89 protein-coding genes, 3 tRNA genes and 2 pseudogenes (2 of these 94 cut by a window edge) are annotated in these 115,343 nt (G+C 64.6%); 47 read left to right on the top strand and 47 right to left on the bottom strand.

Translation table 11 applies throughout. From position 1 onward, the window contains the following. A protein-coding gene (locus tag BLS61_RS04015) for an AraC family transcriptional regulator (RefSeq protein ID WP_090427655.1) crosses the window boundary here: on the top strand, nt 1-257 show its final stretch. The gene continues 736 nt to the left of window position 1, outside the view; only the last 257 of its 993 coding nucleotides appear in the window; its start codon lies off the left edge, out of view; its stop codon occupies nt 255-257. 220 nt (nt 258-477) lie between these two features. On the opposite strand, the gene BLS61_RS04010 is transcribed toward BLS61_RS04015, so the two are convergent. Further along, the gene (locus BLS61_RS04010) at nt 478-1,833 is read right to left on the bottom strand and encodes a 3-oxoacyl-ACP reductase (RefSeq protein ID WP_090427652.1); all 1,356 of its coding nucleotides are present in this window, start codon (nt 1,831-1,833) and stop codon (nt 478-480) included. 229 nt (nt 1,834-2,062) lie between these two features. On the opposite strand from BLS61_RS04010, the gene BLS61_RS04005 reads away from it, so the two are divergent. The 6 genes from BLS61_RS04005 to BLS61_RS03980 all read left to right on the top strand — a co-directional run bounded on the left by BLS61_RS04005 (nt 2,063) and on the right by BLS61_RS03980 (nt 9,179). Beyond that, the gene (locus tag BLS61_RS04005) at nt 2,063-3,340 is read left to right on the top strand and encodes an acetyl-CoA C-acetyltransferase (RefSeq protein WP_090427648.1); all 1,278 of its coding nucleotides are present in this window, start codon (nt 2,063-2,065) and stop codon (nt 3,338-3,340) included. A gap of 397 nt (nt 3,341-3,737) precedes the next feature. Then, a complete protein-coding gene (locus BLS61_RS04000) occupies nt 3,738-5,177 on the top strand; it encodes a cytochrome ubiquinol oxidase subunit I (protein WP_090427646.1) in 1,440 nt (479 codons plus the stop codon). A gap of 2 nt (nt 5,178-5,179) precedes the next feature. Next, nucleotides 5,180-6,187 carry a cytochrome d ubiquinol oxidase subunit II gene (gene cydB, locus BLS61_RS03995; RefSeq protein ID WP_090427643.1) on the top strand — a complete coding sequence of 336 codons (1,008 nt, stop codon included), beginning with the start codon at nt 5,180-5,182 and terminating at the stop codon, nt 6,185-6,187. 10 nt (nt 6,188-6,197) lie between these two features. Continuing rightward, the gene (locus BLS61_RS03990; protein ID WP_090427639.1) at nt 6,198-6,347 is read left to right on the top strand and encodes a DUF2474 domain-containing protein; all 150 of its coding nucleotides are present in this window, start codon (nt 6,198-6,200) and stop codon (nt 6,345-6,347) included. Nucleotides 6,348-6,417: 70 nt separating this feature from the next. Then, the gene (locus tag BLS61_RS03985) at nt 6,418-7,860 is read left to right on the top strand and encodes a TldD/PmbA family protein (RefSeq protein ID WP_090427636.1); all 1,443 of its coding nucleotides are present in this window, start codon (nt 6,418-6,420) and stop codon (nt 7,858-7,860) included. Beyond that, on the top strand, nt 7,860-9,179 hold the full coding sequence (locus BLS61_RS03980) for a TldD/PmbA family protein (RefSeq protein ID WP_090427633.1): 1,320 nt from the start codon (nt 7,860-7,862) through the stop codon (nt 9,177-9,179). The genes BLS61_RS03985 and BLS61_RS03980 overlap by 1 nt, the downstream gene beginning before the upstream one ends. A gap of 5 nt (nt 9,180-9,184) precedes the next feature. Here BLS61_RS03980 and BLS61_RS03975 read toward each other — a convergent pair whose 3' ends face one another. Further along, nucleotides 9,185-10,309 (bottom strand): methyltransferase, encoded by a 1,125-nt coding sequence (locus tag BLS61_RS03975; protein WP_090427630.1) that lies wholly within the window; start codon nt 10,307-10,309, stop codon nt 9,185-9,187. A 69-nt stretch (nt 10,310-10,378) separates the two neighbouring features. On the opposite strand from BLS61_RS03975, the gene BLS61_RS03970 reads away from it, so the two are divergent. Further along, a complete protein-coding gene (locus BLS61_RS03970; RefSeq protein WP_090427627.1) occupies nt 10,379-11,155 on the top strand; it encodes a ferredoxin--NADP reductase in 777 nt (258 codons plus the stop codon). Here the strand turns inward: BLS61_RS03970 and BLS61_RS03965 are convergent, their stop codons facing one another. The 5 genes from BLS61_RS03965 to BLS61_RS03945 form a co-directional block, all read right to left on the bottom strand. Further along, entirely contained in the window at nt 11,156-12,181 is a 1,026-nt protein-coding gene (locus tag BLS61_RS03965) for a CNNM domain-containing protein (protein ID WP_090427624.1), read from the bottom strand. 100 nt (nt 12,182-12,281) lie between these two features. Then, nucleotides 12,282-12,743, bottom strand: a complete 462-nt coding sequence (locus BLS61_RS03960) for a cytochrome C (protein ID WP_090427621.1) — start codon at nt 12,741-12,743, stop codon at nt 12,282-12,284. Nucleotides 12,744-12,848: 105 nt separating this feature from the next. After that, entirely contained in the window at nt 12,849-13,940 is a 1,092-nt protein-coding gene (locus BLS61_RS03955) for a 2Fe-2S iron-sulfur cluster-binding protein (RefSeq protein ID WP_090427618.1), read from the bottom strand. Nucleotide 13,941: 1 nt separating this feature from the next. Beyond that, nucleotides 13,942-14,619: a PepSY domain-containing protein gene (locus BLS61_RS03950; RefSeq protein ID WP_090427616.1), complete on the bottom strand. Its 678-nt coding sequence runs from the start codon at nt 14,617-14,619 to the stop codon at nt 13,942-13,944. Nucleotides 14,620-14,654: 35 nt separating this feature from the next. Beyond that, entirely contained in the window at nt 14,655-16,817 is a 2,163-nt protein-coding gene (locus BLS61_RS03945) for a TonB-dependent receptor plug domain-containing protein (protein WP_090427613.1), read from the bottom strand. Between the two features lie 224 nt (nt 16,818-17,041). Here BLS61_RS03945 and BLS61_RS03940 point away from each other — a divergent pair, with 224 nt between their 5' ends. Further along, nucleotides 17,042-17,284: an HP1242/YdcH family protein gene (locus BLS61_RS03940; RefSeq protein ID WP_090427609.1), complete on the top strand. Its 243-nt coding sequence runs from the start codon at nt 17,042-17,044 to the stop codon at nt 17,282-17,284. A gap of 81 nt (nt 17,285-17,365) precedes the next feature. Continuing rightward, entirely contained in the window at nt 17,366-17,644 is a 279-nt protein-coding gene (locus tag BLS61_RS03935) for an HP1242/YdcH family protein (RefSeq protein WP_090427606.1), read from the top strand. 91 nt (nt 17,645-17,735) lie between these two features. Here BLS61_RS03935 and BLS61_RS03930 read toward each other — a convergent pair whose 3' ends face one another. Then, nucleotides 17,736-18,230 (bottom strand): GNAT family N-acetyltransferase, encoded by a 495-nt coding sequence (locus BLS61_RS03930; RefSeq protein ID WP_090427603.1) that lies wholly within the window; start codon nt 18,228-18,230, stop codon nt 17,736-17,738. A gap of 89 nt (nt 18,231-18,319) precedes the next feature. On the opposite strand from BLS61_RS03930, the gene radA reads away from it, so the two are divergent. Together radA and BLS61_RS23620 are read left to right on the top strand one after the other, a co-directional pair. Then, a complete protein-coding gene (gene radA / locus BLS61_RS03925) occupies nt 18,320-19,678 on the top strand; it encodes a DNA repair protein RadA (protein WP_090427600.1) in 1,359 nt (452 codons plus the stop codon). Nucleotides 19,679-20,067: 389 nt separating this feature from the next. Continuing rightward, nucleotides 20,068-20,220, top strand: coding sequence for a hypothetical protein (locus BLS61_RS23620; RefSeq protein WP_167358696.1), 153 nt, complete (start codon nt 20,068-20,070; stop codon nt 20,218-20,220). A gap of 6 nt (nt 20,221-20,226) precedes the next feature. Here BLS61_RS23620 and BLS61_RS03920 read toward each other — a convergent pair whose 3' ends face one another. Beyond that, nucleotides 20,227-20,598, bottom strand: a complete 372-nt coding sequence (locus BLS61_RS03920; RefSeq protein WP_090427596.1) for a PilZ domain-containing protein — start codon at nt 20,596-20,598, stop codon at nt 20,227-20,229. Between the two features lie 166 nt (nt 20,599-20,764). On the opposite strand from BLS61_RS03920, the gene BLS61_RS03915 reads away from it, so the two are divergent. Next, nucleotides 20,765-21,271: a DUF3015 domain-containing protein gene (locus tag BLS61_RS03915; protein WP_090427593.1), complete on the top strand. Its 507-nt coding sequence runs from the start codon at nt 20,765-20,767 to the stop codon at nt 21,269-21,271. Between the two features lie 121 nt (nt 21,272-21,392). Here the strand turns inward: BLS61_RS03915 and glyA are convergent, their stop codons facing one another. Next, entirely contained in the window at nt 21,393-22,646 is a 1,254-nt protein-coding gene (gene glyA, locus BLS61_RS03910; protein ID WP_090427591.1) for a serine hydroxymethyltransferase, read from the bottom strand. 143 nt (nt 22,647-22,789) lie between these two features. Beyond that, on the bottom strand, nt 22,790-27,010 hold the full coding sequence (locus BLS61_RS03905) for an EAL domain-containing protein (RefSeq protein ID WP_208598768.1): 4,221 nt from the start codon (nt 27,008-27,010) through the stop codon (nt 22,790-22,792). 410 nt (nt 27,011-27,420) lie between these two features. On the opposite strand from BLS61_RS03905, the gene ettA reads away from it, so the two are divergent. Continuing rightward, nucleotides 27,421-29,088 (top strand): energy-dependent translational throttle protein EttA, encoded by a 1,668-nt coding sequence (gene ettA, locus BLS61_RS03900; RefSeq protein ID WP_090427589.1) that lies wholly within the window; start codon nt 27,421-27,423, stop codon nt 29,086-29,088. Nucleotides 29,089-29,197: 109 nt separating this feature from the next. Here ettA and BLS61_RS03895 read toward each other — a convergent pair whose 3' ends face one another. Both BLS61_RS03895 and BLS61_RS03890 read right to left on the bottom strand, forming a co-directional pair. Further along, nucleotides 29,198-29,530, bottom strand: a complete 333-nt coding sequence (locus BLS61_RS03895; protein ID WP_090427586.1) for a PilZ domain-containing protein — start codon at nt 29,528-29,530, stop codon at nt 29,198-29,200. A 9-nt stretch (nt 29,531-29,539) separates the two neighbouring features. Continuing rightward, entirely contained in the window at nt 29,540-31,864 is a 2,325-nt protein-coding gene (locus BLS61_RS03890; protein WP_090427583.1) for a DUF1631 domain-containing protein, read from the bottom strand. A 205-nt stretch (nt 31,865-32,069) separates the two neighbouring features. Here BLS61_RS03890 and BLS61_RS03885 point away from each other — a divergent pair. From BLS61_RS03885 to BLS61_RS03875, 3 genes are all read left to right on the top strand, one after another. Next, nucleotides 32,070-32,145: transfer RNA gene (locus tag BLS61_RS03885), tRNA-Asn, on the top strand. 9 nt (nt 32,146-32,154) lie between these two features. Continuing rightward, nucleotides 32,155-32,231: transfer RNA gene (locus tag BLS61_RS03880), tRNA-Pro, on the top strand. A gap of 5 nt (nt 32,232-32,236) precedes the next feature. Further along, nucleotides 32,237-32,312: transfer RNA gene (locus BLS61_RS03875), tRNA-Lys, on the top strand. 475 nt (nt 32,313-32,787) lie between these two features. Here the strand turns inward: BLS61_RS03875 and BLS61_RS03870 are convergent. The 4 genes from BLS61_RS03870 to BLS61_RS03855 all read right to left on the bottom strand — a co-directional run bounded on the left by BLS61_RS03870 (nt 32,788) and on the right by BLS61_RS03855 (nt 35,525). After that, on the bottom strand, nt 32,788-34,089 hold the full coding sequence (locus BLS61_RS03870; protein ID WP_090427580.1) for an NAD(P)/FAD-dependent oxidoreductase: 1,302 nt from the start codon (nt 34,087-34,089) through the stop codon (nt 32,788-32,790). A 63-nt stretch (nt 34,090-34,152) separates the two neighbouring features. Beyond that, entirely contained in the window at nt 34,153-34,326 is a 174-nt protein-coding gene (locus tag BLS61_RS03865; RefSeq protein ID WP_036988628.1) for a DUF3094 family protein, read from the bottom strand. Nucleotides 34,327-34,350: 24 nt separating this feature from the next. After that, nucleotides 34,351-34,899, bottom strand: a complete 549-nt coding sequence (locus BLS61_RS03860; protein ID WP_090427577.1) for an MOSC domain-containing protein — start codon at nt 34,897-34,899, stop codon at nt 34,351-34,353. Further along, nucleotides 34,896-35,525 (bottom strand): DUF1780 domain-containing protein, encoded by a 630-nt coding sequence (locus BLS61_RS03855; RefSeq protein WP_024306892.1) that lies wholly within the window; start codon nt 35,523-35,525, stop codon nt 34,896-34,898. Before BLS61_RS03855 ends, BLS61_RS03860 begins: the two co-directional genes overlap by 4 nt. A 225-nt stretch (nt 35,526-35,750) precedes the next feature. Between BLS61_RS03855 and BLS61_RS03850 the strand changes: the two genes are divergently transcribed. Together BLS61_RS03850 and BLS61_RS24090 are read left to right on the top strand one after the other, a co-directional pair. After that, entirely contained in the window at nt 35,751-36,440 is a 690-nt protein-coding gene (locus tag BLS61_RS03850) for an energy-coupling factor ABC transporter permease (RefSeq protein ID WP_090428068.1), read from the top strand. Beyond that, a complete protein-coding gene (locus BLS61_RS24090) occupies nt 36,424-36,762 on the top strand; it encodes a hypothetical protein (protein ID WP_394328130.1) in 339 nt (112 codons plus the stop codon). Before BLS61_RS03850 ends, BLS61_RS24090 begins: the two co-directional genes overlap by 17 nt. A gap of 109 nt (nt 36,763-36,871) precedes the next feature. On the opposite strand, the gene yacG is transcribed toward BLS61_RS24090, so the two are convergent. The 5 genes from yacG to pilB form a co-directional block, all read right to left on the bottom strand. Further along, nucleotides 36,872-37,066 carry a DNA gyrase inhibitor YacG gene (gene yacG / locus BLS61_RS03840; RefSeq protein WP_090427574.1) on the bottom strand — a complete coding sequence of 65 codons (195 nt, stop codon included), beginning with the start codon at nt 37,064-37,066 and terminating at the stop codon, nt 36,872-36,874. Continuing rightward, nucleotides 37,063-37,674: a dephospho-CoA kinase gene (coaE, locus tag BLS61_RS03835; RefSeq protein WP_090427571.1), complete on the bottom strand. Its 612-nt coding sequence runs from the start codon at nt 37,672-37,674 to the stop codon at nt 37,063-37,065. Before coaE ends, yacG begins: the two co-directional genes overlap by 4 nt. A gap of 218 nt (nt 37,675-37,892) precedes the next feature. Further along, nucleotides 37,893-38,762 (bottom strand): prepilin peptidase, encoded by an 870-nt coding sequence (locus tag BLS61_RS03830; protein WP_139205533.1) that lies wholly within the window; start codon nt 38,760-38,762, stop codon nt 37,893-37,895. Further along, nucleotides 38,763-39,983, bottom strand: coding sequence for a type II secretion system F family protein (locus BLS61_RS03825; RefSeq protein ID WP_090427568.1), 1,221 nt, complete (start codon nt 39,981-39,983; stop codon nt 38,763-38,765). Between the two features lie 2 nt (nt 39,984-39,985). After that, entirely contained in the window at nt 39,986-41,689 is a 1,704-nt protein-coding gene (pilB, locus tag BLS61_RS03820) for a type IV-A pilus assembly ATPase PilB (RefSeq protein ID WP_090427565.1), read from the bottom strand. Nucleotides 41,690-41,911: 222 nt separating this feature from the next. Here pilB and BLS61_RS03815 point away from each other — a divergent pair, with 222 nt between their 5' ends. From BLS61_RS03815 to hepT, 3 genes and pseudogenes are all read left to right on the top strand, one after another. After that, nucleotides 41,912-42,373: a pilin gene (locus BLS61_RS03815; RefSeq protein WP_090427562.1), complete on the top strand. Its 462-nt coding sequence runs from the start codon at nt 41,912-41,914 to the stop codon at nt 42,371-42,373. 81 nt (nt 42,374-42,454) lie between these two features. Then, the gene (locus tag BLS61_RS03810; RefSeq protein WP_167358695.1) at nt 42,455-44,329 is read left to right on the top strand and encodes a sulfatase-like hydrolase/transferase; all 1,875 of its coding nucleotides are present in this window, start codon (nt 42,455-42,457) and stop codon (nt 44,327-44,329) included. A gap of 401 nt (nt 44,330-44,730) precedes the next feature. Next, a pseudogene (hepT, locus tag BLS61_RS03800) lies at nt 44,731-45,153 on the top strand (type VII toxin-antitoxin system HepT family RNase toxin). A 109-nt stretch (nt 45,154-45,262) separates the two neighbouring features. Here the strand turns inward: hepT and nadC are convergent. Then, on the bottom strand, nt 45,263-46,111 hold the full coding sequence (nadC, locus tag BLS61_RS03795) for a carboxylating nicotinate-nucleotide diphosphorylase (protein ID WP_090427556.1): 849 nt from the start codon (nt 46,109-46,111) through the stop codon (nt 45,263-45,265). A gap of 404 nt (nt 46,112-46,515) precedes the next feature. On the opposite strand from nadC, the gene BLS61_RS03790 reads away from it, so the two are divergent. The 4 genes from BLS61_RS03790 (at nt 46,516) to BLS61_RS03775 (ending at nt 52,761) form a co-directional block, all read left to right on the top strand. Beyond that, a complete protein-coding gene (locus tag BLS61_RS03790; RefSeq protein WP_090427552.1) occupies nt 46,516-48,816 on the top strand; it encodes a DUF1631 domain-containing protein in 2,301 nt (766 codons plus the stop codon). A gap of 226 nt (nt 48,817-49,042) precedes the next feature. Further along, the gene (gene ampD, locus BLS61_RS03785) at nt 49,043-49,594 is read left to right on the top strand and encodes a 1,6-anhydro-N-acetylmuramyl-L-alanine amidase AmpD (protein WP_090427549.1); all 552 of its coding nucleotides are present in this window, start codon (nt 49,043-49,045) and stop codon (nt 49,592-49,594) included. 2 nt (nt 49,595-49,596) lie between these two features. Further along, the gene (gene ampE / locus BLS61_RS03780; RefSeq protein ID WP_090427546.1) at nt 49,597-50,430 is read left to right on the top strand and encodes a regulatory signaling modulator protein AmpE; all 834 of its coding nucleotides are present in this window, start codon (nt 49,597-49,599) and stop codon (nt 50,428-50,430) included. Nucleotides 50,431-50,730: 300 nt separating this feature from the next. Continuing rightward, complete coding sequence (locus BLS61_RS03775) at nt 50,731-52,761, top strand: methyl-accepting chemotaxis protein (protein ID WP_090427542.1); 2,031 nt, start codon at nt 50,731-50,733, stop codon at nt 52,759-52,761. A gap of 211 nt (nt 52,762-52,972) precedes the next feature. On the opposite strand, the gene BLS61_RS03770 is transcribed toward BLS61_RS03775, so the two are convergent. Continuing rightward, the gene (locus tag BLS61_RS03770) at nt 52,973-53,752 is read right to left on the bottom strand and encodes a TatD family hydrolase (RefSeq protein WP_090427539.1); all 780 of its coding nucleotides are present in this window, start codon (nt 53,750-53,752) and stop codon (nt 52,973-52,975) included. Between the two features lie 153 nt (nt 53,753-53,905). Here BLS61_RS03770 and BLS61_RS03765 point away from each other — a divergent pair, with 153 nt between their 5' ends. Further along, nucleotides 53,906-55,957 carry an AsmA family protein gene (locus BLS61_RS03765; RefSeq protein ID WP_090427536.1) on the top strand — a complete coding sequence of 684 codons (2,052 nt, stop codon included), beginning with the start codon at nt 53,906-53,908 and terminating at the stop codon, nt 55,955-55,957. Between the two features lie 80 nt (nt 55,958-56,037). Here the strand turns inward: BLS61_RS03765 and cra are convergent, their stop codons facing one another. Next, the gene (cra, locus tag BLS61_RS03760) at nt 56,038-57,030 is read right to left on the bottom strand and encodes a catabolite repressor/activator (protein ID WP_090427535.1); all 993 of its coding nucleotides are present in this window, start codon (nt 57,028-57,030) and stop codon (nt 56,038-56,040) included. Between the two features lie 182 nt (nt 57,031-57,212). Here cra and ptsP point away from each other — a divergent pair, with 182 nt between their 5' ends. The 4 genes from ptsP (at nt 57,213) to BLS61_RS03740 (ending at nt 65,035) form a co-directional block, all read left to right on the top strand. Then, nucleotides 57,213-60,074 carry a phosphoenolpyruvate--protein phosphotransferase gene (ptsP, locus tag BLS61_RS03755; protein WP_090427533.1) on the top strand — a complete coding sequence of 954 codons (2,862 nt, stop codon included), beginning with the start codon at nt 57,213-57,215 and terminating at the stop codon, nt 60,072-60,074. Next, entirely contained in the window at nt 60,074-60,994 is a 921-nt protein-coding gene (gene pfkB, locus BLS61_RS03750; RefSeq protein ID WP_090427531.1) for a 1-phosphofructokinase, read from the top strand. The genes ptsP and pfkB overlap by 1 nt, the downstream gene beginning before the upstream one ends. A 12-nt stretch (nt 60,995-61,006) precedes the next feature. Further along, nucleotides 61,007-62,737 (top strand): fructose-specific PTS transporter subunit EIIC, encoded by a 1,731-nt coding sequence (locus BLS61_RS03745; protein WP_090427528.1) that lies wholly within the window; start codon nt 61,007-61,009, stop codon nt 62,735-62,737. A 117-nt stretch (nt 62,738-62,854) separates the two neighbouring features. Further along, the gene (locus BLS61_RS03740; RefSeq protein WP_090427525.1) at nt 62,855-65,035 is read left to right on the top strand and encodes a hypothetical protein; all 2,181 of its coding nucleotides are present in this window, start codon (nt 62,855-62,857) and stop codon (nt 65,033-65,035) included. A 185-nt stretch (nt 65,036-65,220) separates the two neighbouring features. Here BLS61_RS03740 and cobB read toward each other — a convergent pair whose 3' ends face one another. After that, nucleotides 65,221-65,928, bottom strand: a complete 708-nt coding sequence (gene cobB / locus BLS61_RS03735; protein WP_090427522.1) for a Sir2 family NAD+-dependent deacetylase — start codon at nt 65,926-65,928, stop codon at nt 65,221-65,223. A gap of 168 nt (nt 65,929-66,096) precedes the next feature. Here cobB and BLS61_RS03730 point away from each other — a divergent pair, with 168 nt between their 5' ends. Continuing rightward, nucleotides 66,097-68,514, top strand: coding sequence for a membrane-bound PQQ-dependent dehydrogenase, glucose/quinate/shikimate family (locus BLS61_RS03730; protein WP_090427519.1), 2,418 nt, complete (start codon nt 66,097-66,099; stop codon nt 68,512-68,514). Nucleotides 68,515-68,550: 36 nt separating this feature from the next. On the opposite strand, the gene BLS61_RS03725 is transcribed toward BLS61_RS03730, so the two are convergent. Further along, nucleotides 68,551-70,134, bottom strand: coding sequence for a peptide chain release factor 3 (locus BLS61_RS03725; RefSeq protein ID WP_090427516.1), 1,584 nt, complete (start codon nt 70,132-70,134; stop codon nt 68,551-68,553). 236 nt (nt 70,135-70,370) lie between these two features. Here BLS61_RS03725 and BLS61_RS03720 point away from each other — a divergent pair, with 236 nt between their 5' ends. From BLS61_RS03720 to BLS61_RS03695, 6 genes are all read left to right on the top strand, one after another. Continuing rightward, complete coding sequence (locus tag BLS61_RS03720) at nt 70,371-72,899, top strand: PepSY domain-containing protein (protein ID WP_090427512.1); 2,529 nt, start codon at nt 70,371-70,373, stop codon at nt 72,897-72,899. Nucleotides 72,900-73,332: 433 nt separating this feature from the next. Then, complete coding sequence (locus tag BLS61_RS03715) at nt 73,333-74,496, top strand: type III PLP-dependent enzyme (RefSeq protein ID WP_090427509.1); 1,164 nt, start codon at nt 73,333-73,335, stop codon at nt 74,494-74,496. Nucleotides 74,497-74,816: 320 nt separating this feature from the next. Next, nucleotides 74,817-77,117, top strand: a complete 2,301-nt coding sequence (locus BLS61_RS03710; RefSeq protein WP_090427506.1) for a TonB-dependent receptor — start codon at nt 74,817-74,819, stop codon at nt 77,115-77,117. A 143-nt stretch (nt 77,118-77,260) separates the two neighbouring features. After that, nucleotides 77,261-77,929 carry a Fe2+-dependent dioxygenase gene (locus BLS61_RS03705; protein ID WP_090427504.1) on the top strand — a complete coding sequence of 223 codons (669 nt, stop codon included), beginning with the start codon at nt 77,261-77,263 and terminating at the stop codon, nt 77,927-77,929. A gap of 81 nt (nt 77,930-78,010) precedes the next feature. After that, a complete protein-coding gene (locus BLS61_RS03700) occupies nt 78,011-79,123 on the top strand; it encodes an alpha-hydroxy acid oxidase (protein ID WP_090427501.1) in 1,113 nt (370 codons plus the stop codon). Nucleotides 79,124-79,351: 228 nt separating this feature from the next. Then, nucleotides 79,352-81,547 carry a TonB-dependent receptor gene (locus tag BLS61_RS03695; protein WP_090427497.1) on the top strand — a complete coding sequence of 732 codons (2,196 nt, stop codon included), beginning with the start codon at nt 79,352-79,354 and terminating at the stop codon, nt 81,545-81,547. 84 nt (nt 81,548-81,631) lie between these two features. On the opposite strand, the gene BLS61_RS03690 is transcribed toward BLS61_RS03695, so the two are convergent. The 3 genes from BLS61_RS03690 to BLS61_RS03680 form a co-directional block, all read right to left on the bottom strand. Next, nucleotides 81,632-83,863, bottom strand: coding sequence for a TonB-dependent receptor domain-containing protein (locus BLS61_RS03690; protein ID WP_090427494.1), 2,232 nt, complete (start codon nt 83,861-83,863; stop codon nt 81,632-81,634). A 407-nt stretch (nt 83,864-84,270) separates the two neighbouring features. Next, nucleotides 84,271-84,570: a DUF2218 domain-containing protein gene (locus tag BLS61_RS03685; protein WP_090427491.1), complete on the bottom strand. Its 300-nt coding sequence runs from the start codon at nt 84,568-84,570 to the stop codon at nt 84,271-84,273. A gap of 54 nt (nt 84,571-84,624) precedes the next feature. After that, a complete protein-coding gene (locus BLS61_RS03680) occupies nt 84,625-85,266 on the bottom strand; it encodes an NAD(P)-dependent oxidoreductase (protein ID WP_090427490.1) in 642 nt (213 codons plus the stop codon). A 99-nt stretch (nt 85,267-85,365) separates the two neighbouring features. On the opposite strand from BLS61_RS03680, the gene BLS61_RS03675 reads away from it, so the two are divergent. Beyond that, a complete protein-coding gene (locus BLS61_RS03675; protein WP_090427487.1) occupies nt 85,366-86,253 on the top strand; it encodes a LysR family transcriptional regulator in 888 nt (295 codons plus the stop codon). A gap of 86 nt (nt 86,254-86,339) precedes the next feature. Continuing rightward, a complete protein-coding gene (locus BLS61_RS03670) occupies nt 86,340-87,227 on the top strand; it encodes a PA4780 family RIO1-like protein kinase (RefSeq protein WP_090427484.1) in 888 nt (295 codons plus the stop codon). Between the two features lie 134 nt (nt 87,228-87,361). Here the strand turns inward: BLS61_RS03670 and cueR are convergent, their stop codons facing one another. The 9 genes from cueR to BLS61_RS03625 form a co-directional block, all read right to left on the bottom strand. Further along, entirely contained in the window at nt 87,362-87,793 is a 432-nt protein-coding gene (gene cueR / locus BLS61_RS03665; protein ID WP_090427481.1) for a Cu(I)-responsive transcriptional regulator, read from the bottom strand. Nucleotides 87,794-87,854: 61 nt separating this feature from the next. Next, the gene (locus BLS61_RS23345) at nt 87,855-88,835 is read right to left on the bottom strand and encodes a hypothetical protein (RefSeq protein WP_139205532.1); all 981 of its coding nucleotides are present in this window, start codon (nt 88,833-88,835) and stop codon (nt 87,855-87,857) included. Then, a complete protein-coding gene (locus BLS61_RS03655) occupies nt 88,835-89,035 on the bottom strand; it encodes a hypothetical protein (RefSeq protein WP_139205531.1) in 201 nt (66 codons plus the stop codon). Before BLS61_RS03655 ends, BLS61_RS23345 begins: the two co-directional genes overlap by 1 nt. A gap of 39 nt (nt 89,036-89,074) precedes the next feature. Further along, nucleotides 89,075-90,019 carry a hypothetical protein gene (locus BLS61_RS03650; protein ID WP_090427474.1) on the bottom strand — a complete coding sequence of 315 codons (945 nt, stop codon included), beginning with the start codon at nt 90,017-90,019 and terminating at the stop codon, nt 89,075-89,077. Continuing rightward, complete coding sequence (locus tag BLS61_RS03645) at nt 90,019-93,276, bottom strand: toxin VasX (protein WP_090427471.1); 3,258 nt, start codon at nt 93,274-93,276, stop codon at nt 90,019-90,021. The genes BLS61_RS03650 and BLS61_RS03645 overlap by 1 nt, the downstream gene beginning before the upstream one ends. After that, the gene (locus tag BLS61_RS03640; RefSeq protein WP_090427468.1) at nt 93,273-94,133 is read right to left on the bottom strand and encodes a DUF4123 domain-containing protein; all 861 of its coding nucleotides are present in this window, start codon (nt 94,131-94,133) and stop codon (nt 93,273-93,275) included. Before BLS61_RS03640 ends, BLS61_RS03645 begins: the two co-directional genes overlap by 4 nt. Continuing rightward, nucleotides 94,130-96,172: a type VI secretion system Vgr family protein gene (locus tag BLS61_RS03635; RefSeq protein WP_090427465.1), complete on the bottom strand. Its 2,043-nt coding sequence runs from the start codon at nt 96,170-96,172 to the stop codon at nt 94,130-94,132. Before BLS61_RS03635 ends, BLS61_RS03640 begins: the two co-directional genes overlap by 4 nt. Before the next feature lie 131 nt (nt 96,173-96,303). Next, the gene (locus BLS61_RS03630; protein ID WP_090427461.1) at nt 96,304-98,676 is read right to left on the bottom strand and encodes a heavy metal translocating P-type ATPase; all 2,373 of its coding nucleotides are present in this window, start codon (nt 98,674-98,676) and stop codon (nt 96,304-96,306) included. Nucleotides 98,677-98,744: 68 nt separating this feature from the next. Next, on the bottom strand, nt 98,745-99,137 hold the full coding sequence (locus BLS61_RS03625) for a hypothetical protein (protein ID WP_090427458.1): 393 nt from the start codon (nt 99,135-99,137) through the stop codon (nt 98,745-98,747). A 112-nt stretch (nt 99,138-99,249) separates the two neighbouring features. Between BLS61_RS03625 and BLS61_RS03620 the strand changes: the two genes are divergently transcribed. Further along, nucleotides 99,250-99,447, top strand: a complete 198-nt coding sequence (locus BLS61_RS03620) for a heavy-metal-associated domain-containing protein (RefSeq protein ID WP_090428060.1) — start codon at nt 99,250-99,252, stop codon at nt 99,445-99,447. Nucleotides 99,448-99,460: 13 nt separating this feature from the next. On the opposite strand, the gene BLS61_RS03615 is transcribed toward BLS61_RS03620, so the two are convergent. Then, a complete protein-coding gene (locus BLS61_RS03615; RefSeq protein ID WP_090427455.1) occupies nt 99,461-100,081 on the bottom strand; it encodes a TetR family transcriptional regulator in 621 nt (206 codons plus the stop codon). Between the two features lie 121 nt (nt 100,082-100,202). Between BLS61_RS03615 and BLS61_RS03610 the strand changes: the two genes are divergently transcribed. The 3 genes from BLS61_RS03610 (at nt 100,203) to BLS61_RS03600 (ending at nt 105,756) form a co-directional block, all read left to right on the top strand. Beyond that, a complete protein-coding gene (locus BLS61_RS03610; protein ID WP_090427452.1) occupies nt 100,203-101,351 on the top strand; it encodes an efflux RND transporter periplasmic adaptor subunit in 1,149 nt (382 codons plus the stop codon). Nucleotides 101,352-101,356: 5 nt separating this feature from the next. Further along, nucleotides 101,357-104,494, top strand: a complete 3,138-nt coding sequence (locus tag BLS61_RS03605) for an efflux RND transporter permease subunit (RefSeq protein WP_090427448.1) — start codon at nt 101,357-101,359, stop codon at nt 104,492-104,494. A gap of 92 nt (nt 104,495-104,586) precedes the next feature. Beyond that, the gene (locus tag BLS61_RS03600; protein WP_090427445.1) at nt 104,587-105,756 is read left to right on the top strand and encodes a multidrug effflux MFS transporter; all 1,170 of its coding nucleotides are present in this window, start codon (nt 104,587-104,589) and stop codon (nt 105,754-105,756) included. Between the two features lie 9 nt (nt 105,757-105,765). On the opposite strand, the pseudogene ypfJ reads toward BLS61_RS03600, so the two are convergent. Both ypfJ and BLS61_RS03590 read right to left on the bottom strand, forming a co-directional pair. Beyond that, a pseudogene (gene ypfJ / locus BLS61_RS03595) lies at nt 105,766-106,627 on the bottom strand (KPN_02809 family neutral zinc metallopeptidase). Nucleotides 106,628-106,659: 32 nt separating this feature from the next. After that, the gene (locus BLS61_RS03590) at nt 106,660-107,094 is read right to left on the bottom strand and encodes a DUF411 domain-containing protein (protein ID WP_090427441.1); all 435 of its coding nucleotides are present in this window, start codon (nt 107,092-107,094) and stop codon (nt 106,660-106,662) included. 126 nt (nt 107,095-107,220) lie between these two features. Here BLS61_RS03590 and BLS61_RS03585 point away from each other — a divergent pair, with 126 nt between their 5' ends. Beyond that, entirely contained in the window at nt 107,221-107,604 is a 384-nt protein-coding gene (locus BLS61_RS03585) for a DUF4345 domain-containing protein (protein ID WP_090427438.1), read from the top strand. Between the two features lie 61 nt (nt 107,605-107,665). Here the strand turns inward: BLS61_RS03585 and trmA are convergent, their stop codons facing one another. Further along, nucleotides 107,666-108,754 carry a tRNA (uridine(54)-C5)-methyltransferase TrmA gene (gene trmA, locus BLS61_RS03580; protein ID WP_090427434.1) on the bottom strand — a complete coding sequence of 363 codons (1,089 nt, stop codon included), beginning with the start codon at nt 108,752-108,754 and terminating at the stop codon, nt 107,666-107,668. A gap of 303 nt (nt 108,755-109,057) precedes the next feature. Beyond that, on the bottom strand, nt 109,058-110,350 hold the full coding sequence (locus BLS61_RS03575; protein ID WP_090427430.1) for an NCS2 family permease: 1,293 nt from the start codon (nt 110,348-110,350) through the stop codon (nt 109,058-109,060). 200 nt (nt 110,351-110,550) lie between these two features. Here BLS61_RS03575 and BLS61_RS03570 point away from each other — a divergent pair, with 200 nt between their 5' ends. After that, nucleotides 110,551-111,102: a DJ-1 family glyoxalase III gene (locus tag BLS61_RS03570; RefSeq protein ID WP_090427427.1), complete on the top strand. Its 552-nt coding sequence runs from the start codon at nt 110,551-110,553 to the stop codon at nt 111,100-111,102. 193 nt (nt 111,103-111,295) lie between these two features. Here the strand turns inward: BLS61_RS03570 and ada are convergent, their stop codons facing one another. Beyond that, on the bottom strand, nt 111,296-112,318 hold the full coding sequence (gene ada / locus BLS61_RS03565) for a bifunctional DNA-binding transcriptional regulator/O6-methylguanine-DNA methyltransferase Ada (protein ID WP_090427424.1): 1,023 nt from the start codon (nt 112,316-112,318) through the stop codon (nt 111,296-111,298). A gap of 169 nt (nt 112,319-112,487) precedes the next feature. Here ada and BLS61_RS03560 point away from each other — a divergent pair, with 169 nt between their 5' ends. Continuing rightward, on the top strand, nt 112,488-113,660 hold the full coding sequence (locus BLS61_RS03560) for an HD-GYP domain-containing protein (protein WP_090427421.1): 1,173 nt from the start codon (nt 112,488-112,490) through the stop codon (nt 113,658-113,660). 259 nt (nt 113,661-113,919) lie between these two features. Here BLS61_RS03560 and BLS61_RS03555 read toward each other — a convergent pair whose 3' ends face one another. Further along, nucleotides 113,920-114,891, bottom strand: a complete 972-nt coding sequence (locus BLS61_RS03555; RefSeq protein ID WP_090427418.1) for a peptide ABC transporter ATP-binding protein — start codon at nt 114,889-114,891, stop codon at nt 113,920-113,922. After that, nucleotides 114,888-115,343: the end of an ABC transporter ATP-binding protein gene (locus tag BLS61_RS03550; protein ID WP_090427415.1), read on the bottom strand. 537 nt of this gene lie beyond the right edge of the window; the window shows 456 of its 993 coding nt (coding positions 538-993); the start codon falls outside the window, past its right edge — the gene reads right to left on this strand; the stop codon is at nt 114,888-114,890. The genes BLS61_RS03555 and BLS61_RS03550 overlap by 4 nt, the downstream gene beginning before the upstream one ends.

Genomic DNA, 115,343 nt, shown 5'->3' with positions numbered 1-115,343 from the left:
TGGAGCAGGTGGCCGGCCGCCTGAACATGCCGGCGCGGCGTCTGCGTGAGCGCCTGGCCATGGCCGGCGTGCGCTTCAACGACCTGATCACCGACTACCGCTGCCGCCTGGCCAAGGAGCTGCTGCTCAAGACCGACGAACGTATCGAGGTGATAGTCGAGCGCACCGGCTTTTCCGAGCCGAGCACCTTCTACCGCGCCTTCAAGCGCTGGGTCGGCGAAACGCCGGTGGAGTTTCGCAAGCGCGGGAAGGGATGAAGCGGCTGCAGGCTACAGGCCGCAAGCTGCAGGCAAAAGCTGTCGCGTGATTGCAGGCTCCAGGCCGTGGGAGGGGGCTTTAGCCGCGACCGTCGCCGCTGAAGCGCCTCCCACACAGAGCCACCCGCTTGTGACCGTAGGTGGGCCGGGCGGCGATTCGCTTCAGCAACCGTAGGGTGGGCCGGGCGGCGATCCGCTTCAGCCCACCAGCTCCGCTATCTCAGGCGCCCAGCAGACTCTGCCCACACACCCGCAGCACCTGCGCGGTCACTGCGCCCGAGCCCGGCTGGGCGAACCAGGCCACGGCCTCGGCGACATCCTGCGGCAGGCCGCCCTGGCTCATCGAATTCATCCGTCGTCCGGCTTCGCGGATGCCCAGCGGAATGGCCGCGGTCATCTGCGTTTCGATGAACCCCGGTGCCACGGCATTGATGCTGATGCCCTTCTTGCCCAGCGCCGGCGCCCAGGCCTGGGCCAGGCCGATCACCCCGGCCTTGCTCACTGCGTAGTTGGTCTGGCCCATGTTGCCGGCGATGCCGCTGATCGAGGCGATCAGCACCACGCGGCCGTTGTCGTGCAGCTTGTCGGCGTCCAGCAGCGCCTGGGTCAGCACCTGCGGCGCCTTGAGGTTGACGTCGATCACCGAGTTCCAGAAGGCATCGCTCATCTTCGCCAGGGTCTTGTCGCGGGTGATGCCGGCGTTGTGCACGACGATATCCAGGCCCTCGGGCAGCGCCTCGACCAGGCGCTGCGGCGCGTCCTCGGCGCAGATGTCCAGGGTCACCGCCTGCCCACCCAAACGCGCGGCCAACGCCTGCAGCGCATCGGCCGCCTGTGGCACATCGAGCAGCACCACCTCGGCGCCGTCACGGGCGAGCACTTCGGCAATGGAGGCACCGATGCCGCGCGAGGCGCCGGTGACCAGAGCCTTCTTGCCGGCCAGCGGGCGCGTCCAGTCCCTGACCTGTTCGGCGCAGGCACCGAGCCGCAGCACCTGGCCGGAGACATAGGCGCTCTTGGGCGAGAGGAAGAAACGCAGCGCACCTTCCAGCTGCTGATCGCCACCCTTGCCGACATACAGCAGCTGCACGCTGCCGCCGCGACGAATTTCCTTGCCCAGCGAGCGGGTGAATCCCTCCAGCGAACGCTGCACGCTGGCAGCAATGGGGTCCTTGAGCGACTCGGGGGCGCGGCCCAGCACCACCACGCGCGGGCTGTTGGCCAGGCCCTTGAAGGTGGGCTGGAAGAAGTCGCGCAGCTCGATCAGTTGCTCGAAGCGGGTCAGGTGACTGGCGTCGAATACCAGCGCCTTGAGTTTCGGGCCGTGCTCGGCGGTCCAGCGCGGCAGCTCCAGCTGGCCGTCGCGCGCGGCGAACAGCTGATCGGTGAGCTTGTTGGCGAAGGGCAGCACGGCCTTGAGCAGGTCGCCTTCGCCGCCCAGCAACAGGGCGCCATCCACCGGTCGCACCCGGCCGGCCATCCAGCGTTCCAGGCGCACCGGCGCCGGAAGGCCTAGGGCGCCGACCAGGCGGCGGCCAGTGGGGGAGTTGGCGAAGGCGAGGTAACGATCGGACATGAAGGGCTCCTGCGGGCGAATCGAAAGTCGTGTCACTGTACGCGGCGACAGGCAAAGCGCAATTGACTCTGTTGCCTCACGCGCCGGCAAGGCGGCCAATGTTCGCCACTGTTTGAGGTTTAGCCTGTGCGGCCAGAAGGCTACAGTGTCAGTCTCATGTTTCTGGGAACCGGCTGACGAGCAATAGTTCGTCGTTCGATTCTGCTCATTCGACCAGCAAGGAGTTCTCATGGCCCAGTTGCGCCGGGTCGCCATCGTAGGCGGCAACCGTATTCCGTTCGCCCGTTCCAACACCGTCTACGCCAGGGCGAGCAACCAGCAGATGCTGACCAGCGCCCTCGAAGGGCTGGTGGAGCGCTTCAACCTGCATGGCGAGCGCCTCGGTGAGGTGGTGGCCGGTGCGGTGCTCAAGCATTCGCGTGACTTCAACCTGACCCGCGAATGCGTGCTGGGCTCGCGCCTGGCGCCGGAAACCCCGGCCTACGACCTGCAGCAGGCCTGCGGCACCGGCCTCGAAGCCGCGATTCTGGTGGCCAACAAGATCGCTCTCGGACAGATCGACTGCGGTATCGCCGGCGGCGTCGACACCACCTCGGATGCGCCCATCGGCGTCAACGAGGGGCTGCGCCAGATCCTGCTGGAAGCCAACCGCGGCAAGAGCACGGGCGACAAGATCAAGAGCCTGCTGAAGATTCGCCCGCGCCACCTGGCGCCGCACATTCCGCGCAATGGCGAGCCGCGCACCGGGCTGTCGATGGGCGAGCATTGCGAGCTGATGGCGCAGCGCTGGGCCATCCCTCGCGACGAGCAGGATCAGCTGGCGCTGGCCAGCCACCAGAAGCTGGCGGCGGCCTATGCCGAGGGCTGGCACGACGACCTGATGACGCCGTTTCTCGGCCTGACCCGTGACCAGAACCTGCGCCCGGACATCAGCGCCGAGAAGCTCGCCACCCTCAAGCCCTGCTTCGAGCGCGGCCCGCGCGGCACCCTGACCCCGGCCAACTCCACGCCGCTGACCGATGGCGCCTCGGTGGTGCTGCTGGCCAGCGAGGAGTGGGCCCAGGCCCGCGGCCTGCCGGTGCTGGCCTACCTGCGCGACGGCGAGGCGGCGGCGGTGGATTTCGTCCAGGGCAAGGAGGGCCTGCTGATGGCGCCGGTTTACGCCGTGCCGCGTCTGCTGGCGCGCAACGGCCTGAGCCTGCAGGACTTCGACTACTACGAGATTCACGAAGCCTTCGCCGCCCAGGTGCTGTGCACCCTCAAGGCCTGGGAAGACGCCGACTACTGCAAGGAGCGCCTGGGCCTGGCCGCGCCGCTGGGCGCCATCGATCGCAGCAGGATGAACGTCAAGGGCAGCTCGCTGGCTGCCGGCCACCCGTTCGCCGCCACCGGCGGACGCATCGTCGCCAACCTGGCCAAGCTGCTTGCGGTGGCTGGAGAGGGGCGCGGCCTGATTTCCATCTGCGCCGCGGGCGGTCAGGGTGTGACCGCAATCCTCGAACGGTAATCCAATACGGGTGATTGCAAGTCATCGCGGTCACACGATGTAAGCAACTCCGTGATTCGGGTGGCCCGCATAGCGCGTGGCCGCCCTTTTTTTGCGGCGCCGCCCGGCTGTGGGAGGGGCTTCAGCCGCGACAAGCCTTCGCAGCGTGCTGTTTTCGGTGAGCGCTGCGGTGGCCTGTCGCGCGGCAAATCACCACAGCGCTCGTCATGCCTTTAGCGGCTAGTCTTTTAGTGCGCATTGATCCAGATCAATGCGCCATTTTCGCGCTTTGTCTGGCAGCCACTCGGCTGCAGTTCACTTCAATAAGAACAATTTCAGCTCGTTTGACTCCAAGACCTGGAGTCTATGGATCGGCTTTGCGTGCTGGGGCCGAAATAACCCTGAATGAGGATGTGTCATGTTCGGTCTAGAGGCGCTTGATCTCGCCCGAGTCCAGTTTGCCTTCACCATTTCCTTCCACATCGTCTTCCCGGCCATCACCATTGGTTTGGCCAGCTACCTGGCGGTGCTCGAAGGCCTGTGGCTGAAGACCAGCAATACGCTGTACCGCGATCTCTACCACTTCTGGGCGAAGATCTTTGCCGTCAACTTCGGCATGGGGGTGGTTTCCGGCCTAGTCATGGCCTATCAGTTCGGCACCAACTGGAGTGCCTTCTCCGATTTCGCCGGGGCGGTCACCGGGCCGCTCCTGACCTACGAGGTGCTCACTGCGTTCTTCCTCGAAGCGGGCTTTCTCGGCGTCATGCTGTTCGGCTGGAACCGTGTCGGGCCGGGGCTGCACTTCTTCTCCACGGTGATGGTGGCCGTCGGTACGCTGATCTCCACCTTCTGGATTCTCGCCTCCAACAGCTGGATGCACACCCCGCAGGGCTTCGAGATCGTCGACGGGCGGGTGATCCCGGTGGACTGGTTCGCCGTGGTGTTCAACCCCTCGTTCCCCTATCGCCTGGCGCACATGGCCACCGCGGCTTTCCTCGCCACCGCCTTCTTCGTCGGCGCCTCGGCGGCCTGGCACCTGCTGCGCGGCCGCGACAACCCGGCGATCCGCAAGATGCTGTCGATGGCGCTGTGGATGGCCTTGCTGGTGGCGCCGGTGCAGGCCGTGATCGGCGACCTGCACGGCCTCAATACCCTCAAGTACCAGCCGGCGAAGATCGCCGCCATCGAAGGGCACTGGGAGAACGTCGGTGACGAGCCGACCCCGCTGATCCTGTTCGGCTGGCCGGACATGGAGCGTGAGGAAACCCGCTTCAAGGTGGAGATTCCTGCGCTCGGCAGCCTGATCCTGACCCACAGCCTGGACAAGCAGGTGCCGGCGCTGAAGGACTTCCCGCCCGAGGACCGGGCCAATTCCACCATCGTCTTCTGGACCTTCCGGGTGATGGTCGCCATGGGCCTGATGATGATCATCACCGGCCTGTGGGGCACCTGGCTGCGCCGCGGTGATCGGCTGTACACCTACCGTCCATTCCTGCGCCTGGCGGTATGGATGGGGCCGAGCGGCGTGATTGCCATTCTCGCCGGCTGGTACACCACCGAGATCGGCCGTCAGCCATGGGTCGTGTATGGCCTGATGCGTACCGCCGACGCCTCCTCCGGTCATAGTGCGACCCAGCTGGGCTTCACCCTCGCACTGTTCGTGGTGGTCTATTTCGCCCTGTTCGGGGCCGGCATCAGCTACGTGATGCGCCTGGTGCGCAAGGGCCCGCAGCTGCAAGAAGGCGACGAGATGTCCCAGGGCGGCCCGGGCACCTCGCGCACCCCGGCGCGGCCGCTGTCGGCGGCGGACGAGGGCATGGAAGATGGCGAAACCGACACACTGCCGGGGAGGAACTGAACATGGGTATCGATCTGTCGTTGATCTGGGCAGTGATCATCGCCTTCGGCGTGATGATGTACGTGGTGATGGACGGTTTCGACCTGGGCATCGGCATCCTCTTTCCCTTCGTCAAGAGCGAGGGCGAGCGTGATGTGATGATGAACACCGTCGCGCCGGTGTGGGACGGCAACGAAACCTGGCTGGTGCTCGGCGGCGCCGGGCTGTTCGGTGCCTTCCCGCTGGCCTATTCGGTGGTGCTCAGCGCTCTCTACCTGCCGCTGATCCTGATGCTGCTGGGGCTGATCTTCCGCGGCGTGGCCTTCGAGTTCCGCTTCAAGGCCAAGGCCGACAGGCGTCACCTGTGGGACAAGGCCTTCATTGGCGGCTCGCTCACCGCCACCTTCTTCCAGGGCGTGGCGCTGGGCGCCTACATCAATGGCTTCGAGGTTGTTGACCGCACCTTTGCCGGTGGCGCCTTCGACTGGCTGACGCCGTTCTCGGTGTTTTGCGGTCTGGCGCTGATCGCTGCCTATGCGCTGCTCGGCTGCACCTGGCTGATCATGAAGACCGAGGGCCGCCTGCAGCAGCAGATGCACGACATGGCGCGGCCGCTGGTGTTCGTGGTGCTGGCGGTGACCGGCATCGTCAGCCTGTGGACGCCGCTGGAGCACCCGGACATTGCCGAGCGCTGGTTCAGCCTGCCCAATCTGTTCTGGTTCATGCCGGTGCCGGTGCTGGTGCTGCTGTGCACATGGAGACTGCTCAAGGCGGTGGCCGACAACGCCAACTATTCGCCCTTCCTGCTGACCCTGGTGCTGATCTTCCTCGGCTACAGCGGCCTGGGCATCAGCCTGTGGCCGAATGTGATCCCGCCGTCGATCAGCATCTGGGAAGCTGCCGCGCCGCCGCAGAGCCAGGGCTTCATGCTGGTGGGCGCACTGCTGATCATCCCCTTCATCCTGATGTACACCGCCTGGAGCTACTACGTGTTCCGCGGCAAGGTTACGCAGGACGATGGCTACCATTGAGGTGCGAGTCATGACCAAGGTCGAGCAAGAGAAAAAGCCGCTATGGCAGCGCCTGGGCTGGCTGGTACTGATCTGGACGGCCAGCGTGCTGACCCTCGGCGCGGTGGCCTGGCTGTTGCGCCAGTTCATGAGCGCGGCGGGGCTGGGCACGCCGGGCTGAGCCCGGCGGTTGCCGCCGACGCGCGATTGTTTCCATACTGGCTTCCTTTGCCGCATGCCGAGGAGGCTCGATGTTCGCCCTTAGCGAGACCCTGCAACACCGTTTCGCCGCGCTCAGGAGCCGGGCCGATTTCTGGTCGCTGCGCCACGTGCAGGAGAGCCGGGAGTCCTACTGGGTGCGCCGGCGGGTCGCGCAGGCGCCGTCCTTCGTTGTCGATGCCGGCGCCATGCTCAGCGTGCGCATCGCTGGCGTCGAGGCCTACGCGGCCACCAGCGATCTCAGTGAGGCCGGTCTGCAGGCAGCGCTGCAGCGGGCCGAGCAGATGGCGCGGGCGCTGGCCGGGCACAACCTGCTGGATCTCGGCGACCTGCCGTATCCAACCGAGCTGGTCGATGATGTGATGCCGGGCTACGAGCAGCCGCAAGCCAGCGCTGCGCAGTGGTTCGAGCTGTTGATGGCCGAGTCGGCGCTGATTCCCCAGGATGCGCGGCTGGTGGACAGCCATGTCGGGCTGACCTTCGCCGCTCACGAGCAGATCTACCTCAACAGCGCCGGTGCCTGCCTTCGCCGTGCCCAGCGCTACGTCTTCCCCCAGGTTGGCGTGACTGCCAGCGACGGGCACGACAGTCAGAGCCGCAGCTTCGGCGGCACTCATCTGGCGCGCCAGGGCGGTACCGAGGTGCTCGATCAGCTGGGCGTGATCGGCAGCGCCAGCCGTATCGCCGACGAGGCGCTGCAATTGCTGCTGGCGCCCAATACCCCGAGTGGCCCGCGTGATCTGCTGCTGATGCCCGATCAGATGATCCTGCAGATTCACGAGTCCATCGGCCATCCGCTGGAGCTGGACCGCATCCTCGGTGACGAGCGCAATTTCGCCGGCACCAGCTTCATCCGCCAGGAAGATTTCGGTCATTACCCATACGGCTCGCCAATGCTCAACGTGATCTTCGACCCGACACTGCCGGGCGAGCTGGCCAGCTACAGCCATGACGATGACGGCAGCCCGGCGCAGCGCGAGTACCTGATCCGTGATGGCATTCTCCAGCGCCCGCTCGGCGGCGCGCTGTCGCAATGGCGCAGTGGCCTGCCCGGTGTGGCCAACAGCCGCGCCTGCAGCTGGAACCGGCCGCCCATCGACCGCATGGCTAACCTCAACCTGGAGCCGGGCGACAAGAGCCTGGCCGAGCTGATCGGCGGCATCGAGCGCGGCATCCTGATGAGCAACAACCGCTCCTGGTCGATCGACGACGCGCGCAACAAATTCCAGTTCGGCTGCGAGTGGGGCCAACTGATCGAGAACGGCGAACTGAAGGGCGTGGTGAAGAACCCCAACTACCGCGGCATCAGCGCGCAGTTCTGGCGGGGCCTCAAGGCGGTGGGCGATGCCAGCACCTTCGAGATACTGGGCACGCCCTACTGCGGCAAGGGCGAGCCGAATCAGGTGATCCGCGTCGGGCATGCCTCGCCAGCCTGCGTATTCGCCGCTGTCGATGTGTTCGGAGGGGCGGCCTGATGGACGCACGTCAGCATTTCTGCGAGTTGCTGGCTCATCTGCAGGCGCAGATCCAGGGTGAGGAGGGCTTCACCCTGGCCTACAGCGCCGAGCAGTCCGGCTTCGTCCGCTTCAACCACGGGCGGGTGCGCCAGGCCGGGCAGGTGCAGCAGTCGTATGTAACCCTGGCGTTGTACCAGGCCCAGCGCCACGCCGAGAGCCGGCTGGCGCTCGGCGGCACGCTCGAGGAGGACCTGCCGCGCCTGCAGCAGGCCCTGCAACAGCTGCGCGCCGTGCTGCCGACGTTGAGCGACGACCCCTATCTGCGCCTGAACCGCGAAGCCTGGCGCAGCGAGCTGGCGGTCGAGGCCACGCTGCCCGACAGCGCGGTTATGGCGCAGCAGATCGTCAGCGCCGCCAGCGGTCTGGATCTGGTCGGCTTTCTTGCCGTCGGGCCGCAGTACCAGGGCTTTGCCAGTTCCTGGGGCGCATTCGGCTGGTACGCCGCGAGCAGTTTCAATCTCGAATTCAGCCTGTTCCATGACAACGGCCAGGCGGTGAAAAGCGCCTATGCCGGCGAGCAGTGGGACGTCCAGGCGTTCGCCCGCAGGCTCGAGGACGCGCGGCAGCAGCTGGCCTATCTCGGCCGCCCGGCCAAGGCCTTGCAGCCCGGGGCTTATCGGGCCTACCTGGCGCCGGCTGCGCTGGAGGAGCTGATCAGCCTGTGTTGCTGGGGTTTCGGCGCGCAGGCGCTGGCCTCGGGTGGCAGCCCCCTGCAGCGTCTGTTCAGCGGAAAGGCCGAGCTCAGCTCACAGGTGATCATTGAAGAGCGTATCGAAGGCGGCCTGGCGCCGGCGTTTACTGCCGAGGGGCCGCGCCAGGCGCTGCGCCTGGTCAGCCAGGGCCGGCCCGGCGAGCGCCTGGTCAGTTCGCGCAGCGCCGCCGAATACGGCCTGATCGCCAATGGCGCCTGCAGCGGCGAGTATCCGCTGTCCCTGCGCATGCACGGTGGCGAGCTGGACGAGCAGGACGTTCTGCAGCGGCTGGGCAGCGGTCTGTATATCGGCAACCTGTGGTACGGCAACTTCTCCGATCTGCCGGCCGCCCGCCTGACCGGCATGACCCGCTTCGCCACCTTCTGGGTCGAGGATGGGCAGATCCAGGCGCCGGTCAACACCATGCGCTTCGACGACTCGCTGTTCGATGTGCTCGGCGCGCAGCTCGAAGCCCTGACCCGCGAGCCCGAACTGCTGCTGCCCGGTGGCACCTACGGCGCCCGGCAGACCGGCTCGATGGCGCTGCCGGGGGCATTGCTGTCGCGCTTTACCCTGACCTTGTAGGCGGCCTACTTGCTCGCCTTGAGCACCACGAACTTGGGATTGGCCGCCACCTGCTCGACACCGCGGAACAGGCGCGCCAGCTTGGCGTGATAGCCCAGGTGGCGGTTGCCGACTATCCACAGTTCGCCGCCGGTCACCAGCGCCGCGCGGGCCTGCTGGAACATGCGCCAGGCGAGAAAATCACCGACCACCTGCTGCTGGTGAAACGGCGGATTGCACAGCACCAGGTCCAGCGAGCCGGCCGGCTGCTCGGCCAGACCGTCGCCGGCACGGATGGTCGCCGGTCGTTCGCCCAAGGCGGCCTGCCAGTTTTCGGCGGCAGACTGCACGGCCATATATGACTCGTCCACCAGGGTCAGTTGCGCCTGCGGACTGCCCAGGGCATAGGCGATGCCGAGCACGCCGTTGCCGCACCCCAGGTCGGCGACGCGGCGCGCGTCGAGGTGCCGCGGCAGGTGTGGCAGGAAGGCGCGGGTGCCGATGTCCAGACCGTCGCGGCAGAACACGTTGGCGTGGTTGATCAGCTCCAGCGCCGGCTTGTCCAGCCGGTAGCGCGTGGGGTAGGGCGAGTGCGGCGCGGCTTTCGCCTCCGGCGTGGCCAGCAGCAGCCGGGCCTTCTTCACCGCCAGCGAGGCCTGCACCGGGCCGATGTATTTTTCCAGCAGGTCACCGGCGGCGCGCGGCAGGTGCTTGACCATGGCGGCCGCCACCACCCGCGCTCCCGGCGCCAACTGGCCGTGCAGACGGATCAGCTGCTCTTCCAGCAGGGCCAGGGTCTTCGGCACGCGGATCAGCACCCAGTCGAACGGTCCCTGCGGCGTCTCGCTACTCGGCAGGAAGCGCACCGCGTCGCGATCCAGGCCATTGCCGGCGAGGTTGCTCTCCAGGGCGATGAAGCCCAGGTGCGAATCGCTGCTGCTGGTCACCCGGCAGCGCCCGGCCAGCGAACAGGCGAGGGCGCCGAAGCTGTCGTTGAGCAGCAGCAGCGAATCCTCCGCGCGCAGACCCTGTGCGTGCAAATGATTGAGCAGGTATTCGTCCGCGGCGTCGAAGGCCTGTAGGGGCTCGTTCGGCTGGTGCGGCTGGCGCAGCAGCTCGAGGCTGGCAAAGGGGGTGGTGAAAATAGGCATGGAAACCATCGGTGTTTGCCGGTCGCGCAATGCGCGACACTGACAGCGGATTCGGACAAGGGGACGATTATGACTGCCAGCGAGGACAAGTTCACCCGTCAGACGCTGACCGCTATCCAGGTCTGGTCGCCCAGTCTGTTCAGCCTGCGCTGTACGCGCGATCCCGGCTTTCGCTTTCGCGCCGGCCAGTTCGCCCGACTCGGCGTGCGCAAGGCGGACGGCTCGGTGGTCTGGCGCGCCTATTCGATGGTCTCGGCGCCGCACGACGAGTTTCTCGAGTTCTTCTCCATCGTGGTGCCGGGCGGTGAGTTCACCAGCGAGCTGAGCCGTTTGCAGGTGGGCGACGAACTGCTGGTGGACAAGACCGCGCTGGGCTATCTGACCCTTGATCGTTTCATCGATGGCCGCGACCTGTGGCTGCTGGGCAGTGGCACCGGCATCGCGCCGTTTTTGTCGATCCTGCAGGATTTCGAGGTGTGGCAGCGCTTCGAGCGCATCAATCTGGTCTACAGCGCGCGCAGCCGCGCCGAGCTGGCCTACCAGGCGATGATCGAGGGCTTGAGCGAGATGGAGCACCTGGCCGAGTTCGTTCACAAACTCACCTACCTGCCGGTGGTGACCCGCGAGCAGGTGCCGGGCTGCCTGGGCACACGCATCACCGAACTGCTCGACAGCGGCGAGCTGGAGCGCGCTGCCGGCCTCGAGCTGACGCCCGAGCACTCGCGGGTGATGATCTGCGGCAACCCGCAGATGATCGACGACCTGCGCCAGCGCCTGAAGGCACGCGGCCTGAATCTGAGCCTGAGCAGGCGACCAGGGCAGGTGGCGGTGGAGAACTACTGGTGATCAGTCTTCGCGGATGGCCTTGATCCGATGCTCCCAGCGGCGCTTGGCGAAGCGGCGCATGTTGGGGATATCGTCGGTCTCGTCGAGGATCGGCTTGCCGATGATGGTTTCCATGATGTCTTCCAGCGTCACCAGGCCGCGCCAACTGCCGAACTCGTCGTATACCAGACACATGTGCTGACGCTCCTGCATCAGCAGGGTCATCAGGTTTTCCACGTTCATGCTTTCCGGCACGACCTTGAGCGGCTTCATGATCCGGGTGATCGGTTCGCCATCGTTCTCGGCCGCCAGCGCGTCGTAGCGAAACACCACGCCGAGCGGCGATTCGTCTTCACCGATCACCGGATAGCGGGAGAACTGGCTTTCCCGGGCACGGGCCTTGAACGCGGCAATGGATTCATCCGGTGCGGCCGATTCGCAGACGATGCGCGGCGTCATGATGTCGCGCAGACGGATCTCGTGCAGGTCGAGGATATTGCTGATCACCCGATGCTCGTCTTCGTCGAGCTTGCCTACCTCGCGGCCGAGCAGGGTCAGCGCCTTGATTTCCTGGCGAATGTCGTGCTCCGGCTCCTTGCCGCCGAACAGGCGCATGATCATGTCCGAGAGTACGATGAACGGCTTGAGCAGCAGGATCATCGCCCGCAGCAAGCTCGGCAGGAAGGGCGCCAGGGCACGCCAGTAACGGGCACCGATGGTCTTTGGCAGGATCTCCGACAGCACCAGGATCAGCAGGGTCATGACCGCCGAGGCAACGCCCAGATAACCGTCGCCGAAGACGATCGTCACCTGCGCACCGACACCGGTGGCACCCACGGTATGGGCCACGGTGTTGAGGGTCAGGATGGCCGCCAGCGGCTGGTCGATCTTGTCTTTGAGCTCTTTCAGCCTTTCGTACAGCTGAGGCTTTTCGACCTTCTGCTGAGCGATGTAACTGGGCGTGAGGGAGAGCAGGGCGGCTTCGAGGATGGAGCAGAGGAACGAAACCAGGATGGAGAGGACAGCGAACGCTATCAGGAGTGTCATGTAGGGGTATAGGTGACCAAGGGCCGACTAATCTAGCGGAAAGGGCGCAATGGGCGTGTTTCAAGCTGCAACAATTCGTGTCCATGCGCCCCGTTCACGCTCAGTAGGCCAGGCGCAGGCGTTCCAGCTCGGCCTTGGTGATCCCGGCTTGGTCTTTCTTGTCCTGCCAGTGCTTGCCGTTCCAGGCCTCTTCGCCGACCCAGGCGCGAAAGATGGCCAGGTTGGCCTGGCGCTCGGCTTCGCTGGCGCCGAGGTGCTGGTACATGCCACCGGGTTTGCCCTTGCCATTGCGTGTGCCGTCGTCCAGCTGACGCATCAGCGCGCCGGTCTGCGGCCAGCCGACGAAGTGCAGCAGTTCGGCATAGCTGTCCATGCGCGGGCCAATCTGGCGCTTCTTGTGGCTGTCCTTGTCCTTTTGCCATTCGCCCCAGTAAGGCGAGGCGGCGCCGTGGCAGGTGCTGCAGCGCTGCTGCCAGAGTGGGCGGATATCCTCGCTGTAGGTGACTTCGGCGTGGCCAGGCAGGGCCAGCAGGGCGAGGCTGGCGAGCAGCAATGGGCGCATGGGGCTTCCTTGTGATGGGTAAAAACTGGCGGTGTTTTACGGTAGCCGGCGCCGCTCGACCAATGGCTTGTGTCTATGATCGCTGCGGCACTTTTCAATCGAGGCTCAATCGACGGGCGCCAGCTGCACGGCCGCGCGCGGGATGCAGCAGCAGGCCAGGATCTGGCCGGCGGGCAGCACGCCGGCGGGAGGCTGGCGCCACTCCACCTCGCCGCTGCAGCGGACGCGGCAACTGCCGCAATGGCCACCCCAGCAGTCGGCCGGCAACTCGACGCCCTGCTCGTGGAGGGCATGCAGTAGGCTGGGCTGGCCGGTGTACTGCAGGGCTTCGTCCTGCCAGTGGAGGGCGAAGGTGCCGCTGCCGGCGCCGAGCGCCTGGGCGCCGAAGGCCTCCCAGTGCAGGCGCGACTCGGCCACCCCGGCGTCGCGCAGCAGGGCCAGGCTGTGCTCCAGCAGCGCCTGGCCGGCGCACAGGAAGACGTCGCAGTCGCCTGTCAGCACGGCGGCCAGACGCGCGGCATCCAGGCGCCCCTGCCAGTCCGGCGGCGCATGCGGGTCGCGGCTCAGGGCCGGGCAGTAGCGAAAGTCCGCACGCTGCGCGGCCAGCTCGACGAACTCCTGGTGATAGGCCAGGGCGGCGCGGTCGCGGCCGGCGTAGATCAGCGTCACGTGCCGGCCCAGCGGGCGCTCGGCCCAGGCCTGGAGCATGGCGCGCATGGGCGTGATGCCGACGCCGCCGGCGATCAGCAGCAACTCGGGGCCATGGCCGTCTTGCAGGTGGAAGTGACCGGCCGGCGCCAGCACCTGCAGACGCAGGCCTGGGCGCACCTGCTCGGCTAGCCAGTTGCTCATGCGCCCGTCCGGCTCGCGCTTGATGCACAGCTGGTAATGCCAGGGCCGCGCCTGCCAGGCCGCCAGCGAGTAGCAGCGGCGCAGCGGCCGCTCGCCCTCGGGTTGGGCCAGCAGGGTGAGGAACTGGCCAGCGGCGAAGCGCGGCAACGGCAGGCGCCAGGGGCTGGCCAGTTCCAGGTGCAGCAGGTCGTCGCTCAGCCACTGGCAGGCGCGCACGCGCAAGGCGAAGCCCTGGCGGCGACGCTTGCCCTGCCAGGCCAGCCAGACGCCGTGCAGGCTGAAGCCCAGCAGCAGGATCGCCCCGAGCAGGCTCAGGGCGATCAGCGTGGCGGCGATGAGGAGCATTTCAGAGCGCAGCGCGGCGCCGCGATTGCCACCAGATCCAGACGCCGGTCAGGCCCAGCAGGGCCAGGGTGATGCCCAGCACGTCGATCCAGATCCATTCGCCGGACTTGCCGAAGAAGGCCTTGCCGGTGTGCAGGTCCATCACCAGCTTACCGAACGTGTAGGGCTTGGGCGAGGCGCTCTGCACACTGGCCAGTGCGGCGTTGAGCGGCGACGGTTGCCAGTCGAGGCCATCGCGGCTGAGCAGGGCGCCCTCGTCCTTGACGCTGGCCAGCAACTGGCCGTCCTGCAGGCGGGTGATGCCGTGCACTTCGGCGTCCAGGCGCTTTTCCATGCGCTCGCCGTCGATCAGGTACAGGCCTTCCTTGCTCGCCACCCACAGCTGCTCTTGCTCGCCGAGCAACTGGCGTACCTCGACCTCGCTGCGCTGTTGCAGCTGGCCGTCGGCACCCTGCCGGAACACCCCGTACTTGCTGCCGAACCACAGCTGGCCGTCGCCGGTCTGGGCGGCGCTGCGCAGTTCGTTCTCCTTCTCGTAGCTCATCGGCAGCCAGCTCAGCGGCAGGTCCTTGAGGCCCAGAGACTTGTCGTGGGCGATGAACACCGCGGTGATGCCGACGATGAACATGGGGATGGCCAGGATGACCCCGGACCACAGGTGGATGCGGCGACTCGACATGTTGTGCTCCTTCAGGCTGCGCGTTGCGCTTGTTGTTACCAGCGGAATTCCACGCTCATGCTATACAGCGGTTCGGAATATTCGCGGGTGTCTTCACGGTTTTTCAGGGTGCCGTTGGCGTTGTAGGACAGTTTCTGCTGGTCCTTCTGCGCGCGACCGATGTTCTCTGCTGCCAGGCGCAGGGTGGTCGAATCGCTCAGCTCGGCATTGACGAACAGGTCGATGTACTCGATGGCGTCCATTGCGGTGCTGTCGTTGCTGCCACCGAGCTCGTCCTCGTAGGCGCCGGACTTGTTCCAGCTGCCGCCGACGGTCAGCGGCGTGCCGGGCAACAGGTATTCCAGGCCGACGTTGGCCAGGTAGCCGGGCTGCTGCTTGAAACGGCGCTTCTTGCCGGTGCTGGTGTCCTTGACCTCCGAGTCCAGCCAGCTGTAGCCGGCGTTCAGGCGCAGGCCGTGCAGGCCCAGCCAGCCCAGTTCGCTGTTGAACTCCAGCTCTGCGCCCCACAGCTTACCGTCGCCGGTGTTCTGCGTCTGGCTGTAGTACTGGCCGTCGCTGGCGTCCTCGAAGATCACGCTCTCCATCAGGTTCTTGATGTCGCGGCGGAACAGGTTGAGCCCGACCAGGCCGCGCTGTTCGGCGAAGTAATGCTCCAGGCCGAAGTCGTAGCCGAGCGATTCTTCCGGCTCCAGATCCGGGTTGCCGATCTGGTTGGGGTCGGAAAGGGTGCCGCTCTTGCTCTGCGTGCTGGGGATGATGTCGTCGAACTTGGGCCGGCGCACGGTACGCGCCACGCTGCTGCGCAGCGCCCAGTCGCTGGCGAGGTCCCAGCGGTAGTGCAGCGACGGGGCGAAATGGGCCTCGCGGCTGTCGGCGTCGCTGCCGGGAATCTCGCTATCGAGCTCGGCCGCTTCCCAGCGCAGGCCCGGCTTGAGGCGGTGGTTCTCGGCCAGTTTCCAGGTGTCCACCAGATACAGGTCGACGCGCTTCTCTTCCAGCTGGTAGCGGTCCTTGGCCTCGCTGCTGGAGACGCCATTGCTCAGCTTGCTCTTGCTCTTCTCGCGTTTCTTCAGGCCCAGGTCGTAGCCGCCGAGCAGTTCATGCTCCTCGCCCAGCCAGTGGCTGACGCTCTGGCCTAGCTGCCATTCGCGGTCGGTCTTCTGCTCGTCCTCGGTTTCCAGCTTGTCGAAGGCGCCGTTGGCCTTGTAGCTCAGCTTGCTCTTGCGCTTGTGGTCGTCCAGGTCGCGCACGCTGAAATGACTGTCGAGCTGAGTGCGTTCGCCCAGCGGATGTTCCCAGGCCAGCGCCAGACCGAGGTTGCGGCTGTCCATCTTCTCCTTCTCGAACTCGCTGCCGTTGGCGACGCCGGGGGCCTTGAACTTGTACTTGTCCTTGTCCTTGTGCATCTCGCTGTCGAGCAGCAGCAGGTCCAGGCTGAGGTGGTCGCCGTTCTCACCCTGCCAGCCCCAGTGCGGAGTCAGGTAGTTCTCGAAGAAGCGCTTGGTCTCGTGCTCCTGCTCGCCGGCGGTCTGCACCCCGGCGGGGTTGCTGGTGATCTTGTCCTTGCCCTTGACGATGGTGCGCGACTGGCGTCCGCCGCCGATCAGCCATTGCTGCTGCAGGTCGGCCTGGCCCCAGATGAACTGGGCGCTGCCGTCCATGGGACGCTGGTCGCCGCTGGCCGCGCCGAGGATCAGCTGGCGGGTATCGGCACTGCGCTTCTTGAGCACGATGTTGAGCGTGCCGGCGATGCCCTGGGCATCCATCTCGGCCGAAGGCGAGCGGATCAGCTCGACGCGGTCGACCATGGCCATGGGGATCTGGTCCAGCTGCAGCTCGCGCTTCTCACCGCTGTCGGGCAGGCGGCGACCGTCGACCAGCACCTGCGAGTACTCCTTGTCCAATCCGCGCAGGCGCAGATCCTTGTTTTCCCCGGGCGGGCCGCCGAAGTGCATGCCAGGCATGCGTCGCAGGGCGTCACCGAGGCTGCCGTTGCCGTAGCGGCGCAGTTCTTTGCCATCGATCACCTGCTTCGGGTTGATCGATTCGCGACGCTCCCTGAGAGCCAGCAAACTGGCGTCCACCTCGGTATGGGGCAGGACCGCCACCGTCTCGGTAGCGTGGCTTGGCAGGCTAGCCAGGAGCAGGCTGGCAGTGAGCAGGGACAGAGGCAGCGGGTACGGACGCGAAACGGACACGGGGCACCACTTGGGTTGGTTCGGATGGTGGCGAATTGTATTTGATAATGTTTTTTATTTGTATATGTGTTCTTTATTAAGGTGCCAATTGATTCGGCTCGGCTTCGTGGCAACGCTGCCGCTGCGGCCATGCATGTTTCGGCTCGTTGGCTGGGGGCGACGGCCCGCACGAGCTGCCCAGCTTCAACTAGGCTAACTAGGGCCAACTTCTGGGAGGGTTCTCCATGCCGCTCGAACATCACCCGCTCAACCGCGAGTTTCCTCAACAGCACGACGCCTTGCGCAAACTGATGCAGAGCGATGCGCGCTTCGCCCGCCTGGCGGAGGAATACGAAGCGCTGGACAAGCGCATCTACGAGATCGAGGACGGCCGCTCAGCCACGGATGACCTGACCCTTCAGGGGCTCAAGCTGCAGCGTGTGGGGTTGAAGGACGAGATCGCCGGGCTGCTGCAGGGCGCGACCTGAGCCGGGCTTGATCGGGGTCAAGGGCGTGGGGTCGAAGGCGGGCTAGCCTGCGAGCCACACCTTTGACCAGGAGCATGCACCATGCACGTCGATCATCACCCGCTTGTCCATGATTTCCCCGAACACCGCGCCGAGCTGCAACGCCTGCGTCAGGACGATGCGCAATTCGCCCGCCAGGCCGAGGAGTACGAGGCGCTGGACAAGCGCATCTGCCGCATCGAGGACGGCATCGAGCTACTCGACGATGTCTCGCTGCAGGCGCTCAAGCTCAGCCGCGTCACCCTCAAGGATCAACTGGCGCGGCAGCTCAAGCGCGCCGGTGGTCAGTGCTGCGGTTGCGGCAACGGTTGCCGAGGCTGAAGCCTTGCGTAGGAGCCGCTTCAGCCGCGGATCTCGCTGCACAGCTGTTCGTGGCTGAAGCCACTGCTACGCCATTGCGGGGCGACCCGCTTCAATGCACCGGCGGGTTGAGCAGGTAGGTGAGCAATCCGTCGGCCTCTTCTTCCGTCCATACCGCTCGCGCCGGCCTGGGCCACTCGCGCAGAAGCTGCTGGCAGAAGGCGCAGGCCAGCAGGTCCTGACGGTAGAAGCGCAGCAGCCACGGGCTGCCATCGCCCATGACCTGCTGCACCAGCGCCCGGCCGATGCCCTGGCGGCGATATTTCTTGAGGATGAACAGATCGGCGAACTCCGGTGCGTCGATACCCGCCAGTTCGCTGCGCTCGATCAGCAGAAACCCGGCGATGAAGCCGTCGGCGAGAATCAGCTGTGCGCTCCAGCCCGGCTCCTGCCAGTAGCGCTGCAGGTGTGGCTGGTGAATGTAGAAACGGCCGTCCGTCTCCACGTCTTCCTGCTCCCAGTCCGAGCTTTCGTAGGCGTAGAACTGGTAGAGGTTGGCGATCAGTGGCAACTGGTCGGCGCGGGTTGGCAGCAGCTGGATCTGCATGGAAGCGTTCCGGGCGGTGGCTTGGTCTGTAAATTTATCCAGTTGTTCGGTATCGTTCCAGCCTTCGTTCAGCGGCAGGATCGATCGCAATGGCCAAGGCAAAACGCATGTACGGCTGCACCGAGTGCGGCGCCACCTTTCCCAAATGGGCGGGGCAGTGTGGTGAGTGCGGCGCCTGGAACACCCTGGTCGAAACCGTGGTCGAGGGCGCCACGCCCAGCGGGCGCACCGGTTGGGCCGGCGACAAGGCCAATATCAAGACCCTGGCCGAGGTCAGCGTCGAGGAGATTCCGCGCTTTTCAACCGCCTCCGGCGAGCTGGACCGCGTGCTCGGTGGCGGTCTGGTCGATGGCTCGGTGGTGCTGATCGGCGGTGACCCCGGCATCGGCAAGTCGACCATCCTGCTGCAGACCCTTTGCAACATCGCCCAGCGCTTTCCGGCGTTGTACGTCACCGGCGAGGAGTCGCAGCAGCAGGTGGCGATGCGTGCGCGGCGCCTGGACCTGCCGCAGGACAAGCTCAAGGTGATGACCGAAACCTGCATCGAGTCGATCATCGCCACCGCACGCCAGGAAAAGCCCAAGGTCATGGTCATCGACTCGATCCAGACGATCTTCACCGAACAGTTGCAGTCAGCCCCTGGCGGTGTCGCCCAGGTGCGCGAGAGTGCAGCGCTGCTGGTGCGCTTCGCCAAGCAGAGCGGCACGGCGATCTTCCTCGTCGGCCATGTCACCAAGGAAGGCGCGCTGGCCGGCCCGCGCGTGCTGGAGCACATGGTCGATACCGTGCTGTATTTCGAGGGCGAGTCCGACGGCCGCCTGCGCCTCCTGCGCGCGGTGAAGAACCGCTTCGGCGCGGTCAACGAACTGGGCGTGTTCGGCATGACCGACAAGGGCCTCAAGGAAGTCTCCAACCCCTCGGCGATCTTTCTTACCCGGGCCCAGGAGGCGGTGCCCGGCAGCGTGGTGATGGCCACCTGGGAAGGCTCGCGGCCGATGCTGGTGGAGGTGCAGGCGCTGGTCGACACCAGTCACCTGGCCAACCCGCGGCGCGTTACGCTGGGGCTCGATCAGAACCGCCTGGCCATGTTGCTGGCGGTGCTGCACCGTCATGGCGGCATCCCCACCTACGATCAGGACGTGTTTCTCAACGTGGTCGGTGGGGTCAAGGTGCTGGAAACCGCCTCCGACCTGGCGCTGATGGCGGCGGTGATTTCCAGCCTGCGCAATCGGCCGCTGCAGCATGACCTGCTGGTGTTCGGCGAGATCGGGCTGTCCGGCGAGATCCGCCCGGTGCCGAGTGGCCAGGAGCGGCTCAAGGAGGCAGCCAAGCACGGCTTCAAACGCGCCATCGTGCCCAAGGGCAATGCGCCCAAGGAGGCGCCGGCGGGGCTTCAGGTCATCGCCGTCACCCGCCTGGAGCAGGCGCTGGATGCGCTGTTCGAGTAACCAGAGTCGCGGCTAAAGCCCCTCCCACAGAGTAATGCTGTTCACTTAAGAAACGGTCAAGCACGATCAGTGCCCTCGCCCCTTTGGGGAGAGGGTTAGGGCGGGCTGCGTTCGGAGAGGGCAAACAGACGGTTTCGCGGTGTTTTCGGCCCTCTCCCCCAGCCCCTCTCCCATGAATGGGAGAGGGGAGCAAAGCGTGTGCAACCTTAAGTGAACAGCATTACCTCCCACAGAGCGGAATGCTGGCACCTGTGGGAGGGGCTTTAGCCGCGATTCCGGACTGCGGCGTTCTGTCGCCTACGGGGCCTGGCGAAAACTGACGCAGATCAATAGGTAGCTGGCTATCGGCGAGCAGCATGACGGCGTATCCATTGCAGGGAGACACCATCATGTTCCTGTTCTTCGATTACTTTTCCCGTGCCTTCAACTTCGATGCCAAGGCGGCGCAGTCGCGCGAGGCGCATGGTGAGGTGCTGCGTATGCAGGCGCTTCGCCAACAACGCCAGCAGCGCCAGGACGAAGCGGCGCGCAAGCGCCATTGAAGCCGCTCAGTCGTCGTCGCCCAGCGCCGCCAGCTCGCGCTCCAGCAGTTGCTCATCGCCAAGGTTGAGTTCGACCAGGCGGCGCAGATGGCTGATCGACTCCAGGTCGATATGACGGCAGACGAAACCCAGAGACTGCGGCTGGGTGCGGGTCAGCACCACTTCCATCTTCACCCTGGCCTCGCCACCCAGCTCGATCAAGGCCTCGAAGGGTTGATTCGGGTCCCCGTTCCAGTCGCGCGGCGTCTTGATCAGCAAGCCCTTGAGCGAGATGTCGTGCAGCGTCGCCTGCCATTGCCGCTCGCCCTGCGCGATCACGGTGGGGGCGTCGAAGGCGATGCGCTGGAAGCGCCGACGCTCGTTGGCTGATTCACTCATGCCCATGCTCCTGAAGGATTTACATCACTATAGCCAAGGCTGCCGGCCACGTACTGGAGTCCCTGTGTCGTGGCGCACAAACGCTGCACGGCAGTTTGACAGTTAGCCAAGTGTCACCAAAGCTCCTTATGCGGTTTTTATTACTCGATATTGCGGAGCGATAGATATGAGCAAGCGACTGCTAGGCAAAGGGTTGGTCTTCGGCCTTATGAGCATGGCCAGTGTCGGCGCGTTCGCCGATGCGGCAGGTGGTAATGGCTGCGGCTGGGGCAACATGTTGTTCGAAGGCCAGCGTGGCATGGCCCCGCACTTCCTGGCCACCACCACCAACGGCACTTCAGGTAACGCTACCTTCGGCATGACCTCCGGTACCAACGGCTGCGACACCAGTGGGGCGCTGGGCTATAACGGTCGCTCCATGCTGGCGATGAACGGCATGCTCGACTCCATCGCCGAAGACATGGCCGTGGGCCAGGGCGAAGCGCTGGACGCCTACGCCACCCTGCTGGGTGTCGAAGCCAAGGATCGCGCGCATTTCGCCAAGGTCACTCACGAAAACTTCGGCGCCATCTTCAGTCAGGCCGATGCCACCAGCGAGCAGGTACTGGCTGCCACCCTCGACGTGATGAGCCGCGACACGCAGCTGGCGCGCTACGTGAAGCAGCCGGCGTAACGCCCGCTCCATTGTCGTTCGGTAGGGCGCGCCGTGCGCACCGCGTCATCCGTGCGACAAGGCAAGCGGAAGGCAAAAAGAAGCCCGCCAATCGGCGGGCTTCTTCAGTTCAGGCTTAGCCTTAGTTGGCGTACACCGGGAACTTGGCGCACAGCGCCTTGACCTGCTCGCGCACGCGGCCTTCGACTTCCTCGTTGCCGATATTGGCCAGCACTTCGCAGATCCAGCCCGCCAGCTGACGGCACTCGTCTTCCTTGAAGCCGCGCGTGGTGACGGCCGGGGTGCCGATGCGCAGGCCGGAGGTGACGAACGGCGAACGCGGGTCGTTCGGTACGCTGTTCTTGTTCACGGTGATGAAGGCACGACCCAGGGCCGCATCCGCATCCTTACCGGTGATGTCCTGCTTGATCAGCGAGAGCAGGAACAAGTGGTTCTGGGTGCCGCCGGAAACCACGTCGTAGCCGTTGTCGATGAACACCTGGGCCATGGTCTGGGCGTTCTTGATCACCTGGGCCTGGTAGGCCTTGAACTCGGGCTGCAGCGCTTCCTTGAAGCACACCGCCTTGGCGGCGATGACGTGCTCCAGCGGGCCGCCCTGGCCGCCCGGGAAGACCGCGGAGTTGAACTTCTTCTCCAGCTCTTCGTTCCTGCGCGCCAGGATCAGGCCGCCGCGCGGGCCGCGCAGGGTCTTGTGGGTGGTGGTGGTGACCACGTCGGCGAAGGGTACCGGGTTCGGGTACAGGCCGGCGGCGACCAGGCCTGCCACGTGCGCCATGTCGACGAACAGGTAGGCACCGACCTTGTCGGCGATGGCGCGGAAGCGCGGGAAGTCCAGCACCTGCGAGTAGGCGCTGAAGCCGGCGATGATCATCTTCGGCTTGTGCTCCACGGCCAGGCGCTCGACTTCGTCGTAGTCGATCAGGCCGGCGTCGGTGATGCCGTACTGCACGGCGTTGTAGATCTTGCCGGAGAAGCTGACGCTGGCGCCGTGGGTCAGGTGGCCGCCGTGGGCCAGGCTCATGCCCAGCACGGTGTCGCCGGCGTTGAGCAGGGCCATGTACACGGCGCTGTTGGCCTGGCTGCCGGAGTGCGGCTGGACGTTGGCGTAGTCGGCGCCGAACAGCTCCTTGGCGCGGTCGATGGCCAGCTGCTCGACCACGTCGACGTACTCGCAACCGCCGTAGTAGCGCTTGCCCGGATAGCCTTCGGCGTACTTGTTGGTCAGCACGCTGCCCTGGGCTTCCATCACCGCCGGGCTGGTGTAGTTTTCCGAGGCGATCAGCTCGATGTGCTCTTCCTGGCGCTGGGCTTCCTGCTCCATCGCGGCAAAGAGTTCGGCGTCAAAACGAGCGAGGGTCAAATCACGGCTGAACATGGCGGTCCCCTGAAATCAGCTGGGCGGTAGAAAGAGGGGGCGGATTCTACCGCAAAGGTCGCATTCAGGCATATGAAGGTCGGTCATGAGCCTGACAAAAGGCCTTCAAGAGCAGCCACCCTGATCAGCCTGCAGGCTGCAGCTCAGCTAAGCATGAACAGCGCGGCGCCGCCGAACTGGGCGCTGAACTGGCGCGCAGGCATCGGCCTGCCGAGCAGATAGCCCTGCACTTCATCGCAACCGTGCTCACGCAGGAACTCCAGCTGCGCATGGCTTTCCACGCCTTCGGCGATCACCATCATGTTCAGGCTGTGCGCCATGGCGATGATGGCGCGGGCGATCTGCGCGTCCTGTTCGCCATCGGGCAGGCCATCGACGAAACTGCGGTCGATCTTCAACACGTCGATGGGGAACTGCTTGAGGTAGTTCAGCGACGAGTAACCGGTGCCGAAGTCGTCCACCGCGATGCACAGGCCGAGGCGCTTGAGTTCGTTGAGGGTCTGCATGGCGCTGGAAACGTCGCGCATCAGGATGCTCTCGGTCAGCTCCACTTCCAGGCACGCCGGTGCCACGCCGGTTCTGCTCAGAATGGCGGCGATGCGCGAGGTGAGATCGCCCTCGGCGAACTGACGGGCCGACAGGTTGACCGAGATCTTGGGGATGCGGATCTTGTCCTCGTGCCAGGCCCTGAGCTGCCGGCACGCTTCCTCGAGCACCCATTCGCCGACCTGCACCACCAGGCCGAGCTCTTCCAGCACCGGGATGAATTCATCCGGCGGCACCAGACCGCGGCCCGGGTGATTCCAGCGCAGCAGCGCCTCGACGCCGGTCAGGCGGCGGCCGTCGCCGGAGAACTGTGGCTGGTAGTGCAGCACGAACTGGCCCTGTTCCTGGGCATGGCGCAGGTCGCTCTCCAGCTCCAGGCGTTCCAGGGCGCTGGCGTTCATGTCGGCCTGGTAGAACTGGAAGTTGTTCTTGCCGCGTTCCTTGGCGTGGTACATGGCGGTGTCGGCGTTCTTCATCAGCTGGCTCAGCTCGTTGCCGTCCTGCGGGGCGAGGGCGATGCCGATACTGGCGGTGACGAAGAACTCGCGACCTTCGAGGACGAAGGGGCGAGCCAGGCTGTCGAGAATCTGCTCGGCGACGTGAATGGCGCGATTCAGCGCGCCCTCGCGAGTGGGGCGCGGTTGCAGCAGCAGGGTGAACTCGTCACCGCCCATGCGCGCCACGGTATCGTCGCCGTCGACGCAGGCCGACAGGCGCACTGCCACGTCCTTGAGCATGCGGTCGCCAGCGGCGTGGCCGAGCGAGTCGTTGATCGGCTTGAAGCGGTCGAGGTCGAGGAACATCAGCACCACCCACTCGTTGTGCCGCTCGGCGTGCTGCAGGGCGCTGTGCAGACGATCCTGGAACAGGGTGCGGTTGGGCAGGTGGGTCAGGGCATCGTAGTAGGCCAGGCGATGGATGCGCTGCTCGCTGGCCTTGCGCTCGCTGATGTCGCTGAAGAAGCACACGTAGCTGACCAGGTCGCCTTCCTCGTCATGCACCGCGGTGATGCCGACCCAGGCCGGGAAGTTCTCGCCACCCTTGCGCTTGAGCCATACCTCGCCCTCCCAGCTGCCACGCTGGTTGAGCTGGCCGAGGATGTACTGCAGGTGAGTGGCCTGCTGACGGTCTGCGGTGAGCATGCCGGGCAACTGGTCGAGCACCTGGCCGGCCGAATAGCCGCTGACGCGGCTGAAGGCCTTGTTGACCTGCACGATGTAGCCGGCCGGGTCGGTGACCAGAATCGCGGCGGTGGAGTGTTCGAAGACCGTCGCGGCCATGCGCAGGTCCTTTTCCGCTCGGCGTTGCTGGCTGATGTCGCGGCCAACGCCGAGGATGCCTTCGAAGCGCCCGTTCTCGTCCCACATCAGCACCAGGCGCAGTTCCACCGGAATCTTGTGGCCGTCGGCACGCAGGCAGTCGAAGACGAACAACTGGTCCGGCAGTTCGTCGCGCAGGCGGTTGAGGCGGTCGCGCTCGCCGAGGGCATCGCGGATGCGTTCGAGCAGCAGGTTGATACCGTCCAGTTGCTGCGGGTTGGCCGCCAGGCTGTAGAAACTGTTGGCCATCACCCAGTTGACGGAGTAGCCCAGCACCGGCTCCACCGAGGGGCTGACGTAGTTGAGGTTGAGCGCGCTGTCGGTGGAGAAGATCACATCGCTGATGCTCTCGGCCAGCAGGCGATAGCGTTGCTCGCTGTCGCGCAGCGACTGGTTGCGCTCGATCTGCTCGGTGATGTCCTTGGCCACGCCGATCAGGCGGCTGACGCGGCCGCGATCGTCGCGCGCCAGGGCCTGCTCGCGAATGCTGAACCAGTGCCACTGGCCATTGCGATGACGCCAGCGCAGCACCGACTCGAGCAGCAGACCATCGCCAACCACCTTCTGCAGGTTGCGGATGCGCCAGTAGTACTCGGCATCGTCCGGGTGCAGCACCTGCTCCCAGAAGTCCTCGCGCATGGCGCGCAGCTCGGCCTTGCTGTAACCCAGCTGCAGGCCCAGGCTGTGGTTGCTGAACAGCACCTGGCGGTTCTGCATGTCATGCACGTAGAGCAGGTCGGGCACCGAGCGCACCACCTCCGACCAGAAGCGCTCGCGCTCGATCAGCGACAGTTCGATGCGCTTGCGGCTGGTGATATCGCTGATGCTCAGGGTGACTGCCTGATAGTCCTGGATCATTTCCGGCAGGCGCAGCACCAGCCAGACGTGACGCTGCAACCCCTGTGCGGTCACCAGCTGGGTTTCCAGCTCCACCAGGTTGGGGCCTTCGAGTACGGCCACGGCCAGGCGATAGCGCAGATCGTCCGGCTGCACCGGGCCATGGTCGATCAGCTGCTGCCAGGCCTGTTCGGTGCTTTTGACCCCGAGCAGGTTGAGCGCCACCTGGTTGGCCTCGGTTATGCGCAACTGCTCGACCAGCAACTCATGGTGTTCGGCATCGGCCCGCAGCCAGCGCTGCAGGCCAGCTGCATCGCGCAGCTTGTGCTGCAGCAGCAGGCTGCGCACGCCGGAAAGATCGAGCACGCACAGGGCCACGCCGGTGCCTTCGAAGATGTCCTGATAACGCCTGCGGGTTTCCTGCAGCACGCGCATGGCCTGCTGCTCGTCGGTCACGTCGCGCAGCACCCAGACGTAGCCGGCCTGGCGACCGAACTCGCTGATGTCGCTGCGGGTCACGGCGAACAGGCGCGCACGCCCCTCGCTCTCCACCCTGACCAGCTCCGGCCCCAGGTCGCTGGCCAACTGCGGGCTGTTGAGCAGCAGCGGGTCGAGGTCGGGCAGCAGGTCCAGCAGGTCCAGGTCCCAGGCCGCTTCGCTGCTGAGGCCGAACAGGGCCTCGGCCTGCGGGTTGAGGTAGCGCAACTTGCCGTCGGCCTGCGTCACCAGAATGCGTTCTTCGACGGCGCCCAGGGCACTGGCGGCCTGGCGCAACGAGCGACGCGATTCGGTGTTCAGGCGTTGCAGGCGACGCTGCTCGCGCTGCAGGCCGTACAGGGCCAGCAGGGTCAGCAGGCTGCACAGCACGAACAGCAGAAACTTGCCGGCCAGGGTCGGCATCAGTTCATTGCCGGCGCGCTCGCTATCGAACAGGGCGCGCAATTGCCAGTCGCTGCCGGGCAGGGCGATCAGCTCCAGGCTCTGCGCCTGCTCCTGCGCGGTGACCGGGGCGATGATGCCGCCAGCCGGTTGCAGGTCGTCGGCTCTGGCGATGACCCGCTGACTCTGCAGGTCCTCGAGCAACCAGTGGTATTCGCTCTGATGCTGTTCGCGCAGCCAGCCGCGCAGCGCGCTGGTGCGCATGCGCAATACCCGCTGGCTGTCGTCGGGCTGGCGCAGCAGCAGATAGAGCGCACCGCCGTCCTGTGCGCTGAAGGCGAAGTGATAGGGCGCCGAGCCGCTGCGTCGTTGCAGGCTGCGGATGAAGCTGAGGTCGCGCGGTTCGCTGGCGCTGTCGGCCAGCAACTGCCCGTTGGCATCGAGCCAGGCCACGCTGCCCAGCGTCGGGAAAATGCCGCGCAGGGTCGTCACCAGTTCGCTGCCGTCGCCGTCGTGCGCCGGGCTCTTCTGCAGCATAGCCTGGCCGGCCTGCGCCTTCAGGCGCATGTTCAGGCTGACATGCCGGGCCAGCTGGCTGGCGTAAGTCCGGCTCAGCTGCTTCTGGGCATCGAGCAGTTGGCGATATTCCTGGGTCAGTTGCCAGGCCAGCAACCCCAGGATCGCCAATACCAGCACCACCAGCGCACGCCTGAGCGCTACGCGGCGCTTCGGTGCGCGCGCCTCGCCCGGGGAGGTTGAAGGCTGGGATGAGGGAGTCGACACGTTCTGTGAACCTGCAGCCAGTGCTGGGCTATCTTGAGCTTCGAGACGCGCGAGCCGGCGTATGCTCGCGAGAGCCGGCTAGCATGCCTGTAAACCTGGCCAAGTGCCAGCTGCGCCGACGAGCGTAGGTTTGCCCTGTCACCTACATTGCGGTAGCTTTGCGCCGCGCGCGTGTCCGCTCCGCGCGGTACTTGGCGTTCGCTCCGGCAGGGGCTAAGGTCTCTGCCAACGCCCCGCTGCAGGTTTGCTGAAAACTGCCTGCAGCCGCTAACACGGCGGCCAGGCCGACAGGCGCCAGAGTTTTGCCGCCTGGTAGACTGCAGACCTTGCCGGTGTCGCCACTCGCAACGTTCGCGCAGTGTAGCCAGGCCCGCCATTTCCAGCCCTCATTCTCAACAGTCAGGTTTTCCATGGCTCAGTACGTCTACAGCATGCATCGGGTCAGCAAGGTCGTCCCGCCGAAGCGTGAAATTCTCAAGGACATTTCCCTGTCGTTCTTCCCTGGCGCCAAGATCGGCGTGCTGGGCCTCAACGGTGCCGGTAAGTCGACCCTGCTGCGCATCATGGCCGGCGTCGATACCGAGATCGACGGCGAAGCTCGGCCGATGCCGGGCATCAAGGTCGGCTACCTGCCGCAGGAGCCGCAGCTCGATCCGAGCAAGACGGTGCGCGACATCGTCGAGGAGGCCGTAGGCGAGATCAAGCAGGCCCAGGCCCGCCTCGATGAAGTGTACGCCGCCTATGCCGAGCCGGATGCCGACTTCGACGCTCTGGCCGCCGAACAGGCAAAGCTGGAAGCCATCCTGCAGGCATCCGACGGCCACAACCTGGAGCGTCAGCTGGAAGTCGCCGCCGATGCCCTGCGCCTGCCGCCATGGGACGCCAGGATCGAACACCTGTCCGGTGGCGAGAAGCGCCGTGTGGCGCTGTGCCGCCTGCTGCTGTCGGCACCCGACATGCTGCTGCTGGACGAGCCGACCAACCACCTGGACGCCGACTCGGTGGCCTGGCTCGAGCGCTTCCTGCATGATTTCCCCGGCACCGTGGTAGCGATTACCCACGACCGTTACTTCCTTGACAACGTCGCCGGCTGGATTCTCGAACTCGACCGCGGCCACGGCATCCCCTACGAGGGCAACTACTCCGGCTGGCTGGAATCGAAGGCCAACCGCCTAGCCCAGGAAGCCAAGGCCGAGGCGTCGCACGCCAAGGCCATGAAGGCCGAGCTGGAGTGGGTACGCCAGGGCGCCAAGGCGCGTCAGGCCAAGTCCAAGGCGCGTCTGCAGCGTTTCGAGGAAATGCAGTCGCAGGAATTCCAGAAGCGCAGCGAGACCAACGAGATCTACATCCCGGCCGGTCCGCGCCTGGGCGACAAGGTCATCGACTTCCACAACGTGTCGAAGTCCTTCGGTGATCGCGTGCTGATCGACGATCTGTCGTTCAGCATCCCCAAGGGCGCCATCGTCGGCGTGATCGGCGGCAACGGCGCGGGCAAGTCGACCCTGCTGCGCATGATCACCGGCAAGGAGCAGCCGGATTCCGGCACCATCGAGATCGGCGAAACCGTGCAGATCGCCAGCGTCGACCAGAGCCGCGACAACCTCGACGGCAACAAGACCGTATGGGAGCAGGTTTCCGATGGCTTCGACATGATCAAGGTCGGCGGTTACGAGGTGCCGTCGCGCGGTTACGTCGGTCGCTTCAACTTCAAGGGCGCCGACCAGCAGAAGTTCGTCAAGGACCTCTCCGGTGGTGAGCGTGGCCGCCTGCACCTGGCCCTGACCCTCAAGCAGGGTGCCAACGTGCTGCTGCTCGACGAACCGTCCAACGACCTCGACGTGGAAACCCTGCGTGCGCTGGAAGAAGCGCTGCTGGACTTCCCCGGCGCCGCCATCGTGATCTCCCACGACCGCTGGTTCCTCGACCGTATCGCCACCCACATCCTCTCCTACGAGGACGACGGCAAGGTCAACTTCTTCGAAGGCAACTACACCGAGTTCGAAGCCGACCGCAAGAAGCGCCTGGGCGATGCCGCCGCGCAGCCGCACCGCGTGCGTTACAAGAAGCTGGCGCAGTAAGCGTTCAGTGGAAGAAAAACGGAGCCTGCGGGCTCCGTTTTTCGTTGTGGCGTAGGGTGTCGCGGGGCCGCCTAGGCCGTGCGCACCGATGCCTTGGCTCCGTTAGCGATCAGAGCCTGGCCAGCAGGCTTTCCAGTGCCTTGGCCTGATCCTCGGCCAGGTCGATGATGTGAAAGCCGGCCCAGCAATGCTGGCCGTCGGCGCCGGGGCGACTCCACAGGCAGTCGGCGCCCAGGCGCACCTCCTGCACCTGGGCGGTACTCGAGGTGCAGACCAGACGGCATTCCAGCACGGCATCGGCGGTATGCGGCGTATCGCTGAACAGCATGAAGCCGTCGGCCGACAGGTCGACGATGCGCCCCAGGCGCTGACCGCTGTTCAGGTCGAAGACCTCCAGCTGCATTTCGGTGCCATGGCGGCTGTGTTGACGACGCTCTTCCATGGAAATTCCTCAGCGGGGTTCGGCCGTGCGTCCGGTGAAACGCTGCAGCACACGGTAGATGGCAGTCAGTGCGCGATCCACCAGCGGAGTCGCGCGTTCGGGAGTGACGATGCGGGCCAGGCCGTTTTCCATCTCGCTGGCCAGCAGGGTCAGCGGTTTGATGGCCACGCGCTGGCCGCTGTGGTCGACGAACATGTAGTTATGGGTGGTCGGGCTGAACCAGGAGAGCTTGAGCACGCGGCTCTTGTCGCCTTCGACGAATTCGAACCAGGTGCCGAACTCGACCTTGGCCAGTTCCTTGGCCAGGGCCTGGGCTCGGACCGAGAGCTTGCTGCGCGAAGGGGCCTGGCGCGCGAGGTCGACATCCTCGCCGAGCATGGCGCCCAGCGGGCTTTCCGGCAGAGTCGGCTTGAGCTGCGCCGCCAGTTGCGGTTGCTTGGCCTGTACCGCGTGCTGGCAGGCCACCAGGTCCTGCAGTAGGCGGCGGATGCCGTCTTCGTGGTAGCCGCCGAGCAGTTCCAGCCCCTTGCGCAGGTCGCTGAGCAGGGGCACGCGCATCTCCTGCAGGCGCTGCTTGTCCTCGTCGCCAAGCGGGGTGCCGCTCCAGGCCAGTTGCTCGGCCACCTCGCAGGCGCGCTGCCACTCGGCGCTCTGCTCGCCATGGCGCAGAAGGACGAAGACCAGCACGTCGGCCCACGTCAGTTCGAGGAAGTTGCGGATGATCGCCGGCAGGTCGCGCGCTTCCACACAGTGCTGGATCACTTCCAGCGCCTGCTCGCGCGCGCCGAGCAGGCGGTCACGGCCCTTGGCCGCCTCGACCGCGCGGCGTTCGCGCAGCTCGACCTTGTGGCGCAGGGTGGCGACGTACTCGTTGAATTCCTCGATCAGGCCGTCGAACAGCCCCAGATCGCCGCTGAAACCGTGTATCACGCGCTCGACCACCCACTGCATCTTGGCCAGCAGCCCGCGCTCGTCGCCTTCGTTGCCATACAGCACGCCGGCCTGGGCCATGGTGTTGAGCAGGCGCCTGGCCGGATGGTGATGCTGGGTGAACAGGGCCTTGTCCAGCAGGGCGATCTTCAGATAGGGCGTATGCAAGTGGGACAGCGCGGTCTTGCAGGCATCCGGCAGGTTCTCGTCATCGAGGATGAAATCGAACAGCATGCCGACCAGGTCGATCACGTCGGCTTCCTGATCGGACACCTTGCTGTCGCCCGGCAGGCTGCTGTGCGACTCCAGCTGCTGCTGCAGGTCGGCCTTGAGGCCCTCGACCGCCTGCGGCTTGTGCAGGCGCTGCGCCAGTTCGTGGGCCGACTGCTGCTGCATGCGGTTGAGCGCGGCGAGCAGTTCGCTGGCGCTGTAGGTGCGGCTGGCCTCGCGCGGGGAAAAGCTGACGATGCTGCGCGTACCGCCGAGCAGCGGGGCGTCTGGGTGATTCTGACGATGCTCGTCGAGCAGGCTGGACAGGCCGCGGAACAGCGCGCCGGGGTCGCTCGGCGGTGGCGCGCTGAGGTCCAGATCGAGCAGCGGCGGTTCCGCGCTGGGCGGCGCCGCACTCGGCCTGCCTGTTGCCTGCGGTTTGCTGGTCGGGGCATCCGGTTTGGCTGCAGCCGGGCGGCTGAGGCTCGGATTGACCTGCGCACTGTACTTGAGGTTGGGCAGCACGCCGGCATCGATCAGGCGCTGATTGAGCGCGCCGTAGAGCGAATCGAGGCTCTGCATGACATGCTTATCGAAGAGCATGTAGAGGATGGTCTTGATCTGCAGCGGGAAAGGGCAGGGCGCCAGCGCATCGCGAAACGCCTGGGCGATGGCCTGCGGGCCGAAGGGGTTGCTGTCCTCGCCGAGCTTCTGGCCGTTGTTGAGCAGCGCCAGGCGCTGATCCAGGGCGAACAGCGGCTGGGTGCAGCGCGCCTTGACCCGACTGACCATGTTGGTGACCTGCAGGGTCTCTTCGTAATCCTCGTTCTGCACCAGCGCCAGTTGTTCCGGGTCTACCTGGGCGGTGCTCGGGTTCTGCAGCTTGCCTTCGAGGAAGTCGGAGAAGTTGCTGGCGATCTTCTGGTGGTAGCTGCGTTCGATCTGCGGTCGCTGCCGGCGAATCTCGCGCATGCTGTCGAAGAACAGCGTCTGTACCTTGTTGTTCTCGGCTTTTTCCGCGCATTCGAACAGGGTGTCGTCGACCTGGCCGAACACGCCGCTCAGGTGTTCCGCCAGGCGGTTCATCACCAGCTTGCGGCAGGCCTGCACCAGATCGCTGAAGCGCGGCTGGATGCCGCGGCTGGCGAGGCTGACCACCTTGGGGTGAATGGGGGGCTTGTCCTGGTTGCTCATGGACGGTCCTGGCTGGCGTGTCGGCTGGCGCGTCCTGCACGCTGCCGCCGTTCAATGAAACATATAGTAGTCCATGCTGGCGCCGCAAAGCATTGTCGTAAAAGCAGTTTGCAGGGGTTGACAGGGAATTTTTGCTACGTAAAATGGCGCGCCTCTGAAGCGGTAAAGCAAAAGCTGAAACGCGGCAGAGACGGAAGACCGAAGTTCCGCGATAGCTCAGTCGGTAGAGCAAATGACTGTTAATCATTGGGTCCCTGGTTCGAGTCCAGGTCGCGGAGCCAACTTCCTAACGGGGTATAGCGCAGTCCGGTAGCGCGCTTGCTTTGGGAGCAAGATGTCGGGAGTTCGAATCCCCCTACCCCGACCATATTCGGGTCGTTAGCTCAGTTGGTAGAGCAGTTGGCTTTTAACCAATTGGTCGTAGGTTCGAATCCTACACGACCCACCACCATAACGACGAAGCCCGCCTAGTGCGGGCTTTTTCGTTTCTGTGTCTCACGCGATGCTGGGCCGTCTCGCATTGCCGCGGCCGCGCTGGCCGCGGCTCGCATAGGTGCGTCATGCGCAGCACGGGCAACCGGCTGTCTGCAGCAGCAATTCCAACATTCTCCGTGCGGTCGTTTCGGTGCGTAGGGTGGGCTTTAGCCCACCAGCGGTGGTGGACGTGGGCTGAAGCCCACCCTACGAGAGTCTTGTCTCCCTTCTCCCGCCCTTCGGGCACCCTCGGCTTGGGCATCCTGCATCCAATGCAGTCGTCTCCCATGAATGGGAGCGGAACACCAGCTCGTAGGGTGGGCTTTAGCCCACCAGCGGTGGTCGGCGTGAGCTGAAGCCCACCCTGCGAGACTTGCTTGTCTGCCTTCTCCCGCTTGCGGGAGAGGGACCGGGGGAGAGGACATCAGAAGGCCGTATGGCGGCCACTGTCAATGCAGCTTCAGGCGCGGCTCGGTGCTGCGCCCGATGCGATCGCTGAGCATCAGCAGTAGCGTACGCAGGGTGCCGTACAGCGCCATCTGGTGCATGCGGTAGAGCGAGACATAGAACACCCGCGCCAGCCAGCCCTCGAGCATCACGCTGCCGGTCAGATTGCCCATCAGATTGCCGACCGCCGAGAAGCTCGACAGCGAGATCAGCGAGCCGTAGTCGCGATAGCGATACTCCGGCAGCGACTGACCGCTGATCTTCAAACGCAACGACTTGGCCAGCAGCGAAGCCTGCTGGTGCGCCGCCTGGGCGCGCGGTGGTACGTTGCGGCCATCGTTGCCCGGCTGCGGACAGGCCGCGCAATCGCCGAAGGCGAACACGTCGTCATCCAGTGTCGTCTGCAGCGTCGGGCGTACCTGCAGCTGGTTGATGCGGTTGCTTTCCAGCCCGTCGAGGTCCTTGAGGAAACCGGGCGCTCGAATACCGGCCGCCCAGACCTTGAGGCTGGCGGGAATGAAGTTGCCATCGGCGGTCTTCAATCCTTCTGCGGTCACTTCGCTGACCGCTGCGCCGGTCAATACCGTAACGCCGAGCTTCTCCAGAGTCTGGTGCACGGGGCGGGCGATGCGCTCGGGCAGGGCGGGCAACACGCGTGGGCCCGCTTCGATCAGCGTGATGCGCATGTCTTCTGGGCGAATGCGATTGAGACCATAGGCTGCCAGCTGCTTGGCGGCGTGGTGCAGTTCGGCTGCCAGCTCGACCCCGGTCGCTCCCGCGCCGACGATGGCAATATCGATCTTGCCACCGGCTTCACCCTCGTTGGCGTGCGCGCGCAGATAATGGCTGAGCATGCGCCGGTGAAAGCGCTCGGCCTGTGCCCGGGTGTCGAGGAAGATGCAGTGCTCGGCCGCGCCCGGTGTGCCGAAGTCATTGGTGGTGCTGCCGACGGCGATCACCAGGCTGTCGTAGGCGATGCGGCGTTCAGGCATCAGCACCTGACCGTCGTCATCGAGCGTGGGCGCCAGGGTAATGCTCTTGCTTGCACGGTCGAGGCCGGACATGCGTCCGAGCTGAAACTCGAAATGATTCCACTTGGCTTGGGCCACGTAGTTCAGTTCGTCTTCCGAGGAGTTCAGCGAGCCAGCCGCCACTTCATGCAGCAGAGGCTTCCAGATATGGGTGAGGTTGGCGTCGACCAGGATGATCCGGGCTGCGCCGCTCTTGCCCAGTTTTCTACCAAGGCGGGTGGCCAGCTCCAAACCGCCGGCGCCGCCGCCGACAATCACGATGCGATGGGACATGGGAAATGCTCACAAGGCTTTGAAAAAGGCGGTGTGAGTGCGAGAGGGCGAGCGCAAGGCAGCTCATAGCACCAATCGACTCAGAAAACGGCTCAGCAGACCCAGGCCGATAACGACGACCAGCACCACGGTGAGCAGACGCCAGACGCGAAACGGCTGACGTTCGACCTGATGCTGCGGGGCGCTCAGGTATTGATCGACTTTCTGCTGGTCTTCGGGGCTCAGGCGGCTGGTCATGGGTAGGCCTCTGCTTGAATGCCACTATTCTAGGCTTGCCCGCCAGCCTTGGCGAGCTTCGTTGTCCTGCGGGTCAGATATTGCGCTGTTGGCTTCCACGCTCAGGGTATCGTCCAGGCGGATGATGCCGCCCTCGATCACTCTGGCCGTTATGCCCCCGTGGCCGCGCATGGCCTGGAAGGTACCGCGGCCAAGGCGCTCCTCCAGACGCGCGCAGGGCTGGCACCAGCCGGTAGTCTCCAGCAGCGCCTGGCCAATGCGAAAGCGCCTACCTTTCAGGCTGAACAGGTTGATGCCGGCGATCGCAATGTTGCGCCGCAGCTCGCTCGGCTGCATGGGCGCATCGCGGCCGAGCAGGGCAGCGACCACGGCCAAGTGCTCCCATTGGATCAGCGTGACCTGCCGCGCATTGCGTGGCCCCGGACGGCTGTGATCACCGGTCAGGCCTGCTTCGCGTCGGGCTTCCACGGCCTCTACTTCGAGCATGGCCTCGCGAGCTTTGGGACGAACGCCTATCCAGCGCACCCGGCCGACCTGAGGCACCTCGGCCAGCAATTCCTGTAATGGGCTCATAGGCCGATACCAATGTCGAACAGCAGGCTGCGCCCGAGGTTCTGCCGCAGAAAATCCGGCGCGTCCGGGTGGGCGAACAGCACGCGGGCGAAGCGCGGACCGACCAGTGACAACGAGCGCCAGCCCTGGCGCAGATATTCGGTGGGCGGCGGGAAGTGGCTGTTGCAGTCGAGCACGGCGCGCTTGAGGCTGACGAAGGCAACCAGGTCGAGTTCGCCAAGATCGATGCCACGCTCGCGGTAGTTATGTGCCTTCTTGCGCAAGGTAGGCGCCAGGCGCGCCTGCATTTCGCTGGCCGGAATGCGCTTGGGCCGTGCTTCGCGGCGCACCAGTTGGCTCAGGGAGAAGGCGCTACGGCGCCGTTCCAGCTCGGCGCGCCACTCGTCATTGAGGCGACGTCCCTCGTCGAGCACGAAGAACACTTCGAAATTGGCGTCGCGAAACAGCACGTCCGGCGGCTCCTGGCCGCTGGGCATGAAGTCGTCGTTGTGATGACGCACGTTCAGCGCCTGCAGCAGGCGCTGGCAGACCCAGCGCTCGCGCTCCCATTTCTTGGCGTTGGAAAGGAAGGCATTGGCCTGTTCGGCCTGGTGCGTCAGTAGGCGCAGGTAATCGGAGTCGTCCATGGGCAAAGCTTAGCCGTAGCGCTGACCTGCTTGCCAGTGCCGATAATGAGCGTTTGCAGGCTATGGCGCTGAGCCTTCGCGCGAAGGCTGGAATCCCCTCGGGTTCTGAAGGCCATTGATCAATGGCCGGGCAATCGCCTCTACGCTGCTCTGTCGTCAAACTTAACCCGAGTGGCGGTGTAGACTGCCCGGCATGGCGATGAGTGAAGAAAAGGGTGTGTGCGCATGATCGCGTCCAATCTACTGGCGTTCTCCACCTTGTTCGGCGGCTGGCTGATCTACGGCTTGGCGCTGCTCTGGGCAGTGGCTCGGGCGCCCTGGGTCGAATTGTTCAGTGACCTGCGCCGCCAGCATCTGCTGTTCGGCACCATGCTCGCGCTGTTTCTGCTCTGGCTGGTGCGCCGCGATTTCGACTCCGGGCTGTCCTACCACTTCCTCGGCATGACCGCGGTAACCCTGCTGCTCGACTGGCCGCTGGCCGTGCTTGCCGGCCTGGCGGCGCAGCTTGGCCTGATGGCGATCGGGCGCATGGATCTGGCCTCGCTCGGCATCAATGGCGTGCTACTGGTACTGATTCCGGTGCTGGTCACCGAGCTGTGCGCACTCCGTGTCGAGCGTGCGCAGCCACGCAACCTGTTCGTCTACATCTTCTTCTGCGGGTTTTTCCCGGCTGCGCTGGCAACGTTGATGACCCTGCTCGGCGGCCTCGCCTTGTTGTGGATGGACGGCCTGTTCCCGATGCCGCCCTGGCTGGACGACTTCGCCGGCTACCTGTGGCTGGTGGCATTTCCCGAGGCCTTTATCAACGGCACCATCGTCACGGCGCTGGTGGTGTTCTATCCGGACTGGCTGGAAACCTTCAACCGCAGCCGCTACCTGCAGGCGCCCTGGAAGGAAAATGACCGCGGTGAGTGAATGGTGGCGCATCGGCCGACTGAATGCCGCTGGCAGGATTGATCCCGATCAATGTCAGGAGTGGGCCTGCCGCCATGCTGTGCAAAACTCTTCCGAGGACTCGAACATGAGTATTCACAGCTGGGCCAGAGAGGTGATTCGGAGCGATTTGCATGACGCCGAAGCTCAAGGCTACGAACCTGTGATGGCATTGCGTGCGCTACTGTCGGAGGTGGTGCAGCAGAGCAAGGCGCTGCGTGATCCGCGGGAGCTAGCCCACGAGTTGCAGTTTCTCGCCGACAACCTTGACGACGAGCGCGACTACGCCTTTATGCGCCCTTGAGAGCCGTGGGGGCGCCGTGCTTTCTCATATGAGTAGCCGCCTAGGGCGCTGATGGTTTTCCGCAGTCTATCCAGACGCTCGCTGTAGCGGCTTTAGCCGCGATTGCTCATTAATGCGGCCGCGTCGGCAGGTCACCGCTGAACATCTCGTCTTCCAGGTCGTTGCCGGGAATCGCATGCTCCTCGGCAGCCCAGGCGCCCAGATCGATCAGTTTGCAACGCTCGCAGCAGAACGGGCGATAGGGGTTTTCGGTTTTCCACTCGACTGGGGCGCCACAGGTGGGGCATTGAACAGTCGTGGTCATGGCTGGCCTCCGCGCAGGGTCAGATAGAAGTTGTGCAGGCGCTCGACTTCCGCGTCGAGCCAGGCCATATCGCGGTCGTTGACCAGCACGTCGTGGGCATGACGCAGGCGCTCTTCGCGGCTGGCCTGTGCCTGCATGATGGCGCGAACCTGCTCTTCCGAACTCTGGTCGCGCGTGATGGTGCGTTGGATCTGCAACTCGGCGGGGGTGTCGACGACCAGTACGCGCTGGGTCATCTGTCGCTGGCCGGACTCGACCAGCAGTGGCGACACCAGAATCGCATAGGGCGATTCTGCCCGTGCCAGCACCTGAACGATCTCCTGCCCGATCAGCGGATGCAGCAGGCTTTCCAGCCAGCGGCGCTGTTCAGGATCGGCGAAGACCAGCTTGCGCAGCGCGGCGCGGTCCAGCTCGCCATTGGTTTGCAGTACGCCCGCACCGAAGTGCTCGGCGATCTTCGCCAGCGCCGGCCGGCCTGGCTCGACCACCCAGCGCGCCGCATGGTCGGCGTCCACCACATGCACGCCGCGCTCGATAAAGCCTTGCGCCACCGCGCTCTTGCCGCTGCCGATGCCGCCAGTCAGGCCGAGTATCCAGGGTTTCTTCACGCTGTTGCGGTCCCATCACTGCTCAAGGCCGCGATTGTAGGGGGGATTTCGATGCGATGCGAACTGGCGCGCGATGCAAACCTCTCGATCGGAGGCTCAAACCCTGTAGGAGCCGCGCCCCGCGGCGAATGGTTCTGAGGTTCAGCGCTAAATCCAGAAACTTTCCCCCCGCTAGGCGGGGCTTCTACAATTTGGGCGACTATGGAGGGTTGTTTGACTCAAAACCCGGCGAACTTCAGATAAGTGCCGGTAATCACATCACCCCAAAGCAGGGCGATCCACCCGGCAATCGCCAAATAAGGCCCGAAGGGGATCGGCGTACCGGAATCGCTGCCGCGCAGGCGCAGCAGAATCATACCTAGCACCGCCCCAACCAGCGACGACAGCAGAATGGTCAGCGGCAGAATCTGCCAACCACCCCAAGCGCCGAGCATGGCAAGTAGCTTGAAGTCACCATAACCCATGCCTTCCTTGCCGGTGATCAGCTTGAACAGCCAGTACACCGACCACAGGCTCAGATAACCGGCAATCGCCCCCCACAGAGCATCTTCAAGGCTGGTGAAAAGCCCGAAGTAATTGACGATCAAGCCTAGCCATAGCAACGGCAACACCAGTATGTCCGGCAGAATCTGATGATCGGCATCTATCAGACTCATCGCCAGCAGCCCCCATGCCAGCACCAGCATCGCTCCGGCCTGCCAGGTAAAACCGAAATGCCAGGCGACGTAAGCGGAAAGCAGCCCGCAGGCGAGTTCGACGATGGGGTAACGCTTGCTGATCGGGGTCTTGCAGTTCGAGCACTTGCCGCGCAGGAGCAAGTAGCTAATTACTGGGATGTTCTCCCAAGGGCGAATCTCATGACCGCATTGCGGGCATGATGAGTTGGGTAGAAACAGATTGAAGGTCTGTGCGGGTGGCGTTGCTGGTAACTCCAACACCTCGCGCGCCTGGCTCTGCCAGTCACGCTGCAACATCAGTGGCAGACGATAGATCACTACATTGAGGAAGCTACCGACCAGTAGACCTAGTACCAGAACGCATAAAACAAAGGCCAGCACATGGCTGGCCAGCAATTCGATAACAAGCATTTAGACCACAGCGCCCAGCTGGAAGATTGGCAGATACATGGCAATGATCAGACCGCCAACCAACACGCCAAGGACCGACATGATCACTGGCTCCATCAGGCTGGTCAGCCCGTCGACCATATTGTCAACTTCCTCTTCGTAGAAGCTAGCAACTTTGTCGAGCATCTCATCCAGGGAACCAGACTCCTCGCCAATGGCTGTCATTTGGACAGCCATGCTGGGGAAGGTGCCCGTAGTGCGCATTGAAAAGTTGAGCTGCATACCGGTGGAAACGTCGGTCTTGATTTTGTTGGTGGCATTCTTGAAGACCACGTTCCCGGTTGCTCCAGAGACTGAGTCCAAAGCATCAACCAGTGGCACACCGGCGGCAAAGGTGGTTGATAAAGTTCGAGCAAAGCGCGCCACTGCTGACTTGTAGAGAATGTCACCTACAATTGGAAGTTTGAGTATCGTGCGGTCAACAGAATCACGCAGTTTCTGTGAGCGCTTAATCGCCTCCCTGAAGGCGAAAGCTGCTGCGAGCATTGCGACCAAAATGATAAACCACCATTTCTGGAGTACTTGAGAGATGCCGATTACCATTTGAGTAAAAGCGGGTAATTCAGCGCCAAAACTTGCGAAAACCTGCTCGAATTGTGGAACTACTTTTATTAGCAATATTGCAGAAACGATTATTGCAACAACTATCACGGCGATCGGATAATTCATTGCTTTTTTGATTTTTGCCTTCAAGGCTTCAGTTTTTTCCTTATAAGTAGCAATTCGATCTAGCAGGCTTTCTAGGGCTCCAGCCTGCTCGCCTGACTCAACCAAGTTGCAATATAGCTCATCAAAGTACTGTGGTTTTTTTCGAAGCGACGTCGCAAAGCTGTTGCCGGCTGCGACCTCTTGCTTCACCTCGTCCACTAGCTTGCGCATATTGGGGTTATCGAAGCCTTCGGCAATGATGTCAAAGGACTGGAGTAACGGCACGCCCGCCTTCATCATGGTCGCCATTTGCCGAGTAAAAAGGGCTATATCCAGCGGTTTGATTTTCTTGCCCACGCTGCCAAGCGACAAACTGGATTTCTTGCGCACCTTGGTCGGGTTGATACCTTGCTTACGTAGCTGCGCCTTTACCAGAGAGGGGTTTTGCCCACTGATTTCCCCTTTGACAATGGAGCCGGTTTTGTTCTTGCCTTCCCAAGTGAATACACTGGTTTTTAAAGCTTTTTCGGCCATGGTTAATCCTTGGTCACGCGGTTGACTTCCTCAAGGCTCGTAACCCCTTGCATGGCCTTGAGCAAAGCGGAGGTGCGTAGGTCATTAAAGCCGTCTTTACGCATCTGCGCGGCAATATCGATGGAGTTGCCTTCCTCCATGATAATCCGCTGCAGGTTGGGCGTGTTTTTAACCACTTCATAAATACCGACGCGGCCCTTGTATCCGCCCTTGCAATTTTCGCAACCCACCGGGCCGTAGATCTTGAAGGTGCCGATCTTGTCTTCGGGGAAGCCCTCGGCCAGCAGGGTTTCACGCGGTACGTTCACTTCCTTCTTGCAACTGTTACACAGCTTGCGTGCCAGGCGCTGGGCGATGATCAGGTTGACCGAGGTGGCGATATTGAATGAGGGCACGCCCATATTGCGCAGGCGGGTCAGGGTTTCCGCGGCGCTGTTGGTATGCAGAGTGGACATCACCATATGGCCAGTCTGTGCAGCCTTGACGGCAATGGACGCTGTGTCCAGGTCACGAATCTCGCCCACCATGATGATATCCGGGTCCTGACGCAGGAAGGCGCGCAGCGCCTGGGTAAAATCCATGCCCTGTTTGGGGTTGACGTTGACCTGGTTGATGCCCTCCAGGTTGATCTCCACAGGGTCTTCGGCGGTGGAGATGTTCACGTCCGGCGTATTGAGGATGTTCAGACCGGTATAGAGTGATACGGTCTTGCCCGAACCGGTAGGGCCGGTAACCAGAATCATGCCCTGAGGCTGTTTAAGGGCGCTGAGGTACAACTCCTTCTGCTCTTCCTCGTAGCCCAGGGCATCGATGCCCATCTGTGCACTGGTGGGGTCGAGAATTCGCATAACGATCTTCTCGCCCCAGAGTGTAGGCAGGGTGTTGACGCGAAAGTCGATGGCCTTGGTCTTGGAGATTTTCATCTTGATCCGGCCATCCTGCGGTTTACGGCGCTCGGAGATATCCAGGGCGGCCATGACCTTGAGGCGGGCAGAAATGCGTGGCGCAAGCTGGATAGGTGGGCGGGCCACCTCGTGTAGCAGGCCGTCGGTACGGAAGCGAACCCTGTAGGCCTTTTCATAAGGTTCGAAGTGCAGGTCAGAGGAGCCGCCTTTGATGGCATCCAATAGCATCTTGTTGACGAAACGCACGACTGGCGCGTCGTCGGCGTCTGCCCCCCCTTCTCCTGAGGGCTTATCGTCATCTACTGCTTCGACGTCCAAGCCGTCCAAGTCGACATCTGCCAGATCCTCCATGCCGCTATTGGCCGAGTCGAAGAACTTTTCGATGGCATCGCCTAGCTTGTCATCCTCGACCAGGATCGCTTCGGTATTGAGGCCGGTGCTGAACTGCACATCGGTTACCGCTTGGTGATTAGTCGGGTCGGAAAGCCCGACGAACAGCTTGTTACCACGACGCCAGAGCGGCAACACGCGGTGCTGGCGTACCAGTTTCTCACTGACCAGCTCTTTGGGCTGCCCTTCCTTATCTATGGCGTTGAGGTCGAAAAAGGCCACCCCGAACTGTTCGGCTGCCAGTTCTGCCAGGGCACGGCTCTTTACAAGCTTGTTCTGTACCAGGTATGTGACCAGCGACAGCTTGTTGCGCTGCGCCTGCAGTTGGGCCTGTTGAGCAGCTTTTTCATCCAGCAGTTCGGCCAGCACCATCTGCTTGGCCAGGCCCGAGAGGGATACGCTTTCGTTCATTGGGGGCTCCACACACGATGCCTGCCTTATAGCTTAGATGTCGGCGTGTGCCAAACTTCGTTTGATTGGGTGACGAAAAAGGTCAGTTAATGTCCGTTAAGGGGTGTTGCAGTGCGTGGTGGATAGTGAGCAAGCCCATCTACTCGGCTTTGAAAATTTGGCACGCTAGCTGCATTGTCATGCCTAGGTCATCGGACCTGTTCATTTTTAGGAGAGTTACAAATGAAAGCTCAAATGCAGAAGGGGTTCACCCTGATTGAATTGATGATTGTGGTCGCGATCATCGGTATTTTGGCCGCTATTGCGCTGCCGGCTTATCAGGATTACACGATTCGCGCCAAGATGTCTGAGGCAATGGTGCAAGTAGCCGCTGCTAAAACTGCGGTTGCTGAAACTGCTTCGTCTATCGGTAGCCTTGCTAACGTTACCGCAGCCAATTCTGGATATGCCTTCTCAGAGTCTTCTGCTTCGAATGCCTATGTCGCTTCCGTGACTATTGCTAACGGCGGTGCTATCACTGTTGTTAGTAAGAATACCGGAGCTACTACTCAGCCGCAGATTCGTTTGACTCCGAGTCAGGCAAATGCTAATGCGCAGATTCAATGGTCTTGCAGTTTGGTCGCTGGTGAAGCCAAGCATGTGCCTGCTGAATGCCGTACTGCTGCTGCTACTGCTGGTACTTAATGATTGGAATGCTGAAGCGGGTTCTTAAATTAACTCTTTAGCTGTCGTGATTTTTTAAAACCCCGCTCAATGCGGGGTTTTTTGATTTCATATTTTTCGTTGGGGTGTGCCTTGCTTAGATCAAGACTCGCGATTTCTGTAGAAGTCTTTCTTTGGGTATTGGTGCCTGCTGGTTTTTTATATAAATATGTATCTACTTTTGGCGCTGATTGTGCGGTTGTGGTTCCGCATTTGTTGCTTGTTTTTTCGCTGTGGTTGGCGTTTTTTTCTTTTCGTATGCTTAATTGGCGGCTTGGGTCTTGGTTGGGTAGGGGGCAGAGGTTGCTGGGGGTTGGGCTTTTTGTTTTGCCTTTCTTGATGCTGTTTGCTTGGTATGTTTTGGTGTTGGTTGGGCTTGCTTCTTGGGGGCGAGTCCCGACATGGCCTCTGTTGCAGGTGTACTTATTTCAAGGTTTTTATCTGATTGGTGTTCTAGGAGTTTCGACCTGGGCGTTACTATTGGTTTTGAGTGGTGCCATATTTTTGTTTGGGTGGGGGTGTCGCAAGATTCTATCCTTGGATAGCGCGAGGTTGGCTTCTGCTAAGTTAACACTGCCGGGATTGATAGCTATATCTTTACTTGGTGTAGCGGGGGCTGGAGGGCATTTTGCCTTGAAAGCGCTGGGCTTGGATGATTTTCATCCGCAAGAACCTATTGGTGTCAGTTTTTTTCCAAATAGTGCGCCTAAATTGCAAACCCACGCAGTAAGTGTGCCGCCCTTGGTGGATGCAATCGAGAGAGAGGCTTTCAATGCGTATGGCCCAAAAAAATCTTTTAATCCCCGGAATGTCGTCTTGATTGTAGGTGATGCTCTTCGAGCGGATCATATGGGTATGTACGGCTATTCTCAACCTACGACGCCGCTCCTAGAGGCCGCTGCTGTTTTGCATCAAACGCTCATGGCATCTAACACTCGTTCGATATGCGCAGAATCTTCCTGTGGTCTGATGGCTATTGCCTCATCGCGGCCTCTGCACTTGTTGCCAAATAAGCCACTTACTTTGCATGAAGTTCTGCGGCGGCATGGCTATAAAGTGCACTTGATATTAAGTGGGGATCACACAAATTTTTATGGCCTTAAGGAAGCTTATGGTGAGGTGGACAGCTATTCGGATGGCACCACTCAGGCTGCCAGGTATATCAATGATGATCTCTTGATAATGGATCGAATTGATGAGCTTCCTCAGTATAGCGGTGGGGCTCCCGTGATGTTTCAGTTTCATTTTATGTCTGCTCATGGGTTGGGGTTGAAGCAAGAGCAAGGCGGTCTATTTTTGCCGTCAGTTAATTATTACCGTTGGTCGATGGGGAAAAATGGGCGGAAATCGCCGTCTCTGGAAGATATACCTAAGGCGGTAAATTATTACGATAATGGCGTCCTGCAGTTTGATCTCTTTGTGAATCGTGCTCTAGAGAGGCTAGAAGCGAAGGGCTATTTGGATAATGCGGTGGTGGTTATTGTTGCTGATCATGGTGAGATGCTCGGGGAGAAAGATTTTTTTGGCCATCAATTTAGAGTGCATGAGCCTGTTTTAAATATTCCGTTCATTCTTCAGCGGCGGGGGTACTCGGGGGAGGAATTTGGTGACTGGAAATTTACTTCGCAAATAGATGTTTCTCCTACTATTTTGCATGAACTTGATATTGATCCGCCCTCTGTTTGGAAAGGTGAGGCTTTGCAGTTGCCTGCTCGCTCTCGGTTTTTGCATTTCCAGCAGGCACCTATGGTGGGGCTCTACTCTATTAGTACAGAAAATTCGATTCTGAAATACTGGAAGGATCTTGAACAGGGTGGGGAGTTTGTTTTTGATCTGAGTGAAGATCCCAGCGAGAGCTCCAATATAGTGGATATGGTTGACTTGGAGGTGATGCAGGAATGGCGGCGTGAGGTGATGAGTAGTGCCCTTTTTAAGTAGAAGTAAGGAGGTTTACGCTAAAGAAGGAGGCTCTGGTCGGCTATTGCGCTCGAGATTGGATGGTTTGCTGGCTGTCTATGCCTTTGGCAGCCGTGTCTAGGTATTGCAGAAGAAGGCAGTGATCTCGATCTGGCTGTATTGGTAAAAGGTTATGTTGATCCACTGGCGCTTTGGGAGCTTGCCAGCGAGGCGGCCGTATTTTGGATTGTCCGGTTGATCTGCTGGATTTGCGCAGGGCCTACGCCGTGATGCAGCAGCAGGTCTTTGATGAAAGGCGAGCGCTGGTGGGGGCTGAGGGTGGTGAGGCTGGATTGTTCGAGTGCGCGGCGTTGAGTGAGAAGCTCGAGCTGGATCGAGCCAGGGCACCGCTTTGCGTGATATCGAGCGAGATGGGCGGGTTTATGGCCGATGATGTGTTGTTGAACAAGGCCGCAAGCATCGAGCGCTGCGTCAGGCGTGCGCACGAGGGAGTATGACCGCGACTCGGCGAGTTTTGCAGAGGACTTTACTCGGCAGGATACGGCCATTTGGAATATCCAGCGCGCTTGCGAGGCAGCGCTGGATATGGTGCAGCATTTGATTCGGCGCGAGCGTCTAGTTATTCCGCAGAGCGCGCATGATGTGTTCGTGCTGCTGGCCGCAGATGGTGGATTGACGGCGCTCTTGCCGAAGCGCTGAAGCGAATGGTGGGCTATCGCAACATTGCAGTTCATGAGTGCCAAGCGCTGCAGCTACAGATTACCGTGGCGGTCCTTACCCGGAAGCTGGATGAATTTCTCGATTATTCCAAGAGCATTCTGATTAAGGATGCTGGGCAAGATTAAAGTGCGGTTTGACATTTACCCGCCCCGGCGCGAATTGTTTGTAGTCCAGTGCGATTTTGGTGAGGCTGCGATTCGCCGCGAGGCGCGGCTCCTACAGTGGGGCGGTGGCTTACAGCGCCAAGCGCATCGACAAATCCACCGCCTTCACATCTTTGGTCAGCGTCCCCAGTGAGATGTAGTCCACGCCCGTCTCTGCAATCACGCGCAGCGTGCTGTCGTTGATCCCTCCCGAGGCTTCAAGCTTGGCGCGGCCGGCGGTGAGTCTGACCGCTTCGCGCATGTCTTCCAGTGACAGTTCGTCGAGCATGACGATATCTGCCCCTGCTTCCAGCGCTTCGCGCAGTTCTTCCAGGCTTTCCACTTCCACTTCCACCGGCTTGCCGGGGGCGATCTGGTGGGCGGTGTTGATGGCCTGAGCGATGCCGCCGCAGGCAGCGATGTGGTTTTCCTTTATAAGGAAGGCGTCGTACAAGCCGATGCGGTGATTGTGGCAGCCGCCGCAGGTCACGGCGTATTTCTGTGCCAGGCGCAGGCCCGGTAAAGTCTTGCGGGTGTCCAGCAGTTTGACCTGGGTGCCTTCGACCAGGTCGGCATAATGGCGGCAGCGGGTCGCTACCGCGGAGAGTGTCTGCAGGAAATTCAAGGCGCTGCGCTCGCCACTGAGCAGGGCACGGGCCGGGCCTTCGAGGCGGAACAGGGTCTGGTCGGCGCTGACCTTGTCGCCGTCCTGCACCTGCCAATGCACCGCCACGCGTGGGTCGAGCTGACGAAATACCGCATCGACCCAGGCCGTGCCGCACACTACCGCCGCCTCGCGCGTGATCACCCGAGCGCTGGCCAGGCGCTCGGCCGGTATCAGCTGGGCGGTAATGTCGCCGCTGCCAATGTCTTCGGCCAGGGCGCGGCGGACGTTGGCTTCGATTTCGCTGCTGAGGTCGGCGAGGGACAGGTTGGGCATGGTCGGCTCCGGTGTAGGCGAGGGGCGATTATAGAGCCAGCCTGGGGCGGGGCAATGGTTGGGTACGATGCTGCCCCTCGGGTGGAGATTATCCTGGCACTTTCGCCATCAGTCGTGGCTCTTATTCGATGAGGTGTTCGGATCATCGGTACAGCGCGATGGGGCCGCCAGCGTTAGGCTGTAGGGGTTGGGGGGGGCGGCATGACCGTCCGGAGATGGCGTGTGGCTATCTGTGATCTGGATCATGTCTGTAAGAAAAATTGGCTTGGTATGGCGCGCAGCCTCCCTATAATGCCTTTACTTTTTTACTTTATTGACGCCAGGCCTTTGACGTTACGGACGACGCTCGGTTGACGCTGTGCAGACCAGGAAGCCCGGGTTCGGGCAGTCTGCGGGAGACTAGAATGAAGACCGACGCGAATGTGGTGCACCTGACCAAGGCTACCACTGAGCAATCGCCAACTTCGCCGGTAGGAAGACTGCCCGTGGCGCTGATTCAGGTGCGTGACAAAGCCGCGCAACAGCTCAAGCAGAATCTGCAGGGGCTGTTCGACAACGCTGACGATACCCTCTTCGAGATGGCGGATCGGGCGACCAGCAATGCCGAGCAGAATGCATTCTTCGAAGCGATGCGCGATTTGCGCCTGAAGCGCAAGAACATCGAGCGCGGTTTCCTGCAGAAGGTGTTCGAGGCCTTTGCCAATCTCAATCAGTACGAAATCGGCAAGCCGCAGCCCGCTCTGGATGCGATGTCGTTCGACAGCCTTAGCCTGGTGCAGAACGACGAGCTGGAGGAGACCGTGGCGCTGGACGCCATGGTAGCCAAGGTGATGAGTCGCGACGCCATGGCGCTGGGCCACCTGACCACGCGTCTGAATGCGGTGATCACCAAGAAGCTCGACGACAAGAGCAACCCGCTCGGTCCGACCCTGCTCAGCGAATATTTCCTCGACGCCTGCAGTGGCCTGGGCGTGGAGATCAAGGTCAAGCTGATCATCCTCAAGCTGTTCGAAAAATACGTGCTGGGCAGTTGCGACATTCTCTATGCCGAAGCCAACGAGACTTTGATCAAGGCCGGTGTCCTGCCCGAGCTGAAGTCTGCCCCGCCCCGTCGCCAGCAGCGTCCGGCAACCCCTGTTTATACCCAGTCTTCCGGCGAGGAAGGCATTCCCTTGCTCGAAGGCGCCGATCAGGGCGTACAGGAAGTGTTCGGTGCGCTGCAGGACCTGCTCGCGCAAGTGCGCGGTACTGCGATGCCGCGTCGCGCTCAGGTGGCCGATGCATTGCCGATTACCAGCAACGACCTGATGCGCCTGCTGTCGCACATGCAGCAACGGGCCCCTGCGCAGGTCAATGTCGAGGACTTCGACCTGCGCGAGCAGCTCGAGCGTCTGCTCGAGCGTGCCAGTGCCAAGAGCGGCAAGGCGCGTGTGGTCGGCGAAGTCGATGAGGACGTGATCAACCTGGTGTCGATGCTCTTCGAGTTCATCCTCGATGACCGCACCCTGCCGGATTCGCTCAAGGCATTGATCGGTCGCCTGCAGATTCCCATGCTCAAGGTCGCGGTGCTGGACAAGACCTTCTTCAGTCGAGGCAGCCATCCGGCTCGCCGCCTGCTCAACGAGATCGCTTCTGCAGCGCTTGGCTGGGTCGATCAGGACGACGCACAGCGCGACAGCCTGTACCAGAAGATCGAGCAGGTGGTGCAGCGCCTGCTCAATGACTTCGTCGATGATCCGGCGATCTTCTCCGAACTGCTGGCCGAGTTCATGGCCTTCACCGGCGACGAGCGGCGACGCAGCGAACTGCTCGAGCAGCGTACCCGTGATGCCGAGGAGGGCAGCGCCAAGGCCGAGCTGGCTCGCCGTCAGGTCGAGCAGGCGTTGAACGAGCGCCTGCTGGGCAAGACCCTGCCGGAAGTGGTGGTGCGCTTGCTGCAGGAAGCCTGGAGCAAGGTGCTGATGCTCACCTGCCTCAAGCACGGCGTGGACTCGGACGAATGGCAGGCTGCCCTGCAGACCATGGATGATCTGGTCTGGAGCGTTGCCCCGCATGAAGAGCCCGAGGCGCGGCTGCGTCTGCTCGAGCTGGTGCCCGGCCTGCTCAAGGCGCTGCGGGAGGGCATGGCCAGTGCGGCCTTCGACCCGTTCTCCACCAGCGAATTCTTCAGCCAACTGGAGGCGCTGCACGTACAGGCCTTCCAGCGCTTCAAGCGCGTTGCGCCCGAGCCTGAGGTAGCGTCGGACGAAGCTGCGGCCGCCACCGACGCGGCGCAATCGGGTATCGAGCTGCCGCTGCTGGAATTGCCGGCTGCGGAAGAGGTCGAGGATGCGCCGGCCATGGTCGAGGTGGTCGAGGAGATCATCCTGCTGGCGCCGGGCCAGACCCGCCCTCAGGAGCCGGACGTGGTCCTGCCGGATGACGACGAGGCGCTGCATCAGGTCGACAGCCTGCGCGTGGGCAGCTGGGTCGAGTTCCAGGAGGACGACGAGCACAAGCTGCGCTGCAAGCTGGCAGCCATCATCAAGCCCACCGGCAAGTACGTATTCGTCAATCGCACCGGCATGAAGGTGCTGGAAAAGACCCGTAACGCGCTGGCCGTGGAGTTTCGTCGCAACGCCATTCGCCTGCTCGACGATGCGCTGCTGTTCGACCGCGCTCTGGAGTCGGTGATCGGCAACCTGCGCAAGCTGAAGCACAGCTGATCGTTGCCAGGAGTGCTGCGCTCCTGGCAACGGCCTGGCTGTAGGAGCCCTGCCCCGGGGCGAAGCTTTTAAATCCTGCGAGTGCTCGATATCGATTCGCCGCGAGGCGCGGCTCCTGCATGTCGTGATCCTCGGATTTTCCCCCCCGATGCACATCCAGTTGCGGTCTCGCTCTTGGCCCTGCGGGTCGGCTGCTCTAGAGTGATGGCACGCTCAGGAGTGCCACATGCAGCTCGACCCCACGACCGGCTGGTTTCAGGGCATTCGCCATTGCCCTTCGCCGAATTTCAATGCTCGTCCCAGTGGCGAGATTTCTCTGCTGGTGGTGCACAACATCAGCCTGCCGCCCGGGCAGTTCGGCACGGGCAAGGTGCTGGAGTTCTTCCAGAACCGTCTGCCCACGCATGAGCATCCCTTCTTCGCCGAGATTGCGACCCTGCAGGTTTCCGCGCACTTCTTCATCGAGCGTGATGGCAGGCTTACGCAATTCGTCTCCTGCCTGGATCGTGCCTGGCACGCCGGGGTTTCCTGGTTCGAGGGGCGCGACAACTGCAATGATTTTTCGCTAGGTGTGGAGCTGGAAGGCACGGATGATCTGCCTTACAGCGACGCCCAGTACGCCAGCCTGGCGCAGCTGACGCGGCAGTTGCTGGATGCCTACCCGGCGCTGTCGACGCAGCGTATCCGTGGCCACTGCGACATCGCCCCCGGACGCAAGACCGACCCGGGGCCTGCATTCGACTGGTCGCGCCTGCATGCCGAATTGAAGGAGAGGTAGCAATGAGTTTTCTGGTGATTCTGCTGGTGCTGTGGGTCGAAAAGTTTTCTGCCTGGCGCCTGCGCATCCAGCAGGACGGGCCATGGCTGGCGCAACTGCAGCGCCTGCAGCAGGGGGGGCTGCAGCAGGCACCCTGGCTGTGCCTGGCGATTCTGGTGCTGTTGCCGGTGTTAGCGCTGGGGCTGATCCTGCTGATGCTCAAGCCGCTGGCCTACGGATGGCTGGCCTTGCCGGTGCACTTGCTGGTGCTGATCTACAGCCTGGGGCGTGGCGACGTGCTCGCGGCGCTGGGCCCGTTCCGCGACGCCTGGCGGCGCGGTGATGGTCAGGCTGCCTACCACGTGGCCGAGCGCGACCTGGCGCTGCAGCCCGAGGAGGGCACCGAGCTGCTGCAGCAGGTCCAGGGGCATCTGCTGTGGCAGGCCTATCAGAGCTTCTTCGCGGTGATCTTCTGGTATCTGCTGCTGGGCCCCATGGCGGCGCTTGCCTATCGCCTGCTGGCGCTCACTGCTGAACACGCCGAGCAGCCGGCCCTGCGTGAGCGCGCCGTGCAGCTGCGGCATGCCTTCGATTGGTTGCCGGCGCGGGTGCTGGCCTCCAGTTTCGCGCTGGTCGGCAACTTCGTCGCCGTCAGTCGTGCCCTGCTGCATGAACTGCTCAGTTGGGACATTTCCGCCGCGCAATTGGTGATCAAGGCCGGGCGTGCCGCAGGCGAGATGCCGCCTCCAGTAATGGGCGAGGAGGGCGTCGATACCCTGGACCAGCTCTGGCAGTTGCTGATTCGTGCTGCAGTGGTCTGGTACGCCGGTTATGCGGTCTGGGTGCTGTTCTTCTAGCGCATGGCCATTGGTTCGTTGAGGCGGCGCAAGCCGCCCCGGGCAATTGCCGATTCGCCACCACGACAGCCGAACACGGCACGCGTTTAACCTTAAGTTACAGAGAGGCGTGTCGATAAGGGGTATAAGGAGGCGGTGGTCGATCCCGTTTGGTGACTTTCGTCACATTATTCGCCTGTATGAAGTGCACGAATGAGTGCGCCACAGGCCGGTCGACAGCGGATGCCGTGACCAGCCCATGAGAGGCTCGGCGGCGGTCCAAGCGATACCTATAACAATAATGGCAACTGGAGACGTCTAGTGAAGACCGTGTTGTATCCGGCCATCGCGCTGATGAATCGCCTCAGCTTCGGCATGAAGTTCAGCCTGATCAGCGTTCTGTTCTTCCTGCCCATGCTCGTCACCAACTTCTATCTGGTGCGAGATTCCTATCGCCAGTTCGTCGGCACCCAGACCGCCCTGGAAAGTCTCGAGCTGCTCGGCAGCAGCCTGCAGCTGCGTCGCGATCTGGAGAGCCTCAACGACCTGGTGCAGATCAACGCGATGATCGGCCAGTCCGGTCAGGCAGGCGATCTGGAAGGGCGTATCGACCAGTTGGAGCAGTCGCTCAGTGCCGGGCTGCAGAGCCTGCAGCCGGTGACCAGCGAAACCGAGCAGGCAGCGGAATTCGTCGCCAAGCGCGACGAACTGCTCGCCGAGCTGAAAAGCGCAGAGGCCGAGACGTCGCTGCAAAGCAAGATGGTGATCGTCGAGAAGCTGCTCGGCTCTTCCCAGGTGTTCATCAAGCTGGTGGCCAGCCAGGCCGGCCTGAGCCAGGACCCCGAACGCCAGGTGCGGCAGATCACCGAGCTGATCACCAACGTCACTCCGCAGATCACCGACGTGCTCAGCCAGGGCCGCGCGGTCGGCGCCTATTCCCTGGGGCAGGGCTTTCTCAACTCCGCAGCCAGCACCAAGTTCGATGACCTGCTGCTGCAACTGGAAAAACTACACGCCGAATATGGCCTGAACCTGCAGGAAGCCCTGGCCGGCAATGTCGCCGCGCAGAACGGCCTGGGCAGTCTGGCCGAAGCCAGCCGCGAGAGCCTGAAGGACAGCGGTGCGCTGTTCGAGGATCAGGTCATCATCGCCGACAGTCTGGATACGCCCTGGAGCCAGTTCTACGACCAGATCAGCCAGCAGATGGCCAAGACCTATGCCTTCAACGATGGCCTGCTGGCCTTTCTCGACAGCCAGTTGAGCGAGCGGCTCGGTGAAAACCGCGCGCAGATGGTGCTGCTGGTGGTTGCACTGGTGGTGGTGTTCCTGCTGATCGTCTATCTCTACAGCGGTTTCTACGTGTCCACCCGAGCGACGCTGAAAGACCTGGGGCAGGTGATGGACAAGGTGGCCGCAGGTGACATGACGGTCAGCTTCCAGGCGCGCAGCCGTGACGAGCTGGGCGAGCTGGGGCAGGTATTCAACCAGACCGTGCAGCGCATTCATGACCTGATCGAGCGCGTCGGGCATACGGTGGGAGAGGTCGGTGGCCAGGCCGATCGGGTCGAGCTGGTCTCGGGTGAGAGCAACCAGGCCGTGGCCAGCCAGCGCGCGCAGATCGAACAGGTGGCCACGGCGATGAATCAGATGTCTGCCACGGCCCAGGAGGTGGCGCGCAGCGCTGCCGCCGCGGTAGGCAGTGCGCAGAGCGTGAATCAGGAAACCGTCAGCGGTCGCGCCCTGGTCGAGCAGCAGGTGGGGGCGATCCAGCGGTTGGCTGGTGAAATCGACCAGTCGGTGGCGGTGATCAACCAGCTGGCCAGCGACAGCGCCGCGATCAGTCAGGTGCTGGACGTGATCAAGGGCATCGCCGAGCAGACCAACCTGCTGGCGCTCAATGCCGCCATCGAGGCGGCGCGGGCTGGCGAGCAGGGCCGCGGCTTCGCCGTGGTCGCCGACGAGGTGCGCAACCTGGCCAAGCGCACCCAGCAATCCACCGAGGAAATCGAGGCAATGATCGCCAAGCTGCAGGGCGGCGTCGGTGCGGCGGTGAAGGCGATGAATGCCAGTCACCAGATGGCCGATGGCACCGTGAGCGAGTCGGCCAAGGTGCAGCTGGCGTTGGAGAACATTCTCGGCGCGGTGGGCATGATCGTCGACCAGAACCAGCAGATCGCGGCAGCTGCCGAGCAGCAGACGGCAGTCGCACACGATATCGATCAGAACATCGTCGAGATCAACCATGCCGGTGAGCGCACGGCAGAAGGTGCCAGCCAGACCGAGCAGGCCAGTCGCGAACTGAGCGAGCTGGTGGCGCGGCTCAAGCAGCTGATCAGCGCGTTCCGGGTGTGAGCGGCCTTGCTCCGTGGGAGGCGCTTCAGCGGCGATGTTTTTTTGAATCGCGGCTAAAGCCCCTTCCACGGCATTCCCGCGGCCGTCGCGTTGACCCCGTAGGAGCGGCGCCCCCGCCGCGAATATGGGCGACACGGTGTGGAAACATTCGCCCCGGGGCGGGGCTCCTACGACAGGCCGTGCAGGCGATTTGCCTGACCATCCGTGCGGCCTAGTTCCAGCCGAACACCTCATCCGCATTACGGCTGCTGGCCGCTGCCAGCTCTTCGGCCGTGACGCCGCGTAGCGCAGCCAGTTCGGTGCAGATGTCCGCCAGGTATTCGGGGCTGTTGCGCTGATTGGGGTGCATGGCCGGGGCCATGTCCGGGGCGTCGGTTTCCAGCACGATGGATTCCAGTGGCAGCTGCGCCACCACCTTGCGCAGGCGGTTGGCCTGCGGCCAGGTGGCGGCGCCGCCCAGGCCGAGGCGAAAGCCCAGCTTGATGTACTCGCGCGCTTCCTCATGGCTGCCGGCGAAGGCATGGACGATGCCGCCGCGGGCCGGACGAAAACGCTTGAGCGTGGCGATGGTGGCGGCATGGGCTCTACGTACGTGCAGTAGCGCCGGTAATTCGAACTCGTTCGCCAGCTCAAGCTGGGCCTCGAACAGCGTCTGCTGGCGCTGCCGATCCAGCTCCGCCAGGTAGTAATCCAGACCGAACTCGCCGACGGCGCAGAGCTTGCGGTGCCCGGCCAGCCTGCCCAGCCAGGCGCGCAGTTCATCGAGATGCTGCGGCCGGTGATCATCCAGATAGACCGGGTGCAAACCGAAGGCGGCATACAGGCCGTCGTTCGCCTCCACCAGTTGCCACAAGCGCTGCCAGTTGCCCTGATACACCCCGAGCACCACCATGCGCTGTACGCCCAGCGCGCGGCTGCGCGCGAGTACTTCGCCGCGATCGGCGTCGAAGTCGGGGAAATCCAGGTGGGTGTGGGTGTCGATCAGGTGCATCGCTTGCCTCCGGTTGATGTCGCTCGTGGCCAGCAGGCATCCGGGCGTGGATTGCCGTATTGTTCCACTTCCTGCCAGCTGCAGGGAGCGCCGCCGTATTTTTCCAGTCGAACGGATACAAGCAGGCGGCTTGGTTTCGATGGAGGAAGAGGGTTGCAGCGCTTACGCAAAGCTTTGGCCTGGCTGGTCGCCGTAGTGTTGTTGCTGGTGGCGGCGCTGATGCTGTTTCTGGCGCTGTTCGACTGGAACCGCGCGCGGCCGCTGATCAACGAGCAGGTATCGGCGGCGCTGAATCGGCCATTCGCCATCGAGGGCGATCTGCGCGTGATCTGGAAGCGCGAACCTGGCCAGCAGGGCTTGAGCGCCTGGCTGCCCTGGCCGCACTTCGCGGCCGAGCGCTTGCGCCTGGGCAACCCTGACTGGGCGCAGGGCGAGACCTTCGTCAGCCTCGACCGCGTGCGTCTACGCCTGTCGCCCCTGCCGCTACTGTGGAGGACGGTGAGCATCCCCAGCATCGAACTGGGTGCGCTGACGGCCGACCTGCAGCGCCTGGCCGATGGCCGCGCCAACTGGGTGTTCGACCTGGGCGCCGAGCAGGCGGACGGCGAGCAGCCCAGCCCGTGGACGCTGGATATCGGCACCATCGCCTTCGACAAGGGGCAGGTGAAGCTCGATGACAAGGTCAGCAACACGCGGCTGGATGCGGTCATCCAGCCGCTGGGCGAGCCGATACCCTTCGCCGAGATCGTCGGCAAGAACGCTGCCGAACGGCTGGCTGAAAGCAGCGCCCGCGCGCAGGACTACGCCTTCGCCTGGCAGACCAAGGGCAGCTTTCGTGGCCAGCCGCTGACCGGCAGCGGCAAGGTCGGCGGGCTGCTGGCGCTGCATGATGCCTCGCTGCCTTTCCCGCTGCAGGCGGATGTGCGTATCGGCGCTACCCGTATCCGCGTCGCCGGCAGCCTGACAGACCCGCAGAACCTCGGCGCACTGGACCTGCGCCTGCAGCTGTCCGGTAACAGCCTGAGCCAGCTCTACCCGCTGACCGGCGTCACCCTGCCGGATACGCCGCCCTACAGCACCGATGGTCGCCTGCAGGCCGACCTGCGTGATGCCAGCGGAGCGATCTTTCGCTACCTCGGCTTCAACGGACGTATCGGCGCCAGCGACATCCAGGGCGACCTGACCTTCGTCGCGCGCCAGCCGCGGCCGAAGCTGTCCGGGCGGCTGACCTCCAACCAGCTGCTGTTCAGTGACCTGGCGCCGCTGATCGGCGCCGACTCTGCCGCCGACAAGCGGGCGCGTGGCGAACGCGATTCGCAGCCTACGAACAAGGCATTGCCGGTCACGGAGTTTCGTACCGACCGCTGGCGCGCCATGGACGCCGATGTGCGCTTCGTCGGCAAGCGCATCGTGCACAGCGAGCAGCTACCGATCACCGATCTGGATACCCATGTGCTGCTCGACGACGGCACCCTCAGCCTGGAGCCGCTGCGTTTCGGCATGGCCGGCGGTGCGCTCGATGCGCAGATTCGCCTCAATGGCGCGGCCACGCCATTGCAGGGGCAGATGCGCCTGCGTGCTCGCGATCTCCGGCTCAAGCAGCTGTTTCCCACCTTTGCACCGATGCAGACCAGCCTGGGGGCGTTGAACGGCGATGCACGCGTCAGCGGCCGCGGCAACTCGGTCGCGGCCCTGCTGGGCAGCGCCGATGGCGAACTGAACATGCTGATCAACGACGGTGCGGTAAGCCGTGGGCTGATGGAGATCGCCGGGCTGAACGTCGGCAATTACCTGGTCGGTCGCTTGTTCGGCGACGAGGAGGTGAAGATCAACTGCGCGGCTGCCGATATGGGCATCAGGCAGGGCCTGATGAGCACACGGCTGTTCGTCATCGACACCGAGAACGCGGTGATCAAGGTCGACGGCAGCGCCAACTTCGCCAGCGAACGGCTGGATTTCACCATCACCCCGGCGACCAAGGGCTTTCGCATCTTCTCGCTGCGCTCGCCGCTGTATGTGCGCGGCACCTTCAAGCAGCCGGCGCCGGGCGTACAGGCGACGCCGCTGGCCCTGCGCGGCGTGGGGCTGGTGGCATTGGGCGTGGCGGTGGCGCCTGCGGCAGGTCTGCTGGCGCTGGTAGCGCCCAGCGCCGGTGATGAGCCGAGCCAGTGCGAACCTCTGCTGCAGAAGATCCGGGGTGGTTAGCAGGAGGCACCGGAGCTGGATGTAGGGTGCGCTGTGCGCACCGATCTTCTCCAGCATTTGCAGCGCATGGCGGGCGTACCCTAGCTCTGGGTGCGGGCCTTGAAGCTGCGCTCGATGGCCTCGATACCGGGCTGATAGTCGTCCCGTTCGACCGCCAGCAGCGTCCAGGCCAGCACCCGTTCAGCGATGCGCTCATGCTGCTGGCTCATGGCATTGACCCGCAGCGGCAGGAAGTCCAGCAACTGGGTATCGCCGAAGGTGGCCAGGCGCACGGCCGGCCAGTGCTCGCCGCCACGTTCGCGCAAGGCATCGAGCACGCCTTCGAGCAGCACGTAGGCCGTGGTGAGCAAGGCATCCGGCGTGCCCACATCATCCAGTAGCGCCTGCATCTGCTGGTAGCCACAGGCGCGTCCGAACTCCTTGCCGTGGCAGACGCTGACGCGCCCTGTGAAGCCGGCCAGCGCCGCATGAAAACCGCGCTCGCGTGCCTGGCTGATGACTAGCTCCGCACGCGCACCGAGCAGGGCGATATGACGGGGCTGGGGCGTCAGCAGGCTTGCGGTCAGAGTGCGCCCGGCCTGCTCGTCGTCGCTGACCACCGAACGGATATGTGCGGGCGAGAGCGCTCGGTCCACCGCCACCACCGGCAGGCCGGCGGCGACGATGGTGGGATACAGCGGGTCGTCGGCGGGCAGGCAACTGGCGACGATCAGCGCCTCGCAGCGACGCGAGCGAAACAGTTCCAGCAGTTGCCGCTCGGTGTCGGGATCGTCGTCGGAACTGGCGATCAGCAACTGGTAACCCGCTGCACGGGCCTTCTGTTCCAGCAGCTTGGCCAGGCGTGCATAGCTGGGGTTTTCCAGGTCCGGCAGGATGAAACCCAGGCAGCGGCTCTGCCCGCGGCGCAGGCTGGCGGCCTGCTGGTCGGGACGATAGCCGTGTTCTTCCACCACGGCCAGCACACGCGCCACGGTCGCCGGGCTGATGCGCCGACGTTCGGCCTGACCGTTGATCACGTAGCTGGCAGTGGTTACCGAGACCTGGGCCAGGCGGGCGATGTCGCTGAGTTTCACGGGCGCAGCACCATGTAGAGAAGAGGTTTCGATCGTGCGAGCGCGGCGAGTCTACACCGCTGCGGCGACGACCGGGCTTCAAGGATTACCCATTATCGGATAAGGTGCCAGTGCTTGATGAATCGTTTCAGCATACTGATTCATCGACTAGTCTTAGCCAAAACAATAAGTCGGAGACCACTATGCTCGAGCTCGATGCCAGCCAAATCCAGATGGGCCGGGTTGCGGCGAACAAGGGTGAAGCCCTGGCCATGCTTGGCGATGCACTGGCCGCTGCCGGCCTGGCCACTCCGGCTTATCTCGAAGGCCTGCAGGCGCGTGAAGCCCAGGGTTCGACCTTCCTCGGCCAGGGCATCGCCATTCCCCATGGCACGCCGCAGACCCGCGACCAGGTGCTGCGCACCGGCGTCAGCCTGATCCAGTTTCCCAATGGCGTGGACTGGGGTAATGGCCAGCAGGTCTACCTGGCCATCGCCATCGCCGCGCAGTCCGATGAGCACCTGCATCTGTTGCAACTGCTGACCCGCGCGCTGGGTGAGGGGGATCTGAGCCAGGCGCTACGCGAAGCCAGCGAGCCGGCACAGATTCTCGAACTGCTGCAGGGCGCGCCGCAGGCGCTGGCGCTGGACGGCCAACTGGTCGCGCTGGGGCAGCCGGCCGAAGATTTCGACGAGTTGCTCTGGCAGGGCGCGCGCCTGTTGCGTCAGGCCGGGTGTGCTCGCAGCGGTTTCGCCCTCGGACTGGCGCGTGGTGAACCCCTGCCGCTGGGCGATGGCCTGTGGTGGCTGCACAGCGAGGTCAGCGTCGAGCGCCCTGGCCTGGCCTTCGTCACCCCGGCGCAGCCGCTGAGCTTTCGCGGCGAGGCGTTGCGCGGCCTGTTCTGCCTGGCCAGCCAGGGCGAGGCGCATCGTCAGGCGCTGGAGCGGCTGTGCGATGTGCTGATCGGCGGTCGCGCCGCGGCGTTCAGCGAAGCCAGCGACAGCCGCCAGGTGATCGAAGCGCTGGGCGGCGAGGTGCCGCCGGATTGGCCCTGCCTCAGCGTGCCGCTACTCAACGCCCATGGTTTGCACGCACGTCCGGCCAAGGCACTCAGCGAACTGGCGCAGGGGTTCGCCGGCGAGATTCGCGTGCGTCTGCTCGGTGATAGCGGGGCCGGCGTCTCGGCCAAGAGCCTTAGCCGCCTGCTGGCCTTGGGCGCGCGTCGCGGGCAGATGCTCGAATTCAGCGCCGAGCCGGCGATTGCCGATAGCGCGCTGCCCGCCATCCGTGCTGCTGTGGAAAGTGGCCTGGGGGAAAGGGTCGAGCCAATCAGCGAAGCGTTGCCCGAAGTGGCGGCGCAGCTACAGCCGGCTCCACCGGTCGCTCCCGTTGCCGGTAGCCGACTGGTTGCGGTCGCCGCCTCGCCCGGTATCGCCATCGGCCCCGCGCTGGTGCGCACGCCGCCCGAATTTCATTTCGACGAGCAGGGACAGGGTCTCGAACACGAGCGGTCACGTCTGGATGCAGCTCTTGCCGCCGTTGCCTCGCAACTTCAGCGCCTGGTCGACGGCGCTGGCGTGGCCAGCATCCGCGAGATTTTCAGTGCCCACCTGGCCATGCTCGATGACCCCGCCCTGCGCGAGGATGTCGAGGCGCGCCTGGCCAAGGGTGCCAGCGCCGAGGCGGCCTGGCAGGTCGAAGTGGAGGCGGCGGCCAAGCGCCAGGAAGCCCTGCACGACCCGCTACTGGCCGAGCGGGCGGCGGACTTGCGCGATATCGGCAACCGCGTACTGGCGCATCTGTGTGGTGTCGAGCTGCCCAGCGAGCCCAACGAGCCTTACATCCTGGTGATGGCCGAAGTGGTGCCCTCGGATGTCGCCGCGCTGGATCGTCAGCGTGTCGCCGGCATCGTCACCGCACGGGGTGGGGCCACCGCGCACAGTGCCATTATCGCCCGCGCTCTGGGCATCCCCGCGCTGGTCGGCGCCGGCGATGGGGTACTGGCATTGGCTCAGGGCACGCCCTTGCTGCTCGATGGCGACAGCGGCCTGCTGCGCGTCGCCCCGGATGCAGCAGAACGCGACCAGGCGCTGCATGAGCGCGAGGTGGCGCAGAAACGTCAGGAGCAGGCGCATGCCCGGCGTTTCGAGGCGGCGCAGACCCGTGACGGTGTGCGCGTGGAAGTCGCGGCCAATATCGGTGCCAGTGGCGAAACCAGCGAGGCGGTGGCGCTGGGTGCCGACGCGGTAGGCCTGCTGCGCACCGAACTGGTGTTCATGGAGCATGCCCAGGCGCCGGACCAGGCCGCGCAGGAGCACGAGTACCGGCGCGTGCTCGATGCGCTGGATGGCCGGCCGCTGGTGGTGCGCACCCTGGATGTCGGTGGCGACAAGCCGCTGCCGTACTGGCCGATGCCGGCCGAGGAGAATCCCTTTCTCGGTGTGCGCGGCATTCGCCTGAGTCTGCAGCGTCCGGAGATTCTCGAAACCCAGTTGCGCGCCTTGCTCGCCTCGGCCGATGGTCGCCCGCTGCGCATCATGTTCCCCATGGTTGGCTCGGTGGAGGAGTGGCGTGCGGCGCACGACCTGGTGCAGCGCCTGCGCGAGGAGGTCGAGGTGCGCGATCTGCAGGTCGGCATCATGATCGAGGTGCCCTCGGCGGCCTTGCTGGCGCCGGTGCTGGCACGCGAAGTGGACTTCTTCAGCATCGGCACCAACGATCTGACGCAGTACTGCCTGGCCATCGACCGCGGTCACCCGCAGCTCTCGGCCCAGGCCGACGGCTTGCACCCGGCGGTGCTGCGCCTGATCGAGATGACCGTTACCGCCGCCCATGCCCAGGGCAAGTGGGTCGGTGTTTGCGGCGAACTGGCCAGTGACCGTCTGGCCGTGCCGCTGCTGGTCGGCCTCGGCGTGGACGAATTGAGCGTAACGCCGCGTTCGATGGCGTTGGTCAAGGCACGCGTGCGCGAGCTGGACAGCCGCCAGGCGCGAACCCTGGCCGACCGCGCCCTGACCCTGGACAGCGCCAGCGCGGTGCGCGCGCTGGTCGCGGAGATGCACTGATGGCCCGGATTCTGACGCTGACCCTGAACCCTGCGCTGGACCTGACGCTGCGCCTGGATCGCCTGCAGCCCGGTGCGATCAATCGCTGCCATGAACTGCGCAGTCACGCTGCCGGCAAGGGCTTGAACGTCGCCCAGGTGTTGGCCGATCTGGGCCACAGCCTGAGCGTCGGTGGTTTTCTCGGGCGCGCCAATGCCGCGCCGTTCGAAAGCCTGATGCACAAGCGCGGTTTTCACGACCTGTTCGTCCGGGTGCCGGGCGAGACGCGCAGCAATATCAAGTTGGCGGAAAGCGATGGTCGCATCACCGACCTCAACGGTCCCGGCCCGCAGGTCGAGGCCGAACACCTGCAACGCCTGCAGGACGAACTGCAGCCGCTGCTGGCCGGGCATGACGCCGTGGTGGTTGCCGGCAGCCTGCCGCGTGGCGTGGCGCCGCAATGGTTCGCCGGCTTGCTGCGGTGGATCAAGGCCAGCGGCGTGCCGCTGGCGGTGGACACCAGCGGTGCAGCCCTGCAGGCGGCCCTGGGCGTCGCGCCCTGGCTGATCAAACCCAATGAAGAGGAACTGGCCGAGGTCTGCGGCAGTGACCTGCCCACTGCCGTGCGGGCGTTGCGTGCTCAGGGCATCGAGCACGTGCTGCTGTCGCGCGGCGCGCAAGGCGTCGACTGGCATGGCCCTGGTCTCGCCCTGCGCGCCGTTCCGCCACGCGTCGAGGTGGCCAGCACGGTCGGTGCCGGCGACTCGCTGCTGGCGGCCAGCCTGCATGGCCTGCTCGAAGGCTGGCCGGCCGAACGCACCCTGCGCCTGGCCACGGCGGTTGCTGCACAAGCGGTCACCCAGATCGGCTTCGGTATCCATGATCGCGAGCAACTGGCCCGCCTCGAGGCGGCCGTGCAACTGCACCCCATAGAAGAATAAGAGGCACCTACCATGAATCTGCTGATCGTCACTGCCTGCCCCAATGGCCAGGTCACCAGCGTACTGTGTTCGCGCCTCCTGCAAGCGGCCGCCGAGCGCCTGGGCTGGCAAACCCGGGTCGAAGTCCATGACGCCCGCGCCATCGGTTCGCCGCTCAGCGAAGCCGAGATTGCCGCCGCCGACTGGGTGCTGGTGGTCAAGACCGGCGAGCTGCCGCTTGGCCGTTTTGCCGGCAAGCGGCTGCTGCTGGCCACGCCGGCCGAGGCCCTGGCCGACCCGCAACGCTTTCTGCGTGAGGCTGCCGAGCGTGCTCAGCCCTACGTCGAAAGCGCCGCACCTGAAACCGGTGGCCGCCGTCGGCTGGTCGCCATCACTGCCTGCCCGACCGGCGTGGCGCACACCTTCATGGCCGCCGAGGCGCTGCAGCAGGCGGCGCAGCGCATGGACATCGAACTGCAGGTGGAAACCCGTGGCTCGGTGGGCGCGCGCAACCTGCTCGACGAGGCCGCCATCGCCGCTGCCGATGCGGTGCTGCTGGCCGCCGACATCGAGGTGGACACCAGTCGCTTCGCCGGCAAGAAGGTGTATCGCTGCGGCACCGGCGTGGCGCTCAAGCAGCCCCAGCAGACGCTGGAACGGGCCTTGAGCGAGGCGCGGCTGCTGGCCGAAGCGGCAGCGCCTGTCGAGGGCAAGACGGCGGCCAGGAGTGGCGAAAAGAGTGGTCCCTACAAACACCTGCTGACCGGCGTGTCCTACATGCTGCCGATGGTGGTGGCCGGCGGTCTGCTGATCGCTCTGTCGTTCGTCTTCGGCATCGAGGCATTCAAGGAAGAGGGTACCCTGGCTGCTGCGCTGATGAAGATCGGCGGCGAGACCGCGTTCCAGCTGATGGTGCCGTTGCTGGCCGGCTACATCGCCTATTCCATCGCCGACCGCCCAGGCCTGGCGCCGGGAATGATCGGCGGGCTGCTGGCCGGCTCGCTGGGCGCCGGCTTTATCGGCGGTATCGTCGCCGGTTTCCTCGCCGGTTATTCGGCCAGGGCCATCGCCCATTGGGTACGTCTGCCGGCCAGCGTCGAGGCGCTCAAGCCGATCCTGATCATTCCGCTGCTGGCCAGCCTGTTCACCGGGCTGGTGATGATCTACGTGGTCGGTACTCCGGTGGCCGGCATGCTGCAGTCGCTGACCACCTTCCTCGATGGCATGGGCAGCACCAATGCCATCCTGCTTGGCGTGCTGCTCGGCGGCATGATGTGCGTCGATCTCGGCGGGCCGATCAACAAGGCGGCCTATGCCTTCTCGGTCGGCCTGCTGGCCTCGAGCAGCTATGCGCCGATGGCCGCGACCATGGCCGCCGGCATGGTGCCGCCCATCGGCATGGCCATCGCCACCGTGCTGGCGCGGCGCAAGTTCGCCGACAGCGAGCGGCAGGCCGGCAAGGCGGCCGGGGTACTGGGGCTGTGCTTCATCTCCGAAGGGGCGATTCCCTTCGCCGCCAAGGACCCGCTGCGGGTGATTCCGGCGTGTATTGCCGGCGGCACACTGACCGGCGCTCTGTCGATGTACTTCGGCTGCAAGCTGATGGCACCGCATGGTGGGTTGTTCGTGCTGCTGATCCCCAATGCGATCAATCACGCGCTGCTTTATCTGCTGGCCATCGTCGCCGGCAGCCTGGTCACTGGCGTGCTCTATGCGCTGATCAAGCAGGGCGAGGCGCAGCCGCTGGTGGCCAGCGCGCAATGAGTGCAGGGGCGCGAGGCTCGGTTACACTGGCCTAATCAGCGCCTGGGAAGTAGGGGCGGCGGTTCACCCGCCTGCCCCTTGGCGCCATCCCCCTCAGCCAGAAAGGATCCTCTGTAGATGACTCAAGCTCTCGCGCATCGCTGGCGCTTCTTCCGCGCCGGCGGTTTCGATCAGGTGCAACTGGAAACCCCGGCCGACCTCGCCGCCCTGCGCGGCCTGGACCAGAAACTCTGGGCCAGCCTGGCCTGCCCGGTGAACAACCTGGAGCTGGACCGGCGCATGCTCGAATACATCGACCTGAACAAGGACGGCCGTATTCGCGCCCCGGAGATTCTCGACGTGGTGGACTGGACCCTGGCACGCCTGGCCGACCCGGCGGTGCTGTTCCAGCCGGGGCCGCTGCAACTGGCTTCGCTGACCGACGATGCCGAGGGCACGCGCCTGCGTCTGGCCGCCCAGCGCCTGCTGAGCCTGCTCGGGCGTGCCGATGGCGATAGCCTGACGCCGGCCGATACCGCCAATCTGGCGCAGCTGTTCCCGCCGCACGAGGCCAACGGCGACGGCCTGGTGCCGGCCAGCCTTACCGACGACGCCACGCTCAAGGCGGCCATCGCCGACATCATCGCCTGCCTGGGCGCGCAGACCGACCGCAGTGGCGAGCCGGCCATCGGCGTCGAGCAGATCGCTGCCTTCTTCGATCAGGCGCGGCAGATGCACGCCTGGCATGCCCGGGCCGCCGAGCAGGGGCTGGACGTGTTCGGCGAGGGCACGGTGGCGGCGGTCGAGGCGCTGAGCGCGGTGCGCGACAAGATCGACGACTATTTCACCCGCGTGGCCATGGCCGAGTTCGACCCGCGCGCGGCGGCGCTGATGAACGCCCGGGAAGAGGAGCTGGTGCGCCTGGCCTCGCTGTCGCTGGCCGATGCCGGCGAAGTGGCCGGCCTGCCGCTGGCCGCCGTGCAGCAAGGCGATCATCTGCCGTTGAGCAAAGGTCTCAACCCGGCCTGGCAGGACGCCATCGCCGCTTTCCGTCAGCGCGTGGTGGTGCCGGTCTTTGGTGAGCTGGACAGCCTGTCGCGCGAGCAGTGGCAGCACCTGCTGACGCTCTGTGGCAACTACCTGGCCTGGCAGGCCGAGGCGCCCAAGCCGGCGATCGCCGAGGTGTTGAGCCGCGGGCGCATTCTCGAACTGGTGGAGCAGGGCATCGAGGCGCGCCTGCTGGCCCTGGTCGAGCAGGACAAGGCGGTGGCCGAGGCGGCCGGCGGCCTGGTCGATCTGGACAAGCTGATTCGCCTGCGTCACGGCCTGATCGAGCTGCTGCGCAACTTCGTCTCGTTCCAGAGTTTCTATGCCCGCCAGGACAAGGCGGTGTTCCAGGCCGGCGTGCTGTACATCGACGGCAAGAGCTGCGACCTGGTGGTGGAAGTGGGCGATGTCGAGGCGCATGCCAAGGTGGCGGCGGCCAGCGACTGCTTCCTGCTTTACTGCGCCTGCACCCGCCGCGGCCAGCCGGTGCGCGGCAAGGAGGCGCTGAACATCGTGGTGGCGGTGACCGCCGGCAGCGAGGGCGACCTGCAGGCCGGTCGCCATGGTCTGTTCTACGACCGCGACGGCAACGACTGGGATGCCACCGTGGTCAAGGTGGTGCAGAACGCCATCAGCCTCCGCGAGGCGTTCTGGTCGCCGTATCGACGCGTTTCCAAGCTGGTGTCCGATCAGGTGCAGAAGCTGGCGGCCAGCCGCGACGCCGACGTGGTCAACAAGGCCGCGGCCAAGGTCGGCGAAACCGGGGCCGCGCCTGCTGCGACACCGGCGCCGGCGTTCGATATCGCCAAGTTCGCCGGGATCTTCGCCGCCATCGGCCTCGCCGTCGGCGCCCTGGGCACGGCGCTGGCCGCGGTGGTCACGGGGATTCTGTCATTGGTCTGGTGGCAGATTCCGCTGCTGTTTCTCTGCGTGCTGCTGGCCATCTCCGGTCCGGCCATGCTGCTGGCCTGGTTCAAGCTGCGCCGACGTAGCCTGGGGCCGATCCTCGACGGCAACGGCTGGGCGGTGAACGCCCAGGCGCGCATCAGCATTCCCTTCGGCACAGAACTCACGCAGATGGCGGTACTGCCCAAGGGCAGCGACCGTGCGCTGCGCGACCCCTATGCCAACAAGCCGGTGGTATGGCCCTGGATCATCGCCCTGCTGCTGGCGCTGGGGCTGGGCTATTACGCCTGGAGCAATGGCGCGTTCAGCCCGGAGCCAGAGGTACCGGCCGAAGCGGCGGCGCCGGTGCAGGGCGCGGCGCAGTAGGTGCTTGTCTCCCCTCTCCCGCTTGCGGGAGAGGGGCAGGGGAGAGGGCTATCCGGCAACGCCGAGTCGTCTGTATCACCCTCTTCCCATCCCTCTCCTCCAGGCGTGGCCCAACAGATGGGAGCGGATGTAGGGCGGGTGCAACCCGCCCATTTGCGTTTTGGCGGGTTGCACCCGCCCTACGTTTAGCTCGCCAGCAGCTCCGCCACCCAGCGCGGCAATTCTTCGGTGGCTGGCCCATAGCGCTTCTCGGCGAACAGCGAATGGCCCTGGCTCGGCTCCAGGTTGATCTCCAGCGTATGCGCACCGGCCCGGCGCGCCTGCTCGACGAAACCCGCCGCCGGGTAGACGTGCCCGGAGGTGCCGATGCTGACGAACAGCTCGCACTGCTCCAGCGCGTCGTAGATGCGCTCCATGTGATAGGGCATCTCGCCGAACCAGACGATATCCGGACGCAAGGTGCCGACCAGGCCGCAGCAGGCGCACGCCTGGCCCACCGGCATGTCCTCCAATAGCGGGAAACGCTGCTGGCTGTTGCTGCACAGCATCGACTGCAGCTCGCCGTGCATGTGCAGCAGGCGTTTGGAGCCGGCCCGCTCGTGCAGGTTGTCGACGTTCTGCGTGACCAGCAGGAAGTCACCTTGCCAGCCGGCCTCCAGCTCGGCCAGGGCCAGATGCCCGGCATTCGGTGCGATGGCCGGATCGCGCAGCTGGGCGCGGCGCATGTCGTAGAAGCGCTGTACCAGTGCCGGGTCGCGGGCGAAGCCTTCGGGCGTGGCCACCTCTTCGATGCGGTGGTCTTCCCACAGGCCGTCGGATGCGCGGAAGGTGCGGATGCCGCTCTCGGCGGAAATCCCCGCACCGGTAAGGATGACGATGTTCGGATGAGACATTGGCGCTCCAGGGACTATCGGGACCAGGCGCCACTTTATGCCAAGGCTGGCGCGGCGGGGAGCCGGCTGCGCCATTGCCGGGGCAGAATCCCTGAACTCTCGCCGCTTGCCCCGTATCCACAGATCACGGCCCCGGTCTGGATGGGGCAGTGATTCGGGGAGTGAGCAATGATCGAGAATAACGAGGCGCAGCCCCTGCGCATCATCCTGACTACCTGGCTGGTGGCCTTGCTAGGCGTGCTGCTGGCGCTCGGTGGCGCCTATCTGGTGTGGCTGGGCGGCTCCTGGTACTACCTGCTGGCAGGCCTCGGCCTGCTGCTGGTGGGCGTGCTGATTCATCGGCGCCAGCGTGCTGCCCTTTGGCTGTACGCCCTGGTGCTGCTGGCGAGCCTGGCCTGGACGGTCTACGAGGTGCGCTTCGACTGGTGGCAGATGGCGCCGCGCATCGACATGTGGTGCGTACTCGGGCTATGGCTGCTGCTGCCGTGGATCAACCGGCATATCGCCCCCGGGCAGACCTGGCGTGACGGCGCCAGCGTGGTGCTGGGCATCGGCTTGCTGCTGGGCGCGGGCATGGCGGGCTATTCGCTGACCCAGGATTACCATCGCCTGCCCGGCCGTTTCGACGAGCCGCGCATGGCGGCTGCAGGTGTGACGCCTAACAGCCGTTCAGTCAGCGAATGGACAGCTTACGGCGGCTCGTCGCGAGGCGAACGCTACGCCGGTGCCGAACAGATCACCTCGGCCAACGTAGGGCGGTTGAAGAAGGCCTGGGAGTTTCACACCGGCGATCTGCCTGGTGAAGGCGACCCCGGCGAGATCACCAATCAGGTGACGCCGCTGAAGATCGGCGACAACCTGTTCATCTGCACGCCGCACAGCATCGCCATCGCCGTGGATGCCGACACCGGCGAGGAGCGCTGGCGCTTCGACCCGGCCATCAACCGCCAGGCCGAGTACTACCAGCACATGACCTGCCGCGGCCTGGCCTATCACGACGCGGCCGCCTATGCCGGCCCCTTGATCGCGGCACGAGCAGGTGCGCTGCCAGAGCTGCCGCCGCAGGCACCGCCACGCTGCACTCAGCGCCTGTTCCTGCCCACCAACGACTCCACGCTGTACGCGCTCGATCTGCATGACGGCAAGCCCTGCGAGGATTTCGGCGAGGGCGGCATGGTCGATCTCAAGGTGGGTCTGGGCGATGACGCGCTGGGCGTCTACCTGCCCACCTCGCCGCCGGTGGTTACCGAGAAGCTGGTGATAGTGGGCGGCTCGGTGACCGACAACGGCTCGGTGGATTCGCCGGGCGGGGTGATTCGCGCCTATGACGTGCGTAGCGGCGAGCTGGTGTGGAACTTCGACCCCGGCCGCCCCGACGCCACCGAGCCGCTGCCGCCCGGCGAGACCTATGTGCGCAGCACCCCCAACTCCTGGACCATCGCCACGGCGGACGAGGCACTGGGCTTGGTATACATCCCCATGGGCAACCAGACGCCCGACCAGTGGGGCGTGCAGCGCAGCCCCGAAGCCGAGCGCTTCACCGCGGCGCTGGTGGCGCTTGACCTGGAAACCGGACGGGTGCGCTGGGAGTTTCGCACCGTGCACCATGACCTGTGGGATCGTGACCTGCCATCCCAGCCTACTCTGGTAGATATCGAGGGCCCCGACGGGCCGGTGCCGGCGATCATCCAGCCGACCAAGCGCGGCGACCTCTACGTGCTCGACCGGCGCAACGGCGAGCCGATCGTGCCGGTCACCGAGCATCCGGTGCCGCAGGGCACGGTGGAGGGCGACTTCACCGCGCCGACTCAGCCGGCCTCCGCGCTCAGCTATGCTCCCGAGGAGCCGCTGTACGAGCGCGACATGTGGGGCGGTACGCCGTTCGACCAGCTGATCTGCCGCATCCAGTTCCATCGCCTGCGTTACGAGGGCGACTTCACCCCGCCGTCGGAGCAGGGTTCGCTGATCTATCCGGGCAACGTCGGGGTGTTCAACTGGCCCTCGGTGGCGGTCGATCCGCAGCGGCAGATCCTCTTCGGCGCGCCGAACTACCTGGCTTTCGTTTCGCGCCTGGTCCGGCGTGAGGAGGTTAGGGAGGCACGCCAGGGCGGCAGCGAACTGGGCCTTCAACCCAACCACGGTGCGCCCTACATGGTCAGCCTGGAGCCTTTCCTGTCGCCGCTGGGGTTGCCTTGTCAGGCGCCACCATGGGGCTACGTCACCGCGGTCGACCTGCGCAGCATGGACAAGGTCTGGCAGCGCAAGAACGGCACCAGCCGCGACAGTGCCCCACTGGGTATCCCCCTGACGGTGGGCGTGCCGAACCTCGGTGGCCCGTTGATCACCGCCAGTGGCCTGGGCTTTCTCAGCGGCACGCTGGACTACTACCTGCGCGCCTACGACATGCGCACCGGCGAGGAACTGTGGAAGGACAGGTTGCCGGCAGGCGGCCAGGCCACGCCGATCAGCTATGTCTCGGAAAAGACCGGCAAGCAGTACGTGGTGGTGATGGCCGGCGGGCACGGCTCGTTCGGTACGCGCATGGGTGATTCGCTGGTGGCCTGGGCGCTGGAGGAGGAAGAGTAAACGGCACAAGGCCCGCAGAGCGGGCCTTGTTCGATCTCAGTGATGCTCACGAGTCGCGCGGAACTTGATCTCCGGCCAGCGCTCTTCCATCAGGCTGAGGTTGACGCGGGTCGGGGCCAGGTAGGTGAGGTGGCCGCCGCCGTCCACGGCGAGGTTTTCGTAGGCCTTGTCCTTGAACTCCTTGAGCTTCTTCTCGTCGCTGCACTCGATCCAGCGCGCCGACCAGACGTTGATCGCCTCGTAGGCGCACTCCACCTTGTATTCCTCCTTGAGGCGGCTGGCGACCACGTCGAACTGCAGTACGCCGACGGCGCCGAGCACGATGTCGTTGTTGCGCTCGGGGAAGAACACCTGGGTGGCGCCTTCCTCGGCCAGCTCCTGCAGGCCCTGGCGCAGCTGCTTGGATTTCAGCGGATCCTTCAGGCGCACGCGGCGGAACAGTTCCGGGGCGAAGTGCGGGATGCCGGTGAAGCCCAGGTTCTCGCCTTCGGTGAAGGTGTCGCCGATCTGGATGGTGCCGTGGTTGTGCAGGCCGATGATGTCGCCGGCGTAGGCTTCTTCCAGGTGTTCACGCTCGCTGGAGAAGAAGGTCAGGGCGTCGCCGACGCGCACGTCCTTGCCCAGGCGCGCGTGGCGCATCTTCATGCCCTGGGTGTACTTGCCCGAGCAGATGCGCATGAAGGCGATGCGGTCGCGGTGCTTCGGGTCCATGTTCGCCTGGATCTTGAACACGAAGCCAGAGAACTTCTCCTCGGTCGGCTCCACGCTGCGCTCGTTGGCGGCACGTGGCAGTGGGCGCGGCGCCCAGTCGACCACGGCGTCGAGCACATGATCGACACCGAAGTTGCCCAGAGCGGTGCCGAAGAACACCGGGGTCATTTCGCCCTTGAGGAAGGCGTCCGGTTCGAACTCGTGGCAGGCACCCTGCACCAGCTCCAGTTCCTCGACGAAGCGCTCGTACATGTCGCCCAGGTGGGCGCGGGCCTCGTCGGAGTCCAGCTTCTGGATGATCTTGGCTTCGGTGCGCTCGTGACCGTGGCCCGGTGTATAGACCACGATGTAGTCGCCGCTCAGGTGGTAGACGCCCTTGAAGTCCTTGTAGCAGCCAATCGGCCAGGTGATCGGCGCGGCCTTGATCTTCAGCACCGCCTCGATCTCGTCGAGCAGTTCGATGGGGTCGCGGATGTCGCGGTCGAGCTTGTTGATGAAGCTGACGATGGGCGTGTCGCGCAGGCGGCACACGTCCATCAGGGCGATGGTACGCGGCTCGACGCCCTTACCGCCGTCGAGCACCATCAAGGCCGAGTCCACCGCGGTGAGGGTGCGGTAGGTGTCTTCGGAGAAGTCTTCGTGGCCGGGGGTGTCGAGCAGGTTGACGATGTGCTCGCGGTAGGGGAACTGCATCACCGAGGTGGTGATGGAGATGCCGCGCTGCTTCTCCATTTCCATCCAGTCGGAGGTGGCATGGCGGTCGGATTTACGCGACTTCACGGTGCCGGCCACTTCGATGGCCTTGCCCATCAGCAGCAGCTTCTCGGTGATGGTGGTCTTACCGGCGTCCGGGTGGGAGATGATGGCGAAGGTACGGCGCTTGGCGACTTCGGCGGCCTGGGTGGTCATGAATATGTGCCTGGATGGAAGCGTTGAAGGCACTTTGGTGCCTGGAAAACTGCCGATTATACCGATAACTGCAGGCGCTGGCCGAGGGGCGACCATCGGGTTTCACAAGCGCGCCGGGCGATGCCTCTTGGCACCTGCGCAGATGCGTAAATAACGCGTAAATGAATGGTTATGAAAATTATTCCCATATAGAGTAGCCGCCCGTCGCAGTGGGTCAGGGCAGGGGTTGCTCCGTCGTGTTCAAGAAAATCATCTTCCAGTTGCACTGGTTCTTCGGCATCAGCGCCGGTCTGGTGCTGGCCATCATGGGCATCACCGGTGCCCTCTACAGCTTCGAGGGTGAGATCACCCGCGCCCTGAATGCCGAGCGCTGGCAGATCCAGCGCAGCGAGCAGGGTTGGCTCGAGCCCGCCGAACTGGTCGCCAGGATCGAGTCGGCCAGCGCCGACCGGGTCGCCAGCCTGTGGCTCGATAGCCGCCACGACGGCCCCGGCACCGCCTTTCTTGCGCCGCCACCGGGCGAGCGCCGCGGGCCGCGCGTGACCTTTGACCCCTACACCGGGCAGATACTGGCCGAACCCGTCGGCCAGCAGTTCTTCGGTCTGATGCTGCAGCTGCACCGCTTCCTGGCCATGGGCGAAGTTGGCAAGCAGATCACCGCGGCCAGCACCCTGGCGCTGCTGTTCTTCTGCCTGTCCGGCCTGTACCTGCGCTGGCCGCGCCAGGCGCTGAACTGGCGCACCTGGCTGACCCTGGACTGGAAGAAGAAGGGCCGTAGCTTCAACTGGGACCTGCACGCAGTCGCCGGCACCTGGGTGCTGCTGTTCTACCTCTGCGCCGGGCTCACCGGTTTGTACTGGTCCTACGACTGGTATCGCGAAGGGCTGACGCGCCTGCTTTCGGACAACCCGCCCGAGCAGCGTGAAGGGCGTTCGCGAGCTGGACGTGACGCCGGCGCCGGGCCTGCGCCGCATGTCGATCACGCGGCCATCTGGCAGGGGGTGCAACAGGCTGCCGGGCCCGGGCTGGTCGCCTGGAACCTGCGCTTGCCGCCGGTGGACGGGCAGCCGGCCACTGTCTTCTACGTGCTCGACGACGCCGAGCACGAGCGCGCCTTCAACCAGTTGCAGATCGATCCCGCTACCGGCGTCGTCAGTCGCCACGAGCGCTACGCCGACAAGAGCTTCAAGGCGCAATTGCTGACCAGCGTCTATGCCCTGCATGTCGGCGAATACTTTGGCCTGACCGGGCGCATCCTGATGATGCTGGCCTCGGCGGCCATGCCGCTGTTCTTCATTACCGGCTGGCTGCTGTACCTGGATCGCCGGCGCAAGAAGCGTGCGGCGCTGGCTGCGCGCGGTGCGCTGAAAACGGATGACTCGGGCGAAGGCTGGCTGGTCGGCTTCGCCAGCCAGAGCGGCTTTGCCGAGCAACTGGCCTGGCAGAGCGCCGGGCAATTGCAGGCCGCCGGCATCCCGGTGCGGGTCGAGCCGCTGTCGCGCCTCGATGCCGACAGCCTGCGCCGGACGCACAAGGCGCTGTTCGTGGTCAGCACCTTCGGTGACGGCGAGGCGCCCGATGCCGCGCTGGGTTTCGAGCGCAAGGTGCTGGGCAGCTCGCTGCCGCTCGAACAGCTGAGCTACGCCGTGCTGGCGCTGGGCGACCGGCAGTACCAGCACTTCTGCGGCTTCGCCCGGCGCATCAACGACTGGCTGGGTTTGCAGGGCGCGCAGCGCCTGTTCGACAGCGTCGAGGTCGATGGCGCTGACCAGGCCGCGCTGCAGCGCTGGCAACAGCAGCTGAGCGAGCTGACCGGCGCCGCGCCGATGCGCTTCGAACAGGCGCCCTGGCAGGGCTGGACGCTGGCCGAACGACGCCTGCTCAACCCCGGCAGTCAGGGTGCGCCGGTGTTCTTCCTCGGCCTGACGCCGCCTGCGCAGAGTACCTGGCAGGCCGGCGACATCCTGGAGATTCGTCCGCGTCATGCGCCGGCTGCGGTGCAGGCCTGGCTGCAGCACTCCGGCTGCAATGGCCTCGAGCCGGTGATCCTCGATGGCCAGGCGCTGAGCCTTTGCGAAGCCCTGGCCGAACGCCGGTTGCCGGACAGCCTCGCGCATCTGGTCGGCCTGCATGCCCAGGCGCTGGTTGATGCCCTGGCGCCGCTGGGTTCGCGTGAATACTCCATCGCCTCGGTGGCGGCCGATGGCGTGCTGCAACTGATCGTGCGCCAGGCCATGCAGGCCGACGGCAGCCTGGGCCTGGGCTCCGGCTGGCTGACCGAGCATCTGCCAGCCGGCGGGCAATTGCTGGCGCGGGTGCGGCGCAACAGCGGCTTCCACCTGCCGGACGACGACCGCCCGCTGATCCTGATCGGCAATGGCACCGGCCTGGCTGGGCTGCGCTCGCTGTTGCGCGCGCGGGCACTGGCCGGGCAGGGGCGAAACTGGCTGCTGTTCGGCGAGCGCAACCGCGCCTGCGACTTCTTCTGTGGCGATGAGCTGCAGGCGGCGCTGGCCGCAGGCGAGCTGCAGCATCTGGATCTGGCGTTCTCCCGTGATCAGGCGGAGAAACGCTACGTGCAGGATCTGCTGCGCGAGCAGCACGAGCGCCTGCGTGCCTGGCTAGATGAAGGCGCGGCGATCTACGTCTGCGGCAGCCTGCAGGGCATGGCCGGCGGCGTCGATGCGGCGTTGCGTGAGCTGCTCGGCGACCAGGTGGTGGACGATCTGGTCGAGCAAGGGCGCTATCGCCGCGACGTGTATTGAGCTGCTGGGCGAGCGGTGCAGGCCGCTCGCCGCAAGGTGCTGCAATGGCACTGAAACACGGCTGCGCCAAACTGGCTGAAAGCCCCGCCTGTTCAGCATTTCAGGGCGTTTCGTGTGATATCCGGAACGAGATGAAATTAGGCAGAATTTCCGGTTGATCTGCGCGGCGCATGGTCTTAAAGTCCGCGCCCGAACGTCCATGCTGGAAACGATCCATCCGGCTCAAGTACTGACGACGAGAGGTTGCCGGCCGGCCAGGTCGGTACCGGTGATGCTCGGCGACATGCCTTGGGAAGTAGGCGAACCAAAGTGGGGAAACTGTCAGACGTTCAGGCCGGCGTATTGCCCGGCCAGCCCCGACACGTAGCGGAACCTGCAAGCGGTTCTGCTGCCCGAATCAATGTGTTCCCGGTTTTGCCATTGGAGTCCCAGCATGTCGATCAAGGTCGAAGACTACTACGCACCCGCCACTTTCCAGCGCATGAAGGCATTCGCTGATCAGCACGAAACCCCGTTCGTGGTGATCGACCGGAAGATCATTGCCGATGCCTACGACCAGCTGGGCACCTGCTTCCCGTTCGCCAAGGTCTACTACGCGGTCAAGGCCAACCCGGCCATCGAGATCATCGAGCTGCTGCGCGACAAGGGCTCGAGCTTCGACATCGCCTCGATCTACGAGCTGGACAAGGTCATGAGCGCTGGCGTAGGCCCCGAGCGCATCAGCTACGGCAACACCATCAAGAAGGCGCGCGACATTCGCTACTTCTTCGACAAGGGCGTGCGCCTGTTCGCCACCGACTCCGAAGCCGACCTGCGCAACATCGCCAAGGCCGCGCCGGGTGCCAAGATCTATGTGCGCATCCTCACCGAAGGCTCCACCAGCGCCGACTGGCCGCTGTCGCGCAAGTTCGGCTGCAACCCGGACATGGCCCTGGATCTGCTGATCCTGGCCAAGCAGCTGGGCCTGGTGCCCTACGGCATTTCCTTCCACGTCGGCAGCCAGCAGCGCGATATCGACGTGTGGGACGCCGCCATCGCCAAGGTCAAGGTGATCTTCGAGCGCCTGCGTGAGGAAGACGGCATCACCCTGCAGATGATCAACATGGGCGGCGGCTTCCCGGCCAACTACATCCAGCGCACCAACGACCTGGAAACCTATGCCGAGGAAATCACCCGCTTCCTCAAGGAAGACTTCGGCGATGATCTGCCGGAAATCATTCTCGAGCCGGGCCGTTCGCTGATCGCCAACGCCGGCGTGCTGGTGTCCGAAGTGGTGCTGGTGGCGCGCAAATCGCGCACTGCGGTGGAGCGCTGGGTGTACGCCGACGTCGGCAAGTTCAGCGGCCTGATCGAAACCATGGACGAAGCCATCAAGTTCCCCATCTGGACCGAGAAGAAGGGCGAGATGGAGGAGGTGGTGATCGCCGGCCCGACCTGCGACAGCGCCGACATCATGTATGAGAACTACAAGTACGGCCTGCCGCTTAACCTCTCCAGCGGCGACCGCCTGTACTGGCTGTCCACCGGCGCCTACACCACCAGCTACAGTGCGGTGGAGTTCAACGGCTTCCCGCCGCTGAAATCCTACTACCTGTAAGGTACTGCAAGCCTCAACCGCAGCCGGAGGCTATTGCGAGTAGGGTGCGCCGTGCGCACCGCCTGCAGAGCTGGTGCGCGCGGCGCACCCTACCTATGCCTTGATGCTGCGCTACTGACGCCCACCTCGTGTGGGCGTTTTCATTTCTGCTCCAGGGCCGTCATTTGCGCTGAACTACCGACCTAGAGCGCTCCATCTTGTGACGAGAAAAGGTGGCGACATTTTTGTTACAAAGAAGTTCCCTGTAAATCATTCGTAAAGATTGATTAAGAGTGAATCTCAAATACTATCGCGCGCAGTTTTCATCTGGAGTGATTCTCGTGAGCGATAAACACAACAAGCGTGCACCTTTGCCCCAGCGTCATCTGCTGGCCTCGGCCGTCAGTCTGGCCCTGCTGTCCGGTTTCGCCGTCGCCCAGGACTCGGTCGAGCTGGATGACGTAACCGTTCAGGGCCAGCAGGACAGCGGCTACAAGGTCGACAAGGCATCCTCGCCGAAACAGACCGCCGCCTTGCTCGATACACCGCAAACGGTCAACGTCATTCCGGAAACCCTGTTCCGCCAGCAGAACGCCCGCACCCTGACCGATGTGCTGAAGAACACCCCCGGCATCAGCTTCGAGGCTGGCGAAAACGGTTTCGCCAGCGGCACCAACAACTTCAGCCTGCGCGGCTTCAACACCAGCGGCAGCATTTTCGTCGATGGCGCGCGTGACAACGGCAGCTACACCCGCGACGTGTTCAACGTCGAGCAGGTCGAGGTGTTCAAAGGCCCGGCGGCCGACAACGGCCGCGGTGGCGCCGGTGGCTACGTCAACCAGGTGACCAAGACGCCGACGCTGGAAAGCTTTATCGCCGGTGGCGCCAGCTTCGGCTTCGATCAGTACGACTCCGAGCCGCGCCGCCGTGCCACGCTCGACACCAACCAGGTCATCAACGACAGCACCGCGTTGCGCCTCAACCTGCTGGTCGAGGACAGCGGTGTGGCCGGTCGTGAGCATGCCGAGAAGAACAGTTGGGGCATCGCCCCGTCGCTGGCCTTCGGCCTGGGCACCGACACGCGCGCCATCGTCGCCTACGAGCACGTCGAGATGAACGACCGCCCGGATCTCGGCGTGGCCGGCGTGACCCTGCGCGACAAGCTCAAGGGGGCCAACACCCCGTTCGATCCTTCGGTGTGGTCGGCCGATCGCGACAAGTACTTCGGCCTCAAGTCCGACTTCGACGACACCACCAGCGATGCGCTGATGTTCCGCCTGGAACATGATCTGTCCGCTGGCGTCACCCTCAGCAACCAGACTCGTCTGGCGCGTGTCGATCGCCAGGCGCGTTACACCCATGTGCTCGACGACGATGCCAACCCGAACGCCGCGCTGGTCAACGTGCAGCGCCAGCAGTACGACCGCGTCAATACCTCGCTGAGCAACCTGACCAACCTCTCCAGCCAGTTCAACACCGGTGGGCTGCGCCACAACCTGTCGGCGGGCCTGGAGCTGAGCCGCGAGAAGTCGGAGTCGCTGGGCTTCGCCTCGCAGACGCTGCCGGATCTGGTCAACGTCTTCGATCCGGACTGGGAGCGCAGCGCACCGGCCGCTCTGCCCGCGCGTGATCGCACCAAGGTCGATGTGGATACGGTTGCGCTCTATGCCTACGACACCATCGAGATCAATCCGCAGTGGCAGGTGACCGGCGGCCTGCGTCTGGAGCAGTACCAGGCGAGCATCAGCAACAAGCGTCTGGCCGGCGGTGCTGCGCCGGGGGACGACTTCGACGACACCGAGCTGAGCCTCGGCGGCAAACTGGGTGTGGTGTACAAGCCGCTGCCCAACGGCAGCGTCTACGCCGCTTATGGTGTGTCCACCCAGCCGCCGGGCTCCTACCTGTCCAACGCCGATATCTCGCGCAGCGATCAGGGCTTGCCGGCGTTGATCAAGGGCGCCGATCCGGTGCGCGCGCACAACTACGAAATCGGCACCAAGTGGGACTTCTTCGACAAGCGCCTGTCCACCACTGCGGCGCTTTTCTATACGGAGAAGAAGAAGGTGGCGATCACCGGGCTGGACGTCGGCCAGACCGGGCCGGCAACGCTCAAGGGCTATGGCGAGCAGGTGGTCAAAGGCCTGGAACTGGGCGCCAGCGGCAAGATCACCCACAACTGGGATATCTTCGCCGGCATCGTGTTCCTGGACAGCGAGCGCAAGCACAGTGCCTACCTGGACGACGTGCGCCGTCGTGCCAACAGTGGCGACTATGGCAGCGAGCTGCGCACCGACGGTGACGAGCTGGCCTTCACTCCCAAGGTTTCCGGCAACCTGTGGACCACCTACCGTCTGCCGGTCGGCCTGACCCTCGGCCTGGGCGCACAGCACGTGGGTTCTTCCTACCTGGGCCGCCCGGATGACGTCGAGCGAATCGTCGCCAACGGGCGCTACGGTCGGGTGCCGAGCTACACCACCTTCGCCGCCATGGCCAGCTACGAGGTCAGCGCCAACCTGGACGTGCGCCTGAATGTCGATAACCTGACCAACGAGGAATACGTCAGCTCGGCCAACTGGCAGGGCCGCCGTGCACTGCTCGGCGATCCGCGTACCTTCACCCTGAGCACCAACTTCCACTTCTAAGCACGCTGGTGTACCCAGACGCCCCGACTGTCACGCAGTCGGGGCGTTTTCATTTGCCGGCAGCAGTCGATCGGACTTCTTTCCGGGGGCTGCTGCCCTTTAGAATCATTCGCAACGGCGCTTGCCCCTGGAGACCCCCGAACATGATGCTGAGCATTCCCGACGTGCTGAATGCCGAACAACTGCAGCAGTGCCGCGCCGCACTCGAAGGCGGCAACTGGCAGGACGGTCGGCTCACCGCCGGGCACCAGGCGGTGAACGTCAAGGCCAACCAGCAGCTGGCCCAGGATGACCCGCTGACGCAGCAGCTGGGCGATTTCATCCTGGCCTGCCTGGCCCAGCATCCGCGTTTCATGGCTGCCGCGTTGCCGCTGAAGGTGGTGCCGCCGCGCTTCAATCGCTATGCCGAGGGCGGCACCTACGGCGACCATATCGACAACGCCGTGTTCAGCGTGCCGGGCACGCCGCATCGGATTCGCGCCGACCTCTCGGCCACCCTGTTCTTCAGCGAGCCGGAGGAGTACGAAGGCGGTGAGCTGGTGGTGCAGGACCAGCGCATCAAGCTGCCGGCCGGCCATCTGATTCTCTATTCCAGCGGCAGCCTGCATCGGGTCGAGCCGGTGACTCGCGGCGCGCGTCTGGCTTCGTTCTTCTGGGTGCAGAGCCTGGTGCGTCAGGACGAGCAGCGCAGCGTGCTGCTGGAGCTGGACGACAGCATCCAGGCGCTGCGTCAGCAGGTGCCGGACAGCCCCGAATTGGTTCGGCTGACCGGGATCTACCACAACCTGTTGCGGCAATGGACGCAGACCTGAGTCAGCCCTGCGCCAACTGCGCTGCATGCCCGGATTGCATCCGGGCTACGAATCCACGATGACAATGCGCCGAGACACGCCATGGCCTTGCCCAAGCTGCAGCAGATTCCACCGACCATCGCCGCCGTCGCCGACTACGAACCCTATGCCCGCGAGCGTATGAGCGAGCAGGCCTGGGCCTATCTGGCCGGCGGCGCCGCCGACGAGCTGAGCCTGGCCGACAATCGCGCCGCGTTCGAACGGCTATGCCTGCGTGGCCGGGTGCTGCAGGACCTGAGCGGCGGTAATACGCGCCTGCGCCTGTTCGGCCAGGACTTCGCCCACCCGGTCTTTCTCGCGCCAGTGGCCTATCAGAAGCTGGCGCACCCGGAGGGGGAGCTGGCCAGCGTGCTCGCGGCGTCTGCGCTGGGCGCCGGCATGGTGGTCAGCACCCAGGCCAGCGTCGAGCTGGAGGCCATTGCGGCGCAGGCGCAGGCGCCGCTGTGGTTCCAGCTGTATATCCAGCCTGATCGCGAGTTCACTGCGGCCCTGATCCGGCGAGCGGAAAGCGCCGGCTACCAGGCGCTGGTGCTGACCGTGGACGCCCCCGTCAATGGCGTGCGCAATCGCGAGCAGCGCGCAGGTTTCGCCCTGCCTGCCGGCGTCGAGGCGGTCAATCTGCGCGGGATGCGGCCACTGCAGGCGCAGGCCGAGCCGCACAGCGGCAGTCTGCTGCTGGGTGGCCCGCTGCTGGCCGCGGCGCCGACCTGGGCCGACCTCGCCTGGCTGCGTGAGCAGACGCGTTTGCCGATTCTGCTCAAGGGCATCATGAGCGGCGCCGATGCCGAGCAGGCGCTGGCGGCGGGTATCGACGGGCTGATCGTTTCCAACCATGGCGGACGCACGCTCGATGGTCTGCCGGCGACCATCGACGTGCTGCCCGAAGTCGCCGCCGCTGTGCAGGGGCGCGTGCCGCTGCTGCTCGATGGCGGTATCCGGCGTGGCAGCGACATCCTCAAGGCGCTGGCGCTGGGCGCGGACGCCGTGCTGGTGGGCAGGCCCTACGTCTTCGCTCTGGCGACCGCCGGGGCGATAGGCGTGGCGCATGTGCTGCAACTGCTGCGGGCGGAGCTGGAGGTGGCCATGGCCCTGACCGGCTGCGCCGATCTGGCCGGTATCGGGCCGCACGTCATCTGGCGTGCGCCGCCAGGCTAGCCTGCCTGCTGTCCCTGGTTGTTTCCGAGGCAGCCGACGCAGCGGCAGGCCTGCGCTGGATCGTGCAAGTTGTTGCTGATTATTTCGTGCGGATGATATAGATTTGCATTCAGTCGCAAGGCGCCTTGCCGTGCCTGCACGACTGCCTGCTCGTTGCCCCGGATTGCAAGGGGGCTATCCGAGCCAATATGTAAATAATTATCAATAGTCTAGGGTAGCAATTATCAAATGCGTGCCATGAACTGCCAACGCTCCTTGCCTTCCAAGCGCCTGCTGGCCACTGCCGTCGGCCTTGCGGTCGCTTCGCTCACCTTGCCCGCACTGGCTGACGACGCCGTGCAGCTGGACAACCTGACCGTCAAGGCAAAGAGGGACAGCGGCTACAAGACGGAGAGCTCCGCGTCGGCCAAGTACGTCAAACCGCTGCTCGATACGCCACAGACCATCAATGTGGTGCCGGCCGAGGTGATCCGTGAGCAGCAGGCGCTGAGCCTGCGCCAGGTGCTGTCCAACGTTTCCGGTATCACCTTCAACGCCGGGGAGGGCGGTGGCGGCTCGGGTGACAGCATCAACATCCGCGGTTTCTCCGCCAACGCCAACCTGCAGATCGATGGCCTGCGCGACAGCGCCCAGACCAGCCGCACCGATACCTTCAATATCGAGCAGGTCGAGGTCATCAAGGGCCCCAACTCGGTCTTCGGCGGCGCAGGCACCACCGGCGGCAGCATCAACATCATCAGCAAGCAGCCGCTGCAGCGAGACTTCACCGAAATCGGCGCCGGCCTCGGCACCGACAACTACCACCGCCTGACCCTGGACACCAACCAGACCCTCGAAGGTGTGGGTGTCGGCAGCGCCGTGCGCCTGAACCTGATGGCACACGAGAACGATGTCCCCGGGCGTGACCAGATCGACCGTGAGCGCTGGGGCATCGCGCCGTCGCTGGCGCTGGGCCTGAGCGAGGCGACCCGCCTGACCCTGAGCTATTTCCACCAGAGCGATGACAACCTGCCCGACTACGGCGTGCCTGCGCTGGATGGCAAGAAGCTGGCCGGCGTCAGCCGCGAGGATTACTTCGGCTGGAAGAACCTGGACAAGGAGCGCATCGAGCAGGACGCGTTTACCGTCAACCTCGAGCACGACATCAACGACGCGCTGCGCCTGCAGAACCTGACCCGTTACAGCCGTGTGGATCGCGAGACGGTGGTTTCCGCGTCGCATGTGAACCTGACCGGCGTGCCGGCGGGTAACTATCGTCCTGCCGGCCCGCAGGGTTATGGGCGTGACGTCACCACGGAAATGTGGATCAACCAGACCAACCTGCGCGCCAGCTTCGACACGTCCGGGCTGGCCCACGAGCTGGTCACCGGTGTCGAGGTGTCGCGCGAGAATCTCGACCTGAAGACCTACAACCATGGCCTGGGCAATGCCGTGTATCCGGGCAGCGGTTTCGACCTGGCCAACCCGCCCGGTCGCTGGAACGGACCGATCAACAAGACCACCACCGGCTACACCGAGAACCAGCTGGACAACCGTGCGCTGTACGTATTCGACAGCATCGCGCTGAGCCCGCAGTGGGACCTGAACCTGGGTCTGCGTTATGACTGGTTCGATGCCGAGAGCGAGTCCTTCTCCGCCAGTCATGTGCGCACCGGCCGCTTCACCTCCACCGACGAAGAGCTCAGCAGCCGTGCCGGCGTGGTCTACAAGCCGGCCGAGAACGGGCGCATCTACATCGCCTGGGGCACCTCCTTCAACCCCACCGCGGAGAACGTCGCCTCCAACGGTGGTGGTCTGAGCGCGGCGACCCAGAGCCTCAATCCGGAGAAGAACGAGACCTGGGAACTGGGCACCAAGTGGGAACTGTTCGACGGCCGCCTGATGCTCGATGGCGCGCTGTTCCGCGTCGACAAGACCGATGCGCGCGAGCAGCTGGCCGATGGCAGCTATATCCTGGCGGGCGAGCAGCGCGTGCAGGGTGTCGAGCTGGGAGCCACCGGCAAGCTCAGCGAGCACTGGAATGTCTACGCCAACTACACCTTCCTCGACAGCGAGACCCTCAAGTCCGCCATCGACCCGAACCGCGAAGGCCAGGCGCTGGGCAACACCCCGCCGCACTCGTTCAACCTGTGGACCACCTACGAGGTCGCCCAGGGCTGGACGCTGGGTTATGGCGCCCGTTACGTCAGCGAGCGCAACGTCAGTGCCAGCACCCAGGCCAAGCTCGATTCCTACTGGCTGCACAACGCGATGATCGGCTACAAGGTCAACCGCAACCTCGACCTGCAGCTGAACGTCAACAACCTGTTCGACAAGGATTACGTCGAGCGTGTGCGGCAGAACATCGGCACCACCGCCCGCTCCTCGGCCATCGAGTATGGCGATGCGCGCTCGGCGATCCTGTCGGCGACCTACAGCTTCTAAAGTGCCGCTGCGGCTTCCCGGGAAGTCGCCAGAAAGCAAAACGCCAGCCCCGGGGGCTGGCGTTTTGCATAGCAGTGGCGTGGATCAGAACTCGATGACGGTGGACAGCCAGAGACGGCGACCTTCTTCCAGGGTACCGGTGGTCGACTGGCCGATCTGCGTGTAGTCGGACGCCCATGCGGTGGTGCCGGTGTTGGTGGTGTAGTAGCTGCCGCTGGTAAAGTCCTTGTCGAACAGGTTGTAGATCGTGGCGCTGAACGTCAGGTTTTCGGTGGCCTTGAACGAACCCCCGAGGTGGAAGACTTCATAAGCCTTCAGATCACCGACGGCATCGTAAAGGGCCTTGTTCGCGGCGGTCAGGTTGGCGTAACGATCGGTGAAGCGGGCACGCTCACCGCGATACTCCCCCTTGAACCACAGGGTCAGGCGGTCATTGGCAGCCCAGCTCAGGCGCGCATGGGCCATGTGCTCCGGCGTATTGGTGAGGGGCGCGCCTTTGTTGATGCCGCTTTTCTGCTCGCTGTCGGTGTAGGTGTAGTTGACGGCCAGCGCCCAGGCCGGTGCGAACTGCCAGCGACCCGCTACTTCCACGCCCCTGGTCACGGCTTCGCCGATGTTCACGCTCTGGGCGAAGTTCTCCTGAGTGAAGCCCGGGCCATAGCTTACGCAGCCTGGCTGGTTCGGGTTCGCCGTGTAGAAACAGTTCGCCAGCGGTGTGCCGTCGTCGATCTTGTCCTTGAACTTGTTGTGGAACAGGGTGACGTTGGCATTGAAATTGGCGAGGTTGTCGTAGTACGCGCCGATCTCGGTGTTGGTGGTGATCTCCGGGTCGAGGTCCGGACTGCCGATGGTGATGGTCGAGCCCTGGCCGGTGACACCGTTGATGCCATCGTGCAGCTGATTGAGCGTCGGAGTCTTGTAGCCACGGCTGACGCCGCCCTTGAGTGTCCAGGCGTCAGTGGTGTTCCACACCAGGTAGGCGCGCGGGCTGATGTGGCCGCCGAAGGCTTCATGATCTTCGTAGCGGGCGCCCAGGGTCAGCGCCAGGTTGTCGCGCAGACGCCACTCGTCTTCGGCGAACAACGCCCAGGAAGTCTGCTGGAAATCTTCGTCGGCGATGCCGTCGGTGACCTTGGCGTCCCACCACTGAGCGCCGACGGTAGTGATGTGCGATTCGCCGACCGGAGCGACCAACTTGGTGTCGACGACCAGATCGGTCGACTTCAGCTCGCGGTCGTCGCCGATAATGATCGAGGGGAAACCGGTGTAGGAGTTGCCGATCGGGTTGCCGGGAATGGTGCGGCCGAAGGTTTCCGTGGTGTTGTGGGTGACGCTGCTTTCCAGCGTACCGAAGCTGAAACGTCCGGTATGGCTGAGGGCGAACTGATCGCGCTGGAAGCGCAGTTCATCCTTGTAACCATTGGCACGCAGGGGCGCGTTGGTGGTGCAGCCGTCGGTCGCGCTGCCGCCGTTCTTGCCATCGAGATTGCCCAGCTGGCAGTCGTCGTTGTTGTAGACCTGACGGCCGCGCTCGAAATCCAGCGAGACGTCGTGGCTTTCGTTCGGGGTCAGCGTCAGGCGGCTGCCGAAGGTCCCGTTGCGGCCCTCGACCGGGGACGCGCCACGCTTGCTGACGGTGCTGTCGTTGTCGAACTGCAGCTCCGACTCGCCGCGGTCGTAGAAACTGCCGCGCACAGCCAGGCCCAGCAGGCCTTCGACCAGCGGGCCGCTGGCATACAGGCTGGTGCTGCTGGTGGCGCCATAGTCGCGGTTCTCCTGGAAGGTGTGGTCCAGGCTCAGGCTGGCTCCCCATTCCTTGGCCACCTTGCGGGTGATGATGTTGACCACGCCGCCCATGGCGTCGGAGCCGTACAGGGTCGACATCGGCCCACGAATCACCTCGATGCGTTCGATGGCGGACATCGGCGGCATGAAGCTGGTGGCGGTTTCGTTGAAGCCGTTGGGGGTGACGTTGCCCGCGGTGTTCTGGCGCCGACCGTCGATGAGGATCAGGGTGTAGTCGCTGGGCATGCCGCGAATGCTGATGTTCAGCCCGCCGGTCTTGCCAGTGCCCTGGCGCACGTCGATGCCTTCGACGTCTTCCAATGCCTGCGCCAGGTTGCTGTAGCGCTTCTGCTGCAGTTCTTCGCGGCTGATCACGCTGATGCTGGCGGGGGCTTCGGTGATCTTCTGTTCAAAGCCGGAAGCGCTGACGACCACGTCGCCCAGGGCGATCGGCTCGCTGGCCTGGGCGCCGAAGCTGGCGGCCATGGCGATGGCGCTGGCCAAGGCGGTACGGGAATTGAAGGCGGACATCGATCTACTCCTGGCGATAAGAGGGTGCAATCGGAACTCGGTAAACGCGCCGGGATGATATTGACTTGCATATAAGGTTCAATCGCGGGTGATACCGATATTCCGCTCGCTGGCCTGGAGAGGCCGTGCCGACTGGGCTGCAGCCAGGTGTAAATTTTGTAAATGCGAGCCGTTCTCGTGTGTGCAGAGGTTTTTCGCATGCATCCCTGGCGCTCTGACGGCCGAGATGAAGCGTTATTCCTCGCTGGGACATGGGGGGGGCGGTGCCGGGCGCATCGACGGCGTCGTGCTGGCGCGCCGCCGATCGATCAGGCCGAGCGCGCCGCAGGTCTTGACGCAGGGTGCGCCGTGCGCACCGGCAGTGCCTCGCAGTCCGCCGAGCGATTGGTGCCCGCTGTGCAGGCAGGCTAGCGGATGGCGTTCGGCTGCCAATCCAGGGTCAGCGCCTCCTGCCAGGCGAAACGCTCGAAATGGCTGGCCACCACATCCTGCAGGCGTTGCAGGTCCTCGCTGCTGGCGCTTTCCACCTGCAGGCGCAGGCCCTGATCCTCCGCTTTCAGGGTCGCCAGGCCGGCGCCGAACTCGATGTGGCCCTGCTGCTCGTCGAAGCTGACCGCAATCTTGTGGGCGAAGTGCTTGCACAGTCGGCTGATGTAGCGCGCCGGGGTATCGGTTGCGACGAAGGCACTGCTGCTGAATGAACTCATGATGATTCCTCGGGTGTTTAGCGTTCGCAGCGGCCGCTCGAGCGGCCGCGCGGTTCAGTACGCCAGGGTGAAACGATGGCGGATATGCTGCGGCTGCTCGACTTCGTCCAGCAGCGCCACGGCCAGGTCGGCCACCGAGATGCGCCCCGGCTGGTCGCCATCCATCAGCAACTCGTCGCCGCCCAGACGGAACTTGCCGGTGCGCGGCCCCGGTTCGAGCAGGGCGGCGGGGGAGAGGAAGGTCCACTCCAGCTCATGCTCGTCACGCAGCATGTTCAGTGCTTGGCGTGCTCCCTCGGCGCCCTCCTTGTACTCGGCGGGGAAATTCGGCGTGTCGATCAGCTGCAGGCCGGGCGCGACATGGAGGCTGCCGGCGCCACCGACCACCAGCAGGCGCCTGACTCCGGCCTGCCTGCTCGCAGCGACGATGGCGCGACTGCCGGCGATGAACTGCTCGCGAATGTCGGCCACACCCCAGCCGGGGTTGAAGGCGCTGAGGACCGCATCGTGGCCACGCAGCTGTTCGGCCAGCGCCGCGCTGTCGTGCACGTCGGCCCGCACGGCGACCAGGTTGGCATGAGCGGGCAGTTTTTCCGGATGACGTACCAGGGCGGTGACCTGGTGGCCACGGTTCAGGGCTTCCTGCAGCAGCGGCGCGCCGACGTAACCGCTGGCGCCGATCAGGGCGAGTTTCATGGGGAGTTCCTCGGTGTGTGAAGGTGAACACATCATCCCTATGGATAAACGCCGGAAAAACTGGCTTGATGCACTTGGATAATTAAGCAGGGCTTCATAATGGAGCAGCTCAAACGCATGGCGCTGTTCGCCACGGTGGTGCAGAAGGGCTCGATGGTCGCTGCTGCTGAAGCACTGGGCATGAGCGCGTCGGCCGTCAGCCAGCAGATCCGTCGGCTGGAGGAGGCCGCCGGCGTCAGCCTGCTGCATCGCACCACGCGCAAGCTGACCCTGAGCGAGGCGGGCGCCCAGTTCTACGAGAGTTGCCGGCAGATCGTCGAGCTGGCCGAGCAGGCCGAGCAACGCCTGGCCGAGCAGCGTGACGCACCGGTGGGCGAGTTGCGTATCGCCGCACCGGTCGGCTTTTCCGGGCCGGTGTTGAGTGAAGCGCTGGCGCCGCTGTTGAGTGCGCATCCGGCGCTAAGCTTGCGTCTGTTTTTCCAGGATGAGCAGATCGACCTGATCGAGCAGCGTATCGACCTGGCCATCCGCGTCGGCCAGCTGGATGACTCCAGCCTGGTGGCCCGGCATGTCGCTGACTGGCGCATGCTGGTCTGCGCTGCGCCGGCCTACCTGGCGCGCCGCGTCTGGCCGACGCAGCCGCAGCAACTGCTCGATCTGGACTGGATCGCGCTGAACACCGAGCGCAGCCAGCATCTGCAGCTGCACGGGCCGGGCGGCGCGATGCAGCGCCTGCGCCTGGAAAGTCGCATTGCCTGCAACAACATTCTTGCGGCGCGCCAGTTCACCCTGGCGGGCATGGGCGTTTCGCTGCAGCCGGAGCCGGAAATCCGTGAGCTGCTGGCGCGCGGCGAGCTGCTGGCCCTGCTGCCGGACTGGCAGCTGGAGCCGATCGGCCTGCATATCGTCACCCCGCGTCGTGACGCACAACCGGCCAAGGTGCGCTATGCCATCGAGGCGCTCCGGCGCCATCTGCTCAATGCATGATGATCAACAGTCGGCATCCGTCTCTGGCTGTGCGAGGATGGATGGCAATCAATCTCTCCGTCAGAAAGGACCCGTGATCCACACCGATGAAGACGCCCAAACGTATTGAACCCCTGGTCGAGGATGGCCTGGTGGACGAGGTGTTGCGCCCGCTGATGAGTGGCAAGGAAGCAGCGGTCTATGTGGTGCGTTGTGGCGACGAGCTGCGCTGCGCCAAGGTCTACAAGGAAGCCAACAAGCGCAGCTTCCGCCAGGCCTCCGAGTATCAGGAGGGGCGCAAGGTGCGTGGTAGCCGCCAGGCGCGGGCCATGGCCAAGGGCAGCAAGTACGGGCGCAAGGAGCAGGAGCAGGCCTGGCAGAACGCCGAGGTCGCTGCGCTGTTCCGTTTGGCCAATGCCGGCGTGCGGGTGCCCAAACCCTACGACTTTCTCGATGGCGTGCTGCTGATGGAGCTGGTCACCGATGGCGAGGGCGACGTGGCCCCCAGGCTCAACGACGTCGACCTGCATCCGGACGACGCCCGCGAATTTCACGCCTTCATGATCCAGGAAATCGTCAAGATGCTCTGCGCCGGCCTGGTGCACGGCGACCTGTCGGAGTTCAACGTGCTGCTCGGCCCCGACGGCCCGGTGATCATCGACCTGCCGCAGGCGGTGGACGCGGCGGCCAACAACCATGCCTTCAGCATGCTCGAGCGCGACGTGCGCAACATGGCCGAGTACTTCGGCCAGTTCGCCCCCGAGCTGAAGTACACCAAGTACGCCAAGGAAATGTGGGCGCTCTACGAGGCCGGCAAGCTGACGCCGCATACCCAGTTGACCGGCGAGTTCGCCGAGCCCGAGGACGCCGCCGATATCGACGCGGTGATGCGCGAGATCAAGGCCGCGCTAGCCGAGGAAGCAAAAAAACAGGCGCTGCGCAACGCCGAAGACGAACCCAAGGACGCCGAACCAACCCCACCCTGGATGCGCTGAGAGGGGACGTAGGGTGCGCCGTGCGCACCTCTTCACACTGCGCCCGGTGCCGTGGGTGGGGCTTGGAACTGGCGGCACCGATGACGTAGGGCGGGTGCAACCCGCCGTTGTCGTCCTGGCGGGTTGCACCCGCCCTACGGCTGACGGTGCGACGAACACCCCGGCACACCGCAGCTCACCCCTTCCTCCAATCCCTGCAGAATCGGACAATCCGGCCGGCTATCGCCCTGGCAACTGTTCGCCAGCTCCACCAGCGTATCGCGCAGCGCACTCATCTCGGCGATCTTGCGTGAAAGCTCGGCGATATGTCCCTCGGCCAGCGCCTTCACATCGGCACTGGCGCGCTGCTTGTCCTGCCACAGCGCCAGCAGCCGGCCCACCTCCTCCAGAGAAAACCCCAGATCCCGCGCCCGCTTGATAAAGGCCAGGCGGTGCAGGTCGTTGGCGTTGTATTGCCGATAGCCACTCTCCGAGCGCCCGGCACGCGGCAGCAGGTCGATGGACTCGTAGTAGCGAATCATCTTGGCGCTGAGACCGGTGTGCTTGGCGGCTTGGCCGATGTTCATGGGCTCGTACCCGGCAGATTTGGAAGCGTCATCATACGAGATCGAGAGCGCACGCCGAGGTTCACTTGCTTTGGGGCTGCGAGAGCTCGGCTTCGCGTTCGGCGATGGCCTGTTCCAGTTCCGGGGAGCGCTTGGCCCATTTTTCAGGGGGCAGAGGTTGTGACCACTCCACCGCTTCGGGAGCGGTGAGGTCAGGGATATTGGCGAGTTTTCGGATCATCAGTACCGCAATCCAGGGCAAACCGAAAATGGTCAGGCCGAGAAAGGTCATGCAGGCAGCACCGAACCGGCCTTGCTTCAGTTCGCGGAACAACTGCTTGAACGCCTCGATCCATGCCCCCAGGTAGCCACCGCGCTGAACCTTCTCATAGGCGTCTTCACGGGTGGTATCAGGCACCGCCTCCGGGCCGATTTCCATAAAGCTGCGAATACATTCCCACTGCGCCATGGAGCCAGTACCGCCCCCGGTATTGAGCATCATCACCCAGCCCGGTTTGTTCTCCGCATAGGCCTCATGCTCCTGACCTGCGAGGGGCAGCCAGAGGATCAATGCCCCCTGTTTGCTGGCGCCGCCGGTGTTGAGGCTAAGGGCGCTGGGCGAGACGGCATGCACACGCTCCCAGGGCACGAACCAGTAGTTGCCGTCCGGCTCGGTCACGCAGACCTCACGGCGCTGTCGGTTGAAGCGCAGGGGCGGTGTCAGTGGTTTACGCCATTGCTTTATAAAAAAGTACCAAAGCGGCCCCATGATCGCCGCCCCCACCAATGGGACAATACCCAGATAGCCCCAAGTTACACCTGGAACGCCAGAAGAGCTTGCAGCGACCCAAACAGAAATCGCAATAAATAAAACTGTTCCCCAATGTAGGGTCATAAACCCCCCCCCCATGGCGAAACTACCGATATCCAGATAGACCGGGTTCTTGCGCCAGATGATATTCATCAGATCCTGGGGTGGTTGCCCGGTTGGGATGGGCAAAGGGGCCAGATGTTCTTGCTGGCGGAGAAAGCCGCGTTTGATATCACCGGCCTGTGCGTTCATCACTGATCCTCGGGGGTTAAGACTGTCCGTTCGACCTCAACGGCGGGGAGGCTGTCGCTGAGCAATGGGCCGTCGTTGCTGCCATGCTCGGTAATGCTGGTACCACGGATGATATAGCGCATGCCCTGGGCGCCACCGACCACCAGTTGGCGGGGGTTGAGGGTGCCGGTCAGCATGGCCAGGGGGCTGTGGTAGATCACCTGCAAATGCCAGTAGCCGCCCTCTGGCAGCGCCGGCAGTCATGCTGCCGATGACGCGGCCAGCTCAGCCTCCCGCTCTGCGATCGCACGCTCCAGTTCCGGTGAGCGCTTGGCCCACTGTTCGGGTGGCAGGGGTTTTGACCATTCCACCGCTTCTGGGGCGGTCAGGTCGGGGAGTTGGGCAAGCTTCTTTCTCTGTAAGTGTTCTAACAAGATGGTGTTGAACAGCAGTCCAAAAAAGCCTTCCCACAAGATGGCAAGTAACCAGCCCCTGCTCTTTGCCGCCTGACGAATGTCATGCAGGTAACTTTCCCAGACGCTCATGCCTTCGTTGCGAATGGCAGAACTGCCAGGCACCGCCTCCGGGCTGATTTCCATAAAGCTGCGAATACATTCCCACTGCGCCATGGAACCCATGCCCCCACCGGTATTGAGCATCATCAGCCAGCCCGGCTTGTTCTCCGAGTAGGCCTCATACTCCTGCCCTTCGAGCGGCAGCCAGAGGATAAGTACACCCTGCTTGCTGGCACCTCCGGTGTTGAGGCTGAGAGCGCTGGGGGAGACCGCATGCACACGCTCCCAGGGCACGAACCAGTAGTTGCCATCCGGCTCGGTCACGCAGACCTCGCGGCGCTGGCGATTGAAGCGCAGTGGGGGCGTCAGTGGTTTGCGCCATTGCTTGATAAACAGATACCAGAGCGTCCCCATCAGTGCTGAGGAAAAGGCAATGAACGCAAGAGTTTCCCAAACTTGTCCTGTTGACGCGAACAACCAAGTAGCCCAAATGAATATGAGATTTCCTAGATTGAGGGTCATCCATCCCCCCCCCATAGCAAAGCTACCGATATCCAAATAGACCGGATTCTTGCGCCAGATGATATTCATCAGATCCTGGGGAGGTTGCCCGGTGGGGATCGGCAGGGGAGCCAGATGTTCCTGCTGGCGGAGAAAGCCACGGTCGATATCGCCGGCCTGTGCGTTCATCACTGATCCTCGGGAGTCAAGACTGTCCGTTCGACCTCAACGGCGGGGAGGCTGTCGCTGACCAGCGGGCCGTCGCTGCTGCCATGCTCGGTAATGCTGGTGCCGCGGATGATATAGCGCATGCCCTGGGCGCCACCGACCACCAGTTGGCGGGGGTTGAGGGTGCCGGTCAGCATGGCCAGGGGGCTGTGGTATATCACCTGCAACTGCCAGTGGCCGCCCTCCGGCTGTGATGGCAGCTTGCCGCTCAGGCGCAGGCCCATGCCCTGGTGGATGGGCAGCCACTGGCTTTGCACAGTGGCCAGCCACTGGCGTGTGCAATCGGTGGGTGTGCCGGCGGCGCTGATGGCCGCAAGGCGCAGGTGCAACTGGGTATGGCTTGGGTCAGCGCCGGGCAGATAGAGCTGCAGGCTGTCGGTTTTGCTGCCGATGACAATGCTCTGATCGCTGCCGCCCGAGTGGCGGCTGGTCAGCAACCCTGTTGCCTGCAGTCGGGGCTTGAACAACAGGTCGATCAGGGTTTGCAGCTCGGCGCTGGCCTGTTCGGGGCTGTCGTCCCAGCGCCGTGCATTGCCCCAGCAGCATTGTTCGAGGAACTGCTGCAGCTCGCTGTCCTTGAAGTAGTTCCAGACCAGGTACAGGCCTTCGACGATCAGGATCAGCCAGTTCACTGGCACGATGCGCAGACTGAACCATTTGATCGCTTCGCCAATGGTCCAGCGATTGGTCAGGGCCATATAGGTGGCGTAGCCACCCAGACCGGTCTGGGTGGCCATCAGGCCGAACACGGCGCCATCGTGCCCCAGACGCGCCCAGTGATCACCGCTCCAGTAGGCATCCTCTTTCTGCATTTCGGCCGCGAGTTTGGCGAGGTCAAAAACAGCCGCTACGGCGGCAAATGCACCTGTAGTGAATGCAAACAGAGTAACGATAGGCGCCTGCAGGGCTTGATTGAACAATGTCACGCTAACCGCTTTCTGACCGGTAGCCTCCCAACTTGCTCCAATCAAGGCTGATAGCGCGGCTCCAACTTTCAGGCTTTCCGCCTTATGTTCCCAATCACGAACAGCATCCATCTCCCGCCCCTGATCGCGCTGTTCAAGCTGCGCCAGGTTATTCATATGTAGCAGCAGGGCGGTCAGCGGCAGCACGCCGCCCAGAGTATTGAGGCTGCGGATGGCGGCAACGTTCGGTGCCAGGCCTCTTTGCAGTTGTCGCCCGGCCTCCTGGCTCCAGTCCCACAGGCGTTGGCCCACGGCGCCACTGAGGCTGAAACCGAGCTGGCCGCTTTTGATCACCACGCCGGAACTCCAACGCACGACCAGCAGCAGGCCTTGCAGCGGCAAGGGGAAGCGCGCGATCAGGTTCGGCGTGCTGGCGGTGCCGTTCAGGTGCTCCAGCTCCAGGGAGCCAAATGCAGCCGCCAGGCGGGACATGGCCCGATTCCAGTCGTGGCCATCGGCGCCGCCCAGCTCACTGAGCCAGGCAAGCTTGCCCTGGCTGACCAGGGAGCCAAGCAGTTGCCCGATGGCGGCCTGGTTCTGGCTGGTCAGCGCCGCCGTGATCTCGTCCGAGCGTTCGGACAAGTCCAGCAATTCGGGGCTGAAGCCATTGCTCAGCAGGCTGAAGGGGCGCTCCGGCGAGGGCGAGCGCAGCAGGTTGACGGCCACTTGTATGCCTGGCCCGCTGCTGCACAGCTCGCTCAGGCTCGCCAGGCTGAGGTGGCTTAGCCAATCGCAATGCTCCGCGTCATCATAATTGGCATACCACAGGCTATCGCCATGCACGGCCAGGAAGGTTTCGCTGTCTTGCAGCAGGCTGTCACGCCGTTCGGCCAGCCAGCGGTGGTGAGGCGCGGCTTCATCGTTCATCCAGCTTCGCATGGCGTTCAGGCGTACCCGCTCGGCCACCTGCGCGCCGCTTCTGCTGTCGCTCATGTTGCGCGCTTTGTCGGCGGTGTAGCCCATCACCACCGAGCGGATTTCATTGTGCAGGTGCGGCGGTATGAAGCTGCGGGTTGGCATCAGCACCTGTTGCTCGTCGTAATGCACCTGGCGCAGCAGCACATCGGCTTGAGCGTGGCTGTATTGCCGGCCTCGCTCTCGGTTGATACGGGTTTCCTCGTCGAGCAACGGTTTGAGGTCGTTGTGCGCCTTGAGCAACTTGTCGCCTTCTTCGGGCGTCAGTTGTAGCTCTTCGCCAGGCCTGTAGCGGTAGTTGATGAGGTTGCTCAGCTCCGCACCATCTTCGTTGATCAGGCTGTTGATGAAACCGGCAATCATGCCCTTGTTGCCGTTCTGCTGGTTCCATTGCTCATGGCGGGTGTTGATCAGGCCCTGCTCATTGTTGAGGTCGCGCAGGGCGCCCAGGTCGTCATCCAGGCATGCCAGCACGGCGTGCAACGCGCCGGCCTGGCTGCGAGCCAGGTTGAGCCAGGCCTCGCAGTCAAATGCGTCCCAGGCCACGGTACTCCACTCCCCCGGCTTGTGCTCGGCGGCATCGGGATACCTCTCGGCTGCCGCACTGCATTTGTCCTGTTGGGCTTTAAGCCGCAACCAGGCGTCGGCTGCCGCCGCATTCTGCTCTGCGGTATCGAAGGTGCCGATGGTGGCGTACACCTGGTCTAGCCGTTGTTGCTGCTGCTCTGCGTTCTCGGCATGCTCGGCGGCCAGTGCCTTGTCGTAACTTTCCGGCAGCAACTCGGCGATCAGTTGCGTGGCCTCGCTCAGCGGCGGGCAGTGCTCTGCCGTCAGTTCGCGGGCGACGCCTGGCAAATCGAGCTGACGCATATGCCGACGGCGAACGCTCGGGGTTTTCAATTCATCACAATGCTGCACCGACAAGGGTCGCTCGGTGTGCATCATCCAGGCGCTCCGTGCCTTGTTCAGCTTGAGGCCCGTCAGCATGCCCTGGGTGAGCTCGCTGTGCCCGGCCTCGAGCGGCTGCTCCAGCAAGCGGCCATCCTCGGCCACGGCGAAGCGTTGCAAGGGGCCATCGGCCTGCCACAGGTACAGGTAGCCGGGCCGCAAGCGGCGCAGCGCCATCGGGTGGCTGAAAGTCTGGCGAATGGAGTTTACCGAGGGATGCTCGGCCTTTTCCTCACTCAAGGCATAACGCACCGGCACTACGAAGACTTCCGCTTGCCTGGCCGGGCAGGCGCTTACCGAGCTGCCCAGGTCTTCCGCAGGAAAATTTTGCTTGGCGGCCTGGTTGGCCGCTGCCAGGTTGAGGGCCTGACTTTGATTCGAGGTGGTCATGCGATGACTTCCTTGTCGGTCAGCAGTTGCCGTTGCAGTTCCAGAGCCAGGTGTTCCAGGCGCTGTTCGGGGCGCAACTGCGCTGTGTCGAGTATCTGCCGGTAGGCCTGGTGTGCGGGGGCTTGCGGGAAGCTCACACCCAGTACGGCGCAGAGGTTGGCCCACTGCACCATCTGATCAGCGCTGCTGTAGCCATGGGCATTGGCACTCAGCCGGCAGTGCTGTGCCCAGGCATGGCGGGCAGCAGCGTCCTGACCTGCCAGGCAATCGGGGAAGAAGTGATCAACATGGGCCAGCATCTGTTCGTCGAAGGCCTCCAGGTGGGCCTGGTTCAGGCGTTCGACCGTATCGTCACTCAGGTGCAGCCAAGGTTCATCGGCATAGCGAGCGGCAGGTGACGACATCTGGCGCTGCAGTTCGATTGGCTCGTCGTCCAGATTGCGAGGCGCCAGGCGAGTGCGCTGAATAGGCCCCAGCAGGTGGTCGCGCTCTTCGTGGGGCAGTTCGGCCAGCCAATGGCGCATCACCCTTGGGTCGTAGTAGCGCAGTAGCACGGTCACGCCCTGTACGCTGGCATGCACCAGGCTGCGCAGGTGCTCGACGAGCTCTTCGGTGCTGGCATCGCTTTCCAGCCAAATACCAGCAGATGCTCGCCAGTGTTCGGCGAAATGTTCCTCCAGTTTGCTCGCATGGGTGAGCTGAACCAACACCGGGCCGGCATCGGCCAGGTCCTGGTAGAGAGTGCCTTGGTAGAGTTGGTGAAGCGATAGTGCTTCGTCCAACCGGTAGAGCTGAGCCAGTAGGTTGTCGATCTGAGCGCCATCGAGCAGCAGGTACTGCCTAGTTTGTTCACTCATCGTTTCAGCCCCATTAACTGGCAGATGGCGCAGAACGGTTGAGCCCGGCTGGCGGCGTATCGAAGTGCCTGCCTTTGTGCCTGGATCAGCAGGCCGCCGGCCTTGTCTGCATCCGCCGGCTTCACCTGCCCCGGGAGAATCGGCTTGGCGCCCGAGCCTTTGCCCGGCGCCCCACCCGAATTCATCTTGATCGTCGCCCCGCTCAGGGTCACGCCGCTGGGGTCGAGCTTGAGGAAGCTGCCGCCACCTGCGGCGGTGAGTTCCATGCCGGCGTCGATCACCACCTTGCTGCCGGCGTTGTAGTGAATCTCGTTGCCGGCTTCAATGAACTGGCCGGTGCCGATCCTGTTGTGCTGGGTGACGGCGACGGTGAGGTGGTCGTTGGCGCGTACCTCTACCTTGCGGTCGAGGTCGGTGGTGCGGTGTTCTTCGGCCTGAAGCTCGGTGTAGCTGTTGGCTTCGACCGTATCGTGGCGCTCGTTGCCGACGCGGATCTTCTGGTCGTGTTCGATGTTCTCGTCCCAGTCGCGCTGGGCGTGGATGTAGATCTGCTCGGCGCCCTTGCGGTCTTCGATGCGAAATTCGTTGTAGCCGCCACCGCCGGGGCTGCTCAGGGTCTTGAACACGCTGCGGGTCTTGTTCGCCGGCAGGTCGTAGGGCACGACGTGCTCGGCGTGGTACAGGCAGCCGGTGATCAGCGGCTGGTCGGGGTCGCCTTCGAGGAAGGTGACCAGCACTTCCATGCCCACCCGGGGAATGGCGATGCCGCCGTAGGCCTTGCCCGCCCAGTTGGAGGCCACGCGCAGCCAGCAACTGGTGGTGTCGTTGCCCAGGCCTTCGCGGTCCCAGTGAAACTGCACCTTCACCCGGCCGTACTGGTCGCAGTGGATTTCCTCGCCAGCCGGGCCGGTGACTACGGCCGTCTGGCTACCCAGTACCTTGGGTTTGCGATGTTCGAGCGCCGGGCGGTAGGGGATGTCCCAGGGCGTGGCGGTAAAGCGGTTGCGGTAGCCCTGCTGGAAGCCATCGCCAGGCTGGGTGTTGCTGGTGACCGACTCTTCCAGCACCTGCGGCTGCTTGCCTTCGTGAATCACTTCATCGAGTAGCCACAGGTCATTCCACTGCTGGCGCGGGTGGCCGGCCAGGGCGAGGAAGTGGCCGCTGATCAGGTACGCATCGCTCTTGCCTTCGGCCAGTTCGTAGTCGCTGCGCAGGCGCTCCAGGCTGCGTTTGGCCAGGTGCTTGCCGCGGGCGCGGTCGGTAAAGCGGCCCGGATAGTCGTAGACCTCAAGGGTGGGGAAGAACTCGCTGCTGTAGCCGGCTTCCATCTGCAGCTTGGGCTGCTCGAAGTCGTAGTCGCGCCAGGTGACTTCAGTGCTGCGGGTTTCCAGGCGCACGCCGAAGGCGCGCACCACTTCGTGATCGGCAGAGAGGCCACTGTCCTGTTGGTAGTTCAGCGGGTCTAGCCGCGGGAAGACGCTGGCGTCGTCTCCGAATACCACGGTATGGCCATCCTCGCTGTGCTGGAAGTGAAAGCTGATGCCTTCCTCTTCGCACAGGCGCTGGATGAAGCGCAGATCGCTCTCGTCGTACTGAGTGCAGTACACCCGCTCGGGGTAGACGTAGGGGCCGAACTGCATGCGGTAGTCGGTGCCGTCGAGCAGGCCGTGTTCTTCGAGTACGGCAGCGATGATCTGCGGCGCGGTCAGATTCTGGAAGATGCGCTGATCGAAGCTGTGGCCGAGGTAGGCGAGGGTCGGCCGCAGGTCGATGCGGTAGCGGGTCAGGCGCTTGCCCGAGTCGCCCTGGGTAACGCCGTAGATGACGCCGTGCACGCCCTTGCCGGACGGGCCAAAGGCCAGGTAGGCGGTCTGGTTGATCAGCGCGTCGAGGTCGAGATCGGCGCGCTGGCTGACCAGCTCGATATCGAAACGGTAGGGCTTGTTGAGCGCTTCGCGCCCCTCGAAGCTCAGTACCTGCAGGTCGTTGTCGACGGCGGGAATGGCGAGGGTAATATGCGCCTGGTTGGCATCCAGCATGCCGTGGCCTCCATCCTTGAGTTGGGCGAGGCCTGAAGGGTGCCGGACACGGCGTTTCGGTTCAATGATGGCATTCCCATACTATGCACCGGGTCATAAAAAAGCGCCGAGGCGTTCGGGGTCGTTCCCAGCTAGAGGTCTTGCGGTTGCCAGCGGGTCAGCAGCAGGGCGTTGCTCACCACGCTGACGCTGGACAGCGCCATGGCGGCGCCGGCGAACATGGGGTTGAGCAGGCCGGCGGCGGCCAGGGGAATGCCGACCAGGTTGTAGATGAAGGCCCAGAACAGGTTCTGGCGGATCTTGGCGTAGGTACGCCGGCTGATCTCCAGCGCGGCGGGCACCAGGCGTGGGTCGCCGCGCATCAGGGTGATGCCGGCCGCATGCATGGCAGCGTCGGTGCCGCCGCCCATTGCGATGCCGACATCCGCGGCGGCCAGTGCGGGGGCGTCGTTGATGCCGTCGCCGACCATGGCCACGGTGCCGCGTCGACGCAGTTCGCCGATCAGGCGCGCCTTGTCCGCCGGCAGCACCTGGGCGTGGGGTTGGTCGATGCCCAGAGTGGCGGCCACCGCGGCGACGCTGCCGGGGTTGTCCCCGCTGATCAGGTGGCTGCCGATGCCCTGTTCGCGCAACTTGGCGATGGCTTGCACGGCGCCGTCCTTGAGCCTGTCACCGAAGGCCAGCAGGCCGAGCAGACGCGGCGCCTCGCCGGTTTCGATCAGCCAGGACAGGGTGCGGCCTTCGGCCTCCCATGAGCGGGCGGATTCGGCCAGCGGTCCGCTGGGCAGGTGCAGCTCGTCGAGCAGGCGATGGCTGCCCAACTGCAGCGCACGTCCATCCAGCGTGCCGGCGATGCCGCGGCCGGGCAGGGCGCGGCTGTCGCTGAGGGCGGGCAGGGCGATCTGGCGTTCGACGCAGCGTTGCAGCACGGCCTTGGCCAGGGGATGCTCGCTGCCCTGCTGCAGGCCGCCGGCCAGGCGCAGCAGTTCGTCCTCGCTGGCCTCGGCCAGGCCGATATGGACGATGCGCGGCTTGCCTTCGGTGAGGGTGCCGGTCTTGTCGAAGGCGATGGTGTCGACGGCGTGGGCCACTTCCAGCGCCTCGGCGTCCTTGATCAGGATGCCGTGGCGCGCGGCGACGCCGGTGCCGGCCATGATCGCGGTCGGCGTGGCCAGGCCCAGCGCGCAGGGGCAGGCGATCACCAGCACCGCCACGGCGTTGAGCAGGGCGTTTTCCAGCGGCGCGCCGAATGCCAGCCAGCCGAGCAAGGTGGCCAGGGCGACCAGCAGCACCGCCGGGACGAAGACCTGGCTGACCTTGTCCACCAGCTTCTGGATCGGCGCCTTGGCCGCCTGGGCGTCCTCCACCAGGCGGATGATGCGCGCCAGCACGGTTTCCGCGCCCAGGGCGGTGGTTTCCACCAGCAGGCGGCCTTCACCGTTGATGGCGCCGGCGGTGACCCTGTCGCCCGGCTGCTTGGCCACCGGCAGGCTTTCGCCGCTGATCAGCGCCTCGTCGGCGTGGCTGTGGCCCTGCGTCACGCGCCCGTCCACCGGAAAGCGTTCGCCCGGTTTGACCAGCACCAGGTCGCCGAGCGCCAGGGCTTCGATGGCCACGTTTTCCTCGCGGCCGTCGCTCAGGCGCACGGCGCGATCCGGGCGCAGCGCCTGCAGGGCGCGGATGGCGCTGGCGGTCTGGCGTTTGGCGCGGCTTTCCAGGTACTTGCCGAGCAGGATCAGGCTGATGATCACCGCCGAGGCCTCGAAATACAGGTGCGGCATGCCGCCAGGCGGCGTCACCGCCCATTGATACAGGCTCAGGCCGTAGCCGGCGCTGGTGCCGATGGCCACCAGTTGATCCATGTTGCCGGCACGCGCCTTGAGCGCCTGCCAGGCGGCGCGATAGAAGCGTGCGCCGAAGATGAACTGCACCGGTGTGGCGAGCAGGAACTGCAGCCAGGCCGGCAACATCCAGTGCAGGCCGAAGGGCTCGACCAGCATCGGCAGCACCAGCGGCAGGGTCAGGGCGATGGCCGCCAGCAGCGTCAGGCGCTCGCGGCGCAGGCGACGCTGTGCGTCGTCCGCGCTCGGGCAAGCGTCGGGCAGGGTGGCTTGGTATCCGGCAGCGACCACGGCCTTCACGGCCTGCTGCGGATCGAAACCGGCGAGCACCTGCAGGTGAGCCTTCTCGTCGGCCAGGTTGACCGCCACCTGGGCGATGCCGGGCACCTTGAGCAGGGCGCGTTCGATACGGCCGGCGCAGCTGGCGCAGGTCATACCCTCGATGCCCAGTTCCAGCGGCTGGCTGGGCACGGCATAGCCAGCGTCCTCGATGGCGGCGATCAGCTGCGTCAGGCTGGCGCCCGGCGCTTCGACGCGAGCCTGCTCGCTGGCCAGGTTGACGCTGGCGCTGGTCACCTGTGGCAGCTTGCGCAGTGCGCGTTCGACACGTCCGGCGCAACTGGCGCAGGTCATGCCCTGGATCGGCAGGTCGAAGGTGGTCATGGGCAGGCTCCCTGTAACAGCACTCATGGTTACAGGATCAACCTTGACCCCATGGCAAGGTCAAGCCTTCAGTTCAGCGCAGGCGCGGCATGCAGTCGCAGACCGTCGCTGCCCATGGCGATGCGGTAGCGGCGCACTTCGCCGGCAGTCAGCTCCAACGCCTGTCCGTTCAGCTGGGCGATGCCGTCCTGGCACGGGCCGGTGCCCGTCAGGCCGAGGCGCAGCGTGACCTTGCCCGGTGGCAGGTTGAAGGACACCGACTGGCCCTGGTGCAGACGCGCAGCCATCTGGTCATACAGATACAGGGCGACCTCGCAGGTGGTCGCCACCTCCAGACGCTCGCGCGAGACGATCAGCACCGCGTAGCCTTCGCCCTGGGTCGTGGTCGGCAACGGGGCCAGGGGTTCTGCCAGGGCCAGGGGCGCCAGCAGCAGAGCGAGGGCGGGGAAGGGCAGGCGCATGGCGGTGATCCTCGTGCAGAAGCCGGAGCAGACGAATAAGGCAGGGCTTGACCTTGCCATCGTGGCAAGGTCGAGACTACACCCATCGTCCATCGCTTCAAGGAGTCAGCAGATGCAGCAGTTCAAGGTTAGCGGAATGTCGTGCGGTCATTGCTCGCGGGCCGTCACCCAGGCGATTCAGGCGCTGGAGCCGACGGCCAGGGTGGAGGTCGATCTGGCCGCGGGGTTGGTGCGTGTGGAAACTAGTCTGGAGGCCGAGCGGATAGAGGCGGCTATCCGCGAAGAGGGTTACCAGGTCGAGCCGGCCTAGGTGCAGGGTTCGACTAGGGCCATTGCCGCAGCAGGCCGCGAAAGCAGCTGTCGATCATCGCCGGGGTGTCGGTCTGGGCGTCGAACAGGTTGGGGTCGCGCAGCCAGTCGCTGAACAGGCCGACGAGCAGCGCGTGCAGCGTGCGCGAAGCCAGGCGCGGAGTGATGCCGGGCTGCAGGTGCGCCTGCACTGTCGGCAGGGCGAACTGCTGTTCGCACAGGGCGATGAACTGGTTGACGAAGGTTTCGTGGCGCTCCTCGGCCTCGCGCAGCTCCTCGGTGAATTCGCAGCGGCGCAGCAGCACGGTGAGGATGCGTCGGCGCTGCTCATCCAGCACCAGATTGGCCATGGCCTCGATGCACAGATCGCGCAGCAGCTGCAGCGATGACAGGCCGTCGACTGCCGCCAGTTGCTGGGCCAGCGGCTCCAGCGGCAGGCGTACCTGGTTGAGCATTTCGTGGAACAGGTGCGCCTTGTTCTGGAAGTGCCAGTAGACCGCCCCGCGCGTCACCCCGGCATGCCTGGCGATGTGCTCGAGGCTGGTATGGGCGACACCGCGCTCGAGGAATAACTGTTCGGCTGCGGCGAGGATGGCGTAGCGGGTTTTCTCCGCCTCTTCTTTGGTTTTACGCATGGCGATCCGGTTAATTGGAACTAGGCTCAGAAGGTGCCGAGTTTACCGATTTTGCCCCACCTGCTGGTGGGGCTCCGTTGTGTCGCTGCTGCCCTGCGTCTGGCCATGGAGAGGATGCCTCATGTCGTTCGTTCGCCTCGATCGTATCTGTCTGTCTGCAATCCTTGTCGGCGCGCTGGGCGCTCAGGCCGCCGAGGCGCCACCTGTGGCGGTAACGGTCGAGCGGGTCAAGGCCGGGGAGTTGCCCATCGTGCTGGAGTATCCCGCGCGCACGGCTGGCTATCGCGAGGTGCAGGTCAGGGCGCAGGTCGGCGGCATCCTGCAGGAGCGCACCTACCAGGAGGGTAGTCGAGTGCAGAAGGATCAGGTGCTGTTTCGCATCGATCCGCGCCCCTACGAGGCCGCTTTGGCCCGCGCCAAGGGCGCGCTGGCACAGGAACAGGCGCGCTTTCGGCAGACCGATCGCGACCTCAAGCGCATCCGTGAACTGCAGAAGAAGGGCTTCGCCAGCGAGAGCGAGCTGGACAACGCGGTGTCCAATTTCGAGCAGAGCAAGGCCAATATCGAGGCGGCCCAGGCCGAGGTGCAGTCGCGCCAGATCGACCTCGACTACACCACGGTGAAGGCGCCGATCACCGGCATCACCAGCAAGGAGAGCGTCTCCGAAGGCAGCCTGATCGTCGCTGGCGACCCCAGTGCCAGCCTGCTGACGCAGATCACCCAGCTCGACCCGATCTTCGTCAACTTTGCCTATCCGGATGCGGAGGCCGAACGCCTGCGTCGCGAATTGTCCGAAGGCAGCCTGGTGCCACCGAGCAGCGGCAAGCTCAGCGTCGACGTGTATTTCGGTGATGGCTCGGCCTATCCGACCGCGGGCGAGGTGGATTTCACCGACAGCCTGATTGATCGCGGCACCGGCACCGTCAGTGCCCGTGGCGTGGTGCCCAACCCCGAGCAGAAGCTGCTGCCGGGGCAATTCGTGCGAGTGCGGGTCAAGGGTCTGACCCGTCCCAACGCCGTCACCGTGCCGGAACGTGCCGTCGCTCAGGGGCCGCGCGGTACCTTCGTCTACGTAGTGGACGAGCAGGGGGTGGCACGCATGCGCCAGGTCACCACCGGTGACACGGCGGGCGGGCGCTGGGTGATCCTGGCCGGCGTCAGCGATGGCGAGCGGGTGATAGTCGACGGCCTGGCCAAGGTACGACCGGACAGCCCGGTGCAGGTCGAGGAGGCGAAGGCGGCCACGGCCCAGACCCCGGCTCAGGAGTAACGGCCATGATCTCGCGCTTCTTCATCGATCGCCCGGTATTCGCCACCGTCATTTCCATCGTCATCGTGCTGGCGGGCCTGGCCGCCATGCGCGCGCTGCCCATCGCCCAGTACCCGGAAATCCTGCCGCCTCAGGTCTCGGTTTCGGCCGCCTATCCCGGCGCCAGTTCGCAGGTGATCGCCGAGACCGTGGCGGCGCCGCTGGAGCAGGCGATCAATGGCGTCGAGAACATGATCTACCAGCTGTCCAACTCCTCCAGCAGCGGGGCGATGAGCCTGACGGTGTATTTCGAAGTGGGTACCGACCCCGATCAGGCCACCATCAACGTCAACAACAAGGTGCAGGCGGCGCTGGCCAAGCTGCCCGAGGAAGTGCGCCGCCAGGGCGTGAAGGTGGAGAAGAAGTCCTCCGACATTCTCCAGGTGATTACCCTCTACTCGCCGGATGGCTCGCGTGACCCGATCTTCATCAGCAACTACGCGCTGATCAACGTCATCGACGAGCTCAAACGCCTCAAGGGTGTGGGCGATGCCAGCCAGTTCGGCTCCAAGGATTACTCCATGCGCATCTGGCTGCGCCCGGACAAGCTGGCGCAGTACAACCTCACGCCTACCGATGTGGTGAACGCCATCCGCGAGCAGAACTCGCAGTTCGCCGCCGGCAGCTTCGGCCAGCAGCCGCTCAAGGAGCCGCAGGACTTCACCTACACGGTGACCACCCAGGGCCGCTTCACCGATCCCAAAGAGTTCGAGAACGTCATCCTGCGCACCGATGCCACCGGCGCCAGCCTGCTGCTCAAGGACGTGGCCCGGGTCGAGCTGGGGGCGCAGGACTACTCGCTGGTCACCACCCTGAACGGCCAGCAGAACGCCGCCTTCGGCATCTACCTGCAACCCGGTGCCAACGCCCTGGACACCGCCGAAGCGGTGCAGCGCACCATGGAGCGCCTGAGCAAGCGCTTCCCCGAAGGCATCGCCTACAAGATTCCCTACGACACCACCAAGTTCGTCCAGGTGTCCATCGAGGAGGTGATCCATACCTTCTTCGAGGCGCTGGTACTGGTGGTGCTGGTGGTGTTCATCTTCCTGCAGAACTGGCGCGCAACGCTGATTCCGGTGCTGGCCATTCCGGTGTCGCTGGTCGGCACCTTCGCCGGTATGTACCTGCTGGGTTTTTCCATCAACCTGCTGACCCTGTTCGGCATGGTGCTGGCCATCGGCATCGTGGTGGACGACGCCATCGTGGTGATCGAAAACGTCGAGCGGGTGATGCGCACCCAGGGGCTCAGCCCGCGTGAGGCGTCGATCAAGGCGATGGAGGAGGTCACCGGGCCGATCATCGCCATCGTCCTGGTGCTTTGCGCGGTATTCGTGCCGGTGGGCTTTCTCGGCGGTCTGGCAGGGCAGATGTACAAGCAGTTCGCGATCACCATCGCGGTGTCGGTGGTGATTTCCGGGATCGTCGCCCTGACCCTTTCGCCCGCACTCTGCGCCCTGTTGCTCAAGCCTGGCCATCATGAGCCGGCGGCGCCGTTTCGCGCCTTCAACCGCTTCTTCGACAAGGCCACCGAGGGCTATGGCGCCGGGGTGCGCTTCTTCCTCAAGCGCTCGCTGATCGGCCTGCTGCTGTTCGGCGGCATGATCGCGCTGATCATGCTGCTGTTCGCAAGGGTGCCCGGCTCGCTGGTGCCCGACGAGGATCAGGGCTACGTGATCAACGCCTATTACCTGCCGCCAGCGGCTTCGCTCAACCGCACCGAGGCCCTGAGCGGCGCGGTGAGCCAGCAGCTGATGGAACATCCGGCGGTGCAGGACGTGGTGACCTTCGCCGGTTTCGACGTGCTCACCTTTGGTGTTCGCAGCAACGCCGGGGTGTCCTTCGTGCCGCTCAAGGACTGGAGCGAGCGCACTACGCCGGAGCTCGATGCGCGCAACCTGACCCGCGAGTTCATGGGCATGGGCGCCGCGCAGATGGACGGCCTGGTGCTGTCGTTCAACCCGCCGCCGATCACCGGCATGAGCACCACTGGCGGCTTCGAGTCCTACATTCAGGATCGCTCCGGTGGCAGCGTCGAGCAGCTCGGCGAGAAGGTGCAGGCCTTCGTCCAGGCTGCCAGCCGGCGCCCCGAGCTGGCCGGCGTGCAGAGCACCTTCAGCGCCAACGTGCCGCAGTACTACATCGACCTGGACCGCACCAAGACCCGCGCTCTCGGCGTGAGCGTCAGCGACGTGTTCACCGCCATGCAGGCCACCTTCGGCAGCTACTACGTCAACGACTTCACCCTCTTCGGGCGTACCTGGCAGGTCAGCCTGCAGTCCGAGTCGGAGTTCCGCCGCAAGCCGGAGGATCTGGGCCAGGTCTACGTCCGTTCCAGCAGCGGCGATCTGGTGCCGCTGTCGACCCTGCTGCGGGTGCGGCGCATCCTCGGGCCGGATTCCTATGACCGTTTCAACGTCTATCCCTCGGCCAAGGTACTCGGCGGCCCGGCGCCCGGTTACAGCTCGGGGCAGGCGCTGGCGGCCATGCAGGCGGTGGCAGACGAGGTGCTCGGCGAGGACTACAGCCTGGGCTGGATCGGTTCGGCCTATCAGGAACTGGCGACCCAGGGCTCGGGCGCCCAGGCCTTCGTCTTCGGCCTGATCCTGGTGTTCCTGATCCTGGCCGCGCAGTACGAGCGCTGGACGCTGCCGCTGGCGGTGGTCACCGCGGTGCCCTTCGCGGTGTTCGGGGCGATTCTTGCGGTGTGGCTGCGCGGCATCCAGAACGATGTGTACTTCCAGGTCGGCCTGGTCACCCTGATCGGTCTGGCGGCGAAGAACGCCATCCTCATCGTCGAGTTCGCCGTGCTGCTGCGCGCCGAAGGCAAGGGCATCTTCGACTCGGCGCTGGAGGCGGCCAAGCTGCGCTTCCGCCCTATCGTGATGACCTCGCTGGCCTTCATCCTCGGTTGCGTGCCGCTGGCGATCAGCTCCGGGGCTGGCTCGGCCAGCCGCCATTCCATCGGCACCGGGGTGATCGGCGGCATGCTCGCGGCCACGCTGCTGGCCACCTTCCTGATTCCCATGTTCTACCTGCTGGTGGAGACCGGGGCGCAGCGCCTCAGTCGTCGCGGCAAGGCGCAGGTGGGAGACGAGGCGCATTGAGACATGGCGAGCCGCTATCTGGCGGCCCGGCCTTCCGTCGAGCGTGCGGTCGGTGAGATGATTAGTCGGCTAACAAATAGCCCGGAACGCTCATGAACCTCCGTACGCTTCTGATTCTCGGCGCGCTCTGCGCCTTCGGCCCACTGGCCATCGACTTCTACCTGCCAAGTTTCCCCACCCTGGCGCAGCAGTTCGCTACCGACGTCGAGCATGTACAGCTGTCGCTGGCGGCCTACTTCGTCGGCATCGCCATCGGCCAGTTGTTCTACGGGCCGCTGGCGGACCGCTACGGCCGCCGCGTGCCGCTGCTGGCGGGGGTGGCGCTGTTCACCCTGGCCTCGCTGGCCTGCGCGCTGGCGCCAAGCCTGGAATGGCTGATCGGGGCGCGCTTCGTGCAGGCCCTGGGCGGCTGCGCCGGCATGGTCATCACCCGTGCGGTGGTGCGCGATCTGTGCGACCCGCTGGCTTCGGCCAAGGTGTTCTCGCAACTGGTGCTGGTGATGGGCCTGGCGCCGATCCTCGCGCCGCTGGGCGGTGGTCTGCTGCTGAAAACCCTCGGCTGGCCGTCGATCTTCCACAGCCTGGCGATCTTCGCCGGGCTGTGCCTGCTGGCGGTGCTGCTGTGGCTGCCGGAAACCCGTCCGCAGCATCTGCAGCCCGCGCCCCTGAGCGGCGCCTTCGGCCAGTACCGGGCCCTGCTTGGCAATGCGCCGTTCATGGGTTACAGCCTGGCCGGTGGCGTGGCCATGGCCGGGATGTTCGCCTACATCGCCGGCTCGCCTTTCGTCTTCATCGAGCTGTACGGCGTGCCGGCCGAGCATTACGGCTGGTTGTTCGGCAGCAACGCGGCGGGCTTCGTGCTCACGGCGCAGGTCAACGCGCGCCTGGTGCGCAGCGGCGGCCCGGCGCTGTGGTTGCGGCGCATGGTGCTGGTGTATCTGATCAGCGGCCTGTGCCTGCTGGCACTGGCCTTGTGGCAGCCGCCGCAGCTGTGGCCGCTGATGGTGCCGCTGTTCATCTGCGTCGCCAGCCTCGGCTGCGTGCTGCCCAACGCCACGGCCTGCGCCATGGCCGGGCAGGGGCGACATGCCGGTAGCGCATCCGGGTTGCTGGGCAGCATGCAATTCAGCGTGGCGGCCAGTGCGTCGGCGCTGGTGGCCTTCCTGCATGATGGTTCGGCCATGCCCATGGCGTTGGTGATTGCCCTGTGCGGCGCTGCTGCCTGTGGGTTTGCCTGGTGGAGCAAGCGCTTCGTGGTCTGACCCGGCGCGTTACAGGCGGGCAGCCTTGAAGGTGTCGCAGCGCCCCGGCTGGCCGCTCTCGAAACCGGTGCTGAACCAGCGCACGCGCTGCTGCGAGGTGCCGTGAGTGAAGGCGTCCGGCACCACCTGACCGCGCGCCTGCTTTTGCAGGCGATCATCGCCGATGGCGCTGGCGGCATTCAGTGCCTCTTCCAGGTCGCCCGCCTCCAGCCAGTCATGCCGGCGCTGCGCGTGATGCGCCCAGACTCCGGCCAGGCAGTCGGCCTGCAGTTCCTGACGCACCAGCAGGCCGCCGTCGCCTTCGACCCGCTCGCCGCGCTGGCGCGCCGCATTGACCTTGTCCGACACGCCCAGCAGCGTCTGCACATGGTGGCCGACCTCATGCGCGATCACGTAGGCCTGGGCGAAGTCGCCGGCGGCGGCGAAGCGCTGCTCCATCTCGCGAAAGAAGGTCATGTCGAGGTACACCCGCTGATCGCCTGGACAGTAGAAGGGGCCGACCGCCGAGCTGGCGAAGCCGCAGGCCGAATTGACGCCGCCGGAGAACAGCACCAGTTGCGGGTCGCGATACTGCTGGCCAGCCTGCTGGAACAGCTCGCGCCAGGTGTCTTCGGTGTCACCGAGAATGGCGCGGACGAACTCGCGCTGCTGGTCATTGGCGGCCGGTACGCCGCCTGACGGGCCGACCTGGGACTGGGTGGCCTGGCCGGCGATCTGGCCGAGAATCTGCAGCGGGTCCCTGGCCCATCATCAGGCTGACGATGACCACCAGCGCCACACCGCCCAGGCTCAGGCCGCCGCCCACGCGCCTGCCGGTGCGGCCGCGCGCGTCCACCACGTTGTCGCTGCGTCTGCCGCGTTGCCAGCGCATCGCTCGCTCCCCTGATCAGTGCCGTTGTGTGTTCAGTTGCCCGGATAGTCGCTCAGCACGACGTCCTGGCGCTGCTTGTCCAGGCCGATCACCTGGTAGGCATCGATCCGGTTGCCGTACTCCATGCCGGGCGAGCCCATGGGCATGCCGGGCACGGCGGCGCCGATCAGGTCCGGGCGCTGGCGCAGCTTGAGAATGTCGGCGGCCGGCACATGGCCTTCGACGAACTTGCCGTCGATCACCCCGGTGTGACAGGAGGCCAGCCGCGGCGGCACGCCAAGCTTCTGTTTGACCGCGCTCATGTCGGCTTCGACATGGTCGTTGACGGTGAAGCCGTTGTCCTGCAGGTGATCGATCCAGGCCTTGCAGCAGCCGCAGTTGGCATCGCGATGCACATCGATGGTCAGGGCTTCGCCGGCCTGGGCCAGGCTGGTGAAGAGGCAGAGGGCGAGCAGGGAACGACGCATGGCAGGACTCCTGATGAACTAGAGCTCAGCATAGCGCCGCGACAGACACGGCCCAAGTGCTTGCGACTATGCGTCGCGACAGGTGGCGCCTATGCTGCGTGAGTGGCCAATGAATGGAGCTCGCCAATGCTGTTCGCTCGAATCGTCCTGCTGATCCAGATCGCCGCGCTCGGCGTACTGGGGCTGGCCTATTTCATCCGTCCTGAGGAAATGGCCAGCTTCAGCGGCGCACTGCTGATGGGCAACGCCGCGGTCACCGAAGTACGGGCCTACTATGGCGGGCTGCAGCTGGGGCTGGCGGCCTATCTGGTGATGGCGCTGCTGCGTCTGGACCTGCTGCGTCCGGCGCTGATCCTGCTGGTGCTGCTGTACGGCGTGCTGGCCCTGGCGCGCCTCGCCGGGCTGTGGCTGGACGGTGGCGCGCAGCAGACCTTCAACCTCTATGCCCTGCTGCTCGAAGCGGTTTCGGCTGCACTGGCCTGGTGGGCGCTGCGCGGCTTGTCACGCTGAGCCGTAGCCCGGATGCGATCCTGCAGGCAAATCTCGGATTGCATCCAGGCGGCGAGGGGGCTCAGCGCCGTTCCAGCAACACACCCGCTTCCATATGGTGGGTGTAGGGGAACTGGTCGAACAGCGCGCAGCGCGTGATCTTGTGAGTGTCATTGAGCTGGGCGATGTTGGCGGCCAGGGTTTCCGGGTTGCAGGAGATGTACAGGATGCGCTGGAAACGGCGAGTCAGCTCGCAGGTGTCCGGGTCCATCCCGGCGCGCGGCGGATCGACGAAGACGCTGCCGAACGCATAGCTTTTCAGGTCGATGCCGGCCAGGCGGCGGAAGGCGCGCACCTCGTTCAGCGCCTGGGTCAGCTCCTCGGCGGACAGGCGCACCAGCTCGACGTTGCTCACGCTGTTATCAGCCAGGTTGGCCAGGGCGGCGTTCACCGAGGTCTTGCTGATCTCGGTGGCCAGCACGCGGCGTACGCGGGTAGCCAGCGGCAGGGTGAAGTTGCCATTGCCGCAGTACAGCTCCAGCAGATCGTCATCACGCTCGCCGAGCACGTCATGGGCCCAGCCGAGCATCTTTTCGCACACTCGGCCGTTGGGCTGGGTAAAGGCGCCTTCCGGCTGGCGATAGCGGAACGTGCGTCCGGCTACGCTCAATTCTTCTTCCACGTAGTCGCGACCGATCACCAGGCGCTGGCCACGGGAGCGGCCGACCAGGCTGACGTTCAGCTCGGCGGCCAGTTTTTCCGCCGCGGCCTGCCATGCCTCGTCCAGCGGGCGATGGTATGCCAGGGTGATCAGCGCATCGCCAGCCAGGGTGGTGAGAAATTCCACCTGGAACAGCTTGAACGACAGCGTTTCGCTGGCTTGCCAGGCGGCGCGCAGACGCGGCATCAGTTCGTTGATGCGCCGGCTGGCGATGGGGAAGTCGTCGAGCAGGATCGGCGTGTGCTTGTCGCCCGGGGCGAACATGGCGTAGTGGCGTTGACCGTCTTCACGCCACAGGCGGAACTCGGCGCGCATGCGGTAGTGCTCGCGCGGCGATTCGAATACCTCGGGCTCGGGAGCGGCGAAGGGCGCCAGCAGTTCGACCAGGCGGGCCTTCTTCTCGGCGAGTTGGGCGTCGTAGGTGGCGGGGTCGAATGCGGGGCGGCTCATCGGTCACTCATGGGGCAGGAAAACGGGGCGCCATTGTAGCGGAGGCGGTGGCCGCGTGCCTTGGGTTACTCGTCGGCGCTGCGCCGTGGGTGGATTGTGCTTTTCATCCACCCTTTAGTGATGTCGCAGGAACGCTATTGGTGGACATGAAAGGCGATGTCCACCCTCCGTGTTGGCCGGTGGGGTGTCGTAGGGTGGATGACGCTTTTTTCATCCACCGTTTGTGTGGCCGGAGAGAAGGTATCGGTGGACATGAAAAGCGATGTCCACCCTACACCCGTTGCCGCCTACCTTGTGTGCTGATCAGGCGAAGTAGGCCAGCTTGACGATGAACAGGGCAGAGAGCACCCACATCGCCAGGTTCAGTTCACGCCAGCGGCCGGACAGCACCTTGACCGCGGTCCATGCGATGAAGCCGAAGGCGATGCCGTTGGCGATGGAGAAGGTCAGCGGCATGGCCAGGGCGGCGACCACCACCGGGGCGGCGACGGTCAGGTCGTCCCAGTCGATCTGCGCCAGGGCGCTCATCATCAGCACAGCGACGAACAGCAGCGCCGGGGCGGTGGCGTAGGCCGGCACCGAGCCGGCCAGCGGGGCGAAGAACAGGCTGAGCAGGAACAGCGCGGCGACCACGCAGGCGGTCAGGCCGGTGCGCCCGCCGGCGCTGATGCCGGCCGCCGATTCGATGTAGCTGGTGGTGGTGCTGGTGCCCAGCGCGGCTCCAGCCATGGTGGCGGTGCTGTCGGCCATCAGCGCGCGGCCCAGGCGTGGCATCTTGCCGTCCTTGTCCAGCAGGTCGGCCTTCTGCGCGACGCCCACCAGGGTGCCGGAAGTGTCGAACAGGTCGACGAAGAGGAAGGCGAAGATCACGCTGACCAGCCCGATATCCAGCGCGCCGGCGATATCCAGTTGCAGCAGGGTCGGCATCAGCGACGGCGGCATGGAGATTACGCCCGGCAGCTCGGACAGGCCGAGCGCGATGGACAGGCCGGTGACCAGCAGGATGCCGATCATCACCGCGCCGGTGACCTTGCGGTAGGCCAGCGCGGCGATGACGAAGAAGCCCAGGCAGGCCAGCAGCGCGCCGCCCTTGCTCATGTCGCCCAGGCCGACCAGGGTGGCCGGGTGGTCGACCACGATGCCGGCGTTCTTCAGCGCGATGATCGCCAGGAACAGGCCGATACCCGCGGCGATGCCGGCGCGCAGGGCCAGGGGGATGCTGTTGATGATCCACTCGCGGATCTTGAAGATCGACAGCAGGAAGAAGATCGCGCCGGAGAGGAACACCGCGCCCAGGGCGGTCTGCCAGCTGTAGCCCATGGTCATGACCACGGTGTAGGTGAAGAAGGCGTTGAGGCCCATGCCCGGCGCCAGGGCGATCGGGTAGTTGGCCAACAGGCCCATCACCAGCGAGCCGATGGCGGCGGCCAGGCAGGTGGCGACGAATACCGCACCATGGTCCATGCCGGTCTCGGCCAGCATGTTGGGGTTGACGAAGAGGATGTAGGCCATGGTCAGGAAGGTGGTGATCCCGGCCAGAACCTCGGTGCGCACCGTGGTGTTGTGGGCTTTGAGTTGGAACAGTCTTTCCAGCATGGTGGCTCCCCCAAGGCGCGAACGCGCCGAAATTGGTCTGCAGACAGCAAAGCACATTCGTCCGTACGGGCCGGAAAATTGCTCGATCTTGCAAAAGCCGCGCATCATACCAGCAAGGTTTTGCCGGGTGAATTTATGGTCTTTTCGGCCTTTTCATGACCGGCTGGACAGTTTCGTTTTGTGCCTGAAGGAGTCGAGAAATGAGCAAGCGAGCACTGATTGCCGTCGCCGATGGCGTCGAGGATCTGGAATGCGTGACCCTGATCGACGTGCTGCGCCGCGCCGACGTGGAGGTGCTGGTGGCGAGCATCGAAGAGCGGCGGATGATCACCTGCGCCCGTGGCACGCGCCTGACCGCCGACACCATGCTGGTGGACGTACTGGCCCAGGATTTCGACCTGATCGTGCTGCCCGGCGGCATGCCTGGCGCGCAGCGCCTGGCCGAGTTCGAACCGCTGGCCGAGCGGGTGCGCAGGCAGGCCAAGGCCGGCGAACTGTTCGCCGCCATCTGCGCTGCGCCCGCCCTGGCGCTGCAGCAGTACGGCGTGCTGCGGCAGCGGCGCATGACCTGCTACCCGGCGTTCAGCGATCGCCTCAGCGGTTGCACCTTCGTCGACGAGGCGGTGGTGGTCGACGGCAACTGCATCACCAGCCAGGGGCCGGGAACGGCGCTGGCCTTTGCGCTGGCCCTGGTCGAGCAACTGGTTGGCCGCAGCGCGCGTAGCGAGGTGGCCAAGGCAATGCTGGTGTAAGGGACGCGGCGCTGAATTTGTTCGCCGGATTGCATCCGGGCTACGCAAGGCGCCGTCCAGGAGTGGTGGGCTGAAGCCCACCCTACGAGCTGGTATAGAAACCCGGGAGCACCGGTGCGCACGGCGCACCCTACGGCCGTTTGTGCGCATCGAAGGGTAGGGTGCGCCGCGCGCACCGAGAATCCGCGATGCCCTACGACTGCTCCTGCTCCAGCAGTTGGCGCTTGCGCTGCAATCCCCAGCGGTAGCCGCTGAGGCTGCCATCGCTGGCCACCACGCGGTGGCACGGTAGCAGCAGGCCGATGGTGTTGCTGGCACAGGCGCGGGCCACGGCGCGCGGGTGGCTATGCAGTTGTCCGGCCAGCTCGGCGTAGCTGCGGGTTTCGCCGCGGGGAATGTCCTGCAGCGCCTGCCACACGCGTTGCTGGAACGCGCTGCCGCGAATGTCCAGCGGCAGGTGGGCGGCGCGCCGGGGTTCTTCGAGCTGCGCCAGTACCTGCTGCAGCCAGCTGCGCAAACTCTCTGCATCCTCTTCGAGGCGGGCGGCGGCGAAGCGCTGTTGCAACTCCTCGCGCAGCCCCTGTGGATCATCGCCAAACAGCAGCGCGCAGACGCCCCGGTCACTAGTCGCCAGCAGCACCTGGCCGAGCGGGCAGGGGGCGATGCTGTAACGCAGGTGCTCACCCGCACCACGCTGGCGGCGCTGCGCCGGCGTCAGCGCCTGGGGTTTTTCATACAGGGCACGGGTGCCGGAGTAGCCGGCGGCCAGGGCCGCGTCGAGCACGCTGCCGGCTTCCGGCAGATGGGCCTCCAGGCGCTGGCGCCGCTGCGCCGCGGCCCAGGCATTGGGTGTCATCCCGGTACGCGCCTTGAACGCCCGGGCCAGATGCGAAGGCGACAGACCGATGCGAGCGGCCAGACTCGGCAACGTCAGCCGTTGCTCGCCGCGCAACAGCTCGCAGGCGGCAGCGATCAGCGCGTCGAGCTGTTGTGCCGGGCTCTGGCCTTGTGGCGAGCAGCGCTTGCAGGGGCGAAAGCCGGCCGCTTCGGCACTCGCGGCATCGGCATGGAAGCTGACGTTGTCGCGCCGCGGTCGCCGCGCCGGGCAGTTCGGCCGGCAATAGATGCCGGTGCTGCGTACGGCGAAGACGAAGCGGCCGTCGAACGCCTCGTCGCGTTCGCAGACTGCCTGCCAGCAGCGTTCCGGGTCGAGCATGGGTTGCCCTTCTGAAGAAGTTTCTGCGGGCGATTGTCGGCTGGCGTCGCTGCTCTGCCAATCCGTATTGCACTTTCAAACCTGTGGCGAGGTCATTTGTGTAACGGCCTGAGCGCAAATACCGCCCAGCGCCTTTAATGAGGATAGGCGGGTGCCAACGGAGGTCGCCATGCGCGGGATGCTCGATAGGCCGGAGCAGGAACTGATTCTGGTGGTGGACGATGCCGTGGACGCGCGCCAGCGGCTCGGTGCGCTGCTGGTCGATCGTTATCAGGTGAAACTGGTGGGCAATGAGGAGGCGCTGGCGGCGGCCAGGTCGCGACCGCAGCCAGACCTGATCCTGCTCAGTTGGCAGGATGACTACGCGCTGTGCCGCGAGCTGAAGCACGATCCGCAGACCCGCTATATCCCGCTGATTCTGGTGACGGCCAGAAGCGATGCCGCCGACGAGCAACTGGGCTTCGACCTCGGCGCCGCCGACTACATCACCAAACCGGTCAGCCCACCCATCGTGCTCGCCCGCGTGCGAGCGCAGCTGCAGCTCAAGGCAGCCACCGACTACCTGCGCGACAAGAGCGAGTACCTGGAACTCGAGGTCAAACGCCGCACTCGCGACATCCAGCGCCTGCAGGACGTCACCATCGAGGCCATGGCCAGCGTCGCGGTGATGCGCGACAACCCGCGCAGTCGTCGCCTGGCGCGGATCGAACGCTACATGACCTGCCTGGCCACGGCCCTGGCACGGCAGCAGCCGGCCCTGTCCGAAACGTTGAGCGAGGAGCGCATCGCCCAGTTGGGCAAGTCGGCCATGCTGCACGTGATCGACCGCATGACGCTGCCAGATCGCATTCTGCTCGCCCATGGCGAGCCGGACGAGAGTGACCTGCGGCTCTTGAGCGAAGGCGTGATCGCCGGGCGCGATGCGCTGGAGCGGGCCGAGCGCAAGCTGGGCAGCATCACCGACTTCCTCTCCGACGCCAAGGACATCGTCTACGGCCAGCACGAGCGCTGGGATGGCAAGGGCTATCCGCAGGGCCTGTTCGGCGAGCAGATTCCGCTGTCGGCTCGGCTGATGGCGCTGGTGGGCCACTTCGAAGAACTGACCTGCCCGCATGCCTACCTGCCAACCATCAGCGCGGAGCAGGCGGTGTCGCAGATCTGTGCGGCCAGCGGCACGCGTTTCGACCCCATGGTGGTGCTGGCCTTCGTCGAGGCGACGCCGGAGTTCCTGCATATCGCCGAAACCCTGGCCGACGATGCCGCAGCGGTTGGCGTCGAGCTGCAGCGCCTGGAAGATTCTCTGGCCGAAAGCATCGAACTGACCTTGCCGCCGACATCCTGACGCAGTGCCGACTCGTGCAGGGTGCGCTATGCGCGGCGCTGGCATCGCGTCTGCCGTGCGCGGCCTATTCGGCCCACGGCACCCTGGTGTCGCGACACGGATGATCCTTCGCTGCCTTGAACCGTGGGAGGGGCTTCAGCCGCGAGCGACCTTGAATGCGCTGAAAGCGTCGCGGCTAAAGCCCCTCCCACGAGGCCGGGCGCTGAACCGATATGCCATGGGTGACGAGACTTAGCGACCTGCGTGGCCATTGCAGGGATCAATCGACGATCCGCTCCACATGATGGCAGGCTACCTGCCGCGCATCGATCAGGCGCAGCTCCGGGCGCTCGGCGCGGCAGCGCTCGTCGGCATGCGGGCAGCGCTTGTGGAAGGCGCAGCCGGAGGGTGGATTCAGCGGATTGGGCAGCTCGCCGCTGATTTTCATCCGCGGCTTGTCCGCATCGGGATGGATGGCCGGCGTCGCCGACAGCAGCGCGCGGGTGTAGGGATGCAGCGGGCGGCTGTAGAGCGATTCCGATGCGCCCATCTCCACCGGACGGCCGAGGTACATCACCAGCACGTCGTCGGCGACGTGGCGCACCACCGCCAGGTTGTGCGAGATGAACACGTAGCCGGTGTCGAACTCTTCCTGCAGGTCCATGAACAGGTTGAGCACCTGCGCCTGGATCGACACGTCCAGCGCCGAGGTCGGCTCGTCCGCCACCAGCACCTTGGGCTGCAGCATCATGGCGCGGGCCAGGGCGATGCGCTGGCGCTGACCACCGGAGAACATGTGCGGGTAGCGCTGGTAGTGCTCGGGACGCAGGCCTACCTGCTGCATCATCGCCTGCACCCGCTCGCGACGTTCGGCGCGGGAGAGGTCGGTGTTGATCAGCAGCGGCTCGGCCAACTGGTCGCCGACCTTCTGCCGCGGGTTGAGCGAGGCATAGGGGTTCTGGAACACCATCTGCACATCGCGGCGCAGCTGCTTGCGCTCGGCCTTGCTGGCGCCGGCCACTTCCCGGCCGGCGATCTGCAGGCTGCCGGCGCTGGGTTCCTCGATCAGGGTCAGGGCGCGGGCCAGGGTGGATTTGCCGCAGCCGGATTCGCCGACCACCGCCAGGGTCCTGCCGGCCTGCAGGCTGAAGGACACGCCATTGAGCGCCTGCACGGTCGCCGCCGGTTTGAACAGGCCGCGCGAGACGCTGTAGTGACGGGTCAGCTCATGGGCTTGCAGTACGGTGCTCATCGGGCCACCTCCGTCGTGGGTTGAAGAGGGAAGAAGCAGCGCGCGGCGCCACGCTCGTGCGGCTCCAGGGCGGGGCGTTGCTGCTGGCAGCGCTCCTGCACGTAGGGGCAGCGGGGTGACAGCAGGCAACCTATCGGGCGGTCGTAGCGACCGGGGACGATGCCGGGCAGGGTGGCCAGGCGGCTGGCGCCTGCGCTGTGTTCGCCCACGCTCCTCTCGGGCAGCGCCTTGAGCAGCGCTTCGGTATAGGGGTGGCTGGGCGCATCGAACAGGGTCGGTACCTGGCCGAGTTCTACCGCCTGTCCGGCGTACATCACGCAGACGCGCTGAGCGGTTTCCGCGACCACCGCCAGGTCGTGGGTGATCAGTACCAGGGCCATGCCTTCATCGCGCTGCAGGTTCAGCAGCAGCTCCATGATCTGCGCCTGGATGGTCACGTCCAGCGCGGTGGT

Source organism: Ectopseudomonas guguanensis (assembly GCF_900104265.1).
In the GTDB taxonomy this organism is placed as follows: Bacteria; Pseudomonadota; Gammaproteobacteria; order Pseudomonadales; family Pseudomonadaceae; genus Aquipseudomonas; species Aquipseudomonas guguanensis.
The sequence above is the reverse complement of the archived record's forward strand: the minus strand, read 5'-3'. Positions and strand labels throughout refer to the sequence as shown.

Bases quoted from the DNA above. Each gene is read 5' to 3' on its own strand.
- BLS61_RS04010 (WP_090427652.1), bottom strand. From the start codon at position 1,833: ATGTCCGATCGTTACCTCGCCTTCGCCAACTCCCCCACTGGCCGCCGC.
- BLS61_RS04005 (WP_090427648.1), top strand. From the start codon at position 2,063: ATGGCCCAGTTGCGCCGGGTCGCCATCGTAGGCGGCAACCGTATTCCG.
- BLS61_RS04000 (WP_090427646.1), top strand. From the start codon at position 3,738: ATGTTCGGTCTAGAGGCGCTTGATCTCGCCCGAGTCCAGTTTGCCTTC.
- cydB (WP_090427643.1), top strand. From the start codon at position 5,180: ATGGGTATCGATCTGTCGTTGATCTGGGCAGTGATCATCGCCTTCGGC.
- BLS61_RS03990 (WP_090427639.1), top strand. From the start codon at position 6,198: ATGACCAAGGTCGAGCAAGAGAAAAAGCCGCTATGGCAGCGCCTGGGC.
- BLS61_RS03985 (WP_090427636.1), top strand. From the start codon at position 6,418: ATGTTCGCCCTTAGCGAGACCCTGCAACACCGTTTCGCCGCGCTCAGG.
- BLS61_RS03980 (WP_090427633.1), top strand. From the start codon at position 7,860: ATGGACGCACGTCAGCATTTCTGCGAGTTGCTGGCTCATCTGCAGGCG.
- BLS61_RS03975 (WP_090427630.1), bottom strand. From the start codon at position 10,309: ATGCCTATTTTCACCACCCCCTTTGCCAGCCTCGAGCTGCTGCGCCAG.
- BLS61_RS03970 (WP_090427627.1), top strand. From the start codon at position 10,379: ATGACTGCCAGCGAGGACAAGTTCACCCGTCAGACGCTGACCGCTATC.
- BLS61_RS03965 (WP_090427624.1), bottom strand. From the start codon at position 12,181: ATGACACTCCTGATAGCGTTCGCTGTCCTCTCCATCCTGGTTTCGTTC.
- BLS61_RS03960 (WP_090427621.1), bottom strand. From the start codon at position 12,743: ATGCGCCCATTGCTGCTCGCCAGCCTCGCCCTGCTGGCCCTGCCTGGC.
- BLS61_RS03955 (WP_090427618.1), bottom strand. From the start codon at position 13,940: ATGCTCCTCATCGCCGCCACGCTGATCGCCCTGAGCCTGCTCGGGGCG.
- BLS61_RS03950 (WP_090427616.1), bottom strand. From the start codon at position 14,619: ATGTCGAGTCGCCGCATCCACCTGTGGTCCGGGGTCATCCTGGCCATC.
- BLS61_RS03940 (WP_090427609.1), top strand. From the start codon at position 17,042: ATGCCGCTCGAACATCACCCGCTCAACCGCGAGTTTCCTCAACAGCAC.
- BLS61_RS03935 (WP_090427606.1), top strand. From the start codon at position 17,366: ATGCACGTCGATCATCACCCGCTTGTCCATGATTTCCCCGAACACCGC.
- BLS61_RS03930 (WP_090427603.1), bottom strand. From the start codon at position 18,230: ATGCAGATCCAGCTGCTGCCAACCCGCGCCGACCAGTTGCCACTGATC.
- radA (WP_090427600.1), top strand. From the start codon at position 18,320: ATGGCCAAGGCAAAACGCATGTACGGCTGCACCGAGTGCGGCGCCACC.
- BLS61_RS23620 (WP_167358696.1), top strand. From the start codon at position 20,068: ATGTTCCTGTTCTTCGATTACTTTTCCCGTGCCTTCAACTTCGATGCC.
- BLS61_RS03920 (WP_090427596.1), bottom strand. From the start codon at position 20,598: ATGAGTGAATCAGCCAACGAGCGTCGGCGCTTCCAGCGCATCGCCTTC.
- BLS61_RS03915 (WP_090427593.1), top strand. From the start codon at position 20,765: ATGAGCAAGCGACTGCTAGGCAAAGGGTTGGTCTTCGGCCTTATGAGC.
- glyA (WP_090427591.1), bottom strand. From the start codon at position 22,646: ATGTTCAGCCGTGATTTGACCCTCGCTCGTTTTGACGCCGAACTCTTT.
- ettA (WP_090427589.1), top strand. From the start codon at position 27,421: ATGGCTCAGTACGTCTACAGCATGCATCGGGTCAGCAAGGTCGTCCCG.
- BLS61_RS03895 (WP_090427586.1), bottom strand. From the start codon at position 29,530: ATGGAAGAGCGTCGTCAACACAGCCGCCATGGCACCGAAATGCAGCTG.
- BLS61_RS03890 (WP_090427583.1), bottom strand. From the start codon at position 31,864: ATGAGCAACCAGGACAAGCCCCCCATTCACCCCAAGGTGGTCAGCCTC.
- BLS61_RS03870 (WP_090427580.1), bottom strand. From the start codon at position 34,089: ATGTCCCATCGCATCGTGATTGTCGGCGGCGGCGCCGGCGGTTTGGAG.
- BLS61_RS03865 (WP_036988628.1), bottom strand. From the start codon at position 34,326: ATGACCAGCCGCCTGAGCCCCGAAGACCAGCAGAAAGTCGATCAATAC.
- BLS61_RS03860 (WP_090427577.1), bottom strand. From the start codon at position 34,899: ATGAGCCCATTACAGGAATTGCTGGCCGAGGTGCCTCAGGTCGGCCGG.
- BLS61_RS03855 (WP_024306892.1), bottom strand. From the start codon at position 35,525: ATGGACGACTCCGATTACCTGCGCCTACTGACGCACCAGGCCGAACAG.
- BLS61_RS03850 (WP_090428068.1), top strand. From the start codon at position 35,751: ATGATCGCGTCCAATCTACTGGCGTTCTCCACCTTGTTCGGCGGCTGG.
- BLS61_RS24090 (WP_394328130.1), top strand. From the start codon at position 36,424: ATGACCGCGGTGAGTGAATGGTGGCGCATCGGCCGACTGAATGCCGCT.
- yacG (WP_090427574.1), bottom strand. From the start codon at position 37,066: ATGACCACGACTGTTCAATGCCCCACCTGTGGCGCCCCAGTCGAGTGG.
- BLS61_RS03830 (WP_139205533.1), bottom strand. From the start codon at position 38,762: ATGCTTGTTATCGAATTGCTGGCCAGCCATGTGCTGGCCTTTGTTTTA.
- BLS61_RS03825 (WP_090427568.1), bottom strand. From the start codon at position 39,983: ATGGCCGAAAAAGCTTTAAAAACCAGTGTATTCACTTGGGAAGGCAAG.
- pilB (WP_090427565.1), bottom strand. From the start codon at position 41,689: ATGAACGAAAGCGTATCCCTCTCGGGCCTGGCCAAGCAGATGGTGCTG.
- BLS61_RS03815 (WP_090427562.1), top strand. From the start codon at position 41,912: ATGAAAGCTCAAATGCAGAAGGGGTTCACCCTGATTGAATTGATGATT.
- nadC (WP_090427556.1), bottom strand. From the start codon at position 46,111: ATGCCCAACCTGTCCCTCGCCGACCTCAGCAGCGAAATCGAAGCCAAC.
- BLS61_RS03790 (WP_090427552.1), top strand. From the start codon at position 46,516: ATGAAGACCGACGCGAATGTGGTGCACCTGACCAAGGCTACCACTGAG.
- ampD (WP_090427549.1), top strand. From the start codon at position 49,043: ATGCAGCTCGACCCCACGACCGGCTGGTTTCAGGGCATTCGCCATTGC.
- ampE (WP_090427546.1), top strand. From the start codon at position 49,597: ATGAGTTTTCTGGTGATTCTGCTGGTGCTGTGGGTCGAAAAGTTTTCT.
- BLS61_RS03770 (WP_090427539.1), bottom strand. From the start codon at position 53,752: ATGCACCTGATCGACACCCACACCCACCTGGATTTCCCCGACTTCGAC.
- ptsP (WP_090427533.1), top strand. From the start codon at position 57,213: ATGCTCGAGCTCGATGCCAGCCAAATCCAGATGGGCCGGGTTGCGGCG.
- pfkB (WP_090427531.1), top strand. From the start codon at position 60,074: ATGGCCCGGATTCTGACGCTGACCCTGAACCCTGCGCTGGACCTGACG.
- BLS61_RS03745 (WP_090427528.1), top strand. From the start codon at position 61,007: ATGAATCTGCTGATCGTCACTGCCTGCCCCAATGGCCAGGTCACCAGC.
- BLS61_RS03740 (WP_090427525.1), top strand. From the start codon at position 62,855: ATGACTCAAGCTCTCGCGCATCGCTGGCGCTTCTTCCGCGCCGGCGGT.
- cobB (WP_090427522.1), bottom strand. From the start codon at position 65,928: ATGTCTCATCCGAACATCGTCATCCTTACCGGTGCGGGGATTTCCGCC.
- BLS61_RS03730 (WP_090427519.1), top strand. From the start codon at position 66,097: ATGATCGAGAATAACGAGGCGCAGCCCCTGCGCATCATCCTGACTACC.
- BLS61_RS03725 (WP_090427516.1), bottom strand. From the start codon at position 70,134: ATGACCACCCAGGCCGCCGAAGTCGCCAAGCGCCGTACCTTCGCCATC.
- BLS61_RS03715 (WP_090427509.1), top strand. From the start codon at position 73,333: ATGTCGATCAAGGTCGAAGACTACTACGCACCCGCCACTTTCCAGCGC.
- BLS61_RS03705 (WP_090427504.1), top strand. From the start codon at position 77,261: ATGATGCTGAGCATTCCCGACGTGCTGAATGCCGAACAACTGCAGCAG.
- BLS61_RS03700 (WP_090427501.1), top strand. From the start codon at position 78,011: ATGGCCTTGCCCAAGCTGCAGCAGATTCCACCGACCATCGCCGCCGTC.
- BLS61_RS03695 (WP_090427497.1), top strand. From the start codon at position 79,352: ATGCGTGCCATGAACTGCCAACGCTCCTTGCCTTCCAAGCGCCTGCTG.
- BLS61_RS03690 (WP_090427494.1), bottom strand. From the start codon at position 83,863: ATGTCCGCCTTCAATTCCCGTACCGCCTTGGCCAGCGCCATCGCCATG.
- BLS61_RS03685 (WP_090427491.1), bottom strand. From the start codon at position 84,570: ATGAGTTCATTCAGCAGCAGTGCCTTCGTCGCAACCGATACCCCGGCG.
- BLS61_RS03680 (WP_090427490.1), bottom strand. From the start codon at position 85,266: ATGAAACTCGCCCTGATCGGCGCCAGCGGTTACGTCGGCGCGCCGCTG.
- BLS61_RS03675 (WP_090427487.1), top strand. From the start codon at position 85,366: ATGGAGCAGCTCAAACGCATGGCGCTGTTCGCCACGGTGGTGCAGAAG.
- BLS61_RS03670 (WP_090427484.1), top strand. From the start codon at position 86,340: ATGAAGACGCCCAAACGTATTGAACCCCTGGTCGAGGATGGCCTGGTG.
- cueR (WP_090427481.1), bottom strand. From the start codon at position 87,793: ATGAACATCGGCCAAGCCGCCAAGCACACCGGTCTCAGCGCCAAGATG.
- BLS61_RS23345 (WP_139205532.1), bottom strand. From the start codon at position 88,835: ATGAACGCACAGGCCGGTGATATCAAACGCGGCTTTCTCCGCCAGCAA.
- BLS61_RS03650 (WP_090427474.1), bottom strand. From the start codon at position 90,019: ATGAACGCACAGGCCGGCGATATCGACCGTGGCTTTCTCCGCCAGCAG.
- BLS61_RS03645 (WP_090427471.1), bottom strand. From the start codon at position 93,276: ATGACCACCTCGAATCAAAGTCAGGCCCTCAACCTGGCAGCGGCCAAC.
- BLS61_RS03640 (WP_090427468.1), bottom strand. From the start codon at position 94,133: ATGAGTGAACAAACTAGGCAGTACCTGCTGCTCGATGGCGCTCAGATC.
- BLS61_RS03635 (WP_090427465.1), bottom strand. From the start codon at position 96,172: ATGCTGGATGCCAACCAGGCGCATATTACCCTCGCCATTCCCGCCGTC.
- BLS61_RS03630 (WP_090427461.1), bottom strand. From the start codon at position 98,676: ATGACCACCTTCGACCTGCCGATCCAGGGCATGACCTGCGCCAGTTGC.
- BLS61_RS03625 (WP_090427458.1), bottom strand. From the start codon at position 99,137: ATGCGCCTGCCCTTCCCCGCCCTCGCTCTGCTGCTGGCGCCCCTGGCC.
- BLS61_RS03620 (WP_090428060.1), top strand. From the start codon at position 99,250: ATGCAGCAGTTCAAGGTTAGCGGAATGTCGTGCGGTCATTGCTCGCGG.
- BLS61_RS03615 (WP_090427455.1), bottom strand. From the start codon at position 100,081: ATGCGTAAAACCAAAGAAGAGGCGGAGAAAACCCGCTACGCCATCCTC.
- BLS61_RS03610 (WP_090427452.1), top strand. From the start codon at position 100,203: ATGTCGTTCGTTCGCCTCGATCGTATCTGTCTGTCTGCAATCCTTGTC.
- BLS61_RS03605 (WP_090427448.1), top strand. From the start codon at position 101,357: ATGATCTCGCGCTTCTTCATCGATCGCCCGGTATTCGCCACCGTCATT.
- BLS61_RS03600 (WP_090427445.1), top strand. From the start codon at position 104,587: ATGAACCTCCGTACGCTTCTGATTCTCGGCGCGCTCTGCGCCTTCGGC.
- BLS61_RS03590 (WP_090427441.1), bottom strand. From the start codon at position 107,094: ATGCGTCGTTCCCTGCTCGCCCTCTGCCTCTTCACCAGCCTGGCCCAG.
- BLS61_RS03585 (WP_090427438.1), top strand. From the start codon at position 107,221: ATGCTGTTCGCTCGAATCGTCCTGCTGATCCAGATCGCCGCGCTCGGC.
- trmA (WP_090427434.1), bottom strand. From the start codon at position 108,754: ATGAGCCGCCCCGCATTCGACCCCGCCACCTACGACGCCCAACTCGCC.
- BLS61_RS03575 (WP_090427430.1), bottom strand. From the start codon at position 110,350: ATGCTGGAAAGACTGTTCCAACTCAAAGCCCACAACACCACGGTGCGC.
- BLS61_RS03570 (WP_090427427.1), top strand. From the start codon at position 110,551: ATGAGCAAGCGAGCACTGATTGCCGTCGCCGATGGCGTCGAGGATCTG.
- ada (WP_090427424.1), bottom strand. From the start codon at position 112,318: ATGCTCGACCCGGAACGCTGCTGGCAGGCAGTCTGCGAACGCGACGAG.
- BLS61_RS03560 (WP_090427421.1), top strand. From the start codon at position 112,488: ATGCGCGGGATGCTCGATAGGCCGGAGCAGGAACTGATTCTGGTGGTG.
- BLS61_RS03555 (WP_090427418.1), bottom strand. From the start codon at position 114,891: ATGAGCACCGTACTGCAAGCCCATGAGCTGACCCGTCACTACAGCGTC.